Below are 90,979 nucleotides of genomic sequence, written 5' to 3'. Positions count from 1 at the left end.
GCGGCCTAGCACGCTGCCCTCTCACGGCAGTAGCGCCGGTTCGAATCCGGTCGGGGGTACGGATCCCGCAAGGGATCACCTGGAAAGCCCCCGTTGTGTAGCGGCCTAGCACGCTGCCCTCTCACGGCAGTAGCGCCGGTTCGAATCCGGTCGGGGGTACGGATCCCGCAAGGGATCGCCAGGAAGCCCCCGTTGTGTAGCGGCCTAGCACGCTGCCCTCTCACGGCAGTAGCGCCGGTTCGAATCCGGTCGGGGGTACTTCAGAGCAGGAAGCCGGTGGGCTCGCCCATCGGCCCTTGCTTTGTGTTGGGGTATGGTGTAATTGGCAGCACGAGTGATTCTGGTTCATTTAGTCTAGGTTCGAGTCCTGGTACCCCAGCCAGAAATTGGAAAGGCCCCGGTTGTCCGGGGTCTTTTTCGTTGTGCGTCGAAGGCTTTCCGAAAGGGCCCCACCCGTGACCGGGTGGGGCCCTTTCGGCGTTCTGTGAGGCCTCCGCGCGACCCTTCCCGGGGGTCTCCGCAGGCTCCTCCGGGCAGCCCTCGCGGAGCCTCCGCCGAGCCTCCGCCGAGCCTCCGCCGAGCCTTCGCGGGGCCCGGCCGGCCGGGGGCGGACGGGGGTGGACGGGTCGCCGCGCGCTGTCCATGCGCTAAGACCGCGATCTCACTCCGCGAGACACAAGTTCAATCTCCGGCGAAAAGCGCCACTCTGGACGGGAGCGGCCCGGGAGTCTCAGGGCGGCGCACACGCTTTGACCTCGACGACACGAGAAGGCCGGCAACGCGGCCGGCTGGAGGGAATCCGATGGGACGGACACTCGCAGAGAAGGTCTGGGACGACCACGTCGTGCGGCGCGCGGAGGGCGAACCCGACCTCCTCTTCATCGACCTCCACCTGCTCCACGAGGTCACCAGCCCGCAGGCCTTCGACGGGCTGCGGCTGGCCGGCCGTACGGTCCGCCGCACCGATCTGACGATCGCCACCGAGGACCACAACACCCCCACCCTCGACATCGACAAGCCGATCGCCGACCCGGTCTCCAAGGTGCAGCTGGAGACGCTGCGCAGGAACGCCGCCGAGTTCGGCGTCCGGATCCACTCGCTCGGCGACGTCGAACAGGGCGTCGTGCACGTCGTCGGCCCGCAGCTCGGCCTGACCCAGCCCGGCATGACCGTGGTCTGCGGCGACTCCCACACCTCGACCCACGGCGCCTTCGGCGCGCTGGCGTTCGGCATCGGCACCAGCCAGGTCGAGCACGTGCTGGCCACCCAGACCCTGCCGCTGGCGCCGTTCCGGACCATGGCGGTCACCGTCGAGGGCGACCTGCCCGAGGGCGTCACCGCCAAGGACCTGATCCTGGCCGTCATCGCGAAGATCGGCACCGGCGGCGGCCAGGGCTACGTCCTGGAGTACCGCGGTTCGGCGATCCGGAGCCTCTCCATGGAGGCCCGGATGACCGTCTGCAACATGTCGATCGAGGCCGGCGCCCGGGCCGGCATGATCGCCCCGGACGACACGACCTTCGCGTACCTCCAGGGCCGCCCGCACGCCCCGCAGGGCGAGGACTGGGACGCCGCCGTCGCGTACTGGCGGACCCTGGGCACCGACGAGGACGCGGTCTTCGACCACGAGATCTTCATCGACGCGAGCGAGCTGACCCCCTTCGTCACCTGGGGCACCAACCCGGGCCAGGGCGCCCCGCTGGGCTCGAACGTGCCGGACCCGGCCTCCTTCGCCGACCCGCAGGAGCGCCTGGCCGCCGAGAACGCCCTGACGTACATGGGCCTGGAGGCCGGCACCCCGCTGCGCGAGGTCAAGGTCGACGCGGTCTTCGTCGGCTCCTGCACCAACGGCCGGATCGAGGACCTGCGGGCCGCCGCGGCCGTCGTGGAGGGCCGCCGGATCGCCGACGGCGTACGGATGCTGGTCGTCCCCGGGTCCGTCCGGGTCGCGCTCCAGGCCGTCGAGGAGGGGCTGGACAAGGTGTTCACCGCGGCCGGCGCCGAGTGGCGCCACGCGGGCTGCTCGATGTGCCTGGGCATGAACCCCGACCAGCTCGCCCCGGGGGAGCGCTGCGCCTCCACCTCGAACCGCAACTTCGAGGGCCGGCAGGGCAAGGGCGGCCGCACCCACCTGGTCTCCCCGCAGGTCGCCGCCGCGACCGCCGTGCTGGGCCGCCTCGCGTCCCCCTCCGACCTGACCGCCGACGTCGCTCCCGTGGAGGCCTGAGCCATGGAGAAGTTCACCACCCACACCGGCCGGGCCGTCCCGCTGCGCCGCAGCAACGTGGACACCGACCAGATCATCCCCGCCCACTGGCTCAAGAAGGTCACCCGATCCGGTTTCGAGGGCGGCCTGTTCGAAGCCTGGCGCAAGGACGAGTCGTTCATCCTCAACCGGCCCGAGCGGCAGGGCGCCACGGTCCTGGTGGCCGGCCCCGAGTTCGGCACCGGCTCCTCCCGGGAGCACGCCGTCTGGGCGCTCCAGAACTACGGCTTCCACGCGGTCATCTCCTCGCGCTTCGCCGACATCTTCCGGGGCAACTCCCTGAAGAACGGCCTGCTGACGGTCGTCCTGCCGCAGGAGACCGTGGAGCGGCTCTGGGCGCTCACGGAGAGTGACCCTTCGGCCGAGATCACCGTCGACCTGGAGGCGCGCGAAGTACGGGCCGAAGGCGTCACGGCGGCCTTCGAACTGGACGACAACGTCCGGTGGCGGCTGCTCAACGGGCTGGACGACATCAGCATCACGCTGCGGAACGAGGCCGACATCGCGGCCTTCGAGGAGACCCGTCCGGCCTTCAAGCCCCGTACTCTGCCGGTCGCCTGAGTTCCCCTCAGAACAAGCATTCTGACGATCCACCGCGTGGCCCGTGCCCCCCTCGGGGGGGCCGGGCCATCCGTCGTTCCGGAGCACGAGTTAGCGCCGGGGTCCGCCCCGGATTGCCCATTTGGCTTTGCGGAAGAGGGGCCCGCGCAAGTACAACTGCGGGTAGATGGCACAATCAGTACATGCACCGGCACCATGAACCTCCGTACGCGGGCGGCGAACCCGCGACTGAGGACTCCATGGGCCGGCCATCCGAACGCCGAATTGACGACCGGCCGGACGTCACCTCCGCACCAGCTGAGGGGCCGGACGACCAGGAAGTCGTAGCGCTCTACGCGCTTGTGGCCGAGCGGTTGAAGCAAGCTCACGCCCGCGTGCATGCGCTGAACGTGTCTGCCGATGCAAAGACCGCTCTCACCCGTCAACTCCTCATCGTCACCGAGACCGCCAAGCGCGATCTTCCGGAGGCGGCAAGGCGGTTGAGTCGCTTTGTACATGACCTCGACGAGGGGCCCCCGCCGCTCGACTGAGGTCGCCGACGCGCAAATCCATTGCGACACTAGGGTGATTCGCGCGTTTGGTAATTGAAAGTCCGCAGATACATACCTAACGTGCGAAAAGAACGGATGGAATCATCCGGCGCCCGTTTCCGAAGGGGAAGACGTGAACAAGGCTCAGCTTGTCGAAGCGGTGGCCGAGCAGCTGGGCGGTCGCAAGGCTGCCGCAGAGGCCGTCGACGCAGTGCTCGACACCATGGTCCGTGCCGTTGTGGCCGGTGACCGGGTCTCGGTGACCGGGTTCGGCACCTTCGAGAAGGTGGAGCGCTCCGCGCGCTTCGCCCGCAACCCGCAGACCGGCGAGCGCGTCAAGGTCAAGAAGACCTCGGTCCCGCGCTTCCGTCCGGGCCAGGGCTTCAAGGACCTGGTCAGCGGCAGCAAGAAGCTGCCGAAGGAAGGCCCCTCGGTGAAGAAGGCCCCCAAGGGCTCCCTCACCCCGGGCAAGAGCGGCGTGGCCGCCACCCCGGCCGCCAAGCGTGCCGCCACCAAGCGCGCCGCCGCCGCTGCCGCCGCCCCGGCCGCCAAGAAGGCCGCCGCCAAGAAGACGGCGACCACGGCCGCCGCCAAGAAGGCGACCACCACGGCCGCCGCCAAGAAGACCACGGCGACCGCCAAGAAGTCCGCCGCGAAGACCACCGCCGCGAAGACGACGGCCGCGAAGACCACCGCCGCCAAGAAGGCGACGGCGACCGCGACCAAGGCCGCCGCCACCAAGAAGACGGCCGCCGCGAAGAAGGCGACCACCACGGCCGCCGCCAAGAAGACCACGGCCACCGCCAAGAAGGCGGCCGCCACCGCCAAGAAGACGGCGCCGGCGAAGAAGACCGCCACCCGCAAGACCACCGCGCGCAAGACCTCTGCCAAGTAAGTCCCGCGCGACCGTCTTCGGACGGCCTTCGGCCCAGAGCCGCGGCACCCCCCCTCCCGTGAATTCGCGGAGACCGGTCGCCGCGGCTCTTTCGATTTCCGGGCGCTTAGTCAGGAATCCGCGGCGTGCGTCGGCAGGGGGCGGTTCCGAGCGGGGTGGCGGGGTGCGGGCCGGTCCCCGGCGGGGCCGGTCGGGCCCGAAGGTTCCGGCGGCGCGGGTGGAGCCCGACGGGGCCGTCAGCCCTCGGCGGGGTCGGGGAAGGTCTGGAGCGTCACGAAGACCACCCGGCGGGCCTCGCCGGTGCCCTCGGTGCGGATCCGCACCCGCTGTCCGGGGCGCAGCAGCCGCAGGCCGCCGGCGTCGAAGGCGGCCGCGTCGAACGGCACCGGGGTCCCGTCGTCGAGCAGCACGGAGCCGGCCCGGGTGGCGGGGTCGAAGGTGAACGCGGTGGCCTGCATGCGTGCAGCATAGCGAGCGGCCCCGCCCGGGCCGGGGAGCAGGTCGGCGCCGGGCCGGGCGGGCTCCGGAGGGGCCGGGGCGGGCTCAGCGCAGGCTCAGGCGGGCGAACAGCGCGCTGGTGTGCGGGCCGAGGCCGAGCGCCGCGGCCTCGCCGAGGTCCGTCCCGGTGTCCACGTCCCGGCGCACCGACTCCACGTCCGGCAGGCGCAGTTCGAGCGCTCCGCCGGCCGCGTGCCGGGCCCGTGAGCCGTCCCCGAAGGCGGGGGAGAGCGGTCGCCCGGGCGCGCAGGCGAGCAGGGTGGTGCCGAGGCCGGGGGAGTCCGGCAGGAAGGCCCGGCCGTCCGGCGGCACCGCGCCCAGCACCCGGGTCAGTTCGGCCGGGCGCAGCGCGGGGAGGTCCGCCGAGAGCGCCGCCAGCGGGGCCCGCGGGGCCAGGGCCAGGGCGGCCGCGGCGCCGTGCGCCAGGGCCCGGTTGAGGCCGCCGCCGGGCTCGTCGGCGACCACCAGGGCGCCGAGCGCGGCCAGCCGGGCGCCGGCCTCGGCGTCGCGGGTGACCACCAGGACCCGGTCGACGTCCGGGGTGGCCAGGGCGGCGGCGACGGTGTCCAGGGCGAAGGACAGCGCCAGGTCGGCCCGGTGCGGCCCGGCGTACGGGGCCAGTCTGCTCTTCGCCAGGGCGAGCGGCTTGAGCGGGAGCACCAGCGACCAGCCGGCCGTGGGTGCGGGGGGCGCGACGGGCTCACTGGGGCGTACGGTGTCCTGGGTCACCGGCGTCATTCTGGCGCCGGTCCCGGAGCCCTCGCCAGGCCGTTCGAGCTGTGCGGACGTGCGTTTGATCACGCCCGCCGGGCGGGTTGGCGCGGTTGCTCGACAGCCGGTGAGCGGGCGGGCGACACTGTTCCGCGCCCGTGGCCCGGGCACCGGCGGAAGCGGTGCGCGGCACCGGGACACCATGACCGCGGTAATCCGTGCCGCATCGGATGAGAAGGAGCTGGGGTGGCCCGCCGCTCGTACGCCAAGTTCGGCAACGCCGACTACGGCATCTGGTACCGCTTCGCGGCCGTGCTGGTGAAGCCGGTGACGACCGCCCTGGTGAAGCCCGACTGGCGGGGCTGGGAGCACGTTCCGAGGAACGGCGGCTTCATCGCCGCGGTGAACCACAACTCGATCATCGACCCGGTGATCTACGCGCACTGGCAGTACAACAGCGGGCGTCCGCCGCGCATTCTCGGCAAGTCCTCGCTGTTCTCCGTCCCCTTCATCGGGTTCATGCTGCGCAAGACCGGCCAGATCCCGGTGTTCCGCGAGTCCACCGACGCCGCGCAGGCGTTCCGGGCCGCGATCGACGCGGTCAACGGCGGCCAGTGCGTGCAGTTCTACCCGGAGGGAACGCTCACCCGGGACCCCGACCTGTGGCCGATGACCGGCAAGAGCGGGGTCGCCCGGGTCGCGCTGATGACCGGTGCGCCGGTCATCCCGGTCGCGCACTGGGGCGCCCACGAGATCATCCCGCCGTACGGCCGGCCCGGTTTCGGGAAGGGCCGGTTCAACCTGTTCCCGCGGCACCGGGTCACCGTCGCGGCCGGGCCGCCGGTGGACCTGAGCCGGTACCAGGGGCAGGAGCTCACCGCCCAGGTGCTCGCCGACGCGACCGAGGACATCATGACGGCGATCACCGCCGTGCTGGCCGAAGTCCGGGGCGAGGAGCCGCCGGCCGAGCGCTACGACATGCGCAAGGCCGCCCGGGAGCGCGCCGCGGCAGCGCTGGCCGAGCGCCGGCGCGCCAAGGGCGAGCCGGGCAAGGGCACCGAGGAGGCCGGCAAGTGACCCGTTGCGCCGTGATGGGAACCGGCTCCTGGGGCACCGCGTTCGCGATGGTGCTCGCCGACGCGGGCTGCGAGGTCGTGCTCTGGGCCCGCCGCCAGGAGCTGGTGGACGCCGTCAACTCCACCCACGAGAACCCGGACTACCTGCCGGGCGTCCGGCTGCCCGACACCGTCCGGGCCACCACCGACGCCGCCGAGGCGCTGGCCGGCGCCGACTTCGCGGTGCTCGTGGTGCCCTCGCAGACGCTGCGCGACAACCTGGCCGCCTGGACGCCGCTGATCGAGCCGCAGACCGTGCTGGTGAGCCTGATGAAGGGCATCGAACTCGGCACCGCCAAGCGGATGAGCGAGGTGATCGACGAGGTCACCGGGGTCGGTCAGGAGCGCGTCGCGGTGGTCAGCGGGCCCAACCTGGCCAAGGAGATCGCCAACCGGCAGCCCGCGGCCAGCGTGGTCGCCTGCTCCGACGAGGCGGTCGCCAAGCGGCTCCAGGCGGCCTGCCACACGCCGTACTTCCGGCCGTACACCAACACCGACGTGGTGGGCTGCGAACTCGGCGGCGCGGTCAAGAACGTGATCGGCCTGGCGGTCGGCATGGCGGCCGGCATGGGGCTGGGCGACAACACCAAGGCGACGCTGATCACCCGCGGGCTGGCCGAGACCACCCGGCTCGGCGAGGTGCTGGGCGCGGACCCGCACACCTTCGCGGGGCTCGCCGGGATGGGCGACCTGGTGGCCACCTGCTCCTCGCCGCTGTCCCGCAACAACACCTTCGGCATGAACCTGGGCCGGGGCATGACGCTGGAGGAGGCCCGCGCGGCCACCCGGCAGACCGCCGAGGGCGTCAAGTCCTGCGAGTCGGTGCTGGACCTGGCCCGGCGCAACGGGGTCGACATGCCGATCGTCGAGGCCGTGGTGGACGTGGTGCACAACGGGCGGCCGACCCAGGAGGCGCTGCAGGCGCTGATGTCGCGTTCGGCCAAGCCGGAGCGGCGCTGAGCCGAGCGGCGCTGACCGGAGCGGCGGCGCCGAGGGTGCGGCGCCGCTGACTTCCCGGAAGGGCCTCGCACGGTAGTCTCAAACCCGATATGAGCATCGAACAGTCCTCCCCGAACCGGTCCGACCGGAAGCCGCGCGTCGCGCTGGTCTTCGGCGGGCGCAGCTCCGAGCACGCGATCTCGGTCTCCACCGCGGGCAGTGTGCTCAGGGCGATCGACCGCGACAAGTACGACGTGCTGCCGATCGGCATCACGCACGAGGGCCGCTGGGCGCTGACCAGCGACGAGCCGGCCCGGATGGCCATCACCGACGGGAAGCTGCCGGACGTGGCGCACGTCGCCGAGGGCGTCGACGGCCAGGTCGCGCTGCCGGTCGCCCCGGGCGACCGCGAGGTGGTCCTGACCGAGCCGGGCAGCGCCCCCAAGGCCCTCGGCGAGGTCGACGTGGTCTTCCCGCTGCTGCACGGCCCGTGGGGCGAGGACGGCACGCTCCAGGGCCTGCTGGAGCTCTCCGGCGTCCCGTACGTCGGCAACGGCGTGCTGGCCAGCGCGGCCGGCATGGACAAGGAGTTCGCCAAGCGGATCCTCGCCTCGCACGGTCTGGACGTCGGCCGCTACACCATCGTGCGGCCGCGCGACTGGGAGACCGAGGCGGGCCGCGCGGCGGTGCGCGAGCGGGCCGCCGAGCTGGGCCTGCCGCTGTTCGTGAAGCCCTGCCGGGCCGGCTCCAGCATCGGCATCACCAAGGTGAAGGACCTGGCCGACCTCGACGCGGCGATCGAGGAGGCCCGCCGGCACGACCCCAAGCTGATCATCGAGGCGGGCGTGACCGGCCGCGAGATCGAGTGCGGCGTGCTGGAGTTCGAGGACGGCCCGCGGGCCAGCGTGGCCGGCGAGATCCTGGTCGGCGAGGGCTTCGACTTCTACGACTTCGAGGCCAAGTACATCGACTCCTCGGACGTGAAGATCCCGGCGGACCTCACCGCCGCGGAGCTCGCCGAGATCCAGCGCCAGGCGGTCGAGGCCTTCGAGGCGCTCGGCTGCGAGGGCCTGGCCCGGGTGGACTTCTTCCTGCTGGAGGACGGCACCTGGATGATCAACGAGATCAACACCATGCCCGGCTTCACCCCGATCTCGGCCTTCCCGAAGATGTGGGAGGCCAGCGGGGTCTCGTACCCGGAGCTGATCGACCGGCTGCTCGCGACGGCGCTGCGGCGCTCGACCGGACTCCGTTAGCGGACGCGCGGAGGGCGGGCCGGGAGCTTCCCGGCCCGCCCTCGGTGCGTCGGGGACCCGTTCGGCTCAGCCCGGGACGTTGGCCTTGACCGCGCCGCTCAGGGCGGCCGCCGGGTCGAAGGGGTTCTTCGCGGCCCCGGCCGGGACGGTCACCTCGACGTAGGCGGCGCGCATGGTCGTCACGAAGCGGTAGCCGCCGTCGGCGAGCTTCTGCGACCACCAGGTGACGTCGTCGATACTCGGGGACCAGTCCGAGGCGTGGTCGCCGTCCAGCTCCTCCGGCCGGTCGATGCCGCAGCGCAGCACCGTCCGGGGCGAGTCGCCCCAGCCGGCCACGTACGGCGAGGCGGGCGACGGGTCCCGGCGGGCGTGGCCGAGCAGGTCGGCGGGCAGCGCGGCGGCGAGCGCCCGGCAGTACCCGGCCGCCCGGCCGGTCGGCTGCGGGACCTCGACCGCCGGATCGGCCGGGCCCCAGCTGCCGACCAGCGCGACGACGGCGCAGGTCAGGGCGACGGGCAGGGCCAGCCAGCGGACCGGGGCCGGCAGGGCGGTCAGCGCCTCGGGGACGCGCAGTTCTCTGGCCACCCGCCGATGGTAGCCGGGGCCCGGACGGCCGGGACGGGCCGGTGCGCCGGCTCACGGGCACACCGGCTCACGGGCACACCGGCTCACGGGTGCACCGGCCTACAGGTGCACCACGGGACAGGTGAGCGTGCGGGTGATGCCGTCGACCTTCTGGACCTGGGCCACCACCATGCGGCCCAGCTCGTCCACCGTCTCGGCCTCGGCCTTGACGATCACGTCGTAGGGGCCGGTGACGTCCTCGGCGCTCAGGACGCCGGGGACCCCGGCGATGGTCCGGGCCACGGCGGTGGCCTTGCCAACCTCGGTCTGGATCAGGATGTATGCCTGTACCACGGGGACCTCCCGGCGGCCGGTTAGGGGGGATAGCCGCCGTGATCGCCCGGTCAGGTGTGTGGGTGGGTGGGCTCACCGGCAGTCTGATCACCACGCTACCGCGCTGCGGGCCGGGGAGGGGAGACCTCGATGCTCCCGAAGGGCGTACGCTGCGCGCGGGGGAGCGCGACGGGGACCGAATCGGATGGAAACGCGAGAGGACGGCAGATGCAGGGGACCGTGGGCGAGCTCGGCGAGTTCGGCCTCATCAGGGAGCTGACCGCCCGGGTACCGCTCACCGATGCCGTCGACCTCGGCCCGGGTGACGACGCCGCGGTGGTACGGGCTCCGGACGGCCGGGTGGTGGCGACCACGGACGTCCTGATCGAGAACCGGCACTTCCGCCGGGACTGGTCCACCGCCTACGACGTGGGCCGCAAGGCCGCCGCCCAGAACCTCGCCGACGTGGCCGCGATGGGGGCGGTGCCGACCGCCATCCTGCTCGGCCTGGTCGCCCCCGCGGACCTGCCGACCACCTGGGCCACCGAGTTGATGGACGGGCTGCGCGACGAGTGCCAGGTGGCCGGGGCGACGGTGGTCGGCGGCGACGTGGTGCGCGGCGACACCGTCACGCTGGCCATCACGGCGCTCGGCGACCTCCAGGGGCGGGCGCCGGTGACGCGCTCCGGCGCGCAGGTCGGCGACGTGGTCGCGGTGACCGGCTGGCTCGGCTGGTCGGCCGCCGGCCTGACCGTCCTCCAGCGCGGCTTCCGCTCCCCGCGCGCCTTCGTCGAGGCGCACCGCCGGCCCGAACCGCCGTACCACGCGGGCCCGGCGGCCGCCGATCTGGGCGCGACCTCGATGGTCGACGTGAGCGACGGGCTGGTCGCCGACCTCGGCCACGTCGCCCGGGCCAGCGAGGTGGACATCGACCTCAAGGCCGCCGACTTCGACGTCCCGGCGCAGATGGCCGACATCGGCCAGGCGGTCGGGGTGGACCCGCTGGTCTGGGTGCTCTCCGGCGGCGAGGACCACGCGATCGTCGCCACCTTCCCGCGCGGGATCCAACTCCCGGCCCGCTGGCGGGTGGTGGGCGAGGTGACCGGCCGCCCGACGGGCAGCCGCAGCGGCCGGGTGACGGTCGACGGCGCGCCCTGGGACCGGGTCGGCGGCTGGGACCACTTCGCCGAGTAGCGCGCGGCCGCGCGCCGATCCTTGTACGGCGGGCGGCGCGTGACGCTCCGGTGCGCGGGGGACGGGCTTCGCGGGTGCGTTGTGCGTAGGCTTGCGACACCCCGGCCCGCCCGTCCGGCGCGGGCGGCCCGAACCACTGCGAGCGGGAGCACACCACAGATGCGCATCGGTGTACTGACCAGCGGCGGCGACTGCCCCGGCCTCAACGCGGTGATCCGCTCGGTGGTGCACCGGGGTACCGACGTCCACGGGGACGAGATCGTCGGCATCCTGGACGGCTTCCTCGGACTGATCGAGGGCCGCACCCGGACGGTCACGCACGACGACGTCACCGGCCTGCTCACCCTCGGCGGCACCATCCTGGGCTCGGCCCGGGTGCGGCGGGACCGGATCGCCTGGGCGGTGGAGAACGCCAGGACGCTCGCCCGGGAGATCGGCATCGACGCGCTGATCGCGATCGGCGGCGAGGGGACGCTGACCGCCGCCAAGCTGTTCAGCGACGCCGGACTGCCCGTGGTCGGGGTGCCGAAGACCATCGACAACGACATCGACGCCACCGACGTGACCTTCGGCTTCGACACCGCCGTGCACGTCGCGACCGAGGCGATCGACCGGCTGAAGACCACCGCCGAGTCCCACCAGCGCGTCATGGTGGTCGAGTTGATGGGACGGCACACCGGCTGGATCACCCTCACCGCGGGCATGGCGGGCGGCGCGCACGGCATCCTGATCCCGGAGAAGCCCTTCGACATCGAGGCGGTGGCCCGGATAATCGAGGACCGCTTCGCGCGCGGCAAGAAGTTCGCCATCATCGCCGTCGCCGAGGGCGCCTCCCCGGTGCCCGGCACCATGCGCTTCGACCACGGCGAGGTCGACCAGTACGGCCACCGGACCTTCGGCGGGATCGGTAACCGGCTCGCCCACGAGCTGGAGGACCTGCTCGGCAAGGAGGCCCGCCCGGTCATCCTCGGCCACGTCCAGCGCGGCGGCACCCCGACCGCCCGGGACCGGGTGCTCGCCACCCGGTTCGGCTGGCACGCGGTGGAGGCCGTCCACCAGGGGGCGTTCGGGCACTTCACCGCGCTGCGCCGGACCGGCATCGAACTGCTGCCGATCGGCGACGCGGTGACCCGGCTGAAGACGGTGCCGGAGGACCGCTGGGCGGAGTCCGAAGCGGTGCTGTGAAACGGCGCGGGTAGGTTGGGGCCATGGCTTCGACTGCTCCCCCCCGCGTGCTCACCGTCGCCGGCTCCGACTCCGGCGGCGGCGCCGGCATCCAGGCCGACCTCAAGGCGATGCTCGCCCTCGGCGTCCACGGCATGAGCGTGATCACCGCCGTCACCGCGCAGAACTCGCTCGGCGTCCAGGGCTACTGGGAACTGCCCGCCGAGGCCGTCCGGGCGCAGTTCCGCAGCGTGGTGGACGACATCGGGGTGCAGGCCGTGAAGACCGGGATGCTCGCCTCGGTCGAACTCGTCGAGACCGTCGCCGAACTGCTGGCCGGGGTGGACGCCCCGGTGGTGGTCGACCCGGTCGGGGTCTCCAAGCACGGGGACGCGCTGCTGGTCGCCGAGGCCGTCGCCACCGTCCGCGAGAAGCTGCTGCCGGTCGCCACCCTGGCCACCCCCAACCTGCACGAGGTGACCCAGCTCACCGGGCTGGCCGTCGAGGACGAGTCGCAGATGCTGGACGCCGCCAAGGCGCTGGTCGACCTCGGGCCGCGCTGGGCGCTGGTCAAGGGGGGCCACCTGCCGGGCGAGGCCGCCGACCTGCTGTACGGCGGACCGGACGAGGTGCACTGGTTCCGGGCACCGCGCTACGACAACCGCCACACCCACGGCACCGGCTGCACCCTGGCCAGCGCGATCGCGGCCGGCCTGGCCAAGGGCGAGCCGCTGCCGCTGGCGGTGGCCTCGGCCAAGGAGTACATCACCGGCGCGATCGCCGGGGGCTTCGCCCTGGGCGCCGGCATCGGCCCGGTCGACCACGCCTGGCGCTGGCGCTAGCGGAGGCCCGGAACGTCCGGAACATCCGGAACGTCCGGAAAACAGCGGTGGGCGGACTCCTCAGAGGAGCCCGCCCACCACGGTCACGTCCGGAAATCGGCGCAACCGGCCACGGAAACAGTGGAGCCGGCCCATCCGAGGATGAACCGGCTCACTGGAGGACCGGCATGCCGGTCTGCGCGTCAGCGCGAGACCTTACCGGCCTTGATGCACGAGGTGCAGACGTTGAGCCGCTTCGGCGTCCGCCCAATCACAGCGCGCACCGTCTGAATGTTGGGGTTCCAACGACGGGGGGTACGGCGGTGAGAGTGGGAGATGCTGTTGCCGAAGCCCGGCCCCTTGCCGCAGACGTCGCAGTTGGCAGCCACAGGAGTCACTCCAAGACTTCAGATCAGATACTTTCGAAAACCCCGCTCAGCCACCAGAACACTCGCGTGAACCAGACCGGACAAGGGGGTGAGCCTGGACGGTTCCAGGCAACCGGAAGAGCATACAACGCTTGCTTCCGTCCCACGAAACTACCATGACCGGCCGAGTGATCGCTCCTGCCCGCCGGACCGGACGGCCCTCCCCGCCCCCCGATAACCTGCCGGTATCACCCCTTGCCGCCGCCCGGCCCGCGTCACCGCCCCGGGCCGCCGCGGCGTCCCGTCCGGAGGAGACCTGGTGCTGCACACGCTCGACGCCCCGGCCGTGCGCACCTGGTGCCAGCTCGCCCTGCGCGCGCTCGGCCAGGCCCGCGAGGAGATCGACGCGCTCAACGTCTACCCCGTCCCGGACGGCGACACCGGCACCAACCTCTACCTGACCGTCGAGTCCGCCGCCGCCGAGGTGGAGAGCCGCTTCGCCGACCCCGCCGCCGACCCGGCGCCCGGGCTGGCCGAGACGGTCCGGGCGATGGCCCGCGGCGCGCTGGTCGGCGCCCGGGGCAACTCCGGGGTGATCCTCGCCCAGTGGCTGCGCGGCACCGCCGAGACGCTCGCCGAGGGCGGCGGCGCCGAACAGCTGCGGGCCGCCCTGCAGCGGGCCGCCGACTCCGCCTACCAGGCCGTCGCGGAGCCCGTCGAGGGCACCCTGCTGACCGTCGCCCGGGTCGCCGCCCGGGAGGCCCACCGGGCCGGGGGCGGGCTCGCCCAGGTCGCCGACACCGCCTACCGGGCCGCCCGGGACGCGCTGCGGCACACCCCCGAGCAGCTCGCCGTCCTGGCCGAGAACGGGGTGGTGGACGCCGGCGGGCGCGGCCTGGTGGCCGTCCTCGGCGCGCTCGCCGACGCCGTCGCCGGGCAGCAGCCGATGGGGCCGGTCGCGCTGCGCGGGGACGTCCGGGCCGTGGAGAGCTGCGAGACGCACCTGCGGCCGCCCGGCCCCGGCCACCCCGCCTTCGAGGTCATCTACCTGCTGGACGCCCCAGACGAGGCGCTGCCCGCGCTGCGCGAGCGGCTCGGCGGGCTCGGCGACTCGCTGGTGATCGGCGGCGGCGACGGCCTGTGGAACGTGCACGTCCACGTGGACGACGCGGGCGCCGCCGTGGAGGCCGGGGTCGGCGCCGGGCGCCCGCACCAGATCCGGATCACCCACTTCGCCGAGGCCGCCGCCCGCTCCGGCACCGCCGCCGAGCGCGGCGAACGCGAGGAACGGGCCCGCGCGGTGCTCTCGGTCGTCTCCGGCGGGGGCCTGGCCGAGCTCTGCGAGCAGGCCGGCGCCGTCGTCCTGCACGCCGACCCGGACCGCCCGCCGGCCAGCGCCGAGCTCGCCGACGCGGTGCGCCGCTCGGCCGCCCGCGAGGTCGTCCTGCTGCTCAACGACCCCGAGCTGCGCGCCGCCGCCGGGGCCGCCGCCGACCAGCTGCGCGAGGAGGGGGTGCGGATCGCCGTCCTGCCCACCCGCTCGCCGGTGCAGGGGCTGGCCGCGCTCGCGGTGCACGAGGGCGGCCGCCGCTTCGACGAGGACGTGGTCGCCATGACCTCCGCCGCCGGCGCCACCCGCTACGCGGAGCTGGCCGTCGCCGAGGGGGAGTCCTGGACGATGGCGGGGGTCTGCCAGGCCGGGGACGTGCTCGGGCTGATCGACGGCGACGTCGCGGTGATCGGCGCCGGGCTGGCCGAGGTCGGCGAGAGCGTGCTGGACCGGATGCTCGGGGCCGGCGGCGAACTCGTCACCCTGGTCCTCGGCGGCGGCACCGACGAGGCGCTCGCCGACCGGCTGGTCGCCCACGTCCGGCACCGGCGGCCCGAGGTGGACGCGGTGGTCTTCCACGGCGGGCAGGAACCGGCACCGCTGCTCATCGGGGTGGAGTAGGGGCGGGGGCCGCCCTTGGCCCGGTTTGTCGGCCCGGTGGTGTAAACAAGGCGCTGATGGGCGCTCTCGATGAACCACTGACCAAGCTCGTCGGCGACCGCACCGCGAAGGTGCTCGCCGACAGCCTCAAGCTGCGCACGGTCGGGGACCTGCTGCACCACTACCCGCGCCGCTACGTCGAGCGCGGCCAGCTCACCAGCCTGGACGAGCTGGAGGTCGACGAGCACGTCACCGTGCTGGCCCGGATCGAGAAGGTCACCCTGATCCCGTTCCGCGGCCGCAAGGGCGACCGGCTGGAGGTGGTCGTCACCGACGGCCGCAGCCGGCTCTCGCTGGTCTTCTTCAACCAGGGCTGGCGGCAGAAGGAGCTCAGGGCCGGCGCCCAGGGCCTGTTCGCGGGCAAGGTCGGGGTCTTCAACCGGACCCGCCAGCTGGTCTCGCCGGACTACCAGCTGCTCGACGAGGACGCCGGCTCCGACGCCGCGCGGCAGTTCGCCGGCCGGCTCATCCCGGTGTACGGCGCCAGCGCGCAGATGCCCAGCTGGAAGCTGTCGATCTGCGTCGAGACGGCACTCACCAAGCACCTCGGCGACGTCGGCGAACCGCTGCCCGCCGAACTGCGCGAGCGGCACGACCTGATCCCGCTGCCCGAGGCGCTGGAGCTGATCCACCGTCCGCGCGGCCACGCCGACCGCGAGCGCGCCCAGAGCCGGCTGCGCTGGGACGAGGCCTTCGTGCTCCAGGTCGCCCTCGCGCAGCGCCGGGCCGCCGACTCCGCCCTGCCCGCCAAGCCGCGCGCGGCCCGCGAGGGCGGCCTGCTGGACGCCTTCGACGCCCGGCTGCCGTTCACCCTCACCGAGGGGCAGCGGAAGGTCTCCGCCGAGATCGCCGCCGACCTCGCCACCGACCACCCGATGCACCGCCTCCTCCAGGGCGAGGTCGGCTCCGGCAAGACCCTGGTCGCGCTGCGCGCCATGCTCGCCGTGGTGGACGCGGGCGGCCAGGCGGTGCTGCTGGCGCCCACCGAGGTGCTCGCCCAGCAGCACCACCGCTCGGTCGTCGAGATGATGGGGGACCTCGCCGAGGGCGGCATGCTCGGCGGCTCCGACCTCGGCACCCGGGTGGTGCTGCTGACCGGCTCGATGGGCGTCCCGGCCCGCCGCCAGGCGCTGCTCGACATGGCCTGCGGGGACGCCGGGATCGCCATCGGCACCCATGCGCTGATCGAGGACAAGGTGCAGTTCCAGGACCTCGGCCTGGTCGTGGTGGACGAGCAGCACCGCTTCGGCGTCGAGCAGCGGGACGCGCTGCGGGCCAAGGGCGAGCAGCCGCCGCACCTGCTGGTGATGACCGCCACCCCGATCCCGCGCACCGTCGCGATGACGGTCTTCGGGGACCTGGAGACCTCCGTCCTGGACCAGCTGCCGGCCGGCCGCTCGCCGATCTCCACCCACGTCGTCCCGGCGCTGGAGAAGCCCAACTTCCTCACCCGGGCCTGGGAGCGGGTCCGCGAGGAGGTCGCCAAGGGCCACCAGGCGTACGTGGTCTGCCCCCGGATCGGGGACGAGGAGCCGGCGGCCGACCCGAAGAGGAAGAAGCGCAAGGCCGCCGAGGACGGCTTCGAGGAGGTCGCCGACGCGGGCGCGGAGAGCGACGAACGGCGGCCGCCGCTCTCGGTGGTGGAGACGGCCGAGAAGCTGGCGAAGGGCCCGCTGAGCGGTCTGCGGGTGGAGATCCTGCACGGCCGGCTCGCGCCGGAGGCCAAGGACGAGGTGATGCGCCGCTTCACGGCCGGCGAGGTGGACGTGCTGGTCGCCACCACGGTGATCGAGGTCGGCGTCAACGTCCCCAACTCCACCGCGATGGTCATCATGGACGCCGACCGCTTCGGCGTCTCCCAGCTGCACCAGTTGCGCGGCCGGGTCGGCCGCGGCAGCGCGCCGGGCCTGTGCCTGCTGGTCAGCGAGATGCCCGCGGGCAGCGCCGCGCGGGCCCGGCTGGACGCGGTGGCGGGCACTCTGGACGGCTTCGAGCTGTCCCGGATCGACCTCGAACAGCGCCGCGAGGGCGACGTGCTGGGCCAGGCCCAGTCCGGGGTGAAGTCCTCGCTCAAGGTGCTCTCGGTGCTGGAGGACGAGGAGGTCATCCTCACCGCCCGCACCGAGGCCACCCGCCTCGTCGCCGAGGACCCGGACCTGGCCGCCCACCCGGAGCTGCGCACCGCGCTGGAGAGCCTGCTCGACGAGGACCGCGCGGCCTACATGGAGAAGGGCTGAGCCGCCTCCGGACGGGCCGCGCGGCCCCGGAATTGTCAGACCCCCGGGAGAGAATGAAGGTGTTCAGGGCGCACCCCCAAGGTGCGTTCCTGGCACGACACTTGGGGGTCAAGCCATGGCATTCCGTCATCTCAACGAGCTCCCGCTGGGCGACAAGGTCTTCCGGATCGAACTCGCCAGCGACGACGACCGCGAGGTCACCCTCACCCTGACCGGCTGGCGCGAGGGGGCGGCCGCCGCACCGCTCGCCTCGGGCAAGCTCCGCCTGCCGGTCGAGGACGTCGCCTCGCTGCGGATCGCGCTCAACCGCGCGCTGCGGGCGCTGGCGATCGTCGCCGACGTCTCCGAGCCCATCCCCGACCGCGACGTGCTGCGCGAGCTGTACCCCGGCCACGGCGCCCCCTGGGTGCCGCAGCACGAGGAGGAGCTGGTCCGGCGCTTCCACGACGGCGAGACCGTCGCCCGGATCGCCGCCCGCTTCGGCCGCACCCCCGACTCCGTCCGGACCAAGCTGCGCGAGCTCGGGCACGACCCGCGCCGCCCCGAGTTCTGCCCGCCCGACGGCTGCCTGTCCTGGTCCCGCTACGCCTCGCCGGCCCTGCTCGGCGCGAGCGTCCCGGCCCAGTCGGCGGGCTCCGAGGCGAGCTGACCACCCGAGTGCGCGGCCGCGGCCCGGCGGGGGATTCCCCGCCGGGCCGCGGCCGTCCGGCGTGGGCGCGCGCCCGTCCGGCACGGGCATAGGGCCCGTCCGGCGTGAGCGCGGTGCGGTGATCGGGATAGCGTGGTCGGGCAGCGACGAAAGGACCTCCCACCACCATGACCCGCGTGATCGCCGGGGCGGCCGGCGGCCGCCGGCTGGCCGTACCGCCCGGCCGGGGCACCCGCCCGACCTCCGACAAGGCCCGTGAGGCGATGTTCTCCACCCTGGAGGCGCTGCGCGGCACCCTGCACGGGGTCCGGATGCTGGACCTGTTCGGCGGATCCGGCGCGGTCGGGCTGGAGGCGCTGTCCCGCGGCGCCGAGCACGTCCTGCTGGTCGAGGCGGACGCCCAGGCGGCCCGGGTGATCCGGGAGAACGTCCGGACGATCGGCCTGCCGGGGGCCGAGGTGCGGGCCGCCAAGGCGGAGAAGGTGATCGTCGGCCCGCCCCCGCAGAGCCCGTACGACCTGGTCTTCCTCGACCCGCCGTACGCGGTCACCGACGAGGAGGTCCGCGAGATGCTGATCACACTCCTGGCCGGGGGCTGGCTCGCGGAGGACACGCTCGTCACCGTGGAGCGCAGCACCCGCGGCGGCGGGTTCGTCTGGCCCGAGGGTTTCGAGGAGCTGCGCTCCCGCCGTTACGGCGAGGGCACGCTCTGGTACGGTCGCGCCGCCGCCGCGGCCGGCGAGCAGGAGTAGCGGGCCGCGGCCCGCAGCAGCCGTCACCCCACGAGGGAGCACACACGCCATGCGCCGAGCCGTCTGTCCCGGTTCGTTCGACCCGATCACCAACGGCCACCTCGACATCATCGAGCGGGCCTCGAAGCTGTACGACGTGGTGCATGTCGCGGTCCTGATCAACCGGAACAAGCAGGGCATGTTCACCGTCGAGGAGCGGATCGGCCTGATCGAGGAGGTCACCGCCGGCTTCGGGAACGTGGTGGTCGAGTCGCACCACGGCCTGCTGGTGGACTACTGCCGGGAGCGCGGCATCCCCGCGATCATCAAGGGCCTGCGCGCGGTCAGCGACTTCGACTACGAGCTCCAGATGGCCCAGATGAACCACGGGCTGACCGGGGTGGAGACGCTGTTCGTGCCGACCTCGCCGACGTACAGCTTCCTCTCCTCGACGCTGGTCAAGGAGGTCGCCTCGTACGGGGGCGACGTCTCGCACCTGCTGCCGGAGACGGTGCACGGCCGGCTGGTCGAGCGGATCGCGGAGCGCAAGGCGGCGCAGTAGTCCACTGCCTGTCGGTTCCTGCCGGTTCGTCACGTCATGTCCGTTTGCCCGGAGACCGGTTCGGCTCAGGCGTTGTGACCCCGCTGGGCAGTGGCCGTACAGTCTGTATCCCTGCCCCGCGGTGAGGTTCACCGCGTCGGGCCTGCCTCCGCCGGACCGTCGGCGGCACACGGAAAGACGAAGCCCCGTGGACGTGCAGAACAAGGTCGACGAGATCGTGGCGGCGGTCGAGAACGCCCGCTCGATGCCGATGTCGGCCTCCTGCGTGGTGAACCGGGCCGAGCTGATCGGCCTGCTCAACGACCTCAGGTCGGCCCTGCCCGCCGAACTCGCCCAGGCCCAGTCGGTGATGGCCGACCACGAGCAGGTGGTGGCCGGCGCCCAGGCCGAGGCGGACCTGATCATCCAGGGCGCGCACGCCGAGCGCGGCTCGCTGATCTCCGACACCGAGGTGGTCCGCCAGGCCCAGGCGCAGGCCGACCGGATCCTCGCCGAGGCGCGTGCCGAGGTCGACGCCAAGCTGGCCGAGGCCGACGACTACGTGGACAGCAAGCTCGCCAACTTCGAGGTCGTGCTGACCAAGACGCTCGGCGCCGTCGGCCGCGGCCGCACCAAGCTGCGCGGCGACTCCAGCGTCTTCGAGGCCGAGCCCGAGGGCGAGAGCGACGGCGAGGAGTTCCGCCCGCAGCGGATCAGCCCGAGCCCGGAGGTCGACGAGTACGTCGATGTGAAGCTCGCCACCCTGGAGAACGTGCTCGGCGCCACCCTGGAGGCGGTCGGCAAGGGCCGGGACAAGCTGCTCGGCAAGCGGCCCATCGACGAGTTGGGCGCCTACCTGGCCGCCGCCGACCAGGCCCAGGAGGCCAAGGAGCGCGCCGAGGCCGTGGCCGCGGGCTTCGCCCACGACCCCGACGGCGGGGACATCGCCTGGTACCGCGAGGACGTCCCGCAGCAGCAGACCTGGCCGGAGCAGACCCCGGCCGCGGCCGGCTGGCAGGCCCCCGGCACCGACCAGTACGCGGCGGCCCAGCAGCCCGGCGGGCAGTACGCCGAGGTGTACGGCGGCGGCTACGACCCGGCCGGCCAGGGGGACCCGCACAACACCCAGTGGGGCCAGCAGCAGGGCGGCTACCAGCAGCAGGGCTACCCGGACCAGCGGCAGGAGGGCTACGGCTATCCCCAGCAGCAGCCGGGCTACGCCGCGCAGCCGTACGACGACTACGCCTACCCCCAGCAGCCCGCCCTCCCGCCGGCCGTGCCGCACCAGCAGCAGGGGCACGGGCAGGCCCAGGGCCACGGACAGGCGCAGGGCCACGGACAGGCCCAGGGCCAGGGTCTGGACGAGACCAGCTTCTTCGACACCAGCATGATCGACATGACCAGGCTGCGGGAGCTCGGCGGCCGCTGAACCGGCCCCGCCACGGCGGTGCGGGAGTCTCCTGACGGGACCGAAGTTGGGCCTGACGGGAGACTCCGGTAGTCTGACCACTCCGGCCTCTCCATGTCCGGCTGTTGGCTTGCCCGCGCAACGCCGACCGGACGGAGACGCAATCGAAGAACCCCCCATGGAAGTCAGGACACCGTGAACCGCCTCGACCACCGCGACCCCCTCGTGTTCGACACGCACGAGCTCGGTCGTCGCCCGGGCTCGATGCGCAAGGTGAGCCGGACCCTGGAGGCCCCCGAGGGCTTCGGGATCATCGACGTGATCGGCGTGCCGGAGAAGAGCCCGATCGAGCTGGACCTCCGCCTGGAGTCCGTGGTCGAGGGCGTGCTGGTCACCGGCACGGCCGAGGCGGGCGTCGAGGGCGAGTGCGTCCGCTGCCTGGAGCCCGTCGAGTTCGACATCGACGTGGACTTCCAGGAGCTGTACTACTACCCGGAGTCCGACGAGCGCCACCGCGCCCGGACCACCGGGACCGAGGACCTCGACGAGGACTCGGAAGAAGAGACTTACCGTCTGGAGGGCGACTTCTTCGACCTCCGGCCGGTGCTGCGTGACGCGGTGGTGCTCGCACTGCCGCTGCAGCCGGTGTGCCAGGAAGACTGCCTGGGCCTGTGCTCCGAATGCGGAGCGCGCCTGAGCGACGACCCGGCGCACCACCACGATGCCGCCGACCCCCGGTGGGCGGCTCTGCAGGGACTCTCCGCCGCCCCCGGCGACGAGGGTGACGGATCTAAGAACAGCGACACCCGTGAGGGTCTCGCCGAGAACCAGGAGAAGTAGCCGTGGCTGTTCCGAAGCGGAAGATGTCGCGCAGCAACACGCGCCACCGTCGGTCCAACTGGAAGGCCGTTGTTCCGGCCCTCGTGGCGTGCGACCGCTGCCACGAGCCGAAGCTGGGCCACATCGCGTGCCCGAGCTGCGGCACGTACAACCGTCGCCAGGTCCTCTCGGTCTGATCGGCGGGGTGTACGGATCGATGTCGGACGGTAACTCCACCCGCAAGGCGACCATCGCCCCGAAGGGTTCCTCTTCGGGCGGCGGCAAGGCCGGCGGGCCGGCTTCGACCGAATACGACGTTCTGGAAGGGCGCCTCGGGTACACGCTCGAGCGCGCCCTTCTGGTACGTGCCCTGACCCACCGCTCGTACGCGTACGAGAACGGTGGGCTGCCCACCAACGAGCGCCTGGAGTTCCTCGGCGACTCGGTGCTGGGCCTCGTGGTGACCGACACCCTCTACCGCGTCCACCCGGACGTCCCGGAGGGCACGCTCGCCAAGCTGCGCGCCGCGGTGGTCAACTCCCGCGCGCTCGCGGACGTCGGCCGCGGTCTGGAGCTCGGCACGTTCATCCGCCTCGGCAAGGGCGAGGAGGGTACCGGCGGCCGCGACAAGTCGTCGATCCTCGCCGACACCGTCGAGGCCGTGATCGGCGCCATCTACCTGGACCAGGGACTGGACGCGGCCACCGAGTTCGTCCACCGGCTGTTCGACCCGCTGATCGAGGAGTCCTCTCAGCTCGGCGCCGGCCTGGACTGGAAGACCAGCCTCCAGGAGCTCACCGCCTCGGTGGGCATCGGAGTGCCGGAGTACGTGGTCATGGAGTCCGGTCCGGACCACGAGAAGACCTTCACCGCGGCGGCCCGGGTGGCCGGCGAGGACTTCGGCAGCGGCGTCGGCCGCTCGAAGAAGGAAGCCGAGCAGAAGGCCGCCGAGAGCGCCTGGCGCGCGATCAAGGAGAAGTACGCCGACCGGCTGCCCGCCGGCGCGTGATCCCGCAGTAGCCTTCACTCCTGCTGATCCGTACCGAGCAGGAGGCGTGTTGCCGTGCCCGAACTTCCCGAGGTCGAGGTCGTCCGCCGTGGTCTGGCCACCTGGGTGGCCGGACGGACGGTCGCCGACGTCCAGGTGCTGCACCCGCGCGCGGTGCGCCGCCAGCCGGCCGGCGCGGCGGACTTCACCGCCCGGCTGACCGGCACCACCCTCGGCACCGCGCAGCGGCGCGGCAAGTACCTGTGGGTGCCGCTGGCCGGCACCGGGGCGGGGTTCTCGCTGATCGGCCACCTCGGGATGAGCGGCCAACTCCTCGTCCAGGACCCGTCCGTACCCGACGAGACCCACCTGCGGGTCCGGCTGCGCTTCGCCGACGGCGGGCGCGAACTGCGCTTCGTCGACCAGCGGACCTTCGGCGGCCTGGCGGTCGAGGAGGCCGAGGACGGGGACCCGGAGGGCACCCCGGTCTCGATCGCGCACATCGCCCGCGACCCGCTCGACCCGCGCTTCGACGACGCCGCCTTCGTGGCCGCGCTGCGCGCCAAGCGGACCACCGTCAAGCGCGCCCTGCTCGACCAGACCCTGATCAGCGGCGTCGGCAACATCTACGCCGACGAGGCGCTGTGGCGCTCCAGGCTGCACTACGACCGCCCGACCGCGACGCTCACCCGCCCGCAGGCCCTGCTGCTGCTGGCCAACGCCCGGGACGTGATGAGCGCGGCGCTCGCCGTCGGCGGCACCAGCTTCGACAGCCTCTACGTCAACGTGAACGGCGAGAGCGGCTACTTCTCCCGGGACCTCGACGCCTACGGCCGCGAGCAGGAGCCCTGCCGCCGCTGCGGCACCCCGATCCGGCGGGCGGCCTGGATGAACCGCTCCAGCTACTTCTGCCCTCGCTGCCAGCGCGTGCCGCGCGCCCGCAGCGAGGGCTGAGGCGGGCTACTTCCGGGCGAGTTCGGGTTCGTCGGCGGCCGGTTCCCCGGGCGTGCCGTGGGTGTCCTGGCCGAAGTAGGCGACCCCGACCGCGGCGACCACCGCCAGCAGGAAGCCGATCACGCCGAGCCAGCCCAGGCCGGCCTTGGAGGAGTCGCCGAGCCAGAGCACGCCGACCGCGCCGGGCAGCACCGTCTCGCCGACCACCAGCGCGGCGGTCGCGCCGTTCACCGAGCCGATCTGGAGCGCCACGGTGTGGATGTACATGCCGCCGATGCCGCCGACCAGGACCGCGTACAGCGCCGGGTCGGAGAGCAGCTCGCCGAGCGCGAACGGCTCGATGCCGTTGAGGATGCGCACCCCGACGCCCAGGGCGCCGAAGCCGAGGCCGGAGAGCAGACCGGCGACGATCGCGCCGTTGGCGCCCATCCGCCGCACCAGCAGGCTGCCGCCGACCAGCAGCACGGTGGTGACGATCAGCAGCCACCAGTGGAAGGCCATCGCGGTGTGGTGGCCGCCCTCCGGCCCGGCCGAGACGGCCAGCAGCACCAGCGCCGAGCAGAGCACGGCGATCGAGGCCCACTCCAGCTGCTTGAGCCGGATGCCCAGCAGCTTGATGCTGAGCACCGCGGTGATCACCAGGTTGGCGCTGATGATGGTCTGGGAGAGGAACAGCGGTAGCAGCCGGGCGGCCAGCGCGCCGAGCCCGAAGCCGATCAGGTCGAGCACCGTGCCGAGGATGAACTCCCAGGTGACGGCGGCCTTCGCGGTCGAGGACAGGCTCGGGCCGCCGTGCTCGGTGGTCGAGCTGGTGGCGCCCTTGGCCGCCTCCTCCCGGGCGGAGCGGCGGGATCCGACAGCCTGGAGGACCGAGCCGGTGCCGTAGCAGGCGGATGCCGCCACGGCGGTGACGAGGCCGATGATCACCGAGAACTCCGATCGGGAGGTGGGTCGAGAACGGTCTGGGTAAAGAAAGGGCAATGGGACCGGTGGTCCGGGACCACTATGCCCGCCCGCACGGTACGGTCGGCACGCCCCCCGGAGTGCCCCGGAGCGGGGCCGGGCCTGCCGGGACGTACGTCCGGCGGCCTCCCGCGGTTCCCGCGCGGGCCCCGACTCAGGGGTGACCGGGGGAAACATCATCCCCGAGGAGGGGGCGGCCCCGGCGGTCGGCGGGGAGTCTTGTCAGTACCAGTATGCGAAGGGTATGGCGTGCTCAGGGGCCGGTCACGGTAGCGTCGGGGGCATGAGAACCCTTGCACGACGTTCCCGGGGCGCCGGGCCGCTAGCCCTGGTGGCGGCGCTGCTCGGGCTGCTGCTCCTGCTGGCACCCGCGGCCTCGGCGGCCGGCGGCCTGAGCGACGCCACCGCCGCCCTGAAGAAGGGCCAGGTCTACGTCGACCCGGCCATGACCAGCCGCTTCAGCCAGGCCCAGGCCGACGCCCTGACCAAGAAGATCGACAAGGCCGACAAGCCGATCTTCGTCGCGGTCGTCCCCGACTCGCCGGCCTTCGCCAAGGCGACGGTCTTCAAGGACCTCCGCACCACGGTCGGCGTCGACGGCGTCTACGCGGTCTGGCGCGGTGACCAGTTCACCGCCCGCGCCGACCGCGGCGCGCTCGCCGCCGGCGTCCCGGAGCGGATCTCCGGCGCGGCCTTCCGCTCCCACAACGGCGACATCGACGCCACCCTGAACGACTTCGTCGACCAGGCCGCCCCGCAGACCAAGGGCACCGGGGTCAACCACAGCACCTCGATCGCCTGGGTGGTCATCCCGGTGGTGCTGGTCGCGCTGGCCGGCGCCGGCGTCTTCCTCCTGTTCCGCCGCGCCAAGCAGCGCAAGGAGGCGCAGGCCCGGGCCGAGCTGGAGCAGCTGCGCCGGGTGGTGGACGAGGACATCACCGCCTTCGGCGTGGAGCTGGAGCGGCTCGACTTCAGCCCGGCCGCGGCCGACGCGGACGACGCCCAGCGCACCGACTACAGCCACGCCCTGGACTCGTACGAGAAGTCCAAGCGGCTGATGGACGAGGCGAAGAAGCCCGAGGACGTCAAGCAGGTCACCGAGGCGATCGAGGACGGCCGCTTCTCGCTGGCCACCCTGGCCGCCCGGCGGGAGAAGAAGCCGCTGCCCGAGCGCCGTCCCCCGTGCTTCATGGACCCGCGGCACGGCCCGTCCGTCAAGGACGTGGACTGGACTCCGGCCGGCGGCGCCGCGCGCACCGTCCCGGTCTGCCAGGCCGACGCGGACCGGCTCGCGGCCGGCCTCGACCCGGCGATCCGCACCGTCGACACCGAGCACGGCCCGCAGCCGTACTGGAACGCCGGCCCGGCGTACGCGCCCTGGGCGGGCGGCTACTTCGGCGGCTTCGGTGGCGGCGGCCTGCTGCCGGGCCTGCTGGTCGGCACCATGCTCGGCTCGATGATGAGCTCCCCGGCCTACGCGGCCGCGCCGATGATGGACGGTGGCCACGGCTACCAGGACCAGCACGAGGGCGGTGACTTCACCGGCGGCGACTTCAACGGCGGCGACTTCGGCGGGTTCGGCGGCGGTGGCGATTTCGGTGGTGGCGGCGGCGACTTCGGCGGCGGGGACTGGTAACCCGCTCGACCGACCGCACGCTCCCGCGGCCCCGCCGGTTCTCCGGCGGGGCCGCTCCCGTTCGCGCGGGGGCGTCGTCCGCGGAGGCGGGCCGGGGCCGAGCTGTGACCGGGAGCGCGGACGGCTAGGGTCGGGGCATGCACGGTCGCGACGCCCACAGTGAGGAACCGGTCCGGGTGACCGCCTGGGTCCGGGGGAAGGTCCAGCAGGTCGGGTTCCGCTGGTGGACCAGGGCACGGGCGCTGGAGATCGGACTGAGCGGCTACGCCAGCAACCTCGGCGACGGCCGGGTGCAGGTGGTGGCCGAGGGGCTCGCGGCCGACTGCGAGCAGCTGCTGGCCCGGCTGCGCGGCCCGGGGACCCCGGGGAACGTCAGCGGGGTCACCGAGATCTGGACGGCCGTCGGCCCTGGCTACGAGGGTTTCGAGATCCGCTGAGCCGCGCCGGGCCGGGCCGCCGGCGGTGCTCCGCGCGGGCTCCCGGGAAAAGATCCGGAACCGGCGGTGTCACGAGGTTGCCATCCGGGCAGACTCGTGGTTGACTCCGCATCGAACGATGATCCACGAGCACGCGGTGGACCCGTCCCGAAGCCCCCCAGGCGTGATGACACCGCCGGGCAGGTGACAGGGGCGCGGTAGCGTGCGGTGATCGTGTTGACCCTTTCCGTCTTTGGTGAGACGCTGGAAGCCCGCGCACACGACCGCGTTCTCCCGGTAGGCGCATGCCCCCGTGAGCCCAGCTCACGGTGGTTGTGCCGCAGTGCCCAGCCAGCACTTCCGGTGACGCGCCGCGCGTGCGTCCCCCTTCCCCCTAGACCTGTACCGTTCCGGTTCGGTCACTCAGCGTGGAGGACCATTCATCATGGCAAAGGCGCTTCTCGGGTACGTCGGCGGCCCCGACCCGCGAATGCTCTCCGAGATGCGACGGCTTCAGCAGCGCGTCCAGGACCTTGAAGCGGAGCTCCTTCGGATGCAGGCTGAGAACGACGCTCTCACCGCTGTCGCTGACGAGCACTCGCTGCTCAACAGCATCGATCTGGATCAGCGGGAGCCGGCTCTCACCTGAGTCCCGCCCGGTCCTCGCAGATCGACGCCGTTGCGCACCGAGCCGCCCCGAAAGGGACGCAGCTTGCAAGGGACGCCCTGATGTGGCGTCCCTTCGTCGTGTCCGGCTCCGGATACAGTCGGTTCCCGTCTGAGCGATAGAGGGGACCGGCCGCGTGCACCTGAAGAGTCTGACGCTGCGCGGGTTCAAGTCCTTCGCCTCCAGCACCACCCTGCGCTTCGAGCCCGGCATCACCTGCGTCGTCGGCCCGAACGGCTCCGGCAAGTCGAACGTGGTCGACGCGCTGTCCTGGGTGATGGGCGAGCAGGGCGCCAAGTCGCTGCGCGGCGGCAAGATGGAGGACGTCATCTTCGCCGGGACCAGCGGGCGCGCCCCGCTCGGCCGGGCCGAGGTCAGCCTCACCATCGACAACACCGACGGCGCCCTGCCGATCGACTACTCCGAGGTGACCATCACCCGGACCATGTTCCGCAACGGCGGCAGCGAGTACGCCCTCAACGGCGAGACCTGCCGCCTGCTGGACATCCAGGAGCTGCTCTCCGACTCCGGCATCGGCCGCGAGATGCACGTCATCGTCGGGCAGGGCCAGCTGGACTCCGTGCTGCACGCCGACCCGATGGGCCGGCGCGCCTTCATCGAGGAGGCGGCCGGCGTCCTCAAGCACCGCAAGCGCAAGGAGAAGGCGCTGCGGAAGCTGGACGCGATGCAGGCCAACCTCAACCGGGTCCAGGACCTGGTGGCCGAACTGCGCCGCCAGCTCGGACCGCTCGGCCGACAGGCCCGGATCGCCCGTCGGGCCGCCGGCATCCAGGCCGACCTGCGCGACGCCCGGCTGCGGCTGCTCGCCGACGACCTGTGCGCGCTGCGCCGGGCCGTCGAGGCCGAGGTCGCGGACGAACTGGCGCTGCGGCTGCGCCGCACCACCGTCGAGCAGGAGCTGGCCCGGGCGGTGCAGCGCGAACGCGTCCTGGAGGCGCAGGTCGAGCAGCTCGGCCCCGGACTGGAGACCGCCCGGCAGACCTGGTACCGGCTCTCCGCGCTCGCCGAGCGCACCCGCGGCACCGTCGGGCTGGCCGAGGCCCGCGCCCGGCACGCCGTCGCCGGGGGCCGGGGCGAGGAGCGGCGCGGGCGCGACCCGGAGGACACGGAACGGGAGGCCGCGCGGGTCCGCGAGGAGGAGGCCGCGCTGACCGAGGCGCTGGAGGAGGCGCGGTACGCGCTGGCCGAGGCGGTCGAGCGCAGGGACGGACTGGAGCGGGAGCTGGCCGCCGAGGAGCGCCGGCTGCGGGACGCCGCCCGGGCCATCGCCGACCGCCGGGAGGGCCTGGCCAGGCTGCAGGGCCAGGCCGCCGCCGCCCGGTCCAGGGCCGCCGCCGCGCAGGCCGAGATCGGTCGGCTCGCCGAGGCCAGGGACGAGGCGCTGCAGCGCGCCGAGGCCGCCCGGGGCGAGCTGGACGAACTCCAGCGGCAGGTGGACGGCCTGGCCGGGGAGGACGAGCAGGCCGAGGCCCGGTACCGGCGGGCGCGCGAGCACCTCGCCGCGGTGGAAGGGGAGCTGGCCGCGGCCCGGGAGGCGTCCGTCGCCGCCGAGCGCGAGCGGGCCGGGCTGACCGCGCGGCACGAGGCGCTCTCCCTCGGCCTGCGCCGCAAGGACGGCACCGGCGCGCTGCTGGACGCGGGGGAGCGGCTGGGCGGGCTGCTCGGCCCGGCGGCCGCGCTGCTGCGGATCGAGCCGGGGTACGAGGTGCCGCTCGCGGCGGCGCTCGGTGCGGCGGCCGACGCGGTGGCCGTCGACTCGCCGTCCACCGCCGCCGGGGCCCTGCGGCTGCTGCGGGCCGAGGACGCCGGCCGGGCCGCGCTGCTGATCGCCGGTACCGCCGGCTCCGCCGAGGCGGCCGGGTCGGCGGGGGAGCTGCCGGACGGGGCCCGCTGGGCGGCCGAACTGGTCGACGGCCCGGCCGAGTTGCTCGGCGCGGTCCGGCGGCTGCTGGCCGGGGTGGCGGTGGTCGCGGACCTCGACCGGGCGCTGCGGCTGGTCGCCGGGCACCCCGCGCTGTGCGCCGTCACCGCCGACGGGGACCGGCTCGGCGCCGGCTTCGCCCAAGGCGGCTCCGGCGGCGCGCCGAGCCTGCTGGAGACCCAGGCCGCGGTGGACGAGGCGGCCCGGGCGATCGGCGAACTCGCCGTCCGCTGCGCCGAGTCGGCCGAGCGGCTGGCCCGACTCGCCGAGCAGCGACGGGAGTCGGCCGCCGACGTGGAGCAACTCGCCGAGCGGAGACGGCAGGAGGAGAAGGAGCGGGCCCAGGTCGCCGGGGCGCTCGGCCGGCTCGGCGGGCAGGCCCGCGCCGCCGCCGGCGAGGCCGGTCGGCTGTCGGACGCCGCCGCGCGCGCCGAGCAGGGGCTGGCCGAACTGCTCGACGGCGCCGAGGAGCTGGCGCGGCGCCTGGCCGCCGCCGAGGAGTCGGCCCAGGCCGGGGAGGACGAGCCGGACGCCGCCGAACAGCAGCGGCTGGCCGGAGCCGCGAGCGACGCCCGGCAGGCCGAGCTGGAGGCCCGGCTCGCGGTGCGCACCCACGAGGAGCGGGTCCGCGCCCTGGCCGGCCGGGCCGACCAGCTGGACCGGGCCGCCCGCGCCGAGCGCGAGGCGCGCGCCCGGGCCGCCGAGCGCCGCCGGCGCGCCGAGCACGACGCCTCGGTGGCGAACGCCGTCGCGGCGGGCGCCCGGCAGCTGCTGGCCTGCCTGGAGGTGTCGCTGGCCCGCGCGGACGCCGGGCGGGCGGCCGTCGAACAGGCGCGGGCCGAGCGCGAGCACGAGCTGCGCGAGCACCGGGAGCACGGCCGCGGGCTCAAGGAGGAGCTGGACAAGCTGGTCGACGCCGGGCACCGGGACGAGGTGCTGCGGGCCGAGAAGCGGCTGCGGATCGAGCAGCTGGAGGCCCGCGCGCTGGAGGAGTTCGGCATCGACGGCGGCGAGCTGCTCGCCTCGTACGGGCCGGACCAGCCCGTCCCGCCGTCCGCGCCCGAGGAGGGGACGGAACCGGGCGAGCCGTACCCGTACGTCCGGGCCGAGCAGGAGAAGCGGCTGCGGGCGGCCGAGAAGGCGTACCAGCAGCTCGGCAAGGTCAACCCGCTGGCGCTGGAGGAGTTCGCCGCGCTGGAGGAGCGCCACCGGTTCCTCGGCGAGCAGCTGGACGACCTCAAGCGCAGCCGGCGCGACCTGCTGGACATCGTCCGGGAGGTGGACCAGCGGGTCGAGCAGCTGTTCACCTCGGCGTACCACGACACCGCCGCCCAGTTCGAGGGCGTCTTCGCCCGGCTCTTCCCGGGCGGGGAGGGCCGGCTGGTGCTGACCGACCCGGAGAACATGCTCGCCACCGGGGTCGAGGTCGAGGCCCGGCCGCCGGGCAAGAAGGTCAAGCGGCTGTCGCTGCTGTCCGGCGGCGAGCGCTCGCTGACCGCGGTGGCGCTGCTGGTCGCGATCTTCAAGGCCCGGCCCAGCCCGTTCTACGTGATGGACGAGGTGGAGGCGGCGCTGGACGAGACCAACCTGCGCCGGCTGATCGGGATCATGGAGGAGCTGCGGGAGAGCTCCCAGCTGATCGTGATCACCCACCAGAAGCTCACCATGGAGTCGGCCGACGCCCTCTACGGCGTGACCATGAAGGGCGACGGCATCTCGCAGGTGATCAGCCAGCGGCTGCGCGAGGAGCACCGGGAGCGCCGGCCGCGGGCGGTACGCACCGCATCGGTGTAGGGCGGCTGCGGTCCATCCGGGCTCCGGTCGCGGATACTGGAGCGGATATGGAATACGTGATCCTTGCCGTAGTCATCGCCGTGGTCGCCATCGGCGCGATCGCCGGCCTCGTCGTTTCCGGCAGACGACGCCAGCAGCTGCCCCCGAAGTCGCAGGCGCCGGTCATCACGGCGCCGAAGCCCACCCCGCAGGAGCCCCAGGTCGGCGAGGAGGCCGCGCCGCCGACCGAGGCGCCCCGCCGCACCGTCGAGGAGGTGCAACTCCCGGAGGCCGAGGCGCCCGCCGAGGTCGAGGCCACCGAGGCCGAGGTCGTCGAGACCGCTGAGGCGGCCCCGGCCATCGAGGTGCCCGAGCCCACCGCCGGCCGGCTGGTCCGGCTGCGCTCGCGGCTCTCCCGCTCGCAGAACTCGCTCGGCAAGGGCCTGCTCTCGCTGCTCTCCCGCGAGCACCTGGACGAGGACACCTGGGAGGAGATCGAGGAGACGCTGCTCACCGCGGACGTCGGCGTCGCCCCCACCCAGGAGCTGGTCGAGCGGCTGCGCACCCGGGTGAAGGTGCTCGGCACCCGCACCCCCGACGAGCTGCGCGCGCTGCTGCGCGAGGAGCTGGTCGAGCTGGTCGGCAAGGACTCCGACCGTGCCGTGCGCTCCACCAAGCACGAGGAGGGCCCGGCGGTGGTCCTGGTGGTCGGCGTCAACGGCGTCGGCAAGACCACCACGACCGGCAAGCTGGCCCGCGTCCTGGTCGCCGACGGCCGTACGGTGGTGCTCGGCGCCGCCGACACCTTCCGCGCCGCCGCCGCCGACCAGCTCCAGACCTGGGGCGAGCGGGTGGGCGCGCGCACCGTGCGCGGCCCGGAGGGCGGGGACCCGGCCTCGATCGCCTTCGACGCGGTCAAGGAGGGCATCGCCGAGGGCGCGGACACCGTGCTGATCGACACCGCCGGCCGCCTGCACACCAAGACCGGCCTGATGGACGAGCTGGGCAAGGTCAAGCGGGTCGTCGAGAAGCACGGCCCGGTGGACGAGGTCCTGCTGGTGCTGGACGCCACCACCGGCCAGAACGGCCTGATCCAGGCCCGGGTGTTCGCCGAGGTGGTCGACATCACCGGCATCGTGCTGACCAAGCTGGACGGCACCGCCAAGGGCGGCATCGTGGTCGCGGTCCAGCGCGAGCTGGGCGTGCCGGTCAAGCTGATCGGCCTGGGCGAGGGCGCGGACGACCTGGCCCCGTTCGAGCCGGGGGCGTTCGTGGACGCGCTGATCGGCGACTGACAGCCTCCGCGAAGCACTCGATCAGGGAAGCGCACGAAGGGCCCGCCCCCTCCAGGGGGCGGGCCCTTCCGCGTGCCGGGGCGGGGCGGTCAGGAGGCCATCCAGGCCGGCTCGGCGGTGCGCTCGCGGCCGCGGTGGCAGGCGTAGGCGAGGGTGCCGAGCAGCAGCCGGGCCTCCGGCGGGCAGCCCGCGTTGTCGCGGGTGGGGCGGCGCAGCCAGCGGACCGGGCCGAGGCCGCCGAGGACGGTGGGCGGGGCGGCGACGTGGCCGCCCTCGCCGTGGCAGACCAGGTCGAGCGCGGCGTCGTCCCAGCCCATCCGGTACAGCAGGTCGGGCAGGTGCCGGGCGGTGCCGGCGGCGACCAGGAACTGGAGCCGGCCGGTGGGGGGCGCGAGCACCGGGCCCACCTGGGTGCCCATCCGCTCCAGCCGGACCAGGGCCTGGAGGCCGGCCTGCTCGGGGACGTCCAGGACGTCGAAGGCGCGGCCGGTGGGGAACAGCACCGCGCCCTCGGTGCGGGCGGCGCGGGCCCGGCCGCCGCCCCGCACGGGGTGCAGGCCGGGCGCGGCGCAGCGGGGGGAGCCGCAGGGACAGCGGGGCGGGGCGGTGGCGCCGGCGACCGGGGTGCCGGTCTCCGGATCGCCGGTGACGACCGCCCAGCCCCAGCGGCCGGTGTACTCCGCGGCGGCCTGGGACGCGGTGACCTTGGTGCGGCGGCGCGCGCCCAGCGGTGCCAGCCGCAGGTGCCCCAGTCGAAGTTCGCCGAACAGGTTGTCCATGCCTCCCCCAACAGGTTCTTGTTGCCGATGGTTACGGGACGGTGACTGTGTGTCGATTGTCAGCCGTGTGGTGCGTAGTGCGGTGGCGGCGCGCAGCGCGTGGTGTGCGCCTGTTCCGGCGGTGCGCCTCGGGCGCCGCCTTGTGGGGGCGGCGCCGATGCCGGATCGTCGTGTTCGTGGGGCTGTCGCCGTCCCGAGTGGACGGTGAACTCGCCTGTGGCTGCGGTGGGTTGCGGGTTCCGCCGGTCCTCCGGGATGGGCCGGGGGACTTGGCGGCCCGCATATGCCGGGCCGTCGGGACTCCCTAAGTGAAGCGTGTGCCCCCGGGCTTCGGTTCACTCCTGGGGGTGGCGAAAGGTGGCGTTTCGCCAGGGGCGCTCCCATGGGCCCCTCACGGGGCATTACGTTCAGCGTGCGGATGTCGTCGAGGAGTCTGTCCCGGGCCGTCGGGCAACGGGAGTTGGGAATCTGACGGATCGTCCGCAACGATGGCACACCAGTGCGAGGGCGCTGCGGTACGGCGGCGCCGCGGCACCTCAGGCACGGCACGTCTGGCAAGAGCCCGCAACCGTCGGGCGGTCACGATCGGGGGCCCCGGTAGGGGCCGGGCGGGATGGGGACGTTACCCATGGCAGAGAAGCAACCGAATGAGAAGCTGACCACGTGGTTCGCCCGCAGTGGCTGGTCCAAGGGCGAGTTGGCCCGCCAGGTCAACCGCAAGGCCCGGCAGATCGGCGCCCACCACGTGTCCACCGACACCTCCCGGGTGCGCCGCTGGCTCGACGGCGAGCAGCCCCGCGAGCCGATCCCCAAGATCATGTCGGAACTCTTCTCCGAGCGGTTCGGCTCGGTGGTCTCCATCGAGGACCTCGGCCTGCGCGCCGCGATCCCGGTCTCCACCGTGGGCGGCGGCGTCGACCTGCCGTGGAGCGGCCAGCAGACCGTCCAGCTGATCAGCGACTACTCCCGCAGCGACCTCATGCTCAACCGCCGGGGCTTCCTCGGCACCTCACTCGCGCTGACCGCGGGCGCCGCGCTGATCGAGCCGATGCAGCGCTGGCTCGCCCCCGGCCCGAGCGGCGTCCCCACCCCGATCCTCACCGCGGCCAACGGCGGCGAGGCCTTCACCGGCCGGCTCTCCGAACCCGAGCTCGAACTGCTGGAGCAGACCACGGTCATGTTCCGGCAGTGGGACGCCCAGAACGGCGGCGGGCTGCGCCGCAAGGCCGTCGTCGGCCAGCTGCACGAGGTCACCGACCTGCTCCAGGAGACGTACAGCGAGGACACCACCAAGCGGCTGTTCCGGCTCACCGCCGAACTCGCCCACCTGGCCGGGTGGATGTCGTACGACGTCGGGATGCACCCGAGCGCGCAGAAGTACTACGTGCTCGCCCTGCACGCGGCCAAGGAGGCCGGCGACCGCCCGTTCGGCGCGCTGATCCTCACCGACATGAGCCGCCAGATGATCCACCTCAACCGGGGCGAGGACGCCCTGGAACTCATCCACCTGGCCCAGTACGGCAGCCGCGACGCCGCCACCCCGCGCCAGCAGTCCCTGCTGTACGCGATGGAGGCGCGCGCCTACGCCACCATCGGCGAGGTCAACCGCTGCGCCCGGGCGATCCGGCTGGCCGAGGACACCTTCACCGACATCCGGGACGGGGACCAGGACCCGGACTGGCTGAAGTTCTTCTCGCCGGCCGAGCTGAACGCCGAGAACGCCCACTCCTTCCGCGACCTCGCGTACCACTCGGACAACGCCGAGCTGTACGCCTCGCTGTCCGCGCCGGTGATGGAGACCGCGGTCGACCTGTTCCGCCAGGACGCCGACCACGTGCGCTCGTACGCCTTCAACCTGATCGGCATGGCCAGCGTCCACCTGCTGCAGAAGGAGGCCGAGCAGGCGGTGGTGATGGCCGAGCAGGCGGTGGACATCGCCACCAAGGTGCGCTCGGAGCGGCTGAACTCCCGGGTCCGCAAGACCACGGAGGCCGCGTCGGCCCGGTTCAAGGGCGTGGACGCGGTGAGCCGGCTCAAGGAGCGGGTGGTCCAGGACATCCCGGAGTTCGTCTCGGTGGTCTGACCGGAGGCCCGCCAGGGCCGTCCGAAGGAAAAGCTCCACCGACCGTGGCGGCCGCCGCCGTCACGGTCGGTGGCATGTCCGGCGTCCGGTGGTCCGGCCCGGCCCGGCCGGGCCGCGGCGGCCGCGGTTCACGCAGCCGTAACCCGCGCGTCGCACGCGTCACCGCGGTGAAACAACCGGCCGCACCGGCCGAAACCAGCCTTCGGCACGCTCCTCCTCAACGCCGACACCCCGGGTGGCACCACGGGACGGGTCCCCGGGTGCGGATCGGCCTGGACGCAGAGGAGACGCCGATGCCGGACGGCTTCAGCGCGGGCGACACCGCCTTCGTACTCATCAGTGCGGCCCTGGTCATGCTGATGACCCCAGGGCTGGCCTTCTTCTACGGGGGCATGGTCAGGGCCAAGAGCACGCTGAACATGCTGGCGATGAGCTTCCTCTCGCTCGGCATCGTCAGCGTGCTGTGGGTCCTCTACGGCTACTCGCTCAGCTTCGGGTCCGACTCCTTCGCCGGCCTGATCGGCAACCTGGACCACCTCGGGATGCGCGGCCTAGGCCTCGACGAGCTGACCGGCTCCATCCCGGTCACCGCCTTCGCGCTGTTCCAGCTGATGTTCGCGGTCATCACCCCGGCGCTGATCAGCGGCGCCGTCGCGGACCGGGCCAGATTCGCCGCCTGGGGCCTGTTCATCGCGCTCTGGGTGACGGTCGTCTACTTCCCGGTCGCGCACTGGGTGTTCTTCTTCGACGGCGGCCACGGCGGCTGGCTGGGCGACCGCAACGGCGTGATCGACTTCGCCGGCGGGACGGCCGTGCACATCAACGCGGGCGTCGCCGGCCTCGCGCTCTGCCTGGTGCTGGGCAAGCGGATCGGCTTCAAGAAGGACCCGATGCGCCCGCACAGCCTGCCGCTGGTGATGCTCGGCTCCGGGCTGCTCTGGTTCGGCTGGTTCGGCTTCAACGCGGGCTCGGCGCTGGCCGCCAACGGCGTCGCCGCGATGGCCATGGTGAATACCCAGGTCGCCACCGGCGCGGCGCTGGTCGGCTGGCTGGTCTACGAGCGGTTCAGGCACGGCGCCTTCACCACGCTGGGCGCCGCCTCCGGCGCGGTGGCCGGACTGGTCGCGATCACCCCGGCCTGCGGCTCGGTCAGCCCGCTCGGCGCGGTGGCGATCGGACTGGTCGCGGGCGCGGTCTGCTGCGCCGCCGTCTCGCTCAAGTACCGCTGGGGCTTCGACGACTCGCTCGACGTGGTGGGCGTGCACGCGGTCGGCGGGGCGGTCGGCTCGCTGCTGGTCGGCCTGTTCGCCACCGGCGGGGTCGGCCAGGGCGTCAAGGGCCTGTTCTACGGGGGCGGGATCGGCCAGCTGGGCAAGCAGGCGATGGGCGTGGCGGTGGTCGCGGCGTACTCCTTCGTGCTGTCCTGGCTGCTGGCCAAGGCGGTCGACCGGCTGGTCGGCTTCCGGGTCTCCGGCGAGGTCGAGACGGCCGGCATCGACCAGGCCGAACACGCCGAGTCCGCCTACGATTTCACCGCCGTGGGCGCGGGGCTGGCCCGGGCCCTGCCGGGCCTGGCCGCCGCTGCCGCGACGTCCGCCGCCGAGCGGTCCGCCGGACGGTCCACCGAACGGACCGGCGAACGGACCGGCGTCGCGGAACCCGGTGCCGCCCAGCCCGCCGTGCAGCCCGCCGAGAAGAGGACCGAGGTCGACGCCCGATGAAGCTCATCACCGCCGTGATCAAGCCGTACCGACTGGACGAGGTGAAGTCCGCCCTCCAGGCCTTCGGGGTGCACGGCCTCACCGTCACCGAGGCCAGCGGCTACGGCCGCCAGCGCGGCCACACCGAGGTGTACCGGGGGGCCGAGTACACCGTGGACCTGGTGCCGAAGGTCAGGATCGAGGTCCTGGTCGAGGACGAGGACGCCGAGGACCTGATCGACGTCCTGGTGAAGGCCGCCCGGACCGGGAAGATCGGCGACGGCAAGGTGTGGAGCGTGCCGGTCGACACCGCCGTACGGGTCCGCACCGGCGAGCGCGGCCCGGACGCCCTGTAGCCCGGCGGCCGGTCGCCCCGCGCCGGACGGCGGGCCCGTTCACCCGGGAGGGTGCGGGTCCGCCCGGCGGCGTACCGGCGCTTCCGTACCGGCCGACCGGCCGAACGGCCGACCCGCGGGCAGGACGGTTCACCCAGCACGACGGACGGGACCCACGCGCATGACCACCGAGACCAGCCCCTCCGACCCCGTCGACCCCTCCGACCCCGTCGGCTGTGCCGCCGCCGCCCGGGCCGCGCTGCTCGCCGCCCCCGGCCCGGGCGGCCGCCCCCGCCGCCGGGCGCTCGCCCGGCTCACCGACGACTGGCTGGCCGGGCTGCTCGCGGCCGCCGGTGCCCCGCCCGGCGTCGCGCTGGTCGCGGTCGGCGGCTACGGGCGGGGCGAGCTGTCCCCGCGCAGCGACCTGGACGTCCTGCTGCTGCACGACGGTCCGGTCGCCGGGGAGCTGCCCGAGCGGATCTGGTACCCGGTCTGGGACTCGGGCGCCAGGCTCGACCACGCGGTGCGCACCGTCGCGGAGGCCCGCGCGGTCGCCGCCGCCGACCTCAAGGCCCAGCTCGGCCTGCTGGACGCCCGGCACCTCGCCGGGGACCGGGCGCTCACCGACGCGCTGCGCGCCGCGGTGCTCACCGACTGGCGCGCGAGCGCCCCCGCGCGCCTGCCCGAGCTGCGCGAGCTGGGCCGCGAGCGGGCCGAACGGCAGGGTGAGCTGTCCTTCCTGCTGGAGCCCGACCTCAAGGAGGCCCGCGGCGGCCTGCGCGACGTCGTGGCGCTGGACGCGATCGCCGCCAGCTGGCTGGCCGACGCGCCCCGGGACGGCCTGGACGACGCCGCGCGGTGGCTGGCCGACGTGCGGGACGCCCTGCACCTGGTCACCGGCCGGGCCACCGACCGGCTCGGCCTCCAGGACCAGGACCAGGTCGCCGAGCGGCTCGGGGTGCTGGACGCCGACACCCTGCTGCGCCGGGTCTACGAGGCCGCCCGCACCGTCGCGTACGCGGGCGACGTCACCTGGCGGGCGGTGGACCGGGTGCTCGCGGCCCGCGGCGGCCGCGGCCGGCGGGTGCGCCGGCTGGGCATCCCGTTCGCCGGCACCGGACGCGGCTCCGGCGCGGTGGCCCGGGGCGCGGTCGAGCGGCGGCCGCTCGCCGAGGGCGTGGTCGAGCAGGACGGCGAGGCCGTGCTTGCCCAGGGCGCCCGCCCGGCCGCCGACCCGGTGCTGCCGCTGCGCGCCGCGGCCGCCGCCGCGCAGAACGGGCTGACCGTCTCGTACGCCACGGTGCGCCGGCTGGCCGCCGAGTGCCGCCCGCTGCCGGTGCCCTGGCCGGACGAGGCGCGCGAGCAGCTGGTCACCCTGCTGGGCGCGGGGGAGTCGGCCGTCCCGGTGTGGGAGGCGCTGGAGGCGGAGGGGCTGGTCCGCCGGCTGATTCCGGACTGGGAGCGGGTGCGCTGCCGTCCGCAGCGCAACGCGGTGCACCGCTGGACGGTGGACCGGCACCTGGTGGAGACGGCGGTGCGGGCCGCCGCGATGACCCGCCGGGTGGCCCGCCCGGACCTGCTGCTGGTCGCCGCGCTGCTGCACGACATCGGCAAGGGCTGGCCGGGGGACCACAGCGAGGCCGGCGAGGTGATCGTCCGCGACCTCGGCGCCCGGATGGGCTTCGGCCCCGAGGACACCGAGACCCTGGCGGTGCTGGTCCGCCACCACCTGATGCTGGTGGACACCGCGACCCGGCGTGATCCGGACGACCCGGCCACCGTCGAGGCGGTCACCAAGGTGGTCACCACCCTGCCCGAGCTGGAACTGCTGCACGCGCTCACCGAGGCGGACGCGCTGGCCACCGGCCCGGCCGCGTGGAGCGGCTGGCGGGCCTCGCTGGTGGAGGGCCTGGTGGCCCGGGCGGCGGACCGGCTGGCCGGGGCGGGCACCCCGCCGGCGGAGGGCGCGCCGACCGCCGAGCAGGAGCGGCTCGCGGTCGAGGCCGCCCGGACCGGCCAGCCGGCGCTGTCGCTGCGGGCCCGCTCCGAGGGGGCGGAGCCGGGCGCCGAGCCGATGGGCGTCGAGCTGAACCTGGCCGTCCCGGACCGGCCCGGGCTGCTCGGCACCGCCGCCGGGGTGCTCGCGCTGCACCGGCTGGCCGTCCGCTCGGCCGGGCTGCGCGAGCTGGACCCGGTGGGCGCCGGGCCGGTGCTGCTGCTGTCCTGGCGGGTGGCGGCCGAGTACGGCGAGCTGCCGGAGGCGGCCCGGCTGCGGGCCGACCTGCGCCGGGCGCTGGACGGCTCGCTGGACGTCACCCGCCGCCTCGCCGAGCGGGACGCCGCGGCCCCGCGCCGCCGGGGCATCCCCACCCCGCCGCCGCTGGTCGCGGTGGCGCCTGCGGTGGCCTCGGCGACCGCGACCGTGCTGGAGGTCCGCGCGCACGACGCCCCCGGGCTGCTGCACCGGATCGGCCGGGCGCTGGACGGGGCGGGCGTGCGGGTGCGCACCGCGCACGTCTCCACGCTGGGCGCGGAGGCCGTCGACTCGTTCTACCTGACCGACGGGGCGGGCCGTCCGCTGACCGCCCGGCGGGCCGGCGAGGTGGCGGCGGCGGTCCGGGCCGCACTGGGCTGACGCGCCCCGGAGGGCTTCGGCGGCGGGGGCCGTCGGGCCTCGGCGGCGAGGGCGGAGGAGTGCCCGGAACGGGGGTGGAAGAGCTTCGGGAGCAGGGGTGGAGACCGTACCCGGGGCGGCCGGATACCCTGGGGGGCGACGACCGTACCGATTCCGATGCCGCAGAGGACCCGCGACGACGTGTTCGACACCCTTTCCGATCGCCTCGCAGCGACGTTCAAGAACCTCCGGGGCAAGGGCCGCCTGAGCGAGGCGGACATCGACGCCACCGCCCGCGAGATCCGCATCGCGCTGCTGGAGGCGGACGTCGCGCTGCCGGTCGTCCGGGCCTTCATCAAGCAGGTCAAGGAGCGGGCGCTCGGCGTCGAGGTCTCCGGTGCGCTGAACCCGGCGCAGCAGATCATCAAGATCGTCAACGAGGAGCTCATCTCCATCCTCGGTGGCGAGACCCGACGGGTGCGGTTCGCCAAGAGCGGCCCGACGGTGATCATGCTGGCCGGTCTCCAGGGTGCCGGTAAGACCACCCTGGCGGGCAAGCTCGGCCACTGGCTGAAGAAGCAGAAGCACACCCCGCTGCTGGTCGCCTGCGACCTCCAGCGCCCCAACGCGGTCAACCAGCTCCAGGTGGTCGCCGAGCGCGCCGGCGTGGCCTTCTACGGCCCGCAGCCGGGCAACGGCGTCGGCGACCCGGTGCAGGTGGCCAAGGACTCGATCGAGTACGCCAAGCAGAAGCAGTACGACGTCGTCGTCGTCGACACCGCCGGCCGCCTGGGCATCGACGCCGAGCTGATGCAGCAGGCCGCCGACATCCGCGCCGCGGTGAACCCGGACGAGGTCCTGTTCGTCGTCGACGCGATGATCGGCCAGGACGCGGTCACCACCGCGCAGGCCTTCCTCGACGGCGTCGACTTCACCGGCGTGGTGCTCTCCAAGCTCGACGGCGACGCCCGCGGCGGTGCCGCCCTGTCGGTCGCGCACGTCACCGGCCGGCAGATCATGTTCGCCTCCAACGGCGAGAAGGTCGACGACTTCGACGCCTTCCACCCGGACCGGATGGCCTCGCGCATCCTCGGCATGGGTGACGTCCTCTCGCTGATCGAGAAGGCCGAGCAGACCTTCTCGCAGGAGGAGGCGGAGAAGATCGCCGCCAAGCTGCGCGGCGGTCCGAAGCAGTTCACCCTGGACGACTTCCTGTCCCAGCTGGAGCAGGTCCAGAAGATGGGCTCGATCTCCAAGCTGCTCGGCATGCTGCCCGGCATGGGCCAGATCCGGGACCAGATCAACAACATCGACGACAAGGACGTCAACCGGGTCGGCGCGATCATCAAGTCGATGACCCCGACCGAGCGGGCCGAGCCGGAGCTGATCAACGGCTCCCGCCGGGCCCGCATCGCCAAGGGCTCCGGCGTCCAGGTCGGCGAGGTGAAGAACCTGGTCGAGCGGTTCTTCGAGGCCCGCAAGATGATGTCCGCGATGGCCTCCGGCAAGGGCATGCCCGGCATGCCGGGGATCCCGGGCATGGGCGGCGGCGCCAAGAAGTCCGGCAAGAAGGCCCCGCAGGCCAAGGGCAAGCGCAAGAGCGGCAACCCGCTGAAGCGCGCCCAGGAGGAGGCCGCGGCCGCCGAGCGCCGCGCGCTCGGCCCGGGCGCCGGCCAGGGCCCGGCGGACGGCGGCGCGTTCGGCCTCGGCGCGGGCAAGGGCCCGGCCGACTTCGAGCTGCCCAAGGAGTTCAAGGACCTGCTGTAGTCCTCTGACCGGCTCCCGTCGGCCCGTCGTCCGGTGTTTCCGGGCGGCGGGCCGATCGCGTGTCCGATGATGGGGGCATGCGAGTGATGATCAGGGCCCCGAGGGCCGAGGACACGGCCGGGTACGCCGAAGCGGTCCGGCGGTCCGCCGAACACATCGGACGGTGGAACCCGGTCGAGCCGGACGGGCTGCCCGACCTGCTGAAGCGCCAGGGGTCCGGGCTGCGCACCTTCCTGATCGTCGACCGGGAGACCGGCGGACTGGTCGGCAAGGTGAACGTCGCCAACATCGTGATGGGCCGGTTCTGCAACGCCTCGCTGGGCTACGACTCGTACGTCCCGTTCAACGGCACCGGGCGGATGACCGAGGGCATGCGGCTGGTCGTGGACCGCTGCTTCGCCCCGCAGACCGCCGACGGGCTCGGGCTGCACCGGCTGGAGATCAACGTGCAGCCGGAGAACGAGCGCTCGATCGCGATGGCCAAGCGGCTGGGCTTCCGGCACGAGGGCTTCACCCCGCGGATGCTGTTCCTCCAGGGGGACTGGCGCGACCACGAGCGGTTCGCGCTGACCGCCGAGGAGTGGCCGGGCGCGACGGCATAGTCGCTGGTGGGAGGGGTCGGCGCGGCCGTCCGGCGGTCCGGGCGCGGCGTTGCGATTGGCCCGCCCGAGCACCTGTCCGTATTGTCCGATGGGTGACCGAACCCGTGCCGCCACGTCAGACCCCCGACCAGCCCTGGCGTTCGGAGGGCGCCCCGCCCCCGCCGCCGCCCAAGCGCCGGATGCCCGGCGGCTGGGTGGGCCTCGCCCTCACCGCCCTCGTGGTGTTCCTGATCTCGGACCTGCTGCTGTCCTTCTTCGGCCCCGCCGGTGCCACCACGATCTCGTACACCGAGTTCAACAACCAGCTGAACAAGGGCAACATCACCAAGATCTACGCCAAGGGCGACGCGATCGAGGGCACCCTCAAGAGCGCCCAGCCCAAGCCGGACGGCGGCAAGGGCGACTACACCGAGTTCGACACCCAGCGGCCCTCCTTCGCGGGCGACAACCTCTGGACCACCCTGCAGCAGCAGGGCGTCGAGGTCACCGCCACCTCGCCGGTCCAGCAGCGCAGCTTCCTCACCAACCTGCTGATCTCGCTCGCCCCGATGCTGCTGCTGATCTTCATCTGGGTGCTGCTCGCCCGCCGGATGGCCGGCGGGCTCGGCGGCGGACCGCTCGGCCGCAAGGCCCCGCCGAAGCCGGTCACCGCCGAGGAGGGCAAGCGCACCACCTTCGCCGACGTGGCCGGCATCGACGAGGTCGAGGCCGAACTCACCGAGGTCGTCGACTACTTGAAGAACCCCGAGCGGTACCGCAGGCTCGGCGCCAAGATGCCGCGCGGCGTGCTGCTGAGCGGCCCGCCCGGAACCGGCAAGACCCTGCTGGCCCGGGCCGTGGCCGGCGAGGCGAACGTGCCGTTCTTCTCCGCCTCCGCCTCCGAGTTCATCGAGATGATCGTCGGCGTCGGCGCCAGCCGGGTCCGCGAGCTGTTCGCCGAGGCCCGCAAGGTCGCCCCGGCGATCATCTTCATCGACGAGATCGACACCATCGGCCGCCAGCGCGGCGCCGGCGGCGGCATGGGCGGGCACGACGAGCGCGAGCAGACCCTCAACCAGATCCTCACCGAGATGGACGGCTTCAGCGGCTCCGAGGGCGTCATCGTGATCGCCGCGACCAACCGGGCGGACGTGCTCGACCCGGCCCTGCTGCGCCCCGGCCGCTTCGACCGGCGGATCACCGTCAGCCCGCCCGACCGGGAGGGCCGCGCGGCGATCCTGCGCATCCACAGCCGCAGCGTCCCGCTGGCGGGCGACACCGACCTCAACCAGCTGGCCAAGGTCACGCCGGGGATGACCGGCGCCGAACTCGCCAACCTGGTCAACGAGGCCGCGCTGCTGGCCGTCAAGCGCAAGCAGGACGCGGTCAACGAGCGGGACCTCTCGGACGCGCTGGAGAAGGTCCAGCTCGGCGCGGTGCGGCCGCTGGTGATGCCGCAGGAGGAGCGCGAGCGCACGGCGTACCACGAGAGCGGGCACGCGCTGCTGGGCATGCTCCAGCCCGGCGCGGACCCGGTCCGCAAGATCACCATCGTGCCGCGCGGCCGGGCGCTCGGCGTCACGCTCTCCACCCCGGAGAACGACCGCTACTCGTACACCGAGCCGTACCTGCGCGGCCGGATCATCGGCGCGCTCGGCGGCATGGCGGCCGAGCAGGTGGTCTACGGGGTGATCACCACCGGTGCGGAGAGCGACCTGGAGCAGGTCACCAACATCGCCCGCGGGATGGCCGGACGCTGGGGGATGAGCGAGCGGGTCGGCCGGCTCACCGCGGTGCCCTCCGACCCGCAGGGCGCGTACGGGCTCTCCGCCGCGCCGACCACCCTGGACGCGGTGGACGAGGAGGCGCGGCGGATCGTCTCCGAGTGCTACGACGACGCGGTGCGGATCCTGACCGAGCAGCGGCACCGGCTGGACGCGCTGGCGGCGGCGCTGCTGGAGGCGGAGACGCTGGACGAGGCGGCGGCGTACCGGGCGGCGGGGGTGCCGCGGGAGGGCTCCGAGGGGGCCGAGGGTTCCGACGGGCCGGCCGGCGGGTCTGGCGGGTCTGGTGGGCCTGGTGGGTCCGACAGGGCCGACGGGGCCGACGGGAAGTCGATCGACCGGGCGTGAAGCCGGGGGCCGGGGGCGCTCGCCATGGTGGTGGGCGCCCCCGGTTTTGTCCCTCTGCGGACTTCTCGCCCCTCCTCGTCCCGCCTAGCGCGACCGTTCGGCGACCAGGTAGCGGAACAGGTTCTCCATCCGTACCGAGCCGTCCGCGCGCAGGTACGGCTGGAGCACCTCCTCCAGCTCCTTGGCCACCAGCGAGGCCCCGGAGAACTCCTCGGCCGGCTCGAACAGGCCGGTGGAGAGCAGCCCGCGCACCGCGCTGTCGAGGTCGGCGTAGGCGAACGGGCAGCTCACCCGGCCGCTGCCGGCCGGACGCAGGCCGGCCGGGGCCAGCAGGTCCTCCAGCGCGCCGGGCGCGCTCAGCTCGAACGGGTCGCGCGCGGTGGTCCGGCCCGCCATCCGCCGGGCCACGTCCAGCACCGGGGCGCTCTCGCAGCGCTCCGGCGGGCCCCAGGCGGCCAGCACCACGTGCCCGCCCGGGAGGGTGAGCCGGGCGGCCTCGGCGACCACCGGCCCGGCGTCGGCGGCCCCGGGCAGCTGCTCGAAAACCGTCACCAGCGAATGGGCCGAGCGGGCGACGGCCGCCGACGTCCGGGGCCCCGCGCACACCCGCAGCCGGCGGTCGTGGGCCAGCTCGCGCAGCTCGTCCCGCGGCTCCTGCCCGGCGACCTGGGCGCCCCGGCCGGCCGCGAGCAGCAGGGCCAGCCCGGAGCGGCAGCCCAGGCCCAGCACGCTGCTCGCCGGGCCGACCTCCAGCCGGTCGTAGACCGCCTCGTAGAGCGGCACCAGCATGCGTTCCTGGATCTCCGCCCAGTCGCGCGCCCGCGCGGGGCGGGCCGCCCCGGTCCGCGGGTGGTGCGGGCGTGCGCCCGTCGGTCGTGCGGTCGTGCCGGTCGTGCCGGTCGTGCGAGCTGAAGCCATGGCGGCCTCCCATCCGGTCCTTCGGTGCGCTGCTACGGCTCCCCCAAAGTCCCGCCCCACACCAGCGAACAGCGGGTCGGGCCCGGCGTCCAGAGGGGTGCAGGGTGGTGCGCGCGTGTCGCGGTGGTGCGCCCCCGCCCGGTGATACCGATTCGAAACCGGGGCCCCGGGCCCCGTACCATTCGCCCCATGGCTAAGGCACCCGTTCTCACCCCTCAGGCGGAAGACTTCCCGCGCTGGTACCAGGACCTCATCAACAAGGCCGAGCTGGCCGACAACGGTCCGGTGCGCGGCACCATGGTCATCCGACCGTACGGCTACGGCCTGTGGGAGCGGATGCAGCAGGAGATGGACGCGCGGATCAAGAAGGCCGGCGCGCAGAACGCCTACTTCCCGATGTTCATCCCGCAGTCCTACCTGACCAAGGAGGCCGAGCACGTCGAGGGCTTCGCCCCCGAGCTCGCGGTGGTCACCCACGGCGGCGGCAAGCAGCTGGAGGAGCCGGTCGTCGTCCGGCCGACCTCCGAGACGATCATCAACGAGTACTTCTCGAAGTGGGTGCAGAGCCACCGCGACCTGCCCCTGCTGATCAACCAGTGGGCCAACGTGGTCCGTTGGGAGCTCCGCCCGCGCGTCTTCCTGCGCACCACCGAGTTCCTCTGGCAGGAGGGCCACACCGCCCACGCCACCTACGAGGACGCCCGCGAGTACGCGTCGATGATCCACACCCAGGTCTACGGCGACTTCATGACGAACGTGCTCGGCATCGACGTCGTGCTCGGCCGCAAGACCGCCAAGGAGCGCTTCGCCGGCGCCATCAACACCCTCACCCTCGAGGGCATGATGGGCGACGGCAAGGCGCTGCAGATGGGCACCAGCCACGAGCTGGGCCAGAACTTCGCCAAGGCGTTCAACACCACGTACCAGCTGCAGGGCGCCGAGCGCGAGTACGTCTGGCAGACCTCCTGGGGCGTCTCGACCCGCATGGTCGGCGGCCTGATCATGTCCCACGGCGACGACAACGGCCTGCGGGTGCCCCCGCGCCTGGCCGCCGTCCAGGCCGTCGTGCTCGCGATCAAGGGCGACGACGCGGTCATCGCCAAGGTCCGCGAGATCGGCGCCCAGCTGGAGGCCGTCGGCATCCGGGTCGTGGTCGACGACCGCACCGACACCCCGTTCGGCCGCCGTGCCGTCGACTGGGAGCTCAAGGGCGTCCCGCTGCGCATCGAGGTCGGCCCGCGCGACCTGGAGAACGGCACCGCGATGCTGGCCCGCCGCATCCCGGGCGGCAAGGAGCCGGTCTCCATCGACGCCCTGGCCGCGCTGCTCCCGGGCGTGCTGGAGGAGGACCAGGCGCTGCTGCTGCGCCAGTCCCGCGAGCGCCGCGAGTCCCGCACGGTCGACGTCAAGACCATCGACGAGGCCATCGAGGCCGCCGCGACCGGCTGGGGCCGGATCTCCTGGGCCGACCTCGGCGCGGAGGGCGAGGCCAAGCTGGCCGAGCAGGGCGTCACGGTCCGCTGCATCGTCGCGGCCGACGGCTCGGTGCCGCTGGCGGACGACCAGGAAGGCAATGTCGCGCTCGTCGCCCGGGCGTACTGACATCCGTTCGGTGTTCGGTGGATGTCCGGTGGATGTCCGCCGGACGCCGGTCGCCCACGGGTAATGACCGGCACCGGCGACATTTGCCCGGAATGCGGATGGGTAAGAATCCGGTAACTGTTCCGGTGCGTCCCCGCGGGGGACATCCCTACTGGCCGGTCAACTCCCGGTATTAACCGAATAGCGGTACGGTGTACGGCCCGTGGCCCTGTCAATCCGGCAGGCCCACGGGCCGTACGTCCTGGGTGGCGACAGCCCGCCCCCCGGACGGAATTCATCAGGCCCGCCGACGTTGCGACGGGCCCAAACCGGCAGGGGGTTGGTCTTGCGTCAGATCCGGAACGCGCAATTCGCGCGCGGCCTCGCATTCCTGGGAGTTCCCTGTGAATTCCCCGGGAACGAGAACATGCGGAACATCGGCTCGCACTCCATCGTTGGTCTAGCGTGAGCACGACACAGCCCCTCGTTCTCGCGGCCGAACTGGCCGCCGCCTGGAGTGACATCCAGGCCTACCACCAGGACCTTCCCGATCTGGCCTCGCCCGAGGCCCTGATCGGCGAGTCCTCCTCGGCCTGCGGGACGCGGCTCGGTTTCGAGCGCCTCCTCCACGAGGCCGCCCACGGTCTGGCCGCGGCCCGGGACATCCGGGACACCTCGCGCGCCGGCCGCTACCACAACCGGCGCTTCCTGATGCTCGCTTCCGAGCTGGGCCTGGCGCACCCGGTCGAGCCGCACGCGAGCAGCGGCTTCTCCCAGGTGACCATGCTCAAGGAGACCCAGGAGCGGTACGCCGAGACCATCGAACGCCTGGACCGTGCCCTCGGGGCGCACCAGGAGGCGGTGGCCGGCGACGGCGCGACGCGCGCCTTCCGCGGTCCGGCGGCCCGGCACGGCTCCTCCGGGGGCGGCGTGCGGGTCAAGGCGGTCTGCGGGTGCGGGCGCAACGTCCGGGTCGTTCCCTCGGTGCTCGCGCAGGCGTCCATCGTCTGCGGCGCGTGCCAGCAGCCGTTCAAGATCGCTTAAGTCGCTCACGCCGCTCACGTCGCTTGAGCGGTCGACGTCCCGACGGGCTGCTGTGCGGGCAGCGGTCCGGCCGGATGGGCGGCGCGGAGCGGAGTGGAGCGGTACGGGCGGTGCACGCGGGGCCGGCGGTACCGGCAGCGGCGGCAGCGCCGAGTGAGCGGTGACAGGCGGTAGCAGTACAGGCGGTACAGGCCGTACGAGCAGTACGGAACGAGCGGTACAGCAGGACAGCGGTGATGTCTTCGGGTTGGACCGGGAGCGGGGGCTCCCGGTCGAGCCCTGACCGGGAGCCCGGTCCCGCGTACAGGCGGTTCTCGCCGATGTGGCAGAATGGACAGCTGAGTACTCGGCAGCCGAGCAGGACCCCTCTCTCCTACGGCTGGCGTGTCCCTTGAACGGTCCGCCCCGCAACCCCACGCGACGGCGAGCCCGCTCACCCACGTCAACACCAGGAGAATCCACTCCCGTGGCAGTCAAGATCAAGCTGAAGCGTCTCGGCAAGATTCGCTCCCCGCACTACCGCATCGTCGTCGCCGACGCCCGCACCAAGCGTGACGGTCGCGCGATCGAGGAGATCGGCATCTACCAGCCGACCTACAACCCCTCGAAGATCGAGGTCGACAGCGACCGCGCCCAGTACTGGCTGTCCGTCGGCGCCCAGCCGACCGAGCCGGTGCTCGCCATCCTGAAGCTGACCGGCGACTGGCAGAAGTTCAAGGGCCTGCCGGCTCCGGCTCCGCTGCTCGTTGCCGAGCCGAAGGTCGAGGACTTCTCGCACCTGTTCGCGAAGGCCGTCGCCGGCTTCGAGGACGCCACCACCGGTGTCGCCATCACCCCGAAGGCCAAGAAGTCGGACAAGGCCGAGGCCGAGTCCGACGCCGCCGCCGAGGCCTGATCGTGATCGAGGACGCCCTCGACCACCTGGTGAAGGGCATCGTCGAGCACCCCGACGAGGTGCAGGTGCGCTCGCGCAACCTGCGTCGGGGGAACACCATCGAGGTGCGAGTGCACCCCGATGACCTCGGCAAGGTGATCGGCCGGGGCGGCCGTACGGCGCGCGCTCTGCGCACCGTGGTCGGCGCCCTCGGCGGTCGCAACGTCCGGGTCGACCTGGTCGACGTGGACAACATTCGCTGACGCCGCTGCTCGTTCAGCCGTCAGGGCTTGTGAGGCCGACCGGGACGCATGTCGTCCCGGTCGGCCTTTCGCATTTCCATCAGCATTTCCGTCGCTTCATGGCTTAGCAGTCCGTCGCTTCGCAGCCCGTCGCTTTTCGTTGCGGCTCAGGAACTCCAGGAGAACGATCACCGTGCAGCTCGTCGTCGGCAAGATCGGCCGTGCCCACGGCATCAGGGGGGACGTCAGTGTCGAGGTCCGCACCGACGAGCCGGAGCTCCGGCTCGGCCCCGGTGCCGTCCTGCTCACCGACCCCGCGTCGACCGGACCGCTGACCGTCGAGTCCGGCCGGGTGCACAGCGGCCGGCTGCTGCTGCGCTTCGCCGGCGTCAAGGACCGCAACGCGGCCGAGGCCCTCCGCGGCACCGTGCTCATCTCCGAGGTCGACCCGGAGGAGAGCCCCGAGGACCCGGAGGAGTACTACGACCACCAGCTGATCGGCCTGGACGTGGTGCTGCTGGACGGCACCCCGGTCGGCGAGCTGACCGAGATCGTCCACCTGCCCTACCAGGACCTGCTCACGGTCAAGAAGGCCGACGGGACGGAGGTGCTGGTGCCCTTCGTCAGCCAGATCGTGCCGACCATCGACCTGGAGAACCAGCGCGCCGTGATCACCCCGCCGCCCGGGCTGATCGACATGGAGCAGGCCGAGGTCGCGGGGACCTCCTCGGCCGAGCGCGGCGAGGACTCGGAGGAGTCGGAGTGACCGTCGAGGAGCGCGCCGGGGCGGGTGTCGAGGTCGGCGCCGAGGTCGGTGTCGGGGTCGGTGTCGGAGTTGGCGCCGATGCGGCGTCGAGCGGCGCGGTGTCGACTGGTGCGGCGCCCGGCGGTGCGGTGTCCGGCGGGGTGCAGAGCGGCATGCGGATCGACGTCGTCACGATCTTCCCGGAGTACCTGGAGCCGCTGGACGTCTCGCTGGTCGGCAAGGCCCGCGCCCGCGGGCAGCTGGACGTGCACGTCCACGACCTGCGCGGATGGACCCACGACGTGCACCGCACGGTCGACGACAGCCCGTACGGCGGCGGCCCCGGCATGGTGATGAAGCCCGAGCCGTGGGGCGAGGCGCTGGACGCGGTGGTCGCCGGCGGCCCCGAGGGCCAGGTGCCCACCCTGGTCGTGCCGACCCCGAGCGGGCGCCCGTTCACCCAGGAGCTTGCCCAGGAACTGGCCGGGCGCCCCTGGCTGGCCTTCACCCCCGCCCGGTACGAGGGCATCGACCGCCGGGTGATCGAGGAGGCCGCCACCCGGATGCCGGTGGTCGAGGCCTCGATCGGCGACTACGTGCTGGCCGGCGGCGAGGTCGCCGTGCTGGTGATGGTCGAGGCGATCGCCCGACTGCTGCCCGGAGTGCTCGGCAACGCCGAGTCCCACCGCGACGACTCCTTCGCGCCGGGCGCGATGGCCGACCTGCTGGAGGGCCCGGTCTACACCAAGCCCGCCGAGTGGCGCGGCCGTGCGGTGCCGGACGTGCTGCTCAGTGGCAACCACGGCAAGATCGCCCGCTGGCGCCGCGAGCAGGCCTTCGCCCGGACCCTGGCGAACCGGCCCGACCTGGTCGAGCGCTGGCAGTACGGCGCCTTCGACAAGAAGGAGCGCGAGGCGCTGAGCATCCTCCGCCTGGCCTGGGACGAGCGGCTCGGCCGATTTCGGTCCACGGCCGTTGATGTGGAAGAATAGGCGGCTGCTGTCTGTCGCTGGTTCCCTCCTGTAGGGGACACGTGGACCGGCGCCCTCGCCACGGGGGGATCGCCGTCAGCCGATGCGGCCCGCAGCGAACCCCATTGTGACGATTTTCCGTGGGCGGCCCGTGGCGCCTGCGATGGAGAGCAACATGAGCAACAAGCTCGCTGCTGTCGACGCGGCCTCGCTGCGTAGCGACATCCCGGCCTTCCGCGCCGGTGACACCCTGAAGGTTCACGTCCGGGTCATCGAGGGCAACCGCTCCCGTGTCCAGGTCTTCCAGGGCGTCGTCATCCGCCGCCACGGCGCCGGCATCGGTGAGACCTTCACCGTTCGCAAGGTCAGCTTCAACGTCGGCGTGGAGCGCACCTTCCCGGTGCACACCCCGGTCGTCGAGAAGATCGAGGTCGTGACCCGCGGTGCGGTTCGCCGCGCCAAGCTGTACTACCTGCGTGACCTCCGCGGCAAGGCCGCGAAGATCAAGGAGAAGCGCGACCGCTGATCCACCGGCCCCCGGCCTCGCCGGGGGATCGGAACGCTCTGAGGGGGCCGAGTGGCCGCAAGGTAAGCTCACCCCCCGATGAGCACGCACGAACCATCCGCGGACCGCGACGGCAGTCCCGCACCCACCGGTGCGGACTCGCTGTCGCGGTCCGCGGTCGTTTCCGGGGGTGGCGTCGTCGGCGCGGAGCGCGCCGACGGGCCTGAACACGCTGAGGTACTGGAGCAGGCCGAGAGCCCGGAGCGGACCGGCGGCTCGGACCAGTCGGACGAGTCGGACCAGGACGAGGAGCCCGGGCGCTCGCGTTCGCGGGACCTGCTGCTGTTGGTCGGGATCTGCCTGACAGCCCTGCTGCTGGTGAACGCCTTCGTCGCGCGTCCCTTCTCGGTGCCCTCCGGGTCGATGGAGGAGACCCTGCGCCCCGGCGACCGGCTGGTCGCGTACCAGCTCGCCTACGCCTTCGGCGGCCATCCCCAGCGGGGCGACGTCGTGGTCTTCGACGGGAGGGGCTCCTTCCTCCGCGAGTCGGCGAAGCCGCCCACGTTCTGGGACGGCCTGCGCTCGTTCGCCCAGGACCTCGGGCTGGCCCCGGCCGGGGACACCGTCTACGTCAAGCGCGTGATCGGCGTCGGCGGGGACCGGGTGACCAGCACCGGGCCGGGCGCGCCGATCACCGTCAACGGCGTGCCGATCGACGAGACCTCCTACCTGTCCCCGGGCGACGACCCGTCGAGCGTGGCCTTCGACATCGTCGTGCCGGCCGGCAAGCTGTGGGTTATGGGCGACCACCGCAGCGCCTCCCGGGACTCCCGCGACCACCTCGGCGATCCCGGTGGCGGCTTCGTGCCCGAGAAGAAGGTGATCGGCCGGGCGGACTGGGTGGTCTACCCGTTCTCGCGCTGGACCAGCCTGGACCGGCCCGCGGCCTTCGCCGCGACTGCGGGGACAGGCGGTCATGGGGACCAGGGGTAGGGGGCGGCTCGACGACCGCCCGGCCGCCGGAGGCCCGACTGGCCCGACTGCGGGGGGACCGGCCGCAGGGGGTCCGGCTTCGGCCGGTCCGGTGCGCGGTGGACCGGGGGAGGACGGCGCGGCAGGCCGTGGACCGGCAGGGGCCCCGTCGGCGCGCGGCCGGGCCGAGCGCCGTCGCAGTGCCCGCAAGGCCGCCCGTCGGCGCAAGCGCTCGCTGGTCCGCGAAGTGCCCATGATCGTCCTGGTGGCCCTGCTGGTGGCGCTGGTGATGAAGACCTTCCTGGTCCAGGTGTTCGTGATCCCCTCGGGTTCGATGGAGCAGACCATCCTGATCGGGGACCGGGTACTGGTGGACAAGCTGACCCCCTGGTTCGGCAGTGAGCCGCAGCGCGGCGACATCGTGGTGTTCAAGGACCCGGGTGGTTGGCTGGAGCGCGACCGCAAGCCGTCCGAGGACGGCCCGGTGCTGGGTGCGGCCAAGCAGGTGCTGACCTTCGTCGGACTGCTGCCCTCCGACAACGAGCAGGACCTGATCAAGCGGGTGATCGGCGTCGGCGGGGACACCGTCGAGTGCTGCGACGCGCAGGGGCGCCTCAGCGTCAACGGCCACCCGGTGGAGGAGTCCTACCTCGCGCCCGGCAACCCGCCGTCCCGGCAGGCCTTCAGGATCCAGGTGCCGCAGGGGCGGCTGTGGGTCATGGGTGACCACCGGGACGTCTCCGCCGACTCCCGTTTCCATATGGGCAATCCGGGACAGGGGACGATCCCGCTGAGCGGCGTGGTCGGTCGCGCGTTCGTGACCGCCTGGCCGCTGGACCGCTTCCATCAACTCGATGCGCCCGGTTCACTCTCCTCTCTCGCCCGGATGCCGCAGGCCGGCGGAACTGCCGCGGGATCGGTGGGCGTTGGGCCGGTTCCTGCGGAACCGCCGCTCGTTATGGGGGTGTTGGGCATCCTTCCGCTCGTCGTTCGCCGGTCGGGGCGGCCTCCGGAGTGAGCCGCACCGGCCGCCGACCGGACGGGCCTCGCGTGTGGGACCGCGAGCCGGATGCCTTGGAGTGATAGAGAAGTGCAGGTGCGGCCGGGAGTGGTCCCGGTCGCGGGCCGAGGCTGTGCTGGTGTCAGGGGAGTCCGCGGTGGGCAGCCCTGAGGCGTTCATGGTCGTGGTGAGCGTGGTGCCCGCTGTGCGGCACTCTGAGCGCGGGCGCGCGGGCGTCCGCACAGCAGGGAGGAGACGTTGTGGGGGATTTGGTGATCGGCGCCCGATCAGGCGCCGGAGAGCCCGAGGGCCCAGGCCGTCGGGCGGACCGGTCCACCGAGTCCGCGGCCTCCTCGGCCTCGGTCGAGGACGCGGCGGCGCAGACCGCCGACGGGCAGGGCGGTGCCGGATCGGAGGACGCCCCGGGCTCCCAGCACGCGGAGGCCGAGCCCGCGGACGGCTCGGAGTCGGAGGCTCCGTCCAAGCCGCGCAAGCAGCGCTCGTTCTGGAAGGAACTGCCGATCCTGGTCGGCATCGCGCTCATCCTCGCGCTGGTGATCAAGACGTTCTTCGTCCAGGCGTTCTCCATTCCGTCGGAATCGATGCAGAACACGCTGCAGGTCGGCGACCGCGTCCTGGTCGACAAGCTGACCCCGTGGTTCGGGGCCGAACCCGAGCGCGGTGAGGTCGTGGTGTTCCACGACCCGGGCGGCTGGCTGAGCGACGAGCCGACCCAGCAGAGCAGCAACTCCTTCCTCCGCGGTGTGCAGGACGTGCTCAGCTTCGTCGGCCTGATGCCCTCCGCCAACGAGAAGGACCTGATCAAGCGGGTCATCGCGGTCGGCGGGGACACCGTCGAGTGCGAGGGCGAGGGGCCGGTCAAGGTCAACGGCGTCGCGCTCAACGAGCCGTACGTCTACCAGGGCAACACCCCGTGCGGCGACCACCCGTTCGGCCCGGTCAAGGTGCCCAAGGACCGGATCTGGGTCATGGGCGACCACCGCGCCAACTCGCTGGACTCCCGCTTCCACATGGACCAGCCGGGCGGCGGCACCGTCCCGGTGGACAACGTGATCGGGCGTGCCTTCGTGGTGGCCTGGCCGGTCGGCCACTGGTCGACGCTGCCGGTGCCGGACACCTTCGACCAGAAGGGCCTGGCGGCGGCCGCGCCGATGGCGCCCCCCGTGGCCGGTGCGGTGGGGGCCGTCGCCCTGCTCCCGCTGGTGCGGCGGGTGCGTGGCCGGGCGGAGAGCCGCAAGGAGTCCTGAGCTCCACCGGATCGTGTTCCGCCGGGTTGCCCCCGGCTCTTGCGCGGGCCGTGGTACCGACGAGTAATCTGCTCGGACGTGCCACGGCCCGCCGGCGTTTCCGCCCGTGCCTCCGGCGTGCCAGTGGTGTTCTCCGGTCGGCCAGAGGTGGACGGTGTCGATGAGCAGTGTCGTGGAGCAGACGGCCGACCACCCGACCGCGCCCGCCCGTGCGGGCCGTCGGCCCGCCGCGGTGCTGCAGGGCGTCGCCCTGGCACTCGGGCTGGTGCTGATGGTCGGCGGCTTCGCGCTGATCGCGATCGACTACCGGCCGTACAAGATCCCCACCGCCTCGATGCACCCGACGCTGCGCGTCGGGGACACTGTGCTCGCCCGCAAAGTCGGCGGCGGCGACATCGGGCGGGGCGACGTGGTGGTCTTCCGGGACCAGGCCTGGGGCGGCGAACTCATGGTCAAGCGGGTGGTCGCGGTCGGCGGGGACACCGTCGCCACCAGCGGGGCCGATCACCGGCTGACGGTCGACGGGCAGCCGGTGGACGAGCCCTACCTCGCGACGCAGGGCGGCCAGGGCCAGCCGTTCAGCGTGACGGTGCCGCAGGGCCGGCTGTTCCTGCTCGGCGACAACCGGGTGGGCTCGCTGGACTCCCGCACCCACCTGGAGGTGGACGGCGGGACCGTCCCGGCCGAGGCCGTCGAGGCGAGGGTCGAGGCCACCGTGCTGCCCTTCGGCCGGACGGGCCTGCTCGACCGGGTCACGGACTTCGACGGCTTCGCGGGCCCGAAGGCCTCGCAGCCGGGGCCGCTGGAGCCCTCCGCCTACGCCGCCGTCGCGGGCGCGGCGCTGATCCTCGTGACCTCCGCGGTGGGCGGGGTGGCGGGTCTGGGCCGCCGGCTCCGGGGGCGCAGCTCCTGAGCGGGGCCGTCGCCCCGCGGGCCGCTCTGCCGAACATCGCCCCGGACGACCGCGCCGGGTGGCAGGATCGGTAGCGCCACCGATGCGAACGGAAGGAGCGTGGAGCGCCGCCATGACAGCACGGCGCCGCAGAGCGGCGCGGATCCTGCTGCTGGACGGGCTGGACCGCATCCTCCTCTTCCTGGGGGCCGACCCGGCCACTCCGGGGGAGACGTGGTGGTTCACGCCCGGGGGAGGCTTGGAGGCGGGGGAGGACGTGCGGGAGGCCGCCGAGCGGGAGCTCGCCGAGGAGACCGGCCTGCGGGGTGTGGACCTGGGGCCCTTGGTGGCGTACGGCACGGTGTCGTTCTCCTTTCAGGGACAGCGCTACGAGCAGGAGCAGTGGTTCCACCTGGCCCGGACCACGGAGACGGTGCTGGACCACTCGGGCATGGGCGCCGACGAGCACGCCCAGTTGCTCGCGGCGCGTTGGTGGACGGTCGAGGAACTGAGGGGGACCGCCGAGACGGTCTATCCGGTCGGTCTGGCGGACTTCCTGGAGCGGCTGCTGGTCGAGGGCCCGCCGGTGGACCCGGTACGGCTCTGACCGTGGGTGCGGTGGTCCACAATGGGTGGACGTGACAAGTTGAGGGGACGCCTGGATGAGTGCCGAAGATCTCGAGAAGTACGAGACCGAGATGGAGCTCAAGCTCTACCGGGAGTACCGGGACGTCGTCGGCCTGTTCAAGTACGTGATCGAGACCGAACGACGGTTCTACCTCACCAACGACTACGAGCTGCAGGTGCACTCGGTCCAGGGCGAGGTGTTCTTCGAGGTGTCGATGGCGGATGCGTGGGTCTGGGACATGTACCGGCCGGCCCGGTTCGTCCGCAAGGTCCGGGTGCTGACCTTCAAGGACGTGAACATCGAGGAACTCGCGAAGAGCGATCTGGAGCTGCCCTCGGACGAGTCCGGCTTCGGGAACTGACGTTGGACGACTCCGTCCCGCGTTGTCCAGCCGAATTTCGCGGGAACGGGGCTTCTCACCCCTGCGGGTGACAGGAGTTGTCCACAGGTCCGAGTTATCCACAGGGAACGGGAATTCCCGGGCCTCGCCGTGCGTGTTGGGGCAGCCTCCTCGGCGGAGGTGGTCACCATGCAGCACACCGTCGTGCAGGACCAGGCCGTACCGGACACGGCCGCAGCCGGGAAGGCCCCGCGGGCGATCCCGGACCGCAGCACCAGGAACGGGCTCGGCCGGTACGGGGAGCGGGTCGCCGCCCGCCGCCTCGCGGAGGCCGGGCTCCGCATCCTGGACCTCAACTGGCGCTGCGCCGAGGGCGAGCTGGACATCGTCGCCCTCGACGGCGACACCGTGGCGGTCTGCGAGGTGAAGACCCGCTCCGAGCGGGGTTTCCAGCAGCCGACCGAGGCCATCGACCGGGCCAAGGCCGCCCGGCTGCAACGCCTGGCCGAGCGCTGGATGGCCGAGCGCTGGCCCGACCACTTCGCCCGGCTGGCCGGCCCCGGCTACGACCCGGGGCCTACCGATCCACAGTGGCCTCCCGCCCCACCGGGCGGGGTGCGGATCGACCTGGTCGCAGTGGTCAACCGGGCGCGGGGTGCGGCCCTGGTCGACCACTTGCGGGGGGTGGTCTGAGATGGCCTTCGCCCGTACCTGTTCCGTCGCGCTGGTCGGCGTCGACGGAGTGATCGTCGAGGTCCAGGCCGATCTGGAGCCCGGGGTGGCCGCGTTCACCCTGGTCGGCCTGCCCGACAAGGCGCTCACCGAGGCCCGCGACCGGGTCCGTGCCGCGGTCGTGAACAGCGGTGAGGCCTGGCCGCAGCGGAAGCTGACGGTCGGCCTCAGCCCCGCCTCGGTGCCCAAGAGCGGCAGCGGCTTCGACCTCGCGGTGGCCTGTGCCGTGCTGGCCGCCGCCGAACGGCTCGACCCCTCCGCCATCGCCGACCTGCTGATCATCGGCGAGCTGGGGCTGGACGGCCGGGTGCGGCCGGTCAGAGGGGTGCTGCCGTCGGTGCTGGCCGCCGCCGACGCCGGGTACCAGCGGGTCGTGGTCGCCGAGCAGACCGCACCCGAGGCCTCGCTCGTCCCCGGGGTGACGGTGATCGGCGTCCGCAGCCTGCGCCAGCTCGTCGCCATCCTGACCGGCGCGGCGGCACCGGAGGAGCCGCCCGATCCGATCGGGGGCAGGCCCGACCCGCTGATGGCCGGCCTGATGCTGCCCAGCGCCGGCGTGCGGGGCCTGCCCGACGACAGGGCGGCCCGGCTGGACATGGCCGACGTGGCCGGCCAGTACGAGGCCCGACGGGCGCTGGAGATCGCCGCGGCCGGAGGACACCACCTCTACCTGAAGGGCCCGCCGGGCGCGGGCAAGACGATGCTGGCGGAGCGGTTGCCCGCGCTGCTCCCGCCGCTGACCCAGAAGGAGGCGCTGGAGGTCACCGCCGTCCACTCGGTGGCGGGGCTGCTCCCGGCCGGGCGCCCACTGATCGACACCGCGCCCTACTGCGCCCCGCACCACTCCACGACGATGCCGGCCATCGTCGGCGGCGGCAGCGGTATGCCGAGACCGGGAGCGGTCTCGCTGGCCCACCGGGGCGTGCTCTTCCTGGACGAGGCACCGGAGTTCCCGGTCCGGGTGCTCGACGCGCTGCGCCAGCCGCTGGAGTCGGGTGAGGTGGTGATCGCCCGTTCGGCCGGATCACTGCGGCTCCCGGCCCGCTTCCTGCTCTGCCTGGCGGCCAACCCCTGTCCGTGCGGCCGGTACTCGCGGCGGGGCGAGGGCTGTGAGTGCACTCCCGCCATGGTCAGCCGCTACCAGGGGCGGCTCTCCGGGCCGCTGCTGGACCGGGTCGACCTCCAGGTCCAGGTGGCCCCGGTGACCAGGGTCGAGCTCATGGAACGGGACACCACGGCGGAGACCACCGAGACCGTCGCGGCCCGGGTGCTGGCCGCGCGGGAGCGGGCGGCGGCCCGGCTGGCGAACACCCCGTGGCGGACCAACGCGGAGGTCCCGGGCCACGAGCTGCGCACCCGCTGGCAGCTCACGGCCGGCGCACTCAACGACGCCGCACGGCAGTTGGAGCGGGGGCTGCTGACCGCCCGGGGCCTGGACCGGGTGCTCCGGGTCGCCTGGACGGTGGCCGACCTCGCCGGCCGCGACCGGCCGGACCAACGGGACGTGCGCACCGCCCTGGTCCTGCGCACCGGGGTGGAGCACGGACTGCCGCTGACCGAGCGGGTCTTCGGGCGGCTCGGTGGGATCCCGGCCCAGCGCGCCAGCCCGGACGGCGACTTGTCCGGGGAGCCCGAGGCGCCTGACGAGCGTTCGCGAAACCAGAAGGGTGAGGCATGAACCAGTTGATGAGGCAACCTCGAATTCCCGGTGGTTCCGATGCCGGGCCCGCCCCCGGGGCCACCACCGAGACCGAGCCGGAACGCCTCGCCCGGGTGCTGCTCGGCCGACTCAGCGAGCCGGGGGACGCGGTGGTCGGTCGATGGCTCGCTCAACTTCCCGCCGTCGACGTGGTGAAGGCGATCCGGGACGGGACGGTGCCAGACCACCCGGGACTGGACGCCACCCGACTGTCCGGGTACCAGGCGCGGCTCCCGGGGCTGGACCCGCGGATGGACCTGAAACGGGTACGGGACGTCGGTGGGCGGTTCATCATTCCGGGGGACACGGAATGGCCCAGCCAACTCGACGACCTGGGTGACGGACGCCCGATCGGGCTCTGGGTGACGGGCACCGGCTCGCTGCGGCTGCTCGCACTGCGCTCGGTCGCGATGGTGGGCTCCCGCGCCTGTACGGCCTACGGCGCCCACGTCGCGGGGGAGCTGTCCGCCCAACTGGCCGAACGCGGCTGGGTGGTCGTCTCCGGAGCCGCCTACGGGATCGACGCGGCCGCGCACCGCGGGGCGCTCGCGGTCGGTGGGACGACCGCCGCCGTACTCGCCTGCGGCGTCGACGTGGCCTATCCCAAGGGCAACGCCGAACTGATCCGGCGGATCGGCGTCCAGGGCCTGCTGGTCAGCGAACTCCCGCCCGGGGAGCACCCGAACCGCTTCCGCTTCGTCCTCCGCAACCGGGTCATCGCGGCGCTCACCCGGGGGACGGTGGTGGTCGAGGCGGCGGTGCGCAGCGGCGCCCTGAGCACGGCCCGACGGGCGCGGGACCTCAACCGCCACACCATGGGCGTCGCGGGCCCGGTGACCTCGGAACTCTCCGCCGGGGTGCACGCCCTGATCCGCAGCGGCGGTGCCACCCTGGTCACCGACGCGGCCGAGATCACCGAGCTGATCGGGGCGATCGGGGAGGACCTCGCGCCGCAGCGCAGCGGCCCGGTGCTCCCGCGTGACCTGCTGGAGCCGGCGGTGGCCCGGGTGCTGGAGGCCGTACCGGCGACGGCGGAGGGCGCGCCGGTCGAGCGGCTGGCCCGGCAGTCCGGCCTCCCGCCGGACGAAGTCCTGCAACGGCTCTACGAGCTGGGGTCGCTCGGCTACGTGGAGCGGCACGGCGCGCACTGGCGCGTGGTGCGGAGGAGGTGAGCGCTGGGACCGGGAACACGTTTGGGTAGAGGGAACGCATGTCGGATCCGCCCGGCTGACCTGCCGATCCGGTTCTGCTGTCCGTCGCCCGGATCCGGTGTGCGAACGCCACCGGATCGGGGGACGACCGAGTGGCGGTAGCGCTTTGCAGTGAGTTGGTCACGCTACGCTCCACATGCCTTCCCTATCAGCACATGACTCGGCAGAACGGCGCAGACCAACGCATGCCCACACACATTCCCGGACACAGAGTGACCGGTGGCGCTCGGTCCTCGGGAGGGCCGCGGACCGAGCGGCGCCCCGCGTCCGACTACCCGTCCAAGTCGGCGGGGACGATGGGAGGCCTGTCCCGCCAGGGCGGGCGGCCGACGGTGGTGCCCCAGCCTACGGATGCGGCCCGGGGTGCCGAGCCGGCCCCGGGCGCCGGCGCGGCCGACCTCGACGGCGCGCTTGTCGGGGCGCCCGCCGGTGTGCCCCCCGGCGCGGTCGCGGCCGGCGCGCCCCGGCCGCCCGGCAGTGCGCCGGCCCGGGGCGCCACCTCTCCGGCGCTCGCCTCGCCGGTGTCCCCGCTCCGCCGGGAGAAGGCGGCGGACGGCGGCCAGGGGCAGGATGTCCGGGAGGTCGCGGCCCAGGGGCGCACCGCCCTCGAAGAGCTCTGGCGCTCCTACAAGGAGACCGGGGACCAGCGGCTGCGGGAGCAGCTGATCCTCCACTACTCACCGCTCGTCAAGTACGTGGCGGGGCGGGTCGGGGTCGGCCTGCCCTCCAACGTCGAACAGGCGGACTTCGTCTCCTCGGGGGTCTTCGGGCTGATCGACGCGATCGAGAAGTTCGACATCGACCGCGCCATCAAGTTCGAGACCTACGCGATCAGCCGCATCCGGGGCGCGATCATCGACGAGCTGCGCGCCCTGGACTGGATCCCGCGCTCGGTGCGGCAGAAGGCGAAGGCGGTCGAGCGGACGTACGCGACGCTGGAGGCCCGGCTGCGCCGGACGCCGCACGAGCCCGAGGTCGCGGCCGAGATGGGCATCGCGATCGAGGACCTGCACGCCATCTTCAGCCAGCTGTCGCTCGCCAACGTGGTCGCGCTGGACGAACTGCTCCACCCGGTGGGGGAGGGCGGCGACCGGCTGAGCCTGATGGACACCCTGGTCGACCACGGTGCGGACAACCCGGTCGAGGTGGCCGAGGACCGCGAGCTGCGCAGACTGCTGGCCCAGGCGGTCAACACCCTCCCCGAGCGGGAGAAGACGGTGGTGACGCTCTACTACTACGAGGGCCTCACCCTCGCCGAGATCGGGCAGGTGCTGGGGGTGACGGAGAGTCGGGTGAGTCAGATCCACACCAAGTCCGTCCTCCAGCTGCGCGCCAAGCTGTCGGACATCCGGTAGGGCGCCGACGACAAGGGCGCCGGCAGCCGGGGACCGACGGCAAGGGTGCCGGCAGCGAAGGTGCCGGCCGGAGGGGTGTCTGCCGTCGGTCGTCAGAAGCCGGTCGCCGGGCCCGGGCCCCGTTCCGATGCGCGGCGCCGTACCGGCCGGAGGTAGGGCTCCGTACAGTGGGACCGTGCCGAAGATCCGAGCGGCCACGGTGGCCGAGCATCGCCAGCTCCAGCGGGCAGCCCTCCTCGATGCTGCCCGCATCCTGCTGACCGAGGGTGGCATGGAGGCCCTGACCTTCCCCGCGCTCGCGGCGCGCGCCGGGCTGGCGCGCTCCTCGGTCTACGAGTACTTCCGCTCCCGCGCCGCCGTGGTCGAGGCGCTCTGTGAGGTGGACCTCCCGCTCTGGGCGGCCGAGATCGAGGCCGGGATGGCGAGCTGCGACACCGCGGTCGAGCGGATCGAGGCCTACGTCCGGGGCCAGCTGGCACTGGCCGCCGACCCCCGGCACCGCGCGGTGGTGGCGATCTCGGCGCTGGAGCTCGACGAGGCCGCGCGTGAGCGGATCAGGGCGGCGCACGGCAGGCTGGCCGGTCTGGTCGGCCGGACGCTGGAGGAACTCGGCCACGAGCAGCCCCGGCTCGCCGCGGCCCTGGTCCAGGGCGTCGTGGAGGCGGCGACCCGCAGGGCCGAGCAGGCCGCGACCGGGGGCCGCGCCGGCTGTGCGACCGAGAGCCCCGAGGAGATCGCCGACGCCGCCGTCGCGATGGTGCTGCGCGGGCTCGTCCGTCCCTGAGCCCGGCTCCGGGCCTGCCCTCGGCCCCGGCCCTGGCTCTAACCCGCACCCCACCCCCGGCCCGGCGCCCTACCCGTCCCCGCCGTCCAGCGGCAGCAGCCGGGCCGTGCCCGCGCCGAAGAGGGCCAGCGGGTCGAGGTAGCGGTTTCCGCGCAGCAGCCCCCAGTGCAGGCAGTCGCGCCCGGCGCAGTGCCGCCCGTCCGGAGCGAGCAGTCCGATCGCCTGTCCGGCGGCCACCGGGGTGCCGACCGGGACGGTGCCGGTGACGGGCAGATAGGTGGTCCGGAGCGGGGGAGAGCCCGAGCCCGGGTGGGAGACGGTCACCACCGGCCGTCCCGCCACCGGCCCGGAGAACGTGACCACTCCGGGAGCCGCCGCCCGGACCTCCGCCCCGGGTGCGGCGGCGAGGTCCACCCCCCGGTGCCCGGCGGCCCAGACCTTCGCCGGCGGCTCGAACCGGCCCAGCACCCCGTCCGAGCCACCCACCGGCCAGGCCCGCGCACCACCTCGCCCGGCCTCGCCGCCCGGGCCCGGAACGCCGACCGCACCGACCGCACCGACGGCACCGAAGCCTCCCCGAGCCCGTGAGGCTCCTGAGACGCCCGAGGCATAGGAAGCCCCCGGCACCGAGAGCACGACCACGAGCACCACCGCCACCCACAGCGGCAGCACCCCGTGAGCCCGCCGACCGGCCCGACCCACCCGGCCCACCCCGATCACCCCGATCACCCCACCGAACCACCCGCGACCAGTCATGCCCGCAGGCTCGCCCCCGCGCCGCCCCCGCACCACCCACATCCGGATTCCTGTGGACAAACCGCCCCCACGCCCGAGCGCCATCCCCCGGGCGGGTGTACGGGCGCCGCCATCCGGTGTACAAACGGCATACCGGCGACGGACCCGGGGCAGGCGGTCGACCGACCTGCGTCCGCCCCCGCACCCGCCTCCGCGCCCACGCCGAGCTCCACCTCCGACTCCACCCCCGGCCGCCCCGCGCGACCCGCCCCGACCCCGCCGCGGCCCCACGGGAACGCTGCCGCAGCCCCACCGGAACCCGCCCACCCCGGCCGTTCCCCGGGCTCCTCCCAGGTCCTCGGCGGGCCCCCGGCCACGCGTGGAGTCGCCCGCCCCTCGGCGCTTCCCGTACACTTCACACGCGACCCGGTCCGCCGGGTCGACTTCGCACGCCCCGCCACCGGCGGCCGGACGCGGTTCGTCCGCAGCCCCGCCAGGTGCGAGTGCCGCTCGGTCCGCCGAGCCCGACCGGCCCCCGGGCCGGAAGGGTGGTAGCGGCTCGGCACGTTCGGGGCGTCAGGCGTGGCTGTCACCTGGCCGCCACGGACAAACCGAGACTGACCCGGCTGTGGGCTATCGCTGCGACGCAGTGCCGCTGCCGGGCCGTAACACCAAGGAGTACGGCAATGGCCGTCGTCACGATGCGGGAGCTGCTGGAGAGCGGCGTCCACTTCGGTCACCAGACCCGCCGCTGGAACCCGAAGATGAAGCGCTTCATCATCACCGAGCGCAACGGCATCTACATCATCGACCTCCTGCAGTCGCTGAACTACATCGACCGCGCCTTCGAGTTCATCAAGGAGACCGTTGCCCACGGCGGCAGCGTCCTCTTCGTCGGCACGAAGAAGCAGGCCCAGGAGGCCATCGCCGAGCAGGCCACCCGCGTGGGCATGCCCTACGTGAACCAGCGCTGGCTCGGCGGCATGCTGACCAACTTCTCGACCGTCTACAAGCGCCTTCAGCGTCTGAAGGAGCTCGGCGAGCTGGACTTCTCGGACGTGGCCGGCTCCGGTCTCACCAAGAAGGAGCTCCTGGTCCTCCAGCGCGAGCACGACAAGCTGGAGAAGACCCTCGGCGGTATCCGCGACATGCAGCGCGTTCCCAGCGCCGTCTGGATCGTGGACACCAAGAAGGAGCACATCGCGGTCGGCGAGGCCCGGAAGCTCAACATCCCGGTCGTCGCCATCCTCGACACCAACTGTGACCCGGACGAGGTCGACTACAAGATCCCGGGCAACGACGACGCGATCCGCTCCGTCACCCTGCTGACCCGCGTGATCGCCGACGCCGTGGCCGAGGGCCTGAAGTCCCGCGCCGGTGTCGCCAAGGGCGACGCCAAGGCCGAGCCGGGCGCCGACCAGCCGCTGGCCGCCTGGGAGAAGGACCTCATCGAGGGCGAGAAGAAGGCCGAGGAGGCCCCCGCCGAGGCCGCCGCCGAGGCCCCCGCCGCCGAGGAGGCCGCTGTCGAGGCCCCCGCCACCGAGGCGCCGGCCGAGCAGGCCTGACGTACCAAGGGTGAGGGGCACCGGCCGGTACGAAGCCGGCAGGTGCCCCTCTCTCCCGCGCCGGGACCGAACCAGCGGTCCCGGCGCATCCCCACGCAGACACGCGAGACGCGAGAAGAGATTCACACCATGGCGAACTTCACCGCCGCGGACGTCAAGAAGCTCCGTGAGCTCACCGGCGCCGGCATGATGGACTGCAAGAAGGCCCTGGACGAGGCCGAGGGCAACGTCGAGAAGGCCGTCGAGCTCCTGCGCATCAAGGGCCAGAAGGGCGTTGCCAAGCGCGAGGGCCGTGACGCCTCCAACGGCGCCGTCGCCGCGCTCATCGCCGAGGACAAGAAGTCCGGCGTTCTGGTCGAGCTGAACTGCGAGACGGACTTCGTCGCCAAGGGTGACAACTTCGTCCAGGTCGCCGACGCCATCGCCGCCCACGTCGCGAAGACCGCCCCGGCCGACCTGGACGCCGCCCTGGCTTCCGAGATCGAGGCCGGCAAGACCGTCCAGCAGTTCGTCGACGAGGCCAACGCGACCCTGGGCGAGAAGATCGTCTTCCGTCGCTTCGCCCAGTTCGACGGTGACGGCTTCGTCGCGGTCTACCTCCACAAGACCAGCCCCGACCTGCCGCCGGCCGTCGGCGTCCTGGTCGAGCTGGACAAGGAGAACGCCGAGGTCGCCAAGGACGTCGCGCAGCACATCGCCGCCTTCGCGCCGAAGTACCTGTCCCGCGAGGAGATCCCGGCCGAGGAGCTCGAGAACGAGCGCCGCGTCGCCGAGGCCACCGCCCGCGAGGAGGGCAAGCCGGAGGCCGCCCTGTCGAAGATCGTCGAGGGCCGCGTCACGGGCTTCGTGAAGGAGAACTCCGTCCTGGAGCAGGCCTTCGCGAAGGACAACAAGAAGACCGTCGCCAAGGTCCTCGAGGAGAACGGCGTCGCCCTCAAGCGCTTCGCCCGCTTCCGCGTCGGCGCCTGAGCCACGTTCCACCTGGTCCCCGGCCCCCTTACGCTGGGAACCGCCCCCGCCCGCTGACCGGGGCGGGAGGAACGCCGAACGGGCTCACCCCGCGCCTACCGCCAACGGGCGGGCTCGCGTCGGCACCATGAACGACGAGGAGGCCATTGCCGTGCAGGACACCGAACCGGTTCCCGCGGCAGTGGCCTCCTCGCGTGTACGCGCAGGCCGGGCATCCGCACACCCGCGTCTGTGACCAGTAGGTGCAAAAAGGAGAAGTCCATGCAGGAGACGCAGGAGACCGCGCAGGACCCCAAGGCCGGCTCGCGCCGCCGGGTGCTGCTCAAGCTGTCCGGTGAAGCCTTCGCCGGTGGTGGCGGGCTCGGCGTCGACCCGGACGTCGTGCACGCGATCGCCCGGGAGATCGCCACCGTCGTCCGTGCCGGTACCGAGGTCGCGGTGGTCATCGGCGGCGGCAACTTCTTCCGGGGTGCCGAGCTTCAGGTCCGCGGCATGGACCGGGCCCGCTCCGACTACATGGGCATGCTCGGCACCGTCATGAACTGCCTGGCGCTGCAGGACTTCCTGGTCAAGGAAGGCATCGAGACCCGGGTCCAGACCGCCATCACCATGGGCCAGGTCGCCGAGCCGTACCTGCCGCTGCGGGCCGTCCGGCACCTGGAGAAGGGCCGTGTGGTGATCTTCGGCGCCGGTATGGGCATGCCGTACTTCTCCACCGACACCACGGCCGTCCAGCGCGCCCTGGAGATCCACGCCGACGTCCTGCTGATGGGCAAGAACGGCGTGGACGGCGTCTACGACTCCGACCCGCGGACCAACCCGGACGCGGTCAAGTTCGACGCGCTGGAGTACTCCGAGGTCATCGCGCGCGACCTCAAGGTCGCCGACCTCACCGCGATCACGCTGTGCAAGGACAACAACCTGCCGATGCTGGTCTTCGAGCTGCTGGCGGAGGGCAATATCGCGCGTGCGGTGAAGAGTGAGAAGATCGGCACACTCATCAGCCAGGATTCTGTCCGGGCCTGAGCAGCAACCAGCCGTACGGGACGGCGGCGGCGCCGTGACCGGCCGCCGCGCCGACACCGGTCGGGACAACAGCAGATGAACCGGACAGGGAGACCACAGTGATCGAAGAGACCCTCCTCGAGGCCGAGGAGAAGATGGAGAAGGCCGTCAGCGTCGCCAAGGACGACCTCGCGGCCATCCGCACCGGCCGCGCGCACCCGGCGATGTTCGCCAAGATCGTCGCGGAGTACTACGGCGCCGTGACGCCGATCAACCAGCTGGCCTCCTTCTCGGTGCCGGAGCCGCGGATGGCGGTCGTCTCGCCGTTCGACAAGACCGCGCTGAAGGCCATCGAGCAGGCGATCCGCGACTCCGACCTGGGCGTCAACCCGTCCAACGACGGCTCGATCATCCGCGTGGTGCTGCCCGAGCTGACCGAGGAGCGCCGCCGGGAGTTCATCAAGATCGCCCGTACCAAGGGCGAGGACGCCAAGGTCTCGATCCGCGCCGTGCGCCGCAAGGCCAAGGACGCGATCGACAAGCTGGTGAAGGACGGCGAGGTCGGCGAGGACGACGGCCGCCGCGGCGAGAAGGAGCTCGACGACACCACGGCCAAGTACGTGGCCCAGGTCGACGAGCTGCTGAAGCACAAGGAAGCCGAGCTGCTCGAGGTCTGATGAACGACGCCCCTGACGCCCCCGGCTACTGGGGCCCGTCCGACCAGCAGTTCCAGCCCTACCGCCCGGCGCCGCACCCGCAGGCCGCCCCTGTCCCGGCCCACCCGGCGCCGGGGTACGGCGCGCGGCCTGCGGCGCCGGCCCCGGGGCATCCCGGTCACCCGGGCGGCCACGCCGTGCCCCCGGGCACGCCGGGTGTCCCCCCGGGAGCGCCGGGCCTCCGTTCGGATCAGCCGCAGCAGCCTCCGGTGTACTGGGGCGGCGACGCGGAGGAGACTCAGGTCATGCCTCCCGTACCGGCCGAGCCCGGCCCGCCGCCCGGCACGCCCGACCACGGTCGGTCGGCCGGCCGCGGTCGGCCCGCGGCCCACGGGCGGCCCGCCACCGGCGGCCCGGCCGACCCCGCCGAGGGGCAGGCCCGGGGGGCCGGTCGGCTGAGCGGCCCGCTGTTCCGGGACGAACAGCCCGAGCCGGCGCCGCCGGGCGTCACGGAGACGGTCGTGCTGCGCGCGATATCCGACGACGCCGCCCCCGCCCCCGCCCCCGGTCACGGCACCCCGCCGCACCCGGGGGCACCGGTGCATCCCGCGCCGCCGGCGAACCACCTGGCGGCCGGGCAGCCCCGCTTCGTGCCGTCGTCCCTCCCAGGGCAGGAGACACCCGTGGCCGCCCAGCCCGCTCCGCAGCCGCAGCCGCGCAAGCAGCGCGGTGGCCGTAACCTCCAGGCCGCCATAGGCGTGGGCGTCGGCCTCGGTGCGGTGATCATCGCCTCGCTGTTCGTGGTGAAGGCGCTGTTCCTGGTCGTCGTGATGGCCGCGGTCGCGGTCGGCGTCTGGGAGCTGACCAGCCGGCTCGCCGAGCGCAAGCAGATCAAGGCGCCGCTGGTCCCGCTGGTCGTGGGCGGCATCGCGATGGTCGCCACCGGCTACTGGTCCGGCATCCAGTGGGCCGCCGCCTCGCTCGCGCTGACCGGGCTGGCGGTGATGGTCTGGCGGATGGCCGAGCCGCCGGAGGACTATCTGCGGGACATAACGGCAGGCGTGTTCACGGCCTTCTACGTGCCGTTCCTGGCCACCTTCGTGGCGATGATGCTGGCGGCCGACGACGGCCCCCAGCGGATCGTGCTCTTCCTGATCGTGACGATCTGCAGCGACACCGGCGCCTACGCGGTGGGCTACAAGTTCGGGAAGACCAAGCTGGCCCCGACGATCAGCCCGGGCAAGACCCGCGAGGGCCTGGCCGGCGGCATCGGCCTGTCGATGCTGGCGGGCGCGCTGCTGATGGAGCTGATCATCGACGGCGGCAGCTGGTGGCAGGGCCTGATCCTGGGCGGCTGCGCGGCGGTCACCGCGACCCTGGGCGACCTGGGCGAGTCGATGATCAAGCGCGACCTCGGGATCAAGGACATGGGCACGCTGCTGCCCGGCCACGGCGGCATCATGGACCGGCTGGACTCGCTCCTGCCGACCGCCCCGGTGGTCTGGCTGCTGCTGGCGGCCTTCGTCGGCAGCTGACCCGCCCGGGCGGGACGTACGAGGTGAGGGCCCCGGACGCCTGGCGTCCGGGGCCCTCGCGCGTCTGCGACACTGGAACAACCATGCCTAAGCCCGGAGAACTCACCTTTGTCGCGCCGCGCGGCGCCAAGCCCCCGCGACACCTCGCCGACCTGAGCCCCGCCGAGCGCAAGGAGGCCGTCGCCGAGCTGGGCGAGCAGCCGTTCCGCGCCAAGCAGCTCTCCAACCACTACTTCGGCCGGATGTCGAACGACCCGGCGAGCTGGACGGACATCCCCGCCGCCAGCCGGGAGAAGCTCACCGGGAGCCTGCTGCCCGAGCTGATGTCGGTGGTCCGGCACGTCTCCTGCGACGACGACGCCACCCGCAAGACGCTCTGGAAGCTGTTCGACGGCACGCTCGTGGAGTCCGTGCTGATGCGCTACCCGGACCGGGTCACCATGTGCATCAGCTCGCAGGCCGGCTGCGGCATGAACTGCCCGTTCTGTGCCACCGGCCAGGCCGGTCTGACCCGCAACCTGTCCACCGGCGAGATCGTCGAGCAGATCGCCTCAGGGATGCGCGCGCTCAAGGCGGGGGAGATCCCCGGCGGCGAGGCGCGGCTGTCCAACGTGGTCTTCATGGGCATGGGCGAGCCGCTGGCCAACTACAACCGGGTGCTGGCCGCGATCCGCCGGCTGACCGACCCGGCCCCGGACGGCTTCGGCCTGTCCCAGCGCGGCATCACGGTCTCCACCGTCGGCCTCGTCCCGGCGATGAACCGGTTCGCCGACGAGGGCCTCAGCTGCCGCCTGGCGCTGTCGCTGCACGCCCCGGACGACGAGCTGCGCGACGAGCTGGTCCCGGTGAACACCCGGTGGAAGGTCGCCGAGGTGCTGGACGCGGCCTGGAACTACGCGGAGAAGTCCGGCCGCCGGATCTCCATCGAGTACGCGTTGATCAAGGACATCAACGACCAGGCCTGGCGGGCCGACCTGCTCGGCCGCCTGATCAAGAACCACCGGGTGCACGTCAACCTGATCCCGCTGAACCCGACCCCGGGTTCCAAGTGGACGGCCTCCCGGCCCGAGGACGAGCGCGAGTTCGTCCGCCGCCTCCAGTCGCACGGCGTGCCGACGACCGTCCGCGACACCCGCGGCCAGGAGATCGACGGCGCCTGCGGCCAGCTCGCCGCGGCGGGCTAGGACAGGAGCCGGGCGCCAGGCGCGTGGCGCGGGTCAGCGCAGGCCGGCGGCCGCCAGTGCGGCGGTCGCCCCGCCGGTCAGCAGCAGCGTGCTGCCCACCGCGAGGGTGCGCAGCGCGACCGCGCCGAACAGCAGCCGGGGCGAGGTGCCGAGGCGCAGCAGCGCGTCGGTGACCTCCCGGCGGTCGGTGCGGACCTCGGCGAGCCGGGTGACCACCGCGGCGGCCGCGCAGCCGAGCACCAGGCAGGCCTCGATAGCGGGCAGCGCGTCGGCGCTGTCGGGCGTGCCGATCCAGTAGCGGACGGTGGTGAGCACCAGCGCGACGGCGAGGGTGAGCACGGCCAGCGGTGCGCCGAGCCGGCGGGCCTGGGCGGTGAGCCCGCGCCCGGCCAGCAGCCGCAGCGGGGTGGGCCGTCCGACGGCGAGCAGCCGCCCGGCCCAGCCCAGCAGCGGGCCGGTGAGCAGGGCGAGGCCGAGCGCGCTGGCGGCCCAGCCGCCGAGGGCGGCGGTGCTGGTGCTGCCGAGCCCGGCGGGCAGGTGGATCGGGCGGCCGTCGGCGGCGGCGCCGGGGCGCAGGGCGATGAGTTCGAGCGCGGCGCCGATGACGCCCAGTCCGGTCGCCAGGGCGATCCGCCAGACGCCGAAGCCGGTCGGGGCCTGGGTGCGGCCGCCGGGCAGGGTCTCGGTGACGGGCACCGCGCAGGCGGCGGCGGTGCCGGCGGTGAGCGGGACCAGGGCGAGCAGGGCGACCGGTGCGGCGGCCGGCAGCGGCACGCCCATGCCGAGGTCGGGGGCGAGCCCGGGCCCGGCGACGTCGTTGCGCAGCACCAGGAAGGCCAGCAGGGTCAGCACGCTGCCGAGGGTGGAGGCGAGCGCTACCTCACCGGCGATCAGTGTCCGGATCCGGTGGGAGCCGGCTCCGGCGGCGGTGAGGCCGGCGATCCGCTCGGGCCGCCGGGCGGGCACCGCGCGGGCGGCGACGGCCGCGAACCAGGCGACGGCGGCGAGCGGGGGCAGGCACCAGAGCAGCCGGGCCAGCGGGCCGGCGCCGCCGGCCGGGTCGCTCATCGCCCGGCCGAGGGAGCGCAGCAGGAAGGCGGCGACCACGGCGGCGGCCAGCGCGGTGAGCAGCCAGCGGCCGAGGTCGGGCACCCGGTAGCCCCGGGCCAGACGGAAATAGAACACGTCGACTCTTTCAGCGGCTCGGCGGCGTTCGGTGGCTCGGCGTTCGGCGGCCCGGCGCCGTCAGCGGCGGGTGGCCGTGACGGCGGGCGCCCCGTTGGTCCCGGGGGCGGTGGTGCCGCGGGGGACGGGGGCGACGGGGGCGGTGAGCCGTCCGTCGACGAGGGCGACGGCGCGGTCCGCGAACCGGACGAGTTCGGCGTCGTGGGTGGCCAGGACGAGGGTGAGCTGGTGGGACCGGGCCGCGCTGGTCAGTATCCGCATGACCTGGTCGGCGGCCTCGCGGTGCAGCGGGGCGGTGGGGTCGTCGGCGAAGACCACGGGCGGCAGCGGGGCCAGGGCGCGGGCGACGGCGACCCGCTGGCGCCGGCTCTGGACGAGCCGATCGGGGCGCAGCCGGGCGCAGTCGCCGACGTCGAGGCGTTCCAGCCACTCGTCGGCGGCGGTGTAGGCGGCCTTGTTGCCGGCCCCGGCGAGCAGCAGCGGCAGGGCGACGTTCTCCCGGGCGGTCAGTTCGGGCACCAGGTGGGGCTCCGAGCCGACGAAGCCGAAGCGGTCGCGGCGCAGCCGTTCGCGGCCGGCTCGGGCGAGGGTGTGCACGGGGGCGCTGTTGAACCAGACCTCGCCCTCGTCGACCGGGAGCTGCGCGGAGAGGCAGCCGAGCAGGGTGCTCTTGCCGGAGCCGCGCGGGCCGGTGACGGCGAGCACCTCGCCCTCGCGGACGCCGATCGAGATGCCGCGCAGGGCGGGGGTGCCGTCATGGGACTTGACGATCCCTCGGGCCCACAGCACGTCGTTGTCAGGCGGTGCCGCTGACATGAGGATCCATCCTGGGTGGCCGCAGGGATATGACAGTCGTCAGATTAGAACGAGGGGGCCGGGTCGCGGTTGCGGCGCACTGGTCCATCACGGGCAAATCACCCGCATTCAGGCATGTTTGGTCGTACGACTGTGATGTTGAGCGGACCGGGGACGCCGAAGGGCGGCCCCGCGGGGAGCGGGGCCGCCCTTCGGCGGAGGGTGGGGAAGAAGGCTCAGGGGATCAGATCTTCGCCCACGCGTCGGTGAGGCTGGTCCGCAGGATCTGCTCGATCTCGTCGAAGGTCGACTGGTCGGAGATCAGCGGCGGGGCCAGCTGGATGACCGGGTCGCCACGGTCGTCGGCGCGGCAGTACAGGCCGTTGTCGAAGAGGGCCTTCGACAGGAAGCCGTAGAGGACGCGCTCGACCTCCTCGTCGTTGAAGGACTCCTTGGTGACCTTGTCCTTCACGAGCTCGATGCCGTAGAAGTACCCGTTGCCGCGGACGTCGCCGACGATCGGCAGGTCGCGCAGCTTGTCCAGGGTGCCCAGGAACGCCGACTCGTTGTCGAGCACGTGCTGGTTCAGGCCCTCGCGCTCGAAGATGTCGAGGTTGGCCAGCGCCACCGCGGAGGAGACCGGGTGGCCACCGAAGGTGTAGCCGTGCAGGAAGGTGTTGTCACCCTTGTAGAACGGCTCGGCGAGGCGGTCCGAAATGATCGTGGCGCCGATCGGGGAGTAGCCCGAGGTCATGCCCTTGGCGCAGGTGATCATGTCGGGCTGGTAGCCGAACTTGTCGGCGCCGAACATGGTGCCCAGGCGGCCGAAGGCGCAGATGACCTCGTCCGAGACCAGCAGCACGTCGTGGCGGTCGCAGATCTCGCGCAGGCGCTGGAAGTACCCGGGCGGCGGCGGGAAGCAGCCACCGGCGTTCTGCACCGGCTCGACGAAGACGGCGGCGACGGTCTCGGCGCCCTCGTTGAGGATGGCCACCTCGATCTCGTCGGCGCACCAGCGGCCGTAGGCCTCGGGGTCGACCGTGCCGTCGGGGCCCTCGAGGAAGGCCGGGGCGCGGTAGATGTTGGTGTTGGGCGCCTTGTGGGTGCCCGGGACCAGCGGCTCGAACGGGGCCTTCAGGCCCGGCAGGCCGGTGATCGACAGGGCGCCCTGCGGGGTGCCGTGGTAGGCGACGGCGCGCGAGATGACCTTGTACTTGGTCGGCTTGCCGGTCAGCTTGAAGTACTGCTTGGCGAGCTTCCAGGCGGTCTCGACGGCCTCGCCGCCACCGGTGGAGAAGAAGACCTTGTTCAGGTCGCCCGGGGCGTAGTTGGCCAGGCGCTCGGCCAGCTCGACGGCCTTCGGGTGGGCGTAGCTCCACACCGGGAAGAAGGCGAGCTCCTTGGCCTGCTTGGCGGCGGCCTCGGCGAGCTCCTCACGGCCGTGGCCGGCCTGGACGACGAACAGGCCGGCGAGGCCGTCGAGGTACTTGCGTCCCTTGTCGTCCCAGACGTAGGTGCCCTCGCCCTTGACGATCGTCGGCACGGGGGAGTTCTCGTACGACGACATGCGGGTGAAGTGCATCCACAGGTGGTCGTAGGCGGTCTTGGAAAGGTCCTTCTGCGCCGGGTCGGCTGTCATCGGGTGCCCCAGGTGTAGGTCTGTTTCCGGAGCTTCAGGTAAACGAAGCTCTCGGTGCTCCGCACGCCGGGAAGCGCGCGGATGCGCTTGTTGATCATTTCGAGCAGGTGCTCGTCGTCCTCGCAGACCAGTTCGGCCAGGAGGTCGAACGAGCCTGCGGTGCAGACGACGTAGTCGACCTCGTCGAGGGCGGCCAACGCGTCGGCGACGGGTTCGATGTCGCCCTCGACCCGGATGCCGACCATCGCCTGGCGGGTGAAGCCGACGGTGAGCGGGTCCGTGACGGCGACGATCTGCATCACGCCCTGGTCGAGCAGCTTCTGGACGCGCTGCCGCACGGCCGCCTCGGACAGGCCGACGGCCTTGCCGATGGCGGCGTACGGGCGGCGCCCGTCCTCCTGGAGCTGCTCGATGATCGCCTTGGAGGCGGCGTCGAGGGGAACGCTGGCGTTCCGGTCGCGGTTGGCCACGCGGCCACTGTGCCTGATCGTTCGCGCGTTCGCAAGCGTGGAAACTGCTGATTTCGTCGTGATCTTGGAAAACGTATGCGGATTTCATTGCCGGAGCGCACTCCGCCTGTCGATACCAGCAGTCGTGCGGCTACCCTGGCACCGTACGCGCGCGCCCCCGAGGGCCGCCGCACGTACCGCCACCAGTGGACCGCGCCGCTCCGGGTGCGGCCACTCGGGACCCTTCGTACGCCGGACCCGCCGACGTACCATGGCGCCGGAATCTGCAACGCCGCAGGCCCAGACCGAGGAGAGATCCGTGAGCGACCTTCGCACGCTGCGCAACTACATCAACGGTGAGTTCGTCGACGCGGTCGACGGCCGCACGCTCGACATCGTCGACCCGACCACCGGCGAGGTCTACGCGACGTCGCCGCTGTCCGGTGCCGCTGACGTGGACGCCGCCATGGCCTCGGCCGCCGCCGCGTTCCCGATCTGGCGCGACTCCACCCCGAGCACCCGGCAGAAGCTGCTGCTCAAGATCGCCGACGCGGTCGAGGCCCGCGCCGACGAGATCGTCGACACCGAGGTGCGCAACACCGGCAAGCCCCGCGCGCTGACCCTCTCCGAGGAGATCGGCCCGATGGTGGACCAGATCCGGTTCTTCGCCGGTGCGGCCCGCATGCTGGAGGGCAAGGCCGCCGGTGAGTACATGGACGGGATGACCTCGATCATCCGCCGCGAGCCGGTCGGCGTCTGCGCCCAGGTCGCGCCGTGGAACTACCCGATGATGATGGCCGTCTGGAAGTTCGCCCCGGCCATCGCCGCGGGCAACGCCGTCGTGCTGAAGCCCTCCGACACCACCCCGGCCTCCACCGTGCTGCTGGCCGAGATCATCGGCGGCGTGCTCAAGGAGCTGGAGCTGCCGGCCGGCGTCTTCAACGTCATCTGCGGCGACCGCGAGACCGGCAAGCTGATGGTCGAGCACAAGACCCCGGCGATGGCCTCCATCACCGGCTCGGTGCGCGCCGGCATCTCGGTCGCCGAGTCCGCCTCCAAGGACGTCAAGCGCGTCCACCTGGAGCTGGGCGGCAAGGCCCCGGTCGTGGTCTTCGAGGACGCCGACATCGCCGAGGCCGTCGAGGGCATCTCGGTGGCGGGCTACTTCAACGCCGGCCAGGACTGTACGGCCGCCACCCGCGTGCTGGTCCACGAGTCGATCCACGACGCCTTCGTCGAGGCGCTGGCCAAGGCCGCGGCCGAGACCAAGACCGGCGGCGTGGACGACGAGGACGTGCTGTACGGCCCGCTGAACAACGCCAACCAGCTGAAGCAGGTCTCCGGCTTCATCGAGCGGCTGCCCGCCCACGCCAAGGTCGAGGCCGGTGGCCACCGGGTCGGCGACAAGGGGTACTTCTACGCCCCGACCGTTGTCTCCGGCCTGAACCAGGACGACGAGATCATCCAGAACGAGGTCTTCGGCCCGGTCATCACCGTGCAGAAGTTCACCGACGAGGACCAGGCCGTCGAGTACGCCAACGGCGTCGAGTTCGCGCTGGCCTCCTCGGTGTGGACCAAGGACCACGCCCGCGCCATGCGGATGTCGCGCCGCCTGGACTTCGGCTGCGTCTGGATCAACACCCACATCCCGCTGGTCGCCGAGATGCCGCACGGCGGCTTCAAGAAGTCCGGCTACGGCAAGGACCTGTCGGCGTACGGCTTCGAGGACTACACCCGGGTGAAGCACGTCATGACCGCGATCTGAGCGGGTCGTGACCGTCGGACGCCGTATGACCGCGATCTGAGCGGGTCGTGACCGTTGGACGAGGTATGACCGCGATCTGATTCAGGTCGTATGAACCGACCATGGGCCCGGGTCTTCTCGACCCGGGCCCTGTGTCTTTGCACCCTGTCGACGGTTGGCGCGACCGGCTGACAGGATGGAACTGCCCTTCGGGGACGGGCCCGCCCTAGCCTTACCGGCATGAGCATTCCCACCGCTGACTCAGCCGCCGGCCAGGCCGTCAAGGCCGTCGACCGCGCGCACGTCTTCCACTCGTGGTCCGCCCAGGCGCTGATCGACCCCCTCGCGGTGGCCGGCGCCGAGGGCTCGTACTTCTGGGACTACGACGGCAACCGCTACCTCGACTTCTCCTCGCAGCTGGTCAACACCAACATCGGCCACCAGCACCCGAAGGTGGTCGCCGCGATCCAGGAGCAGGCGGCGAAGCTCTGCACCATCGCCCCCGGCTTCGCGGTCGAGGCGCGCAGCGAGGCCGCCCGGCTGATCGCCGAGCGCACCCCCGGCGACCTGGACAAGATCTTCTTCACCAACGGCGGCGCCGAGGCCAACGAGAACGCCATCCGGCTGGCCCGGCTGCACACCGGCCGGCAGAAGGTGCTGTCCACCTACCGCTCGTACCACGGCGCCACCGCCAACGCGATCGCCCTCACCGGCGACCCGCGGCGCTGGCCCAACGAGAGCGGCGTCTCCGGCGTGGTGCACTTCTGGGGGCCGTACGCCTACCGCTCCAACTTCCACGCCGAGAACGAGGCGCAGGAGTGCGAGCGCGCGCTGGAGCACCTGGAGCAGGTGATCGCGTTCGAGGGGCCCGGCACCGTCGCGGCGATCATCCTGGAGACCGTGGTCGGCACCGCGGGCATCCTGGTCCCGCCGGCCGGCTACCTGGCCGGGGTGCGGGAGATCTGCGACCGCTACGGGATCGTGTTCATCCTGGACGAGGTGATGGCCGGCTTCGGCCGCACCGGCGAGTGGTTCGCCGCCGACCACTGGGGCGTCACCCCGGACCTGCTCACCTTCGCCAAGGGCGTCAACTCGGGCTACGTGCCGCTGGGCGGCGTGGCGATCAGCGCCGAGATCGCGGCCACCTTCGCCGAGCGGCCCTTCCCCGGCGGGCTCACCTACTCCGGCCACCCGCTGGCCTGCGCCTCCGCGGTGGCGACCATCACCACCATGGCGGAGGAGGGCATCGTCGAGAACGCCAAGCACATCGGCGAGACGGTGCTCGGCCCCGGCCTGCGCGAGCTGGCCGAGCGGCACCCGTCGATCGGCGAGGTCCGCGGCCTCGGCGTGTTCTGGGCGCTGGACCTGGTGAAGAGCCGGGAGACCCGCGAGCCGCTGGTGCCCTACAACGCGGCCGGCGCCGCCAACGCGCCGATGGGCGAGCTGGCCGCGGCCTGCAAGCAGCGCGGGCTCTGGCCGTTCGTCAACATGAACCGCTTCCACGTCGTCCCGCCGTGCACCGTCACCGAGGAGGAGGCCAAGACCGGCCTCGCGGTCCTGGACGAGGTGCTGTCGCTCACCGACGCGCACACTGTCTGACGTACCAACCAGGACGGCCCCGAGCACCCGCGTGCCCGGGGCCGTCCCACGCTCCGGAAGGCCGCTCATGCCCAGCAGCTCCACCCTGACCCGCCGTCCTCCCGCCTCCAGCCCCGTCCGCCGGCGTTCCGTGCTCGGCGGGGCCGCGCTGCTCGGCGCCGGCGTGCTGACCGGTTGCGGCATCCCGGCCGCGTACGTGGCCGAGGACCGCCGCTCGGCGCCGGACCGTTCGGAGGACGACAAGCGGCTCGTCTTCTCCAACTGGACGCAGTACATCGACACCGACGACGCGGGCGGGCGCCCCACCCTGGACGCCTTCAGCGAGAAGACCGGGATCGCGGTCGGCTACACCGAGGACATCAACGACAACGACGAGTTCTTCGGCAAGATCAGCCCGGTGCTCACCCAGGGCGCCGCCCCCGGCCGGGACCTGATGGTGATCAGCGACTGGATGGCCGGGCGGTACGTCTCGCTGGGCTGGGTGCAGGCGATGGACCGGGCCAACCTGCCCAACGTCACGGCCAACCTGGACCCGCAGCTGGCCGACCCGGCCTTCGACCCCGGGCGCCGGCGCAGCGTGCCGTGGCAGTCCGGGATCACCGGCATCGCCTACAACCGCAAGGCGCTCGGCCGGGAGATCAGGTCCACCGCCGACCTGTGGGCGCCCGACCTCAAGGGCCGGGTCACGCTGTTCGCCGGGCTGGACGAGGCGCTCGGGCTGCTGATGCTCTCCCAGGGCGCGGACATCGCGAAGTTCACCGACGACGACGCGCGCCGGGCGATGGACCTGGTGCAGAAGACGGTGGACAGCGGCCACGTCCGGCGCTTCACCGGCAACGACTACACCAGCGACCTCGCCTCCGGTGCGGCGCTCGCCTGCCAGGCCTACTCCGGCGACGCCGTCCAGCTCACCGCCGAGAACCCGGACATCGAGTTCGTGGTGCCGGAGGAGGGCGGCGAGCTGTGGGCGGAGAGCCTGATGATCCCCAACCGGGCCGCCCACAAGCGCAACGCCGAGCTGCTGATCGACTACTACTACCAGCCCGAGGTGGCCGCCGAACTCGCCGCGTTCGTCCAGTACATCTGCCCGGTGCCGGCCGCCCGCGAGGTGCTGGCGGCCAGCGGCGACAAGGAGAAGGCCGAACTCGCCGAGAACCCGCTGGTGTTCCCGACCGACGGGATGCGCGCCCGGCTGCACACCATGCGCGACGTCACCTCGGCCGAGCGGCCCGAGCTGCACAAGGTCTGGGGGCGCATCACCGGGGTGTGACCGCTACCGCCGGACGGCGTCCAGGGCGAGCAGCGCCACGTGCAGGGAGAGGCAGGACTCCACCTGGTCGAGGTCGACGCCGAGGATCCGCTCGACCTTGTGCAGCCGGTCGTAGAAGGACGGCCGGGACAGGTGCGCGGCGTCCGCGGCGGCCGACTTGTTCCGGCCCTGCTCCAGGTAGATCCGCAGCATCTGCACCAACTGGCCGTTGTGCTCGGCGTCGTGGGCCAGCAGCGGGCCCAACTCCCTTTCCACGTACGTCTGCAGCCGGGCGTCGTCGCGCAGCAGGTGGAGCAGGCCGCGCAGCCGGACGTCCGGCAGGCGGTAGTAGGAGGAGCTGCGGCCGCCGGGCGCGTCGTGCAGGGCGGCGTCGGCGACCTGGGTGGCCTCCAGCAGGGTGCGCCGGGCATCGCGCACCGAGCCGACCGAGGAGCCGACCGCGACCACCGGGCCCGCCGGGTCGCCGCCCTCCCGTCCGGCCTCGGCGGACATCCGGCGCAGCGCGGCCGAGAGGGCGTCCAGCGAGGCGTGCTCGTCCTGCTGGGTACCGAGCGTGATCAGCAGGCCGACGGCCTCGTCGTCCAGCGCGCCGACCAGGGCGGTCAGCCGGCAGGCCCGGACGGCGCCGGCGGCCAGCTCGGTGAAGTCGCGCAGCCGGGCCTGCGCCTCCAGCGCGGCCGGGATCGGGCCGCGCCGCTGCCGCAGCACCACGCCGACCAGCCGGCGGCCCTCCAGCGGGATGCCCAGGGCCTGGGCGCGCAGCGCCGCCTCGGAGACGGTCAGCGCATGGGTGAGGATGCCGGACAGCAGGGTGCGGTGGGTCTGCCGCTCCAGGCTCTCCCGGTCGCGCACCACCAGCCGGTTGAGCGCCAGCGCGGAGGCGCCGCGCTCCAGCAGCATGGTGTGCGGGTGGGCCTCGCCCTCGGGCAGCGGGCCGGGCTCCTGCACCAGCACCAGCCGGCCCCAGTCCTGGCCGCGGGCTCCGACGGTGGTGACCAGCCAGCCGCTGCGCGGGTCGTGGCCGGTGCGCCCGGCCGGACGGACGCCGCGCGAGCGGCGCTCCCAGTCCTCCAGCACCTCGGCCTCCGGGCGTCCGGCGGCGTCGTGGGCGAGCACCTGGTGGGCCAGGTTCTCCAGGACGACCGGGGCGCCGGCCATCCGGGACACCTGGCGGATCACCTCGGGCGGCTCGGCGCCCTCCACCACCAGCTCGTTGAAGACCTGGTGGACCGACTCGGAGATCCGCAGCTGCTCCAGCTGGGAGTTGACCACCAGGGCGTGCACGGCCTCGGTGACGGCGACGAAGCGCAGCTCGCGGCGGAGCGTGATCAGCGGCAGTCCGCGCTGCTCGGCGGCGTTGACCAGGGCGCGGGGGAGCGAGTCGAAGTAGCGCCGCCCGAACTCGACGACCAGGCCGGCCACCCCGACCTCGTCCAGCTCGCGCACGTAGCGGGCCAGGCCCTCGCGGTCCTCGGGCAGGGCGATGCCGGTGGTCAGCACCAGTTCGCCGCCGCGGAGCATCCCGGCGACGTCGGGCAGTTCGCTGACGTGGACCCAGCGGACCGGCCGCTCCAGGTGGTCGGCGCCGGCCACCACCTGGGGCAGGCCGCGCCGCATCACGTCGAGGTCGAGGACTCGGGCGACGGTGGGGAGCATCGCGGGCCTCCGGGGCTGTGGAGAGCGGAGCCGGGGCTCCGGGCGTTCTGGTTTCGGGTGACGCGGTCAGGGTGACGCGGTCGGGGTGTGCGGTCAGGGTCGTGCAGTCAGGGTGTCAGGTAAATCATCCATCCCCCCGACGACCTGTTGCCCTGCCCGCACCCTTGCACCCTGTAAGGCCCTTCGTGCCGAGGTTGTCGAAGTGACCCTTGTCACCCCAACCCCGCAGCAGGCAAGGTCAGCGGGACCGCAGACCCCCACCGCGGACGCGTGACCCCGCAGCGGTCGAACCACGGCACTTGGAGGAACCAGATGGACCTGACCGACTTCGGCCCGGGCGCGCAGTACATCGCGGGACGCCAGACCAGGGGGAGCGGCGAGCCCTTCCAGGTCGTCAACCCCGCCGACGGCAGCGTGGTTGAGCAGGTCGCGCTGGCCACCGCCGGGGACGTGGACACCGCCGTCGCCGCCGCCAGGGCCGCCCTGCCCGGCTGGTCCTCGGCCACCCCCGGTGCGCGCTCCGAGGCGCTCACCCGGCTGGCCGCCGTGCTGGCCGGGGCGGCCGACGACCTGGCCCGGGTGGAGACGGCGCAGACCGGCAAGCCGGTCAAGCTGGCCACCGAGTTCGACGTGCCCGGCACCGTCGACAACGCCGCCTTCTTCGCCGGCGCCGCCCGCAACCTGGAGGGCAAGGCGGCCGGCGAGTACTCCGGCGACCACACCTCGTACGTGCGGCGCGAGGCGGTCGGCGTGGTCGGCTCGATCTCGCCGTGGAACTACCCGCTGCAGATGGCCGCCTGGAAGATCCTCCCGGCGATCGCCGCGGGCAACACCATCGTGCTCAAGCCGGCCGAGCTGACCCCGCTGACCTCGCTGATGTTCGCCCGGGCCTGCACCGCCGCAGGCATCCCGGACGGCGTGGTCAACGTGGTCACCGGCGCCGGGCGCACCGCGGGCGAGCACCTGGTCGGGCACCCGGACGTCGCGATGGTCTCCTTCACCGGCTCCACCGGCGTCGGCAAGCGGGTCGCCGAGATCGCCACCGCGGGCGTCAAGCGCACCCACCTGGAGCTCGGCGGCAAGGCCCCGTTCGTGGTCTTCGACGACGCCGACCTGGACGCCGCGGTGCACGGAGCGGTCGCGGCCTCGCTGATCAACGGCGGCCAGGACTGCACCGCCGCCACCCGCGCCTACGTCCAGCGCCCGCTGTACGACGCCTTCGTGGCCGGGGTGGCCGAGCTGTACGCGGCGATCCGGATCGGCGACCCGCTGAACCCGCGCACCGACCTCGGCCCGCTGGTCTCGTACGCCCACCGGGACCGGGTGGCCGGCTTCGTGGAGCGCGCCCGCTCGTACGCCACCGTGGTCACCGGCGGCCGGGCCCCGGAGAAGGGCCACGACGGCACCGACCTCACCCGGGGCGCGTACTACCGGCCGACCCTGATCACCGGCGCGGCCCAGGACAGCGAGGTCGTGCAGGGCGAGATCTTCGGCCCGGTGCTGGTGGTGCTGCCCTTCGACGGCGACGACGAGGGCCTGCGGCTGGCCAACGACACCCCGTACGGGCTGGCCGCCTCCGCCTGGACGAGCAACGTGCACCGCTCGCTGCGCGCCACCCGGGAGATCGCGGCCGGCTGCGTCTGGGTCAACGACCACATCCCGATCATCAGCGAGATGCCGCACGGCGGCTACAAGGCGTCCGGCTACGGCAAGGACATGTCCCAGTACTCGCTGGACGAGTACACCCAGGTCAAGCACGTCATGTTCGACACCACCGCGGTGGCCCGCAAGGACTGGCACCGCACCGTCTTCGGAGACAGATAACCCCCGGACCACGCGGGTGCCCCCACACCCCATCTCCCCCAGGAGGCCCGTTCCATGGCGTTCAACGAGCTCACCGACGGTCTGCCCGAACCGGTCCGAAGGGCCTGGGAACGCAGTCTGACCAGCGGCCGGGCCGCGCTCGGCCGCCGCACCCTGCTGCGCGCCGCCGCGCTGAGCGCCGGAGCGGGCACCCTGGCCGCCTGCGGGATCCCGGCGGCCCCCCGGGCGACCGGCGACTCGACCGCGAACGCCGCCAAGGACCTCTCGGAGACGCAGAAGGAGGTCGACTTCTCCAACTGGCCGCTGTACGTGGACACGGACGAGAAGGACAAGGAGAAGCACGGCACCCTGGAGGCCTTCACCGAGGCCACCGGGATCAAGGTGAAGTACAACGAGGACGTCAACGACAACGTCGAGTTCTTCGGGAAGATCAAGCCGCAGCTCGCCTCCGGCCAGGACACCGGCCGCGACCTGATGGTGCTCACCGACTGGATGGCGGCCCGGCTGATCCGGCTCGGCTGGGTGCAGAAGCTCAACCCGGCGAACGTCACCACCGCGATCACCAATATCGAGTCGCGCTTCCGCGCCCCCGACTGGGACCCGGGGCGGCTCTACTCCTACCCGTGGGCCGGCATCCAGACCGTCGTCGCGTACAACCGGAAGGCGACCAGGGGGAAGGAGGTCACCAGCGTCTCCCAGCTGCTGGACGATCCCGACCTCAAGGGCCGGGTCACCTTCCTCTCCGAGATGCGCGACAGCATCGGGATGGTCCTGCTGGACCAGGGCAAGAGCACCGAGAGGTTCACCGCCGACGACTTCGACGGCGCGGTCGCCCGCCTCCAGAAGGCCGTCGACAGCAAGCAGATCCGCCGCTTCACCGGCAACGACTACGGCCAGGAGCTCTCCGCCGGCGACATCGCGGCCTGCATCGCCTGGGGCGGCGACCTGATCCAACTGCGCGCCGACAACCCGGACATCGAGTTCGTCATCCCGGAGAAGGGCTACATCGCCTCGACCGACAACATGCTGGTCCCGGCCAGGGCCCAGCACAAGGCGAACGCGGAGAAGCTGATCGACTTCTACTATCAGCCGAAGATCGCGGCGCAGCTGGTCGCGGGCATCGGCTTCGTCTCCGCCGTCACCGGGATGAAGGACGAGCTCGCCGGCATCGCCCCGGACACCGCGGCCAACCCGCTGGTCGTACCCACCCCCGAGATGGCGGGCAGGGCGCACGTGTTCCGCACGCTCTCCGAGAGCGAGGAGAGCGACTTCGAGCAGAAGTTCTCCAAGCTCATCGGCGCCTGACCCCCGCTCCCGGCAGAGAATCCCAGGAAGACACCACCCCATGACAGACCAGCAGCGCGACGCGGCCGTCGGCGGCGACGTCCGGCTCACCGGCATCGGCAAGACCTACGGCTCCTTCACCGCCGTCCACCCGCTCGACCTGACCGTCCCGCAGGGCTCGTTCTTCGCCCTGCTCGGCGCCTCCGGCTGCGGCAAGACCACCACCCTGCGCATGATCGCCGGCCTGGAGGAGCCCACCAGCGGCACCGTCCTGATCGGCGGCCAGGACGTCACCGCCCTGCCCCCGTACAAGCGGCCGGTGAACACCGTCTTCCAGAGCTACGCGCTCTTCCCGCACCTGGACATCTTCGAGAACGTCGCCTTCGGCCTGCGCCGGCGCGGCAGGAAGGACGTCAGGAAGCAGGTCGAGGAGATGCTGGAGCTGGTCGAGCTCGGCCAGTACGCCCGGCGCAAGCCGCACCAGCTCTCCGGCGGCCAGCAGCAGCGCGTCGCGGTCGCCCGCGCACTGATCAACCACCCGCAGGTGCTGCTCCTGGACGAGCCGCTCGGCGCGCTCGACCTCAAGCTCCGCCGCCAGATGCAGCTGGAGCTCAAGCGGATCCAGACCGAGGTCGGCATCACCTTCGTGCACGTCACCCACGACCAGGAGGAGGCCATGACCATGGCCGACACCATCGCGGTGATGAACGGCGGCCGGGTCGAGCAGCTGGGCGCCCCCGCCGACCTGTACGAGAACCCCGCCACCACCTTCGTGGCCAACTTCCTCGGCCAGTCCAACCTGCTGCCCGCCGAGGTCACCGGCACCGAGGGCGGCGACCTGCTGCTCAGCGCGGCCGGCGCCCGCCTCGCGGTGCCGAAGGCGCGCTGCGCCACCGACGCCAAGCGCGTCCACCTGGGCGTGCGCCCGGAGAAGATCACCATCACCCACGCCTCCGAGCAGGTCGCCGACGGCCGCAACCGGCTGGCCGGCACGGTGCTCGACTCCAGCTTCATCGGCGTCTCCACCCAGTACGTGGTGCGCACCGACGGCGGCCAGGAGGTCACCGTCTTCGAGCAGAACATGGAGCGCGACGCGCGGATCGTCCCCGGCGCCGCCGTCCAGCTGCACTGGAACCCGGCGCACTCCTTCGCCCTGGACGCCGCCCAGGCGATCGACGCGGGCACCGCGGAGGAGGCCGCATGACCACCACCACCCCGGCCGCGCCACCCCAGGTCATACCGCTGGAGGGACCGGCGCCGAAGCCCAGGCGCAAGCTCACCCCGTACTGGCTGCTGCTTCCCGGCATCGCCTGGCTGGTCGTCTTCTTCGCCGTCCCGCTGGTCTACCAGGCGTCGACCTCGCTGCAGAGCGGCTCGCTCGAAGAGGGCTTCAAGGTCACCTGGCACATATCGACCTACTGGGACGCCCTGGTCGAGTACCGGTGGCACTTCCTGCGCTCGTTCTCCTACGCGGCCGTCGCCACCGTGCTCTGCCTGGCCGTCGGCTACCCGCTCGCGTACACGATCGCCTTCAAGGCGAGCAAGCGCTGGCGCAACGTCATCCTGATCCTGGTCATCGCGCCGTTCTTCACCAGCTTCCTGATCCGCACGCTGGCCTGGAAGACCATCCTGTCCGACGGCGGCCCGGTGGTCGGCGCGCTGAACGCGCTGCACGTCCTGGACGTCACCAACCTGCTCGGCCTGACCAGCGGCGACCGGGTGCTGGCCACGCCGCTCGCCGTGGTCTGCGGCCTGACCTACAACTTCCTGCCGTTCATGATCCTGCCGCTGTACACCTCGCTGGAGCGGATCGACCCGCGCCTGCACGAGGCGGCCGGCGACCTCTACGCCCGGCCGTTCACCACCTTCCGCAAGGTCACCTTCCCGATCTCGCTGCCGGGCGTGGTCGCGGGCACCCTGCTGACCTTCATCCCCGCCTCCGGCGACTACATCAACGCCCAGCTGCTGGGCTCGCCGAGCGAGCAGATGGTCGGCAACGGCATCCAGAAGCAGTTCCTGAACGTGCTCGACTACCCCACGGCCGCCGCGCTGAGCTTCATCCTGATGGCCCTGATCCTGGGCATGGTGACGGTCTACATGCGCAAGGCCGGGACGGAGGATCTGGTCTGATGTCCCGGATTTCCAAGTGGATCCGCGCCCACCTGGTGGTGCTGGCCGGCCTGCTGGCCCTCGCCTACCTGGTGCTGCCCAACCTGGTCGTGCTCGCCTTCTCGTTCAACAAGCCGGTGGGCAAGTTCAACTACGAGTGGAACGAGTTCTCCACCGACGCCTGGACCAACCCCTGCGGCGTGGCCGACATGTGCCAGTCGCTCTCGCTCAGCCTGCAGATCGCGGTGCTCGCCACCATCGGCGCCACCGTGCTCGGCACCATGGTCGCCTTCGCGCTGGCCCGCTACCGCTTCCGCGGCCGCTCGGCCACCACCGCGATGATCTTCCTGCCGATGGCCATGCCCGAGGTGGTCATGGCCGCCTCGCTCGGGACGCTCTTCCTCAACATGCGCATCCCGTTCGGGTTCACCACCATCCTCATCGCCCACATCATGTTCTGCCTCAGCTTCGTGGTGACGGCGGTCAAGGCGCGCGTGATGAGCATGGACCCGAGGCTCGAACAGGCCGCCCAGGACCTCTACGCGACCCCCGTCCAGACCTTCCTGAGGGTCACCCTGCCGCTCGCGGCGCCCGGCATCGCGGCGGGCGCGCTGCTCAGCTTCGCGCTCTCCTTCGACGACTTCATCATCACCCAGTTCAACTCGGGGCCGACCACGGTCACCTTCCCGATGTTCGTCTGGGGCGCCTCGCAGCGCGGCATCCCGGTGCAGGTGAACGTCATCGGCACCGCGATGTTCCTCGCCGCCGTCCTGCTGACCGTCGTCGGCCAGTGGCTGGGCAACCGCCGGAAGGCCACCGCCTGACGTACGGTCGACGACGGTGGCCAGTACAACCATCACCTATTCGTAGAAAGTGGCTGATAATGCATGGACTCCGCCCGCGCACTCAGTGACGCCAGGCCCACCCCCTTCTGGCTGGAGGATCCCGGCCGGCCGGCGGCACTGCCCGCCCTGGTCGGCGACACCACCTGCGACCTGCTGGTCGTCGGCGGCGGCTACTCCGGCCTGTGGACCGCCCTCATCGCCAAGGAACGCGACCCCTCGTTGGACGTCGTGCTGGTCGAGGGCAACGAGGTCGGGTGGGCCGCGTCCGGGCGCAACGGCGGGTTCTGCGCGGCCAGCCTGACCCACGGCTTCGGCAACGGCCTGGACCGCTGGCCGTCCGAACTGGCCCAGCTGGAACGCCTCGGTGCCGCCAACCTCGACGGCATCGAGGCCACCCTCAAGCGCTACGGCATCGACGCCGAGTGGGAGCGCACCGGCGAGATCGACGTCGCCACCCAGCCCCACCAGGTCGAGGAGCTCCACGAGATCGCCGAGGCGGTCGCCCGGTACGGCTTCGACATCACCGTCCTGGACGCCGACCAACTGCGCGCCGAGGTCGACTCGCCGACCTTCCTCGGCGGCCTCTGGGACAAGGAGGGCGTGGCGATGGTCCACCCCGCCAAGCTCGCCTGGGGCCTCAAGGACGCCTGCCTGGGCCAGGGCGTGCGGATCTTCGAGCACACCCGGGCCACCGACCTGCGGGAGCACGGCAGCGGCATGGCCGTCCGCACCCCGTACGGCCGGGTCTTCGCCCGCAAGGTCGCGCTCGGCACCAACGTGTTCCCGTCGCTGCTCAAGCGGGTCCGCCCGTACGTCGTCCCGGTGTACGACTACGCGCTGATGACCGAGCCGCTCAGCGAGGAGCAGCTCGCCGCGATCGGCTGGCGCGGGCGCCAGGGCCTCGGCGACAGCGCCAACAAGTTCCACTACTTCCGGCTCTCCGCCGACAACCGGATCCTCTGGGGCGGCTACGACGCGGTCTACCACTTCGGCGGCCAGGTCCGGCACGAGTACGACCAGCGGCCGGAGACCTTCCGCACCCTCGCCAACCACTTCTTCCGCTGCTTCCCGCAGCTGGAGGGCCTGCGCTTCACCCACGCCTGGGGCGGCGCGATCGACACCTGCAGCCGGTTCTCGGCGTTCTTCGACACCGGGTACCGGGGCAAGGTCGCGTACGCGGTCGGCTACACCGGGCTCGGCGTCGGCGCGACCCGCTTCGGCGCCGAGGTGATGCTCGACCTGCTGGCCGGCGAGCGCACCGAGCGCACCTCGCTGGAGATGGTGCGCAGCAAGCCGCTGCCGTTCCCGCCCGAGCCGGTGCGCTGGGCCGGGATCGAGCTCACCACCCGGTCGCTGGAGCGGGCGGACCGCAACGGCGGCCACCGCAACCTCTGGCTGCGCACCCTCGACCGGCTGGGGCTCGGCTTCGACAGCTGAACCGCTGAACCGCTGAACCACTGGAACGCTGAAATGCTGAACCGCTGATCTGCCGAAACGGCTGAAGCCGTTGAAACCGTTGAAACCGTTGAAACCACGAACGCCCGTAGCCGGGTGCCCTTAGTCGTGTAATCGGGACCCGCCGTCCGCCTCTCCTTGGTGACGGCGGGTCTCGCTCTTCCCGCCGTCTCCGAACAGTACGAACGGCAAGAAGCGGGGACACGACATGGAGACCACCGGACTGCACTGGCTCGCCCAGGCGGCACCGGACCCGGAGGCCTTCCGGGACCAGTGGGAGCGCACCGGGCTGGGCCTGGTGCTGCTGCCGGCCGGCCGGCGTTGGGACGTCCTCTCCGTCCCCGGACGGCTCGGGCGCCCGGCCGTGGAGGTCCTGGACCCGCGCACCCGCGGTCCGGTCCTCACCGACTTCGGGGGCGGGCAGGTCAGCTTCCTGGTGCCCGTCGGCACCGCCGCCCGCTGGATCGGCACCGGCGTGCGCGGTGCGGGGGAGGGCACCTGGATCGTCGTCCCGCACCCCGGGCGCCGCAGCCGGGGCGTGCGCTGGCTGGTCCCGCCGGACGGCTCCGGGCGGCTCACCGACCCGGTGCTGCTGGAGCTCGCCTTGCACGAGGCGGCGGCCCGGCTCGGCGGCTGGTGAGCCGCGCCGTCTCGTGCGGAACTGGGGCCCGGGGGCGTGAGGAGGTGCCCGGGGGCGCCCGGTAGCGCTCCGGGCGCCCGGCAACTGGCGCGTGGAGCGGGCGGTCGCGTCAGACTGGAGGCGTGACCACCGTCCCGCACGCCGTCGACGCGTCCCTCCGCCCGGGCCCCGCCCAGCTGCGCCTGGCCGCGCTGGCCGCACCCGTCTGCGACCGGTACGGCCTCGCCCTGGCGGGAGGGCACGCGCTGCGCGCCCACGGCGTCGCGGCCTGCCCGCAGGACGGGCTGACCCTGGCGACCGGCGGCGCCGACCTGCCGGAGGTGGCCGCCGCGCTGGGCGAGGCGTACCGGGCGGCGGGCGGCGGGGCCGTCGAGCGGCCGGGCACACCGCGGCTGGAACAGCTCACCGTCCGGCTGGCGCTGGGCGGGCGGTCGCACTCGGTGGAACTGCGCAAGGAACCGCTGGGACACCGGCCGGTCCGGTTCGACCTCGGTGCGCCCGGACCGGACGAGCCCCCGGTGGTGCTCCCGGCCGTCGCCCTGGAGGACGCGGCCGCGCTGACCACCGCGCTGCTCGTGGACCGGGGCATGCCCCGCGACCTGATCGACGTGCACGCCCTCACCCGCTGCTACCGGGAGGGCGAACTGCTCGCGCTGGCAGCCGAGTTGGACCCGGACTTCCAGCCCGCGGCGCTGGCCGAACGGCTGGAGGCGCTCGCCGAGGCGGCGGACGGGCGGTTCCGCGCCCGGGGCGTGCCGGCCGGGGAGGTGGCCGAGCTGAAGCGGTGGGCGCTGGCCTGGGCACAGGACCTTCGGCTGGACCTGCTGGAGACCCGGGAGGCGGCGGACGGGCTGCACGACCCGTACCTGGAGGAGCCGGAGGACGGGGAGTCCTGACGCCCTGGTCCCGCGGGTGCCCGCGGTGTTTGGGTGCCCGTGCCATTGGGGGCATTCGTGGTGGGTTCACACGTTCGGGCGAGTGACCGGACGACCTGTAAGGCTGAATCCACGATCCCCGTCAGCCTGTTCGTTGAGCTGCGCCGGAGCGGCCACCAGACTGGGAGACGAGCGCGGTAGCCCCGTGATTCCCGTCGCCCGGCCCACGTGCGGGCGGCGCCAGACCGGACCGGTGGCAGGACGCCGCCCGGGACTTCGGAGGCAGACGGACCTTGAGCAAGCACATCATTCACTGGATCGGCGGCAAGCCCGTCGCCACCGCCGGTGCGGCCCCCCGTCGCGGCGAGGTCTTCGACCCGGCCACCGGCCAGGTCGCCGGCCAGGTCGACTTCGCCGAGATCGCCGAGGTCGACCAGGCCGTGGCCGCCGCCGCCTCGGCCTTCACCGAGTGGCGCACCGCCTCGATCGCGAAGCGGACGACGGTGCTCTTCGCCTTCCGCGAGCTGCTGAACGCCCGCCGCGACGAGCTGGCCTCGATCATCGTGGCCGAGCACGGCAAGGTGCACTCCGACGCGCTCGGCGAGATCGCCCGCGGCCTGGAGGTCGTGGAGTACGCCTGCGGCATCCCGCAGCTGATCAAGGGCGGCTTCACCGAGCAGGCCTCGACCGGCGTCGACGTCTACTCGATCCGCCAGCCGCTCGGCCCGGTCGCGATCATCTCGCCGTTCAACTTCCCGGCCATGGTGCCGATGTGGTTCTTCCCGATCGCCATCGCGGCCGGCAACACCGTCGTGGTGAAGCCCTCGGAGAAGGACCCGTCCGCCGCCAACTTCCTCGCCGAGCTGTGGAAGGAGGCCGGCTTGCCGGACGGCGTCTTCAACGTCGTGCACGGCGACAAGGTGGCCGTCGACCGCCTGCTGGAGCACCCGGACGTCAAGTCCGTCAGCTTCGTCGGCTCCACCCCGATCGCCCGCTACGTCTACGAGACCGGCACCCGCTACGGCAAGCGCGTGCAGGCCCTGGGCGGCGCCAAGAACCACATGCTGGTCCTGCCGGACGCCGACCTCGACCTCGCCGCCGACGCCGCCGTCAACGCGGGCTTCGGCGCGGCCGGCGAGCGCTGCATGGCGGTGTCCGTGCTGGTCGCGGTCGACCCGATCGGCGACGAGCTGGTCGAGAAGATCAAGCAGCGGATCGCCACCCTGAAGGTCGGCCCCGGCTGCAACGGCGAGTCCGAGATGGGTCCGCTGGTCACCGGCCAGCACCGGGACAAGGTCACCTCCTACGTGGAGTCCGGGGTCGCCGACGGCGCCGAGCTCGCGGTGGACGGCCGCAAGCACCCGGTCACCGCCGAGGACCGGAACGGCTCCCCGACGGCCGACGGCTTCTGGCTCGGCCCCACGCTGTTCGACCACGTGAAGCCCGGCATGTCCGTCTACAACGACGAGATCTTCGGCCCGGTCCTCTCGGTGGTGCGCGTCGACTCGTACGAGGAGGGCCTGGCGCTGATCAACGCCAACCCGTACGGCAACGGCACCGCCCTCTTCACCAACGACGGCGGCGCGGCCCGGCGCTTCCAGTTCGAGGTGGAGGTGGGCATGGTCGGCATCAACGTGCCGATCCCGGTCCCGGTCGCCTACTACTCCTTCGGCGGCTGGAAGGCCTCGCTGTTCGGCGACGCCCACGCGTACGGCCCGGACGGCGTGCAGTTCTTCACCCGGGGCAAGGCCGTGACCCAGCGCTGGCTGGACCCGTCGCACGGCGGCATCAACCTGGGCTTCCCCACCAACAGCTGATCCGCACGGCACCACCGGCCGGACCCCTCTCCCCGGGGTCCGGCCGGCCGTCTTTGCACGACGTTTGCATCGGGGCGTGGAAGCGCGTACAGTTCTTCGAGCTGCCTGGCAGGGAGCACCGGACACGCATCTGCGCGGACGGTCCCGCGGTGGCCAATCCTCTGAAAC

82 protein-coding genes and 3 tRNA genes are annotated in these 90,979 nt (G+C 72.9%); 71 read left to right on the top strand and 14 right to left on the bottom strand.

Annotated features, from left to right (window positions below; genetic code table 11):
• Positions 1–86: 86 nt before the first annotated feature.
• The 7 genes from ACLWS4_RS31730 to ACLWS4_RS31700 all read left to right on the top strand — a co-directional run bounded on the left by ACLWS4_RS31730 (position 87) and on the right by ACLWS4_RS31700 (position 4,252).
• Positions 87–159, top strand: a tRNA-Glu gene (locus ACLWS4_RS31730).
• 26 nt (positions 160–185) lie between these two features.
• Positions 186–258 (top strand) — tRNA-Glu (locus ACLWS4_RS31725).
• Between the two features lie 49 nt (positions 259–307).
• Positions 308–382: transfer RNA gene (locus ACLWS4_RS31720), tRNA-Gln, on the top strand.
• Between the two features lie 420 nt (positions 383–802).
• Positions 803–2,227 (top strand): 3-isopropylmalate dehydratase large subunit, encoded by a 1,425-nt coding sequence (gene leuC / locus ACLWS4_RS31715; RefSeq protein WP_049659170.1) that lies wholly within the window; start codon positions 803–805, stop codon positions 2,225–2,227.
• 3 nt (positions 2,228–2,230) lie between these two features.
• Positions 2,231–2,827, top strand: a complete 597-nt coding sequence (leuD, locus tag ACLWS4_RS31710) for a 3-isopropylmalate dehydratase small subunit (RefSeq protein ID WP_049659169.1) — start codon at positions 2,231–2,233, stop codon at positions 2,825–2,827.
• 182 nt (positions 2,828–3,009) lie between these two features.
• Positions 3,010–3,357 carry a hypothetical protein gene (locus tag ACLWS4_RS31705; protein WP_369808362.1) on the top strand — a complete coding sequence of 116 codons (348 nt, stop codon included), beginning with the start codon at positions 3,010–3,012 and terminating at the stop codon, positions 3,355–3,357.
• 133 nt (positions 3,358–3,490) lie between these two features.
• Positions 3,491–4,252, top strand: coding sequence for an HU family DNA-binding protein (locus tag ACLWS4_RS31700; RefSeq protein WP_049659168.1), 762 nt, complete (start codon positions 3,491–3,493; stop codon positions 4,250–4,252).
• 236 nt (positions 4,253–4,488) lie between these two features.
• Here the strand turns inward: ACLWS4_RS31700 and ACLWS4_RS31695 are convergent, their stop codons facing one another.
• Positions 4,489–4,710, bottom strand: coding sequence for a hypothetical protein (locus tag ACLWS4_RS31695; protein WP_030257846.1), 222 nt, complete (start codon positions 4,708–4,710; stop codon positions 4,489–4,491).
• Between the two features lie 85 nt (positions 4,711–4,795).
• Positions 4,796–5,488 carry a 2-phospho-L-lactate guanylyltransferase gene (gene cofC, locus ACLWS4_RS31690; protein ID WP_079271901.1) on the bottom strand — a complete coding sequence of 231 codons (693 nt, stop codon included), beginning with the start codon at positions 5,486–5,488 and terminating at the stop codon, positions 4,796–4,798.
• Positions 5,489–5,707: 219 nt separating this feature from the next.
• Here cofC and ACLWS4_RS31685 point away from each other — a divergent pair, with 219 nt between their 5' ends.
• The 3 genes from ACLWS4_RS31685 (at position 5,708) to ACLWS4_RS31675 (ending at position 8,771) form a co-directional block, all read left to right on the top strand.
• On the top strand, positions 5,708–6,538 hold the full coding sequence (locus tag ACLWS4_RS31685; RefSeq protein ID WP_049656319.1) for a lysophospholipid acyltransferase family protein: 831 nt from the start codon (positions 5,708–5,710) through the stop codon (positions 6,536–6,538).
• Positions 6,535–7,536, top strand: a complete 1,002-nt coding sequence (locus ACLWS4_RS31680) for an NAD(P)H-dependent glycerol-3-phosphate dehydrogenase (protein ID WP_074001509.1) — start codon at positions 6,535–6,537, stop codon at positions 7,534–7,536. The genes ACLWS4_RS31685 and ACLWS4_RS31680 overlap by 4 nt, the downstream gene beginning before the upstream one ends.
• A gap of 89 nt (positions 7,537–7,625) precedes the next feature.
• Complete coding sequence (locus ACLWS4_RS31675) at positions 7,626–8,771, top strand: D-alanine--D-alanine ligase family protein (RefSeq protein WP_375877281.1); 1,146 nt, start codon at positions 7,626–7,628, stop codon at positions 8,769–8,771.
• Between the two features lie 66 nt (positions 8,772–8,837).
• On the opposite strand, the gene ACLWS4_RS31670 is transcribed toward ACLWS4_RS31675, so the two are convergent.
• Together ACLWS4_RS31670 and ACLWS4_RS31665 are read right to left on the bottom strand one after the other, a co-directional pair.
• Positions 8,838–9,356: a DUF3515 family protein gene (locus ACLWS4_RS31670; protein WP_416875927.1), complete on the bottom strand. Its 519-nt coding sequence runs from the start codon at positions 9,354–9,356 to the stop codon at positions 8,838–8,840.
• A 99-nt stretch (positions 9,357–9,455) separates the two neighbouring features.
• A complete protein-coding gene (locus ACLWS4_RS31665; protein WP_049656326.1) occupies positions 9,456–9,689 on the bottom strand; it encodes an Lrp/AsnC family transcriptional regulator in 234 nt (77 codons plus the stop codon).
• Positions 9,690–9,896: 207 nt separating this feature from the next.
• Here ACLWS4_RS31665 and ACLWS4_RS31660 point away from each other — a divergent pair, with 207 nt between their 5' ends.
• The 3 genes from ACLWS4_RS31660 to thiD all read left to right on the top strand — a co-directional run bounded on the left by ACLWS4_RS31660 (position 9,897) and on the right by thiD (position 12,868).
• Positions 9,897–10,862 (top strand): thiamine-phosphate kinase, encoded by a 966-nt coding sequence (locus tag ACLWS4_RS31660; RefSeq protein ID WP_049656327.1) that lies wholly within the window; start codon positions 9,897–9,899, stop codon positions 10,860–10,862.
• A 159-nt stretch (positions 10,863–11,021) separates the two neighbouring features.
• Positions 11,022–12,047, top strand: coding sequence for an ATP-dependent 6-phosphofructokinase (locus ACLWS4_RS31655; RefSeq protein ID WP_049656329.1), 1,026 nt, complete (start codon positions 11,022–11,024; stop codon positions 12,045–12,047).
• A 23-nt stretch (positions 12,048–12,070) separates the two neighbouring features.
• Positions 12,071–12,868 carry a bifunctional hydroxymethylpyrimidine kinase/phosphomethylpyrimidine kinase gene (gene thiD, locus ACLWS4_RS31650; protein WP_049656332.1) on the top strand — a complete coding sequence of 266 codons (798 nt, stop codon included), beginning with the start codon at positions 12,071–12,073 and terminating at the stop codon, positions 12,866–12,868.
• Between the two features lie 182 nt (positions 12,869–13,050).
• On the opposite strand, the gene rpmB is transcribed toward thiD, so the two are convergent.
• Positions 13,051–13,236, bottom strand: coding sequence for a 50S ribosomal protein L28 (gene rpmB, locus ACLWS4_RS31645; RefSeq protein ID WP_014138233.1), 186 nt, complete (start codon positions 13,234–13,236; stop codon positions 13,051–13,053).
• A 298-nt stretch (positions 13,237–13,534) separates the two neighbouring features.
• Here rpmB and ACLWS4_RS31640 point away from each other — a divergent pair, with 298 nt between their 5' ends.
• The 10 genes from ACLWS4_RS31640 (at position 13,535) to mutM (ending at position 23,532) form a co-directional block, all read left to right on the top strand.
• Positions 13,535–15,166, top strand: a complete 1,632-nt coding sequence (locus ACLWS4_RS31640) for a DAK2 domain-containing protein (RefSeq protein WP_074001510.1) — start codon at positions 13,535–13,537, stop codon at positions 15,164–15,166.
• A gap of 56 nt (positions 15,167–15,222) precedes the next feature.
• On the top strand, positions 15,223–17,442 hold the full coding sequence (gene recG / locus ACLWS4_RS31635; protein ID WP_074001511.1) for an ATP-dependent DNA helicase RecG: 2,220 nt from the start codon (positions 15,223–15,225) through the stop codon (positions 17,440–17,442).
• Positions 17,443–17,557: 115 nt separating this feature from the next.
• Positions 17,558–18,091 carry a hypothetical protein gene (locus tag ACLWS4_RS31630; protein WP_049653379.1) on the top strand — a complete coding sequence of 178 codons (534 nt, stop codon included), beginning with the start codon at positions 17,558–17,560 and terminating at the stop codon, positions 18,089–18,091.
• 167 nt (positions 18,092–18,258) lie between these two features.
• A complete protein-coding gene (rsmD, locus tag ACLWS4_RS31625; RefSeq protein WP_049653380.1) occupies positions 18,259–18,843 on the top strand; it encodes a 16S rRNA (guanine(966)-N(2))-methyltransferase RsmD in 585 nt (194 codons plus the stop codon).
• A 49-nt stretch (positions 18,844–18,892) separates the two neighbouring features.
• Positions 18,893–19,384 carry a pantetheine-phosphate adenylyltransferase gene (coaD, locus tag ACLWS4_RS31620; RefSeq protein WP_049653382.1) on the top strand — a complete coding sequence of 164 codons (492 nt, stop codon included), beginning with the start codon at positions 18,893–18,895 and terminating at the stop codon, positions 19,382–19,384.
• 187 nt (positions 19,385–19,571) lie between these two features.
• Entirely contained in the window at positions 19,572–20,792 is a 1,221-nt protein-coding gene (locus ACLWS4_RS31615) for an ATP synthase F0 subunit B (protein ID WP_416875926.1), read from the top strand.
• A 174-nt stretch (positions 20,793–20,966) separates the two neighbouring features.
• Entirely contained in the window at positions 20,967–21,611 is a 645-nt protein-coding gene (locus ACLWS4_RS31610) for a YceD family protein (RefSeq protein WP_049653386.1), read from the top strand.
• 2 nt (positions 21,612–21,613) lie between these two features.
• Positions 21,614–21,787, top strand: a complete 174-nt coding sequence (gene rpmF / locus ACLWS4_RS31605) for a 50S ribosomal protein L32 (protein WP_030056747.1) — start codon at positions 21,614–21,616, stop codon at positions 21,785–21,787.
• Positions 21,788–21,807: 20 nt separating this feature from the next.
• Positions 21,808–22,599 carry a ribonuclease III gene (gene rnc / locus ACLWS4_RS31600; RefSeq protein WP_049653387.1) on the top strand — a complete coding sequence of 264 codons (792 nt, stop codon included), beginning with the start codon at positions 21,808–21,810 and terminating at the stop codon, positions 22,597–22,599.
• A gap of 54 nt (positions 22,600–22,653) precedes the next feature.
• Positions 22,654–23,532, top strand: coding sequence for a bifunctional DNA-formamidopyrimidine glycosylase/DNA-(apurinic or apyrimidinic site) lyase (mutM, locus tag ACLWS4_RS31595; RefSeq protein WP_387830473.1), 879 nt, complete (start codon positions 22,654–22,656; stop codon positions 23,530–23,532).
• A 6-nt stretch (positions 23,533–23,538) separates the two neighbouring features.
• Here mutM and ACLWS4_RS31590 read toward each other — a convergent pair whose 3' ends face one another.
• Positions 23,539–24,459 (bottom strand): hypothetical protein, encoded by a 921-nt coding sequence (locus ACLWS4_RS31590; RefSeq protein ID WP_049653392.1) that lies wholly within the window; start codon positions 24,457–24,459, stop codon positions 23,539–23,541.
• A 319-nt stretch (positions 24,460–24,778) separates the two neighbouring features.
• Between ACLWS4_RS31590 and ACLWS4_RS31585 the strand changes: the two genes are divergently transcribed.
• The 5 genes from ACLWS4_RS31585 (at position 24,779) to ftsY (ending at position 32,224) form a co-directional block, all read left to right on the top strand.
• Positions 24,779–26,131, top strand: coding sequence for a hypothetical protein (locus tag ACLWS4_RS31585; RefSeq protein ID WP_074001512.1), 1,353 nt, complete (start codon positions 24,779–24,781; stop codon positions 26,129–26,131).
• A 137-nt stretch (positions 26,132–26,268) separates the two neighbouring features.
• Positions 26,269–26,568, top strand: coding sequence for an acylphosphatase (locus ACLWS4_RS31580; RefSeq protein WP_049653395.1), 300 nt, complete (start codon positions 26,269–26,271; stop codon positions 26,566–26,568).
• 424 nt (positions 26,569–26,992) lie between these two features.
• A complete protein-coding gene (locus ACLWS4_RS31575; protein WP_045702518.1) occupies positions 26,993–27,196 on the top strand; it encodes a hypothetical protein in 204 nt (67 codons plus the stop codon).
• Between the two features lie 154 nt (positions 27,197–27,350).
• Positions 27,351–30,950, top strand: coding sequence for a chromosome segregation protein SMC (gene smc / locus ACLWS4_RS31570; RefSeq protein WP_416875925.1), 3,600 nt, complete (start codon positions 27,351–27,353; stop codon positions 30,948–30,950).
• Between the two features lie 47 nt (positions 30,951–30,997).
• Positions 30,998–32,224, top strand: a complete 1,227-nt coding sequence (gene ftsY / locus ACLWS4_RS31565) for a signal recognition particle-docking protein FtsY (RefSeq protein ID WP_416875924.1) — start codon at positions 30,998–31,000, stop codon at positions 32,222–32,224.
• 89 nt (positions 32,225–32,313) lie between these two features.
• On the opposite strand, the gene ACLWS4_RS31560 is transcribed toward ftsY, so the two are convergent.
• Positions 32,314–33,003 carry a bifunctional DNA primase/polymerase gene (locus ACLWS4_RS31560; protein ID WP_416875923.1) on the bottom strand — a complete coding sequence of 230 codons (690 nt, stop codon included), beginning with the start codon at positions 33,001–33,003 and terminating at the stop codon, positions 32,314–32,316.
• A 628-nt stretch (positions 33,004–33,631) separates the two neighbouring features.
• Here ACLWS4_RS31560 and ACLWS4_RS31555 point away from each other — a divergent pair.
• The 7 genes from ACLWS4_RS31555 (at position 33,632) to ftsH (ending at position 44,215) form a co-directional block, all read left to right on the top strand.
• Positions 33,632–35,086 carry a hypothetical protein gene (locus tag ACLWS4_RS31555; protein WP_181970686.1) on the top strand — a complete coding sequence of 485 codons (1,455 nt, stop codon included), beginning with the start codon at positions 33,632–33,634 and terminating at the stop codon, positions 35,084–35,086.
• 293 nt (positions 35,087–35,379) lie between these two features.
• A complete protein-coding gene (locus ACLWS4_RS31550; RefSeq protein ID WP_375877287.1) occupies positions 35,380–36,807 on the top strand; it encodes an ammonium transporter in 1,428 nt (475 codons plus the stop codon).
• Entirely contained in the window at positions 36,804–37,142 is a 339-nt protein-coding gene (locus ACLWS4_RS31545; RefSeq protein ID WP_049659191.1) for a P-II family nitrogen regulator, read from the top strand. Before ACLWS4_RS31550 ends, ACLWS4_RS31545 begins: the two co-directional genes overlap by 4 nt.
• Positions 37,143–37,302: 160 nt before the next feature.
• Positions 37,303–39,756, top strand: a complete 2,454-nt coding sequence (locus tag ACLWS4_RS31540; protein WP_416875922.1) for a [protein-PII] uridylyltransferase — start codon at positions 37,303–37,305, stop codon at positions 39,754–39,756.
• A gap of 180 nt (positions 39,757–39,936) precedes the next feature.
• Positions 39,937–41,502, top strand: a complete 1,566-nt coding sequence (gene ffh, locus ACLWS4_RS31535; protein WP_049658994.1) for a signal recognition particle protein — start codon at positions 39,937–39,939, stop codon at positions 41,500–41,502.
• Between the two features lie 77 nt (positions 41,503–41,579).
• Positions 41,580–42,104, top strand: a complete 525-nt coding sequence (locus tag ACLWS4_RS31530; protein WP_079271904.1) for a GNAT family N-acetyltransferase — start codon at positions 41,580–41,582, stop codon at positions 42,102–42,104.
• A 92-nt stretch (positions 42,105–42,196) separates the two neighbouring features.
• Positions 42,197–44,215, top strand: a complete 2,019-nt coding sequence (gene ftsH / locus ACLWS4_RS31525; protein ID WP_416875921.1) for an ATP-dependent zinc metalloprotease FtsH — start codon at positions 42,197–42,199, stop codon at positions 44,213–44,215.
• 84 nt (positions 44,216–44,299) lie between these two features.
• Here the strand turns inward: ftsH and ACLWS4_RS31520 are convergent, their stop codons facing one another.
• Complete coding sequence (locus tag ACLWS4_RS31520) at positions 44,300–45,133, bottom strand: class I SAM-dependent methyltransferase (RefSeq protein ID WP_387975795.1); 834 nt, start codon at positions 45,131–45,133, stop codon at positions 44,300–44,302.
• Between the two features lie 189 nt (positions 45,134–45,322).
• Between ACLWS4_RS31520 and proS the strand changes: the two genes are divergently transcribed.
• From proS to ACLWS4_RS31430, 18 genes are all read left to right on the top strand, one after another.
• Positions 45,323–46,735 (top strand): proline--tRNA ligase, encoded by a 1,413-nt coding sequence (proS, locus tag ACLWS4_RS31515; RefSeq protein WP_049650399.1) that lies wholly within the window; start codon positions 45,323–45,325, stop codon positions 46,733–46,735.
• 444 nt (positions 46,736–47,179) lie between these two features.
• Positions 47,180–47,758, top strand: coding sequence for a hypothetical protein (locus ACLWS4_RS31510; protein WP_049650398.1), 579 nt, complete (start codon positions 47,180–47,182; stop codon positions 47,756–47,758).
• A 466-nt stretch (positions 47,759–48,224) separates the two neighbouring features.
• A complete protein-coding gene (gene rpsP / locus ACLWS4_RS31505) occupies positions 48,225–48,653 on the top strand; it encodes a 30S ribosomal protein S16 (RefSeq protein WP_049650397.1) in 429 nt (142 codons plus the stop codon).
• 2 nt (positions 48,654–48,655) lie between these two features.
• Positions 48,656–48,895, top strand: a complete 240-nt coding sequence (locus ACLWS4_RS31500) for an RNA-binding protein (protein ID WP_030056773.1) — start codon at positions 48,656–48,658, stop codon at positions 48,893–48,895.
• Positions 48,896–49,067: 172 nt separating this feature from the next.
• Complete coding sequence (rimM, locus tag ACLWS4_RS31495) at positions 49,068–49,640, top strand: ribosome maturation factor RimM (RefSeq protein WP_074001521.1); 573 nt, start codon at positions 49,068–49,070, stop codon at positions 49,638–49,640.
• A gap of 152 nt (positions 49,641–49,792) precedes the next feature.
• Positions 49,793–50,611, top strand: a complete 819-nt coding sequence (gene trmD, locus ACLWS4_RS31490; RefSeq protein WP_416875928.1) for a tRNA (guanosine(37)-N1)-methyltransferase TrmD — start codon at positions 49,793–49,795, stop codon at positions 50,609–50,611.
• 154 nt (positions 50,612–50,765) lie between these two features.
• Entirely contained in the window at positions 50,766–51,116 is a 351-nt protein-coding gene (rplS, locus tag ACLWS4_RS31485; protein ID WP_030306736.1) for a 50S ribosomal protein L19, read from the top strand.
• 78 nt (positions 51,117–51,194) lie between these two features.
• Positions 51,195–52,088, top strand: coding sequence for a signal peptidase I (lepB, locus tag ACLWS4_RS31480; RefSeq protein WP_416875920.1), 894 nt, complete (start codon positions 51,195–51,197; stop codon positions 52,086–52,088).
• Between the two features lie 232 nt (positions 52,089–52,320).
• Positions 52,321–53,085 (top strand): signal peptidase I, encoded by a 765-nt coding sequence (lepB, locus tag ACLWS4_RS31475; RefSeq protein WP_074001522.1) that lies wholly within the window; start codon positions 52,321–52,323, stop codon positions 53,083–53,085.
• A 242-nt stretch (positions 53,086–53,327) separates the two neighbouring features.
• Complete coding sequence (gene lepB, locus ACLWS4_RS31470) at positions 53,328–54,335, top strand: signal peptidase I (RefSeq protein ID WP_074001523.1); 1,008 nt, start codon at positions 53,328–53,330, stop codon at positions 54,333–54,335.
• 160 nt (positions 54,336–54,495) lie between these two features.
• Positions 54,496–55,248: a signal peptidase I gene (gene lepB, locus ACLWS4_RS31465; RefSeq protein WP_079271908.1), complete on the top strand. Its 753-nt coding sequence runs from the start codon at positions 54,496–54,498 to the stop codon at positions 55,246–55,248.
• Positions 55,249–55,360: 112 nt separating this feature from the next.
• Positions 55,361–55,834: an NUDIX hydrolase gene (locus ACLWS4_RS31460; protein ID WP_049650392.1), complete on the top strand. Its 474-nt coding sequence runs from the start codon at positions 55,361–55,363 to the stop codon at positions 55,832–55,834.
• 55 nt (positions 55,835–55,889) lie between these two features.
• On the top strand, positions 55,890–56,216 hold the full coding sequence (locus ACLWS4_RS31455; protein ID WP_030056781.1) for a DUF2469 domain-containing protein: 327 nt from the start codon (positions 55,890–55,892) through the stop codon (positions 56,214–56,216).
• Between the two features lie 168 nt (positions 56,217–56,384).
• On the top strand, positions 56,385–56,888 hold the full coding sequence (locus tag ACLWS4_RS31450) for a YraN family protein (protein WP_079271927.1): 504 nt from the start codon (positions 56,385–56,387) through the stop codon (positions 56,886–56,888).
• 1 nt (position 56,889) lies between these two features.
• The gene (locus ACLWS4_RS31445; RefSeq protein ID WP_079271909.1) at positions 56,890–58,605 is read left to right on the top strand and encodes a YifB family Mg chelatase-like AAA ATPase; all 1,716 of its coding nucleotides are present in this window, start codon (positions 56,890–56,892) and stop codon (positions 58,603–58,605) included.
• An 8-nt stretch (positions 58,606–58,613) separates the two neighbouring features.
• Complete coding sequence (gene dprA, locus ACLWS4_RS31440; protein WP_416875919.1) at positions 58,614–59,798, top strand: DNA-processing protein DprA; 1,185 nt, start codon at positions 58,614–58,616, stop codon at positions 59,796–59,798.
• Between the two features lie 374 nt (positions 59,799–60,172).
• A complete protein-coding gene (gene whiG / locus ACLWS4_RS31435; protein WP_416875918.1) occupies positions 60,173–61,192 on the top strand; it encodes an RNA polymerase sigma factor WhiG in 1,020 nt (339 codons plus the stop codon).
• Between the two features lie 199 nt (positions 61,193–61,391).
• Positions 61,392–61,976: a TetR/AcrR family transcriptional regulator gene (locus ACLWS4_RS31430; RefSeq protein ID WP_074001588.1), complete on the top strand. Its 585-nt coding sequence runs from the start codon at positions 61,392–61,394 to the stop codon at positions 61,974–61,976.
• A gap of 69 nt (positions 61,977–62,045) precedes the next feature.
• On the opposite strand, the gene ACLWS4_RS31425 is transcribed toward ACLWS4_RS31430, so the two are convergent.
• Complete coding sequence (locus tag ACLWS4_RS31425; RefSeq protein ID WP_416875917.1) at positions 62,046–62,732, bottom strand: murein hydrolase activator EnvC family protein; 687 nt, start codon at positions 62,730–62,732, stop codon at positions 62,046–62,048.
• A gap of 665 nt (positions 62,733–63,397) precedes the next feature.
• Here ACLWS4_RS31425 and rpsB point away from each other — a divergent pair.
• The 6 genes from rpsB to rlmN all read left to right on the top strand — a co-directional run bounded on the left by rpsB (position 63,398) and on the right by rlmN (position 69,625).
• Positions 63,398–64,276: a 30S ribosomal protein S2 gene (rpsB, locus tag ACLWS4_RS31420; protein WP_049657635.1), complete on the top strand. Its 879-nt coding sequence runs from the start codon at positions 63,398–63,400 to the stop codon at positions 64,274–64,276.
• 129 nt (positions 64,277–64,405) lie between these two features.
• A complete protein-coding gene (gene tsf / locus ACLWS4_RS31415; RefSeq protein ID WP_074001524.1) occupies positions 64,406–65,245 on the top strand; it encodes a translation elongation factor Ts in 840 nt (279 codons plus the stop codon).
• 261 nt (positions 65,246–65,506) lie between these two features.
• Positions 65,507–66,271 carry a UMP kinase gene (gene pyrH, locus ACLWS4_RS31410; RefSeq protein WP_030056790.1) on the top strand — a complete coding sequence of 255 codons (765 nt, stop codon included), beginning with the start codon at positions 65,507–65,509 and terminating at the stop codon, positions 66,269–66,271.
• Between the two features lie 98 nt (positions 66,272–66,369).
• Positions 66,370–66,927 (top strand): ribosome recycling factor, encoded by a 558-nt coding sequence (frr, locus tag ACLWS4_RS31405; protein WP_049657639.1) that lies wholly within the window; start codon positions 66,370–66,372, stop codon positions 66,925–66,927.
• 284 nt (positions 66,928–67,211) lie between these two features.
• A complete protein-coding gene (locus ACLWS4_RS31400; RefSeq protein ID WP_375877491.1) occupies positions 67,212–68,441 on the top strand; it encodes a phosphatidate cytidylyltransferase in 1,230 nt (409 codons plus the stop codon).
• A gap of 83 nt (positions 68,442–68,524) precedes the next feature.
• Positions 68,525–69,625: a 23S rRNA (adenine(2503)-C(2))-methyltransferase RlmN gene (rlmN, locus tag ACLWS4_RS31395; protein WP_074001525.1), complete on the top strand. Its 1,101-nt coding sequence runs from the start codon at positions 68,525–68,527 to the stop codon at positions 69,623–69,625.
• Positions 69,626–69,658: 33 nt separating this feature from the next.
• Here the strand turns inward: rlmN and ACLWS4_RS31390 are convergent, their stop codons facing one another.
• The 4 genes from ACLWS4_RS31390 to ACLWS4_RS31375 all read right to left on the bottom strand — a co-directional run bounded on the left by ACLWS4_RS31390 (position 69,659) and on the right by ACLWS4_RS31375 (position 73,714).
• The gene (locus ACLWS4_RS31390) at positions 69,659–70,810 is read right to left on the bottom strand and encodes a hypothetical protein (protein WP_416875916.1); all 1,152 of its coding nucleotides are present in this window, start codon (positions 70,808–70,810) and stop codon (positions 69,659–69,661) included.
• Positions 70,811–70,870: 60 nt separating this feature from the next.
• Positions 70,871–71,626, bottom strand: a complete 756-nt coding sequence (locus tag ACLWS4_RS31385) for an ABC transporter ATP-binding protein (protein ID WP_416875915.1) — start codon at positions 71,624–71,626, stop codon at positions 70,871–70,873.
• A 223-nt stretch (positions 71,627–71,849) separates the two neighbouring features.
• Positions 71,850–73,244: an aspartate aminotransferase family protein gene (locus tag ACLWS4_RS31380; RefSeq protein WP_049651897.1), complete on the bottom strand. Its 1,395-nt coding sequence runs from the start codon at positions 73,242–73,244 to the stop codon at positions 71,850–71,852.
• A complete protein-coding gene (locus tag ACLWS4_RS31375) occupies positions 73,241–73,714 on the bottom strand; it encodes an Lrp/AsnC family transcriptional regulator (protein ID WP_030306695.1) in 474 nt (157 codons plus the stop codon). The genes ACLWS4_RS31380 and ACLWS4_RS31375 overlap by 4 nt, the downstream gene beginning before the upstream one ends.
• A 250-nt stretch (positions 73,715–73,964) precedes the next feature.
• Here ACLWS4_RS31375 and ACLWS4_RS31370 point away from each other — a divergent pair, with 250 nt between their 5' ends.
• The 3 genes from ACLWS4_RS31370 to ACLWS4_RS31360 all read left to right on the top strand — a co-directional run bounded on the left by ACLWS4_RS31370 (position 73,965) and on the right by ACLWS4_RS31360 (position 78,306).
• Complete coding sequence (locus ACLWS4_RS31370) at positions 73,965–75,458, top strand: gamma-aminobutyraldehyde dehydrogenase (protein ID WP_049651898.1); 1,494 nt, start codon at positions 73,965–73,967, stop codon at positions 75,456–75,458.
• A 219-nt stretch (positions 75,459–75,677) separates the two neighbouring features.
• Entirely contained in the window at positions 75,678–77,036 is a 1,359-nt protein-coding gene (locus ACLWS4_RS31365; protein WP_049651899.1) for an aspartate aminotransferase family protein, read from the top strand.
• 67 nt (positions 77,037–77,103) lie between these two features.
• Positions 77,104–78,306, top strand: a complete 1,203-nt coding sequence (locus ACLWS4_RS31360) for a polyamine ABC transporter substrate-binding protein (RefSeq protein WP_074001527.1) — start codon at positions 77,104–77,106, stop codon at positions 78,304–78,306.
• A gap of 3 nt (positions 78,307–78,309) precedes the next feature.
• Here the strand turns inward: ACLWS4_RS31360 and ACLWS4_RS31355 are convergent, their stop codons facing one another.
• On the bottom strand, positions 78,310–79,962 hold the full coding sequence (locus ACLWS4_RS31355) for a PucR family transcriptional regulator (RefSeq protein ID WP_074001528.1): 1,653 nt from the start codon (positions 79,960–79,962) through the stop codon (positions 78,310–78,312).
• Positions 79,963–80,274: 312 nt separating this feature from the next.
• Here ACLWS4_RS31355 and ACLWS4_RS31350 point away from each other — a divergent pair, with 312 nt between their 5' ends.
• The 9 genes from ACLWS4_RS31350 (at position 80,275) to ACLWS4_RS31310 (ending at position 90,811) form a co-directional block, all read left to right on the top strand.
• A complete protein-coding gene (locus ACLWS4_RS31350; protein WP_049651902.1) occupies positions 80,275–81,786 on the top strand; it encodes a gamma-aminobutyraldehyde dehydrogenase in 1,512 nt (503 codons plus the stop codon).
• 54 nt (positions 81,787–81,840) lie between these two features.
• Entirely contained in the window at positions 81,841–83,091 is a 1,251-nt protein-coding gene (locus ACLWS4_RS31345; protein WP_074001530.1) for an ABC transporter substrate-binding protein, read from the top strand.
• Positions 83,092–83,131: 40 nt separating this feature from the next.
• Positions 83,132–84,274, top strand: coding sequence for an ABC transporter ATP-binding protein (locus ACLWS4_RS31340; RefSeq protein WP_074001531.1), 1,143 nt, complete (start codon positions 83,132–83,134; stop codon positions 84,272–84,274).
• Entirely contained in the window at positions 84,271–85,200 is a 930-nt protein-coding gene (locus ACLWS4_RS31335; protein ID WP_049651905.1) for an ABC transporter permease, read from the top strand. Before ACLWS4_RS31340 ends, ACLWS4_RS31335 begins: the two co-directional genes overlap by 4 nt.
• On the top strand, positions 85,200–86,003 hold the full coding sequence (locus ACLWS4_RS31330) for an ABC transporter permease (RefSeq protein ID WP_049651906.1): 804 nt from the start codon (positions 85,200–85,202) through the stop codon (positions 86,001–86,003). Before ACLWS4_RS31335 ends, ACLWS4_RS31330 begins: the two co-directional genes overlap by 1 nt.
• A 63-nt stretch (positions 86,004–86,066) precedes the next feature.
• Entirely contained in the window at positions 86,067–87,461 is a 1,395-nt protein-coding gene (locus ACLWS4_RS31325; RefSeq protein WP_049651907.1) for an NAD(P)/FAD-dependent oxidoreductase, read from the top strand.
• Between the two features lie 226 nt (positions 87,462–87,687).
• Entirely contained in the window at positions 87,688–88,119 is a 432-nt protein-coding gene (locus ACLWS4_RS31320) for a hypothetical protein (protein WP_375877702.1), read from the top strand.
• A gap of 122 nt (positions 88,120–88,241) precedes the next feature.
• Positions 88,242–89,015, top strand: a complete 774-nt coding sequence (locus ACLWS4_RS31315) for a hypothetical protein (protein WP_416875914.1) — start codon at positions 88,242–88,244, stop codon at positions 89,013–89,015.
• Positions 89,016–89,287: 272 nt separating this feature from the next.
• Positions 89,288–90,811, top strand: a complete 1,524-nt coding sequence (locus ACLWS4_RS31310; protein WP_416875913.1) for a CoA-acylating methylmalonate-semialdehyde dehydrogenase — start codon at positions 89,288–89,290, stop codon at positions 90,809–90,811.
• Positions 90,812–90,979 lie beyond the last annotated feature (168 nt).

Origin of the sequence: Kitasatospora sp. SC0581 (genome assembly GCF_048159585.1) — a bacterium.
Lineage (GTDB): Bacteria > Actinomycetota > Actinomycetes > Streptomycetales > Streptomycetaceae > Kitasatospora.
This window is presented reverse-complemented; position numbering and strand designations above follow the sequence as displayed.

Excerpts from the sequence above, each read along its gene's own strand:
- leuC (WP_049659170.1), top strand. The coding sequence starts at position 803 with ATGGGACGGACACTCGCAGAGAAGGTCTGGGACGACCACGTCGTGCGG.
- leuD (WP_049659169.1), top strand. The coding sequence starts at position 2,231 with ATGGAGAAGTTCACCACCCACACCGGCCGGGCCGTCCCGCTGCGCCGC.
- ACLWS4_RS31705 (WP_369808362.1), top strand. The coding sequence starts at position 3,010 with ATGCACCGGCACCATGAACCTCCGTACGCGGGCGGCGAACCCGCGACT.
- ACLWS4_RS31695 (WP_030257846.1), bottom strand. The coding sequence starts at position 4,710 with ATGCAGGCCACCGCGTTCACCTTCGACCCCGCCACCCGGGCCGGCTCC.
- cofC (WP_079271901.1), bottom strand. The coding sequence starts at position 5,488 with ATGACGCCGGTGACCCAGGACACCGTACGCCCCAGTGAGCCCGTCGCG.
- ACLWS4_RS31675 (WP_375877281.1), top strand. The coding sequence starts at position 7,626 with ATGAGCATCGAACAGTCCTCCCCGAACCGGTCCGACCGGAAGCCGCGC.
- ACLWS4_RS31660 (WP_049656327.1), top strand. The coding sequence starts at position 9,897 with ATGCAGGGGACCGTGGGCGAGCTCGGCGAGTTCGGCCTCATCAGGGAG.
- ACLWS4_RS31655 (WP_049656329.1), top strand. The coding sequence starts at position 11,022 with ATGCGCATCGGTGTACTGACCAGCGGCGGCGACTGCCCCGGCCTCAAC.
- thiD (WP_049656332.1), top strand. The coding sequence starts at position 12,071 with ATGGCTTCGACTGCTCCCCCCCGCGTGCTCACCGTCGCCGGCTCCGAC.
- recG (WP_074001511.1), top strand. The coding sequence starts at position 15,223 with ATGGGCGCTCTCGATGAACCACTGACCAAGCTCGTCGGCGACCGCACC.
- ACLWS4_RS31630 (WP_049653379.1), top strand. The coding sequence starts at position 17,558 with ATGGCATTCCGTCATCTCAACGAGCTCCCGCTGGGCGACAAGGTCTTC.
- rsmD (WP_049653380.1), top strand. The coding sequence starts at position 18,259 with ATGACCCGCGTGATCGCCGGGGCGGCCGGCGGCCGCCGGCTGGCCGTA.
- coaD (WP_049653382.1), top strand. The coding sequence starts at position 18,893 with ATGCGCCGAGCCGTCTGTCCCGGTTCGTTCGACCCGATCACCAACGGC.
- rnc (WP_049653387.1), top strand. The coding sequence starts at position 21,808 with ATGTCGGACGGTAACTCCACCCGCAAGGCGACCATCGCCCCGAAGGGT.
- ACLWS4_RS31585 (WP_074001512.1), top strand. The coding sequence starts at position 24,779 with ATGAGAACCCTTGCACGACGTTCCCGGGGCGCCGGGCCGCTAGCCCTG.
- ACLWS4_RS31580 (WP_049653395.1), top strand. The coding sequence starts at position 26,269 with ATGCACGGTCGCGACGCCCACAGTGAGGAACCGGTCCGGGTGACCGCC.
- ACLWS4_RS31575 (WP_045702518.1), top strand. The coding sequence starts at position 26,993 with ATGGCAAAGGCGCTTCTCGGGTACGTCGGCGGCCCCGACCCGCGAATG.
- ftsY (WP_416875924.1), top strand. The coding sequence starts at position 30,998 with ATGGAATACGTGATCCTTGCCGTAGTCATCGCCGTGGTCGCCATCGGC.
- ACLWS4_RS31560 (WP_416875923.1), bottom strand. The coding sequence starts at position 33,003 with ATGGACAACCTGTTCGGCGAACTTCGACTGGGGCACCTGCGGCTGGCA.
- ACLWS4_RS31555 (WP_181970686.1), top strand. The coding sequence starts at position 33,632 with ATGGCAGAGAAGCAACCGAATGAGAAGCTGACCACGTGGTTCGCCCGC.
- ACLWS4_RS31550 (WP_375877287.1), top strand. The coding sequence starts at position 35,380 with ATGCCGGACGGCTTCAGCGCGGGCGACACCGCCTTCGTACTCATCAGT.
- ACLWS4_RS31545 (WP_049659191.1), top strand. The coding sequence starts at position 36,804 with ATGAAGCTCATCACCGCCGTGATCAAGCCGTACCGACTGGACGAGGTG.
- ACLWS4_RS31540 (WP_416875922.1), top strand. The coding sequence starts at position 37,303 with ATGACCACCGAGACCAGCCCCTCCGACCCCGTCGACCCCTCCGACCCC.
- ACLWS4_RS31530 (WP_079271904.1), top strand. The coding sequence starts at position 41,580 with ATGCGAGTGATGATCAGGGCCCCGAGGGCCGAGGACACGGCCGGGTAC.
- ACLWS4_RS31520 (WP_387975795.1), bottom strand. The coding sequence starts at position 45,133 with ATGGCTTCAGCTCGCACGACCGGCACGACCGGCACGACCGCACGACCG.
- proS (WP_049650399.1), top strand. The coding sequence starts at position 45,323 with ATGGCTAAGGCACCCGTTCTCACCCCTCAGGCGGAAGACTTCCCGCGC.
- trmD (WP_416875928.1), top strand. The coding sequence starts at position 49,793 with ATGCGGATCGACGTCGTCACGATCTTCCCGGAGTACCTGGAGCCGCTG.
- rplS (WP_030306736.1), top strand. The coding sequence starts at position 50,766 with ATGAGCAACAAGCTCGCTGCTGTCGACGCGGCCTCGCTGCGTAGCGAC.
- lepB (WP_416875920.1), top strand. The coding sequence starts at position 51,195 with ATGAGCACGCACGAACCATCCGCGGACCGCGACGGCAGTCCCGCACCC.
- lepB (WP_074001522.1), top strand. The coding sequence starts at position 52,321 with ATGATCGTCCTGGTGGCCCTGCTGGTGGCGCTGGTGATGAAGACCTTC.
- lepB (WP_079271908.1), top strand. The coding sequence starts at position 54,496 with ATGAGCAGTGTCGTGGAGCAGACGGCCGACCACCCGACCGCGCCCGCC.
- ACLWS4_RS31460 (WP_049650392.1), top strand. The coding sequence starts at position 55,361 with ATGACAGCACGGCGCCGCAGAGCGGCGCGGATCCTGCTGCTGGACGGG.
- ACLWS4_RS31455 (WP_030056781.1), top strand. The coding sequence starts at position 55,890 with ATGAGTGCCGAAGATCTCGAGAAGTACGAGACCGAGATGGAGCTCAAG.
- ACLWS4_RS31450 (WP_079271927.1), top strand. The coding sequence starts at position 56,385 with ATGCAGCACACCGTCGTGCAGGACCAGGCCGTACCGGACACGGCCGCA.
- ACLWS4_RS31445 (WP_079271909.1), top strand. The coding sequence starts at position 56,890 with ATGGCCTTCGCCCGTACCTGTTCCGTCGCGCTGGTCGGCGTCGACGGA.
- dprA (WP_416875919.1), top strand. The coding sequence starts at position 58,614 with ATGAGGCAACCTCGAATTCCCGGTGGTTCCGATGCCGGGCCCGCCCCC.
- ACLWS4_RS31425 (WP_416875917.1), bottom strand. The coding sequence starts at position 62,732 with ATGACTGGTCGCGGGTGGTTCGGTGGGGTGATCGGGGTGATCGGGGTG.
- rpsB (WP_049657635.1), top strand. The coding sequence starts at position 63,398 with ATGGCCGTCGTCACGATGCGGGAGCTGCTGGAGAGCGGCGTCCACTTC.
- tsf (WP_074001524.1), top strand. The coding sequence starts at position 64,406 with ATGGCGAACTTCACCGCCGCGGACGTCAAGAAGCTCCGTGAGCTCACC.
- pyrH (WP_030056790.1), top strand. The coding sequence starts at position 65,507 with ATGCAGGAGACGCAGGAGACCGCGCAGGACCCCAAGGCCGGCTCGCGC.
- ACLWS4_RS31400 (WP_375877491.1), top strand. The coding sequence starts at position 67,212 with ATGCCTCCCGTACCGGCCGAGCCCGGCCCGCCGCCCGGCACGCCCGAC.
- rlmN (WP_074001525.1), top strand. The coding sequence starts at position 68,525 with ATGCCTAAGCCCGGAGAACTCACCTTTGTCGCGCCGCGCGGCGCCAAG.
- ACLWS4_RS31385 (WP_416875915.1), bottom strand. The coding sequence starts at position 71,626 with ATGTCAGCGGCACCGCCTGACAACGACGTGCTGTGGGCCCGAGGGATC.
- ACLWS4_RS31380 (WP_049651897.1), bottom strand. The coding sequence starts at position 73,244 with ATGACAGCCGACCCGGCGCAGAAGGACCTTTCCAAGACCGCCTACGAC.
- ACLWS4_RS31370 (WP_049651898.1), top strand. The coding sequence starts at position 73,965 with ATGGCGCCGGAATCTGCAACGCCGCAGGCCCAGACCGAGGAGAGATCC.
- ACLWS4_RS31365 (WP_049651899.1), top strand. The coding sequence starts at position 75,678 with ATGAGCATTCCCACCGCTGACTCAGCCGCCGGCCAGGCCGTCAAGGCC.
- ACLWS4_RS31360 (WP_074001527.1), top strand. The coding sequence starts at position 77,104 with ATGCCCAGCAGCTCCACCCTGACCCGCCGTCCTCCCGCCTCCAGCCCC.
- ACLWS4_RS31355 (WP_074001528.1), bottom strand. The coding sequence starts at position 79,962 with ATGCTCCCCACCGTCGCCCGAGTCCTCGACCTCGACGTGATGCGGCGC.
- ACLWS4_RS31350 (WP_049651902.1), top strand. The coding sequence starts at position 80,275 with ATGGACCTGACCGACTTCGGCCCGGGCGCGCAGTACATCGCGGGACGC.
- ACLWS4_RS31345 (WP_074001530.1), top strand. The coding sequence starts at position 81,841 with ATGGCGTTCAACGAGCTCACCGACGGTCTGCCCGAACCGGTCCGAAGG.
- ACLWS4_RS31340 (WP_074001531.1), top strand. The coding sequence starts at position 83,132 with ATGACAGACCAGCAGCGCGACGCGGCCGTCGGCGGCGACGTCCGGCTC.
- ACLWS4_RS31335 (WP_049651905.1), top strand. The coding sequence starts at position 84,271 with ATGACCACCACCACCCCGGCCGCGCCACCCCAGGTCATACCGCTGGAG.
- ACLWS4_RS31330 (WP_049651906.1), top strand. The coding sequence starts at position 85,200 with ATGTCCCGGATTTCCAAGTGGATCCGCGCCCACCTGGTGGTGCTGGCC.
- ACLWS4_RS31325 (WP_049651907.1), top strand. The coding sequence starts at position 86,067 with ATGGACTCCGCCCGCGCACTCAGTGACGCCAGGCCCACCCCCTTCTGG.
- ACLWS4_RS31320 (WP_375877702.1), top strand. The coding sequence starts at position 87,688 with ATGGAGACCACCGGACTGCACTGGCTCGCCCAGGCGGCACCGGACCCG.